Origin of the sequence: Nocardia cyriacigeorgica, assembly GCF_005863245.1 — a bacterium.
Lineage (GTDB): Bacteria > Actinomycetota > Actinomycetes > Mycobacteriales > Mycobacteriaceae > Nocardia > Nocardia cyriacigeorgica_C.
The window spans coordinates 1-113754 of record NZ_VBUT01000008.1 but is presented as its reverse complement, the minus strand read 5'-3'; the positions used below and the strand labels follow the sequence as shown (position 1 = coordinate 113754).

Annotated in this window: 112 protein-coding genes (1 of these 112 only partly in view); 59 read left to right on the top strand and 53 right to left on the bottom strand. The window is 67.9% G+C overall.

The window, feature by feature from the left end; all coding sequences use genetic code 11:
* The 3 genes from FEK34_RS20825 to FEK34_RS20815 form a co-directional block, all read right to left on the bottom strand.
* Nucleotides 1–196 carry the start of a DUF6745 domain-containing protein gene (locus FEK34_RS20825; RefSeq protein WP_138450143.1) on the bottom strand. It extends 554 nt beyond the left edge of the window, so only the first 196 of its 750 coding nucleotides appear in the window; its start codon is at nt 194–196; the stop codon falls past the left edge of the window.
* A gap of 394 nt (nt 197–590) precedes the next feature.
* Complete coding sequence (locus FEK34_RS20820) at nt 591–824, bottom strand: hypothetical protein (protein ID WP_138450140.1); 234 nt, start codon at nt 822–824, stop codon at nt 591–593.
* Nucleotides 821–1228 carry a hypothetical protein gene (locus tag FEK34_RS20815; RefSeq protein ID WP_138450138.1) on the bottom strand — a complete coding sequence of 136 codons (408 nt, stop codon included), beginning with the start codon at nt 1226–1228 and terminating at the stop codon, nt 821–823. Before FEK34_RS20815 ends, FEK34_RS20820 begins: the two co-directional genes overlap by 4 nt.
* Before the next feature lie 78 nt (nt 1229–1306).
* Between FEK34_RS20815 and FEK34_RS20810 the strand changes: the two genes are divergently transcribed.
* The 4 genes from FEK34_RS20810 (at nt 1307) to FEK34_RS20795 (ending at nt 6522) form a co-directional block, all read left to right on the top strand.
* The gene (locus FEK34_RS20810) at nt 1307–2530 is read left to right on the top strand and encodes a helix-turn-helix domain-containing protein (RefSeq protein WP_138450136.1); all 1224 of its coding nucleotides are present in this window, start codon (nt 1307–1309) and stop codon (nt 2528–2530) included.
* On the top strand, nt 2530–4077 hold the full coding sequence (locus FEK34_RS20805) for a bifunctional ADP-dependent NAD(P)H-hydrate dehydratase/NAD(P)H-hydrate epimerase (RefSeq protein WP_138450134.1): 1548 nt from the start codon (nt 2530–2532) through the stop codon (nt 4075–4077). Before FEK34_RS20810 ends, FEK34_RS20805 begins: the two co-directional genes overlap by 1 nt.
* Nucleotides 4078–4086: 9 nt before the next feature.
* On the top strand, nt 4087–5265 hold the full coding sequence (locus FEK34_RS20800; RefSeq protein WP_138450131.1) for an AI-2E family transporter: 1179 nt from the start codon (nt 4087–4089) through the stop codon (nt 5263–5265).
* A 108-nt stretch (nt 5266–5373) separates the two neighbouring features.
* A complete protein-coding gene (locus FEK34_RS20795; RefSeq protein WP_138450129.1) occupies nt 5374–6522 on the top strand; it encodes a S1C family serine protease in 1149 nt (382 codons plus the stop codon).
* Between the two features lie 7 nt (nt 6523–6529).
* Here FEK34_RS20795 and FEK34_RS20790 read toward each other — a convergent pair whose 3' ends face one another.
* The 5 genes from FEK34_RS20790 to FEK34_RS20770 form a co-directional block, all read right to left on the bottom strand.
* On the bottom strand, nt 6530–7096 hold the full coding sequence (locus FEK34_RS20790) for a vitamin K epoxide reductase family protein (protein ID WP_138450128.1): 567 nt from the start codon (nt 7094–7096) through the stop codon (nt 6530–6532).
* Nucleotides 7093–7884, bottom strand: coding sequence for a DsbA family protein (locus tag FEK34_RS20785; RefSeq protein WP_138450126.1), 792 nt, complete (start codon nt 7882–7884; stop codon nt 7093–7095). Before FEK34_RS20785 ends, FEK34_RS20790 begins: the two co-directional genes overlap by 4 nt.
* Nucleotides 7885–8039: 155 nt before the next feature.
* Nucleotides 8040–9092, bottom strand: a complete 1053-nt coding sequence (locus FEK34_RS20780) for an NAD(P)-dependent alcohol dehydrogenase (protein ID WP_138450124.1) — start codon at nt 9090–9092, stop codon at nt 8040–8042.
* 79 nt (nt 9093–9171) lie between these two features.
* Entirely contained in the window at nt 9172–10800 is a 1629-nt protein-coding gene (locus FEK34_RS20775) for a DEAD/DEAH box helicase (RefSeq protein ID WP_138450122.1), read from the bottom strand.
* Nucleotides 10801–11318: 518 nt separating this feature from the next.
* Nucleotides 11319–12626, bottom strand: a complete 1308-nt coding sequence (locus tag FEK34_RS20770) for a phthiocerol/phthiodiolone dimycocerosyl transferase family protein (protein WP_138450120.1) — start codon at nt 12624–12626, stop codon at nt 11319–11321.
* A gap of 130 nt (nt 12627–12756) precedes the next feature.
* On the opposite strand from FEK34_RS20770, the gene FEK34_RS20765 reads away from it, so the two are divergent.
* Complete coding sequence (locus FEK34_RS20765) at nt 12757–13314, top strand: TetR/AcrR family transcriptional regulator (RefSeq protein WP_138450118.1); 558 nt, start codon at nt 12757–12759, stop codon at nt 13312–13314.
* Between the two features lie 204 nt (nt 13315–13518).
* On the opposite strand, the gene metE is transcribed toward FEK34_RS20765, so the two are convergent.
* The 3 genes from metE to aceA all read right to left on the bottom strand — a co-directional run bounded on the left by metE (nt 13519) and on the right by aceA (nt 18695).
* Nucleotides 13519–15858, bottom strand: a complete 2340-nt coding sequence (gene metE / locus FEK34_RS20760) for a 5-methyltetrahydropteroyltriglutamate--homocysteine S-methyltransferase (RefSeq protein WP_138450530.1) — start codon at nt 15856–15858, stop codon at nt 13519–13521.
* A 473-nt stretch (nt 15859–16331) separates the two neighbouring features.
* The gene (locus FEK34_RS20755) at nt 16332–17204 is read right to left on the bottom strand and encodes a 3-hydroxybutyryl-CoA dehydrogenase (protein ID WP_130918048.1); all 873 of its coding nucleotides are present in this window, start codon (nt 17202–17204) and stop codon (nt 16332–16334) included.
* Between the two features lie 201 nt (nt 17205–17405).
* A complete protein-coding gene (gene aceA, locus FEK34_RS20750; protein ID WP_138450115.1) occupies nt 17406–18695 on the bottom strand; it encodes an isocitrate lyase in 1290 nt (429 codons plus the stop codon).
* 775 nt (nt 18696–19470) lie between these two features.
* Here aceA and FEK34_RS20745 point away from each other — a divergent pair.
* The 4 genes from FEK34_RS20745 (at nt 19471) to FEK34_RS20730 (ending at nt 23962) form a co-directional block, all read left to right on the top strand.
* Nucleotides 19471–20619 (top strand): alpha/beta hydrolase family protein, encoded by a 1149-nt coding sequence (locus FEK34_RS20745; RefSeq protein WP_138450113.1) that lies wholly within the window; start codon nt 19471–19473, stop codon nt 20617–20619.
* Between the two features lie 387 nt (nt 20620–21006).
* The gene (locus FEK34_RS20740; protein ID WP_138450111.1) at nt 21007–22029 is read left to right on the top strand and encodes an XdhC family protein; all 1023 of its coding nucleotides are present in this window, start codon (nt 21007–21009) and stop codon (nt 22027–22029) included.
* Between the two features lie 79 nt (nt 22030–22108).
* Nucleotides 22109–22807 carry a nicotinamide riboside transporter PnuC gene (gene pnuC, locus FEK34_RS20735; protein ID WP_138450109.1) on the top strand — a complete coding sequence of 233 codons (699 nt, stop codon included), beginning with the start codon at nt 22109–22111 and terminating at the stop codon, nt 22805–22807.
* A gap of 186 nt (nt 22808–22993) precedes the next feature.
* Nucleotides 22994–23962, top strand: coding sequence for a hexose kinase (locus FEK34_RS20730; protein WP_138450107.1), 969 nt, complete (start codon nt 22994–22996; stop codon nt 23960–23962).
* A 4-nt stretch (nt 23963–23966) separates the two neighbouring features.
* Here the strand turns inward: FEK34_RS20730 and ramB are convergent, their stop codons facing one another.
* Nucleotides 23967–25373, bottom strand: coding sequence for an acetate metabolism transcriptional regulator RamB (gene ramB, locus FEK34_RS20725; RefSeq protein ID WP_138450105.1), 1407 nt, complete (start codon nt 25371–25373; stop codon nt 23967–23969).
* 94 nt (nt 25374–25467) lie between these two features.
* On the opposite strand from ramB, the gene FEK34_RS30915 reads away from it, so the two are divergent.
* Nucleotides 25468–27321 carry an ATP-dependent DNA ligase gene (locus tag FEK34_RS30915; RefSeq protein WP_249359450.1) on the top strand — a complete coding sequence of 618 codons (1854 nt, stop codon included), beginning with the start codon at nt 25468–25470 and terminating at the stop codon, nt 27319–27321.
* A gap of 116 nt (nt 27322–27437) precedes the next feature.
* On the opposite strand, the gene FEK34_RS20710 is transcribed toward FEK34_RS30915, so the two are convergent.
* From FEK34_RS20710 to FEK34_RS20685, 6 genes are all read right to left on the bottom strand, one after another.
* Entirely contained in the window at nt 27438–27716 is a 279-nt protein-coding gene (locus FEK34_RS20710) for a DUF3349 domain-containing protein (protein WP_138450103.1), read from the bottom strand.
* Between the two features lie 7 nt (nt 27717–27723).
* Nucleotides 27724–28068, bottom strand: coding sequence for a DUF3349 domain-containing protein (locus FEK34_RS20705; RefSeq protein WP_138450101.1), 345 nt, complete (start codon nt 28066–28068; stop codon nt 27724–27726).
* A gap of 11 nt (nt 28069–28079) precedes the next feature.
* Nucleotides 28080–28361 (bottom strand): hypothetical protein, encoded by a 282-nt coding sequence (locus FEK34_RS20700; protein ID WP_138450099.1) that lies wholly within the window; start codon nt 28359–28361, stop codon nt 28080–28082.
* Nucleotides 28362–28369: 8 nt separating this feature from the next.
* Complete coding sequence (locus FEK34_RS20695; RefSeq protein WP_249359448.1) at nt 28370–29620, bottom strand: inorganic phosphate transporter; 1251 nt, start codon at nt 29618–29620, stop codon at nt 28370–28372.
* 172 nt (nt 29621–29792) lie between these two features.
* Nucleotides 29793–30221: a DUF4254 domain-containing protein gene (locus FEK34_RS20690; protein ID WP_138450097.1), complete on the bottom strand. Its 429-nt coding sequence runs from the start codon at nt 30219–30221 to the stop codon at nt 29793–29795.
* Between the two features lie 58 nt (nt 30222–30279).
* On the bottom strand, nt 30280–30519 hold the full coding sequence (locus tag FEK34_RS20685) for a hypothetical protein (protein ID WP_249359446.1): 240 nt from the start codon (nt 30517–30519) through the stop codon (nt 30280–30282).
* Between the two features lie 166 nt (nt 30520–30685).
* On the opposite strand from FEK34_RS20685, the gene FEK34_RS20680 reads away from it, so the two are divergent.
* Together FEK34_RS20680 and FEK34_RS20675 are read left to right on the top strand one after the other, a co-directional pair.
* Nucleotides 30686–31567 carry a helix-turn-helix domain-containing protein gene (locus FEK34_RS20680; protein WP_138450093.1) on the top strand — a complete coding sequence of 294 codons (882 nt, stop codon included), beginning with the start codon at nt 30686–30688 and terminating at the stop codon, nt 31565–31567.
* Nucleotides 31564–31782, top strand: a complete 219-nt coding sequence (locus FEK34_RS20675; RefSeq protein WP_138450091.1) for a DUF397 domain-containing protein — start codon at nt 31564–31566, stop codon at nt 31780–31782. Before FEK34_RS20680 ends, FEK34_RS20675 begins: the two co-directional genes overlap by 4 nt.
* A gap of 44 nt (nt 31783–31826) precedes the next feature.
* Here the strand turns inward: FEK34_RS20675 and FEK34_RS20670 are convergent, their stop codons facing one another.
* Together FEK34_RS20670 and FEK34_RS20665 are read right to left on the bottom strand one after the other, a co-directional pair.
* A complete protein-coding gene (locus tag FEK34_RS20670) occupies nt 31827–32663 on the bottom strand; it encodes a DUF559 domain-containing protein (RefSeq protein WP_249359444.1) in 837 nt (278 codons plus the stop codon).
* A 175-nt stretch (nt 32664–32838) separates the two neighbouring features.
* Nucleotides 32839–34047 (bottom strand): MFS transporter, encoded by a 1209-nt coding sequence (locus tag FEK34_RS20665; RefSeq protein ID WP_171048313.1) that lies wholly within the window; start codon nt 34045–34047, stop codon nt 32839–32841.
* Nucleotides 34048–34122: 75 nt separating this feature from the next.
* Here FEK34_RS20665 and FEK34_RS20660 point away from each other — a divergent pair, with 75 nt between their 5' ends.
* Nucleotides 34123–34980, top strand: coding sequence for a TetR/AcrR family transcriptional regulator (locus tag FEK34_RS20660; RefSeq protein WP_249359443.1), 858 nt, complete (start codon nt 34123–34125; stop codon nt 34978–34980).
* Between the two features lie 7 nt (nt 34981–34987).
* On the opposite strand, the gene FEK34_RS20655 is transcribed toward FEK34_RS20660, so the two are convergent.
* The gene (locus FEK34_RS20655; RefSeq protein WP_138450085.1) at nt 34988–36814 is read right to left on the bottom strand and encodes an acyl-CoA dehydrogenase; all 1827 of its coding nucleotides are present in this window, start codon (nt 36812–36814) and stop codon (nt 34988–34990) included.
* A gap of 357 nt (nt 36815–37171) precedes the next feature.
* On the opposite strand from FEK34_RS20655, the gene urtA reads away from it, so the two are divergent.
* The 6 genes from urtA (at nt 37172) to FEK34_RS20625 (ending at nt 43028) form a co-directional block, all read left to right on the top strand.
* A complete protein-coding gene (urtA, locus tag FEK34_RS20650; protein ID WP_138450083.1) occupies nt 37172–38464 on the top strand; it encodes an urea ABC transporter substrate-binding protein in 1293 nt (430 codons plus the stop codon).
* 350 nt (nt 38465–38814) lie between these two features.
* Nucleotides 38815–39699, top strand: a complete 885-nt coding sequence (gene urtB, locus FEK34_RS20645; protein ID WP_138450080.1) for an urea ABC transporter permease subunit UrtB — start codon at nt 38815–38817, stop codon at nt 39697–39699.
* Nucleotides 39696–40844, top strand: coding sequence for an urea ABC transporter permease subunit UrtC (gene urtC, locus FEK34_RS20640; protein ID WP_138450077.1), 1149 nt, complete (start codon nt 39696–39698; stop codon nt 40842–40844). Before urtB ends, urtC begins: the two co-directional genes overlap by 4 nt.
* Nucleotides 40841–41656 (top strand): urea ABC transporter ATP-binding protein UrtD, encoded by an 816-nt coding sequence (gene urtD, locus FEK34_RS20635; protein ID WP_138450074.1) that lies wholly within the window; start codon nt 40841–40843, stop codon nt 41654–41656. Before urtC ends, urtD begins: the two co-directional genes overlap by 4 nt.
* Nucleotides 41640–42332: an urea ABC transporter ATP-binding subunit UrtE gene (gene urtE / locus FEK34_RS20630; protein WP_138450072.1), complete on the top strand. Its 693-nt coding sequence runs from the start codon at nt 41640–41642 to the stop codon at nt 42330–42332. The genes urtD and urtE overlap by 17 nt, the downstream gene beginning before the upstream one ends.
* Nucleotides 42333–42338: 6 nt before the next feature.
* Nucleotides 42339–43028, top strand: coding sequence for a GntR family transcriptional regulator (locus FEK34_RS20625; protein WP_138450070.1), 690 nt, complete (start codon nt 42339–42341; stop codon nt 43026–43028).
* 341 nt (nt 43029–43369) lie between these two features.
* Here FEK34_RS20625 and FEK34_RS20620 read toward each other — a convergent pair whose 3' ends face one another.
* Both FEK34_RS20620 and FEK34_RS20615 read right to left on the bottom strand, forming a co-directional pair.
* Nucleotides 43370–44302, bottom strand: coding sequence for a nuclease-related domain-containing protein (locus FEK34_RS20620; protein WP_138450068.1), 933 nt, complete (start codon nt 44300–44302; stop codon nt 43370–43372).
* Nucleotides 44303–44505: 203 nt separating this feature from the next.
* Nucleotides 44506–44883, bottom strand: a complete 378-nt coding sequence (locus FEK34_RS20615) for a VOC family protein (RefSeq protein WP_138450066.1) — start codon at nt 44881–44883, stop codon at nt 44506–44508.
* A gap of 104 nt (nt 44884–44987) precedes the next feature.
* Here FEK34_RS20615 and FEK34_RS20610 point away from each other — a divergent pair, with 104 nt between their 5' ends.
* Both FEK34_RS20610 and FEK34_RS20605 read left to right on the top strand, forming a co-directional pair.
* Nucleotides 44988–45758, top strand: a complete 771-nt coding sequence (locus FEK34_RS20610) for a TetR/AcrR family transcriptional regulator C-terminal domain-containing protein (protein ID WP_138450064.1) — start codon at nt 44988–44990, stop codon at nt 45756–45758.
* Between the two features lie 211 nt (nt 45759–45969).
* Entirely contained in the window at nt 45970–46194 is a 225-nt protein-coding gene (locus FEK34_RS20605) for a hypothetical protein (RefSeq protein WP_138450062.1), read from the top strand.
* Between the two features lie 261 nt (nt 46195–46455).
* Here the strand turns inward: FEK34_RS20605 and FEK34_RS20600 are convergent, their stop codons facing one another.
* The 7 genes from FEK34_RS20600 to FEK34_RS20570 all read right to left on the bottom strand — a co-directional run bounded on the left by FEK34_RS20600 (nt 46456) and on the right by FEK34_RS20570 (nt 54767).
* Nucleotides 46456–47007, bottom strand: coding sequence for a carboxymuconolactone decarboxylase family protein (locus FEK34_RS20600; RefSeq protein ID WP_138450060.1), 552 nt, complete (start codon nt 47005–47007; stop codon nt 46456–46458).
* A gap of 468 nt (nt 47008–47475) precedes the next feature.
* Complete coding sequence (locus FEK34_RS20595; RefSeq protein WP_138450059.1) at nt 47476–48180, bottom strand: polysaccharide deacetylase family protein; 705 nt, start codon at nt 48178–48180, stop codon at nt 47476–47478.
* A gap of 10 nt (nt 48181–48190) precedes the next feature.
* The gene (locus FEK34_RS20590) at nt 48191–49027 is read right to left on the bottom strand and encodes a patatin-like phospholipase family protein (protein ID WP_138450056.1); all 837 of its coding nucleotides are present in this window, start codon (nt 49025–49027) and stop codon (nt 48191–48193) included.
* Nucleotides 49028–49259: 232 nt separating this feature from the next.
* Nucleotides 49260–51101: a hypothetical protein gene (locus tag FEK34_RS20585; RefSeq protein ID WP_138450054.1), complete on the bottom strand. Its 1842-nt coding sequence runs from the start codon at nt 51099–51101 to the stop codon at nt 49260–49262.
* A gap of 166 nt (nt 51102–51267) precedes the next feature.
* Entirely contained in the window at nt 51268–51954 is a 687-nt protein-coding gene (locus FEK34_RS20580) for a hypothetical protein (RefSeq protein ID WP_138450052.1), read from the bottom strand.
* Nucleotides 51955–52239: 285 nt separating this feature from the next.
* Entirely contained in the window at nt 52240–53643 is a 1404-nt protein-coding gene (gene lpdA / locus FEK34_RS20575; protein ID WP_138450049.1) for a dihydrolipoyl dehydrogenase, read from the bottom strand.
* A gap of 149 nt (nt 53644–53792) precedes the next feature.
* Nucleotides 53793–54767, bottom strand: a complete 975-nt coding sequence (locus tag FEK34_RS20570) for a dipeptidase (RefSeq protein ID WP_138450046.1) — start codon at nt 54765–54767, stop codon at nt 53793–53795.
* A gap of 107 nt (nt 54768–54874) precedes the next feature.
* On the opposite strand from FEK34_RS20570, the gene FEK34_RS20565 reads away from it, so the two are divergent.
* Nucleotides 54875–56929: a prolyl oligopeptidase family serine peptidase gene (locus FEK34_RS20565; RefSeq protein WP_138450044.1), complete on the top strand. Its 2055-nt coding sequence runs from the start codon at nt 54875–54877 to the stop codon at nt 56927–56929.
* Between the two features lie 170 nt (nt 56930–57099).
* Here FEK34_RS20565 and FEK34_RS20560 read toward each other — a convergent pair whose 3' ends face one another.
* Nucleotides 57100–58107, bottom strand: a complete 1008-nt coding sequence (locus FEK34_RS20560; RefSeq protein ID WP_138450042.1) for an SMP-30/gluconolactonase/LRE family protein — start codon at nt 58105–58107, stop codon at nt 57100–57102.
* 120 nt (nt 58108–58227) lie between these two features.
* Here FEK34_RS20560 and FEK34_RS20555 point away from each other — a divergent pair, with 120 nt between their 5' ends.
* Both FEK34_RS20555 and FEK34_RS20550 read left to right on the top strand, forming a co-directional pair.
* Nucleotides 58228–58695: a MarR family winged helix-turn-helix transcriptional regulator gene (locus tag FEK34_RS20555; RefSeq protein WP_249359441.1), complete on the top strand. Its 468-nt coding sequence runs from the start codon at nt 58228–58230 to the stop codon at nt 58693–58695.
* A 96-nt stretch (nt 58696–58791) separates the two neighbouring features.
* On the top strand, nt 58792–59589 hold the full coding sequence (locus tag FEK34_RS20550; RefSeq protein WP_138450040.1) for an HAD-IIA family hydrolase: 798 nt from the start codon (nt 58792–58794) through the stop codon (nt 59587–59589).
* Between the two features lie 59 nt (nt 59590–59648).
* Here FEK34_RS20550 and FEK34_RS20545 read toward each other — a convergent pair whose 3' ends face one another.
* Nucleotides 59649–60335: a ZIP family metal transporter gene (locus FEK34_RS20545; protein ID WP_138450036.1), complete on the bottom strand. Its 687-nt coding sequence runs from the start codon at nt 60333–60335 to the stop codon at nt 59649–59651.
* A gap of 391 nt (nt 60336–60726) precedes the next feature.
* Here FEK34_RS20545 and FEK34_RS20540 point away from each other — a divergent pair, with 391 nt between their 5' ends.
* From FEK34_RS20540 to FEK34_RS20520, 6 genes are all read left to right on the top strand, one after another.
* Nucleotides 60727–61359 carry a TetR/AcrR family transcriptional regulator gene (locus FEK34_RS20540; RefSeq protein ID WP_228783132.1) on the top strand — a complete coding sequence of 211 codons (633 nt, stop codon included), beginning with the start codon at nt 60727–60729 and terminating at the stop codon, nt 61357–61359.
* Between the two features lie 32 nt (nt 61360–61391).
* Nucleotides 61392–62252, top strand: coding sequence for an alpha/beta hydrolase family protein (locus FEK34_RS20535; protein ID WP_138450033.1), 861 nt, complete (start codon nt 61392–61394; stop codon nt 62250–62252).
* A gap of 204 nt (nt 62253–62456) precedes the next feature.
* Nucleotides 62457–63140, top strand: coding sequence for a DNA-binding protein (locus tag FEK34_RS20530; protein ID WP_138450030.1), 684 nt, complete (start codon nt 62457–62459; stop codon nt 63138–63140).
* A 71-nt stretch (nt 63141–63211) separates the two neighbouring features.
* Complete coding sequence (locus tag FEK34_RS20525; protein ID WP_138450027.1) at nt 63212–63556, top strand: DUF4288 domain-containing protein; 345 nt, start codon at nt 63212–63214, stop codon at nt 63554–63556.
* A 41-nt stretch (nt 63557–63597) separates the two neighbouring features.
* Nucleotides 63598–63759: a hypothetical protein gene (locus tag FEK34_RS30090; protein WP_171048312.1), complete on the top strand. Its 162-nt coding sequence runs from the start codon at nt 63598–63600 to the stop codon at nt 63757–63759.
* A gap of 173 nt (nt 63760–63932) precedes the next feature.
* On the top strand, nt 63933–64610 hold the full coding sequence (locus FEK34_RS20520) for a hypothetical protein (protein ID WP_138450522.1): 678 nt from the start codon (nt 63933–63935) through the stop codon (nt 64608–64610).
* A 232-nt stretch (nt 64611–64842) separates the two neighbouring features.
* Here the strand turns inward: FEK34_RS20520 and FEK34_RS20515 are convergent, their stop codons facing one another.
* The 9 genes from FEK34_RS20515 to FEK34_RS20475 form a co-directional block, all read right to left on the bottom strand.
* On the bottom strand, nt 64843–65298 hold the full coding sequence (locus tag FEK34_RS20515) for a hypothetical protein (protein ID WP_138450025.1): 456 nt from the start codon (nt 65296–65298) through the stop codon (nt 64843–64845).
* Nucleotides 65299–65424: 126 nt separating this feature from the next.
* Nucleotides 65425–67050 (bottom strand): chaperonin GroEL, encoded by a 1626-nt coding sequence (groL, locus tag FEK34_RS20510; protein WP_138450022.1) that lies wholly within the window; start codon nt 67048–67050, stop codon nt 65425–65427.
* A 213-nt stretch (nt 67051–67263) separates the two neighbouring features.
* Nucleotides 67264–67560, bottom strand: coding sequence for a DUF222 domain-containing protein (locus tag FEK34_RS20505; RefSeq protein ID WP_138450019.1), 297 nt, complete (start codon nt 67558–67560; stop codon nt 67264–67266).
* Nucleotides 67561–67691: 131 nt separating this feature from the next.
* A complete protein-coding gene (locus FEK34_RS20500; RefSeq protein WP_138450017.1) occupies nt 67692–68411 on the bottom strand; it encodes a Clp protease N-terminal domain-containing protein in 720 nt (239 codons plus the stop codon).
* A gap of 52 nt (nt 68412–68463) precedes the next feature.
* Nucleotides 68464–69552 (bottom strand): NAD(P)/FAD-dependent oxidoreductase, encoded by a 1089-nt coding sequence (locus FEK34_RS20495; RefSeq protein WP_138450015.1) that lies wholly within the window; start codon nt 69550–69552, stop codon nt 68464–68466.
* A gap of 249 nt (nt 69553–69801) precedes the next feature.
* Nucleotides 69802–70683 (bottom strand): RNA polymerase sigma-70 factor, encoded by an 882-nt coding sequence (locus tag FEK34_RS20490; protein ID WP_138450013.1) that lies wholly within the window; start codon nt 70681–70683, stop codon nt 69802–69804.
* A gap of 44 nt (nt 70684–70727) precedes the next feature.
* Nucleotides 70728–71639, bottom strand: coding sequence for a CDP-alcohol phosphatidyltransferase family protein (locus FEK34_RS20485; protein WP_138450011.1), 912 nt, complete (start codon nt 71637–71639; stop codon nt 70728–70730).
* Nucleotides 71636–72361, bottom strand: a complete 726-nt coding sequence (locus FEK34_RS20480) for a phosphatidylserine decarboxylase (protein WP_138450009.1) — start codon at nt 72359–72361, stop codon at nt 71636–71638. Before FEK34_RS20480 ends, FEK34_RS20485 begins: the two co-directional genes overlap by 4 nt.
* A 154-nt stretch (nt 72362–72515) precedes the next feature.
* A complete protein-coding gene (locus FEK34_RS20475; protein WP_014353301.1) occupies nt 72516–72788 on the bottom strand; it encodes a GlsB/YeaQ/YmgE family stress response membrane protein in 273 nt (90 codons plus the stop codon).
* 240 nt (nt 72789–73028) lie between these two features.
* Between FEK34_RS20475 and FEK34_RS20470 the strand changes: the two genes are divergently transcribed.
* Complete coding sequence (locus FEK34_RS20470; RefSeq protein ID WP_014353302.1) at nt 73029–74060, top strand: beta-ketoacyl-ACP synthase III; 1032 nt, start codon at nt 73029–73031, stop codon at nt 74058–74060.
* Nucleotides 74061–74084: 24 nt separating this feature from the next.
* On the opposite strand, the gene FEK34_RS20465 is transcribed toward FEK34_RS20470, so the two are convergent.
* On the bottom strand, nt 74085–74540 hold the full coding sequence (locus FEK34_RS20465) for an SRPBCC family protein (protein WP_138450007.1): 456 nt from the start codon (nt 74538–74540) through the stop codon (nt 74085–74087).
* Nucleotides 74541–74940: 400 nt separating this feature from the next.
* Between FEK34_RS20465 and FEK34_RS20460 the strand changes: the two genes are divergently transcribed.
* The 11 genes from FEK34_RS20460 (at nt 74941) to mnhG (ending at nt 87626) form a co-directional block, all read left to right on the top strand.
* Nucleotides 74941–76608 (top strand): FAD-dependent oxidoreductase, encoded by a 1668-nt coding sequence (locus tag FEK34_RS20460; RefSeq protein WP_138450005.1) that lies wholly within the window; start codon nt 74941–74943, stop codon nt 76606–76608.
* A gap of 9 nt (nt 76609–76617) precedes the next feature.
* Complete coding sequence (locus tag FEK34_RS20455) at nt 76618–78087, top strand: ATP-binding protein (protein WP_138450003.1); 1470 nt, start codon at nt 76618–76620, stop codon at nt 78085–78087.
* Complete coding sequence (locus tag FEK34_RS20450) at nt 78084–78446, top strand: UBP-type zinc finger domain-containing protein (RefSeq protein ID WP_138450001.1); 363 nt, start codon at nt 78084–78086, stop codon at nt 78444–78446. The genes FEK34_RS20455 and FEK34_RS20450 overlap by 4 nt, the downstream gene beginning before the upstream one ends.
* Before the next feature lie 197 nt (nt 78447–78643).
* A complete protein-coding gene (locus tag FEK34_RS20445; RefSeq protein ID WP_249357964.1) occupies nt 78644–79075 on the top strand; it encodes a hypothetical protein in 432 nt (143 codons plus the stop codon).
* A gap of 130 nt (nt 79076–79205) precedes the next feature.
* Entirely contained in the window at nt 79206–81440 is a 2235-nt protein-coding gene (locus FEK34_RS20440; protein ID WP_138449999.1) for an AAA family ATPase, read from the top strand.
* A 180-nt stretch (nt 81441–81620) separates the two neighbouring features.
* Nucleotides 81621–84446 (top strand): Na+/H+ antiporter subunit A, encoded by a 2826-nt coding sequence (locus FEK34_RS20435; RefSeq protein WP_138449997.1) that lies wholly within the window; start codon nt 81621–81623, stop codon nt 84444–84446.
* Nucleotides 84447–84519: 73 nt separating this feature from the next.
* Nucleotides 84520–84903 carry a Na(+)/H(+) antiporter subunit C gene (locus FEK34_RS20430; protein ID WP_138449995.1) on the top strand — a complete coding sequence of 128 codons (384 nt, stop codon included), beginning with the start codon at nt 84520–84522 and terminating at the stop codon, nt 84901–84903.
* Nucleotides 84900–86495, top strand: coding sequence for a Na+/H+ antiporter subunit D (locus FEK34_RS20425; RefSeq protein ID WP_138449993.1), 1596 nt, complete (start codon nt 84900–84902; stop codon nt 86493–86495). Before FEK34_RS20430 ends, FEK34_RS20425 begins: the two co-directional genes overlap by 4 nt.
* On the top strand, nt 86492–87022 hold the full coding sequence (locus FEK34_RS20420) for a Na+/H+ antiporter subunit E (protein WP_138449991.1): 531 nt from the start codon (nt 86492–86494) through the stop codon (nt 87020–87022). The genes FEK34_RS20425 and FEK34_RS20420 overlap by 4 nt, the downstream gene beginning before the upstream one ends.
* The gene (locus FEK34_RS20415; RefSeq protein WP_036540808.1) at nt 87019–87279 is read left to right on the top strand and encodes a monovalent cation/H+ antiporter complex subunit F; all 261 of its coding nucleotides are present in this window, start codon (nt 87019–87021) and stop codon (nt 87277–87279) included. The genes FEK34_RS20420 and FEK34_RS20415 overlap by 4 nt, the downstream gene beginning before the upstream one ends.
* Complete coding sequence (gene mnhG, locus FEK34_RS20410; protein ID WP_036540811.1) at nt 87276–87626, top strand: monovalent cation/H(+) antiporter subunit G; 351 nt, start codon at nt 87276–87278, stop codon at nt 87624–87626. Before FEK34_RS20415 ends, mnhG begins: the two co-directional genes overlap by 4 nt.
* Nucleotides 87627–87725: 99 nt before the next feature.
* On the opposite strand, the gene FEK34_RS20405 is transcribed toward mnhG, so the two are convergent.
* From FEK34_RS20405 to FEK34_RS20385, 5 genes are all read right to left on the bottom strand, one after another.
* Nucleotides 87726–89042, bottom strand: a complete 1317-nt coding sequence (locus FEK34_RS20405) for a phosphatase PAP2 family protein (protein ID WP_138450518.1) — start codon at nt 89040–89042, stop codon at nt 87726–87728.
* 125 nt (nt 89043–89167) lie between these two features.
* Complete coding sequence (locus FEK34_RS20400; RefSeq protein WP_138449989.1) at nt 89168–90313, bottom strand: glutamate--cysteine ligase; 1146 nt, start codon at nt 90311–90313, stop codon at nt 89168–89170.
* A 12-nt stretch (nt 90314–90325) separates the two neighbouring features.
* Nucleotides 90326–91039 carry a superoxide dismutase[Cu-Zn] gene (gene sodC / locus FEK34_RS20395; RefSeq protein ID WP_138449987.1) on the bottom strand — a complete coding sequence of 238 codons (714 nt, stop codon included), beginning with the start codon at nt 91037–91039 and terminating at the stop codon, nt 90326–90328.
* Nucleotides 91040–91161: 122 nt separating this feature from the next.
* Nucleotides 91162–91710 carry a LytR C-terminal domain-containing protein gene (locus FEK34_RS20390; RefSeq protein WP_171048311.1) on the bottom strand — a complete coding sequence of 183 codons (549 nt, stop codon included), beginning with the start codon at nt 91708–91710 and terminating at the stop codon, nt 91162–91164.
* Nucleotides 91711–91728: 18 nt separating this feature from the next.
* Complete coding sequence (locus tag FEK34_RS20385) at nt 91729–92073, bottom strand: DUF3263 domain-containing protein (RefSeq protein ID WP_138449985.1); 345 nt, start codon at nt 92071–92073, stop codon at nt 91729–91731.
* A 217-nt stretch (nt 92074–92290) separates the two neighbouring features.
* On the opposite strand from FEK34_RS20385, the gene FEK34_RS20380 reads away from it, so the two are divergent.
* The 12 genes from FEK34_RS20380 (at nt 92291) to FEK34_RS20325 (ending at nt 103317) form a co-directional block, all read left to right on the top strand.
* Entirely contained in the window at nt 92291–92878 is a 588-nt protein-coding gene (locus FEK34_RS20380; protein WP_138449983.1) for a peptide deformylase, read from the top strand.
* Nucleotides 92871–93851 (top strand): N-acetylglutamate synthase, CG3035 family, encoded by a 981-nt coding sequence (locus tag FEK34_RS20375; protein WP_138449981.1) that lies wholly within the window; start codon nt 92871–92873, stop codon nt 93849–93851. The genes FEK34_RS20380 and FEK34_RS20375 overlap by 8 nt, the downstream gene beginning before the upstream one ends.
* Before the next feature lie 45 nt (nt 93852–93896).
* Complete coding sequence (locus tag FEK34_RS20370) at nt 93897–94712, top strand: exodeoxyribonuclease III (RefSeq protein ID WP_138449978.1); 816 nt, start codon at nt 93897–93899, stop codon at nt 94710–94712.
* Nucleotides 94713–94773: 61 nt separating this feature from the next.
* Nucleotides 94774–95394 (top strand): TetR/AcrR family transcriptional regulator, encoded by a 621-nt coding sequence (locus FEK34_RS20365; RefSeq protein ID WP_138449976.1) that lies wholly within the window; start codon nt 94774–94776, stop codon nt 95392–95394.
* Between the two features lie 234 nt (nt 95395–95628).
* Entirely contained in the window at nt 95629–96825 is a 1197-nt protein-coding gene (locus FEK34_RS20360) for a homogentisate 1,2-dioxygenase (protein ID WP_138449974.1), read from the top strand.
* Nucleotides 96822–98000, top strand: a complete 1179-nt coding sequence (gene fahA, locus FEK34_RS20355; protein WP_138449972.1) for a fumarylacetoacetase — start codon at nt 96822–96824, stop codon at nt 97998–98000. The genes FEK34_RS20360 and fahA overlap by 4 nt, the downstream gene beginning before the upstream one ends.
* A gap of 131 nt (nt 98001–98131) precedes the next feature.
* Nucleotides 98132–98605, top strand: a complete 474-nt coding sequence (locus FEK34_RS20350) for a VOC family protein (protein ID WP_138449970.1) — start codon at nt 98132–98134, stop codon at nt 98603–98605.
* 217 nt (nt 98606–98822) lie between these two features.
* Nucleotides 98823–100484, top strand: a complete 1662-nt coding sequence (thiC, locus tag FEK34_RS20345) for a phosphomethylpyrimidine synthase ThiC (protein WP_036540837.1) — start codon at nt 98823–98825, stop codon at nt 100482–100484.
* Between the two features lie 316 nt (nt 100485–100800).
* Nucleotides 100801–101562, top strand: coding sequence for a cyanamide hydratase (locus FEK34_RS20340; RefSeq protein WP_249359439.1), 762 nt, complete (start codon nt 100801–100803; stop codon nt 101560–101562).
* Between the two features lie 99 nt (nt 101563–101661).
* A complete protein-coding gene (locus FEK34_RS20335) occupies nt 101662–102279 on the top strand; it encodes a TetR/AcrR family transcriptional regulator (protein ID WP_171048310.1) in 618 nt (205 codons plus the stop codon).
* 41 nt (nt 102280–102320) lie between these two features.
* Entirely contained in the window at nt 102321–102599 is a 279-nt protein-coding gene (locus FEK34_RS20330; RefSeq protein WP_249357967.1) for a helix-turn-helix domain-containing protein, read from the top strand.
* A gap of 19 nt (nt 102600–102618) precedes the next feature.
* A complete protein-coding gene (locus FEK34_RS20325; RefSeq protein WP_138449968.1) occupies nt 102619–103317 on the top strand; it encodes an ATP-dependent Clp protease proteolytic subunit in 699 nt (232 codons plus the stop codon).
* A 248-nt stretch (nt 103318–103565) separates the two neighbouring features.
* On the opposite strand, the gene FEK34_RS20320 is transcribed toward FEK34_RS20325, so the two are convergent.
* The 3 genes from FEK34_RS20320 to FEK34_RS20310 all read right to left on the bottom strand — a co-directional run bounded on the left by FEK34_RS20320 (nt 103566) and on the right by FEK34_RS20310 (nt 106128).
* A complete protein-coding gene (locus FEK34_RS20320) occupies nt 103566–104513 on the bottom strand; it encodes an ABC transporter substrate-binding protein (protein WP_432760975.1) in 948 nt (315 codons plus the stop codon).
* Between the two features lie 74 nt (nt 104514–104587).
* Nucleotides 104588–105319: an ABC transporter ATP-binding protein gene (locus tag FEK34_RS20315; protein WP_138449964.1), complete on the bottom strand. Its 732-nt coding sequence runs from the start codon at nt 105317–105319 to the stop codon at nt 104588–104590.
* Entirely contained in the window at nt 105316–106128 is an 813-nt protein-coding gene (locus FEK34_RS20310) for an ABC transporter permease (RefSeq protein WP_138450508.1), read from the bottom strand. Before FEK34_RS20310 ends, FEK34_RS20315 begins: the two co-directional genes overlap by 4 nt.
* Nucleotides 106129–106256: 128 nt before the next feature.
* On the opposite strand from FEK34_RS20310, the gene FEK34_RS20305 reads away from it, so the two are divergent.
* Together FEK34_RS20305 and FEK34_RS20300 are read left to right on the top strand one after the other, a co-directional pair.
* Complete coding sequence (locus FEK34_RS20305; protein ID WP_138449962.1) at nt 106257–107153, top strand: hypothetical protein; 897 nt, start codon at nt 106257–106259, stop codon at nt 107151–107153.
* A gap of 122 nt (nt 107154–107275) precedes the next feature.
* Nucleotides 107276–108421: a GTP-binding protein gene (locus FEK34_RS20300; RefSeq protein ID WP_138449960.1), complete on the top strand. Its 1146-nt coding sequence runs from the start codon at nt 107276–107278 to the stop codon at nt 108419–108421.
* 63 nt (nt 108422–108484) lie between these two features.
* Here FEK34_RS20300 and FEK34_RS20295 read toward each other — a convergent pair whose 3' ends face one another.
* On the bottom strand, nt 108485–109618 hold the full coding sequence (locus FEK34_RS20295; protein WP_138449958.1) for an epoxide hydrolase family protein: 1134 nt from the start codon (nt 109616–109618) through the stop codon (nt 108485–108487).
* A gap of 89 nt (nt 109619–109707) precedes the next feature.
* Between FEK34_RS20295 and FEK34_RS20290 the strand changes: the two genes are divergently transcribed.
* A complete protein-coding gene (locus tag FEK34_RS20290) occupies nt 109708–110361 on the top strand; it encodes a TetR/AcrR family transcriptional regulator (protein ID WP_138449956.1) in 654 nt (217 codons plus the stop codon).
* A 3-nt stretch (nt 110362–110364) separates the two neighbouring features.
* Here the strand turns inward: FEK34_RS20290 and FEK34_RS20285 are convergent, their stop codons facing one another.
* Together FEK34_RS20285 and FEK34_RS20280 are read right to left on the bottom strand one after the other, a co-directional pair.
* The gene (locus FEK34_RS20285; protein ID WP_138449954.1) at nt 110365–110988 is read right to left on the bottom strand and encodes an NAD(P)-dependent oxidoreductase; all 624 of its coding nucleotides are present in this window, start codon (nt 110986–110988) and stop codon (nt 110365–110367) included.
* Between the two features lie 141 nt (nt 110989–111129).
* On the bottom strand, nt 111130–112320 hold the full coding sequence (locus tag FEK34_RS20280; RefSeq protein WP_138449952.1) for a KasA/KasB family beta-ketoacyl-ACP synthase: 1191 nt from the start codon (nt 112318–112320) through the stop codon (nt 111130–111132).
* Nucleotides 112321–112410: 90 nt separating this feature from the next.
* On the opposite strand from FEK34_RS20280, the gene FEK34_RS20275 reads away from it, so the two are divergent.
* The gene (locus tag FEK34_RS20275) at nt 112411–112968 is read left to right on the top strand and encodes a TetR/AcrR family transcriptional regulator (RefSeq protein WP_138449951.1); all 558 of its coding nucleotides are present in this window, start codon (nt 112411–112413) and stop codon (nt 112966–112968) included.
* A gap of 46 nt (nt 112969–113014) precedes the next feature.
* Nucleotides 113015–113530 carry a nitroreductase/quinone reductase family protein gene (locus FEK34_RS20270; RefSeq protein ID WP_138449949.1) on the top strand — a complete coding sequence of 172 codons (516 nt, stop codon included), beginning with the start codon at nt 113015–113017 and terminating at the stop codon, nt 113528–113530.
* The last annotated feature ends 224 nt before the right edge of the window (nt 113531–113754 follow it).

Genomic DNA, 113754 nt, shown 5'->3' with positions numbered 1-113754 from the left:
GCCCGAGCCGCACCGAGCCGGAGCGCTCGGCGGACGAACAGACCCGGGCAGGTGAGACATCAGCCCAGGGCGAGCCCCAGCAGGCTTCCATCCGAAACCGCGATCGGTAGGTGCGGTCCTGCGCCGCGCCGAGAATGCGCTGCGTGACGGCGGCCCATGAGCGTTCCAGCAGCCAGGCCACGTGCGGTCCGAACATTCGGCAGGCACTGCACGCATCCAGCGAAGCTTCGACATGCAGAGACGACAGTGCTTGTGCTACTGGGTGTTTCAGTGGGGGAATCAATTGTTCTGGTCCGCGAGCCCGCGTTCCCGGTTCACCGGTCGCGAACGCCATGAACGGCGATGACGCCCACCGGAAGCGCGGCGGACTCAGCCCCACCAATTCGTAGATTTCGGAGATGGCCGCCTCGGCGACCGAACGATCGGCTGGTTCGGTGCACAGCATCCGACCGAGCCATTTCTTTCGGATGGTCGCAGCTTCCCGCTGCCCGAGAACACTCACCGGATGACGGTGGTGTTGTCCTTTCCAACGATCATGCGATCAACAGTGACAGATCGGCGATCAATCGGCAATCCCCGGCTGCCGATGATCAATGATCATCACCGGCCTCGGGGCTGATCACCCAGTCCGGGTCCGGCTCGCACGTCGCATGATCCGATGTCGGATCGACATCCACGACAAACCCGTCGACTCCCAGCGCACCCCATGTGCCATCCGACCACTGCACCCAGCCGCGCCCTTCGACGTCGTCGAGACCGGCGGATTCATTCGGAGTCAGCCAGGGCGGCGAGAACTCACTCGCCGGACCGCTCGTATCCGTCACCGGACGAACCGTTCGCCACGACTATCCGGGATGAGCACGCCGGCGTCGGCAAGTGTGCGGTAGGCGGTCCGCTTGCGCGCACAGGAGTACAGGTCACAGGTCAGGTGGGTTCTCATGACTTGCCTGGCTGCTGGGACTGACATTTCGCCGTCGGAAGGAGCGTCATGCGGCCAGTTGATCGGCCACATGCTGGAGTCGAGCAGCTCTTGCTCGCACCGGCGCAGAATGTCCCCGACCGGAACGCTGCCGACCGGGTGAACAGTGTTGCGATCCAACAGCCTCAGCGCGCCGAAGAATGCGACGGCAACGCCTGCCGCTATGACCAGGGCTGATATGACGTCGGCCATGTAGTGCCTCGCGGTGTAGTGGGCGGTCAACCACCTCGCGGCGGCTGCTTGCTGCACTTCTGGCAGCAACCTTGGCACCACAAATCTCGGGCGACTGCTAATTTTTTAGCAGTCTCGCGTTGTACGCTGGATCGCATGAGTTCTGAGCCGCTGATGCAGGGCATCGGCACCACCATCGCCGCTTACCGCCGGGCGATCGGCATCTCCCAGCTGGATCTCGCACGGGGAATCGGTAAGTCGGTTCAGTGGGTCAGCGGCGTGGAACGCGGTGCGCTGCATGCGGAACGCCTGACCGATTTGGTCAACATCGCGACGGTTGTGGGATGCAAGCTCGAGGATCTGCTCGGACGACCCATCGACACACTGGCTCCGAGCACACCGCCGCGGACCGAAGCCGTTGCGGCCGTGCGGGAAGTCATGATGCGCGCCGCGGTTCCGCAGCCGTCGCCGTCACCTGATATTTCGCTCGACGAGGTTGGAGACCGGGTCGCCCAAGCATGGACGACATGGCATACCTCTCCTACCGCCCACAGCGCCTTGGGCCGGGTGTTGCCAGACCTGCTGACCGATGCCAATGCGGCGTACGCGGCGGCAGCCGATCACCGGCGCGCGGCGCGCACCTTGTCGGGCACCTACCAGATCACCCGGCAGTGGCTACACCACCTGCCGGAAGGCGACCTGGCCTGGGTCGCGGCCGAACGAGCGATGAATGCCGCACGCGAAGCAGACGACCCACATTTGATCGCTCTCGGCGCGTGGGCGCTGTCGGCTTCCTATCGACGTGCCGGGCAACAAGACGAGGCAACCCGGCTGTGCCTGTCGGCAGCCGATGAATTGAAGAAGCGACTCGACAAAGACCCCGCCGCAACGGATTTGATCGCAGACTACGGGATGCTGCACTTGGCCGCCGCGATTTCCGCCGCACAGAGCGATGAGGACGGCCGGGCCTGGGCCTTGCACCGGGTGGCAGAGGACGCTGCCCGCTCACTCGGCGCCGCCTACGATCCGTGGACGATGTTCGGAAAGGGGAACGTCGATATTCACGGCCTGGCTATCTCTGCCGAACTCGGGCGTCCCGATGCCGTGATCGACTATGCGTCCAGGCTGGATGTCAACGATGTCCCCAGCGTGGAACGCAAGTCCAGAGTTCTGGTCGACACCGCTCGCGGACATGTTCAACGGAAAGAGGACGAGGCAGCCGCACTGGCACTGTTGGACGCCGAGCGCATCTCCGCCGAGGAAGTGCGCGACTCGGGCCTTGTCCGAGAGCTGCTGCGAGAACTGCTGTTTCGTGACCATGCCAAGGCGAGGCCGCACGTCCGTGGCCTTGCGCGACGCTGCGGACTGATCGCCGGCTGATGGGCACCGAACCAGGCTCGGCGGGGACTTACTCGGCGTATCCCAGCACAGAGGTCCAGGCGGCGGTCGCGAAGCAACTCGAGACCGGTCGCCCGGATCGCCTGTTGCACAAGGCTGCCGCAGGTCTCGCCACCATCGCCGCGAACGAACTCGAGCGGCGCTACGGCGCGGTGTACGGCCGTCGCGTGACCATGCTGGTCGGCACCGGCAACAACGGCGCTGATGCCTTGCTGGCCGGTATTCGATTGCGGCGCCGAGGAGTCCGCGTGGACGCCCTGCTCACCGGCGCAACCGCTTACGAACCCGGCGTGCGTCAGTTGCTATCCGCTCGTGGCCGGATCATCCCTGAAACGGACACCAACGCCGGAACAGCTTCGCTGCGAACCGCCGATCTGATACTGGACGGAATCGTCGGAGAGAGCGGCCAGGGTGGTCTTCGCGGGGCTGCCGCAGAACTGGTCGCGGCTATCCCACCGGGAACACCGGTGATCGCCGTCGACCTGCCGAGCGGCGTGGACCCGGACACCGGCGAAATTCGTGGTCCGCACGTGCGCGCCGACCTCACCGTGACATTCGGCGCGTGGAAGGGCTGCTTGCTGCTGCCACCGGCTGCGCACGCCGCTGGAAAGCTGGCGTTCGTCAGCGTGGGCCTGCCGAAGCTCGAAGCCGAACCCACAGTGCGCCGCCTCGGTGCGAGTGAACTCGCCGCGCGTTGGCCCGTCCCGCCGAGAGTCGCCCACAAGTACACACGCGGTGTACTCGGCATCGTCGCCGGTTCGGATCGCTACCCCGGAGCGGCAGTGCTTGCCGTCCTCGGCGCGGTGGAATCCGGCGCGGCCGGCATCGCCAGGTTCATCGGCCCGGACAGCGTCACCGCCCAAGTCTTGTCCGCAGTTCCGGAGGCCGTCCCTGGGATGGGCCAAGTCCAGGCCTGGCTGCTCGGATCGGGCGTGGAGGACGACGAACTCCAGGACAAAGCCATCGACACGGCCCTGGGGTCAGGGCAGCCGTGCGTGGTCGACGCGGGGGCTCTCGAGGCCTGCGTGCGTCGACGCCTCGATGGCGAACGCCCGTCGAACGCCGACAGCATCCTGCTCACGCCCCACGCGGGAGAGCTGGCCCGCATGATGGGCTGGCTCGGACGCCCCACCGAACGTGCGGAAGTCGAAGCCCGGCCCTTGCACCACGGCCGGGAGCTGGCTCGCGCCCTCGAGGTGACCGTCCTGGTCAAGGGGCCGACGACGATCATCGTCGGGCCGAGGGGCGTCGTAGCCAGCCAGGCCGAGGCACCCCCGTGGCTGGCCACCGCCGGAGCCGGTGACATTCTGGCCGGGATAGCGGGCGCGCTGATGGCCGCTGGGCTGAACGCGCTGGACGCGGGCGAGTTGGCGGCGTTCGTGCACGGACGGGCGGCCATGGTCGCGCACCGCGCGCGCGGTGGCGGTCCACTGACGGCGCGGGCCGTCGGCCAGGCGCTCCCCACCGTTGTCGGTGAACTCCTCGGCGCGCCGCATATCGCTTCAACGGCCCCACCCGCGCCTGGGTAACTTGACGGGGTGGCTGCCGAGGACGATCAGAGACCAGCAGACCGGCCCGATTCCGTGGGCCAACTGAATCCGCCACCGTGGCTGTTGCGGGCGTTCCTGCTCGCCGCGGCGACGGTGGCGGGCTTCGTCGCGGCGTTCTGGCTGCTCCAGCAATTGCAAGGTCTGCTGACGGTGCTGATGGTGTCGCTGTTCCTCGCTTTCGCCATCGAGCCCTCGGTGAACTGGCTGGCCAGGCACGGCTGGCGGCGCGGCCCGGCCACCGGCGTGGTGTTCCTGACCCTGCTGCTGGTGGTGGTCGCGTTCGTGTGGACGCTGGGTTCGCTGCTGGTGGAGCAGGTCACCACGCTGGTGGAGAACGCGCCACGCTACGCCGACGAGGCCGTCGACCTGATCAACGAGACCTTCCACACCGAGATGTCGGGCGACGACATCGAGAAGTACGCCACCGAGTGGAGTTCCAGCCTCGAGGGTTACGCGGTCGGGCTGGCCGGCAATGTGTGGGGCATCGGTACCACCGCGGTGGCGGCGCTGTTCCAGGCGCTGGGCGTGCTGCTGTTCACCTACTATTTCGCCGCCGACGGTCCCCGCTTCCGCAACGCGGTCTGCTCGCTGCTGCCGCCGAACAAGCAGCGACATGTGTTGCGCGCCTGGGATATCGCGGTGGAGAAGACCGGCGGCTACATCTACTCGCGCGGCCTGCTCGCGCTGGTGTCCACGCTGGCGCACTACATCATGCTTCGGGTGTTCGACGTTCCGTCGGCGTTCGCGCTGGCGTTGTGGGTGGGTGTGGTCTCGCAGTTCATTCCGACCGTCGGCACCTATCTGGCCGGTGCGCTGCCGGTGGTGGTCGCGGCGGTCAACAATCCGCCCGACGGGCTGTGGGTGCTCGGATTCATCATCCTCTACCAGCAGTTCGAGAACTATGTGCTGCAACCGAGAATCACCGCGACCACCCTCGACATGCATCCGGCGGTCGCGTTCGGCGCGGTCCTGGCCGGCGCGGCGATTCTGGGGCCGACGGGAGCCTTGCTCGCCATCCCGGTGACCGCCACCTTGCAGGCGTTCGCGGGCGCCTACATCCGCCGCTACGACGTGGAGGTGCCGACCGAGAACGCGCCGCCGCCGCTGCCCAAACCCGAACGGCCGCATCACCGGTTGATCCGCATCCGGCGTCGTAAATCAGACTGATTCGGGCGTGAACGCCCAGCTCACCGCCCCGCGACGGGAATTCGCGCGCCTCGAGCCGAGTACTCGGGAGACAATGGAGTAATCGGCTGCGGGTGAAGTGGGAGGCGCATGGACGGCGACCGGCACGATTCGCGCGAATACCTGCGGGATGACCGCCCCCGTCGACGGGGTGGCGCCGGCCGGTTGGGCGCGGCCGTCGTCGCCACGATCCTGGCCGTGGCGGCCTTCCTCGGCTACCGCGGCGAGCTGCCCGGATGGCCGACGCTGGAACGGGTGCCCGCCGCCGCCCCTGCCGTGGTGGCGCCGCGTCCGCCGCTGGATCCGGTGGCGGTGGCGGCCGGGATCGAGCCGGTGCTGGTGAACATCAACGTCTCCACCAAACCGTTCGGCGTGGGCGCCGCGGGATCGGGCATCGTGCTGACCGCCGACGGCCAGGTGCTCACCAGCCACCACGTGGTCAAGGGCGCGGAGTCGGTGAAGGTCACCCGGGTCTCCGACGGCCTGGTCTACGACGCGCAGGTGCTCGGCTACGACTCCAGCACCGATATCGCGCTGCTCGGACTGGTCGGCGCGACCGGCCTGACCACGGCCAGGCTCGGCAGTTCGTCGGGTTTGCGGCTTCGCGATGAGGTCCTGGCCATCGGCAATGCCGGCGGCACCGGCGAGCCGACCGCGGTGGCCGGGCGCATCTCCGATCTGGACAGCACCATTCTGGCGTTGAATTCGGCGGATCTGTCCCGTAAGGCGCTGTCCGGGATGGTCGAGATCAGCGCCGAGGTCAGTTCGGGCCAATCCGGTGGCGCGCTGGCCGATCATTCGGGTGCGGTGGTGGGGGTGATCGCGGCGGCCTCCGGCGATCGGGAGGACGAGGACCCCGGTGTGCAGGCGCAACGTCCGCCCGTCGGCTATGCCGTGCCCATCGACACGGCCATGCGGGTGGTGCGCCAGATCCGTTCCGGAACCCCCACCGAGACCGTGCACGTCGGTCCCACCGCCACGCTCGGTGTGCTGATCTCCGACGCCCGGCCCAGCGGCGCACGGGTCGACGTCGCCATCTACGGTCTGCCCGCGCACAATGCCGGCCTGGCCGACGGCGAGATCATCACCTCGATCGACGGGAAGACCGTCACCAGTGCCCGCGCCCTGCGCGCCGCGATCAACAAGCACAAACCGCACGACATCGTCGAGCTCGGCGTCAGCGGGCCGGGCGGGCAGCGCACCGTGCGCGTCGTCCTGGCACCGGGGACCCCGAACTAGCCGGTGCTCAGACCAGCGACAGCCAGTAGTCCTGGAACCGCAGGAAGATCAGCAGCAGCACCACCGCGTAGAACAGCGCGACGAACGTCCACCGCCATTCCGCCACCACCCGCATCGGCCCGCGCGAACCGCCCCACAACGTTTGGGTGATCACGGCGAGCAGCGGGGTGATGATGGCCCACACGACCATGCAGTACGGGCACAGCGCGCCGATCCGGTACAGGCTCTGGAAGATCAGCCAGCAGATGAACACCGTGCCCGCGACGGTGCCCAGCCACAGCCCCACCCAGATCCAGCGCGGCAACGCCACCCCCGCCACCGCGAGCACGGCAAGGGTGACGACCACCGCGAACCCGGCGACGCCGATGATCGGGTTGGGGAACCCGAACAGCGCCGCCTGGTCGGTGGTCATCACCGAACCGCAGGACAGGATCGGGTTCAGGCTGCACGAGGGCTGGTAGGCGGGGTCGACGAACAGTTTGAACCGTTCGACGGTGAGCGTGAACGAGGCGATCCAGCCGGCCAGACCACCGATCAGTAGAACCCAGGCGGATCTGGGGGCGGCCGCGATCACTGCCCCGCGGCCTGCGCGATCACCGGCGCCAGCCCACCCGGAGTGAACATCGCCTCACGGGTCTGGACCTGCTCGCCGTTGACGAAGACGGTCGGCGTGCCCTTGATGCCCTCCTCCAGCAGCTTCTTCGACTTGGCCTGTACGAACTTGTCGTAGGTGCGGTCGTTGACGCACTGCGCGATGCCCGGATCGGTGTAGCCGACCGACTTGGCGATCTCGATCAGCTGCTCATCGGAGAGGCCGTTGCCACCCTCCGGCGGCTGCTGGGCGAACATGGCCTGCAACCAGGCCTGGAACTTGTCGACGCCGGTGTCGCTGACGCAGTAGGCGGCGTTCGCACCGCGCGAGGAGAAGTCGGTGGTCGACATCTCGTCCAGGAACGACGCGATGTTGTATTCGACCTTCACGGTGCCGTTGGCGACGCCGTCGGCGAGGACCTGGCCGTTGGCCTCCTCGAACAGCTTGCAGATCGGGCATTGCAGGTCGGCGACGACGCGCACGGTCACCTTCGCGTCCGGATTGCCGACGACGATGGCGCCGTTGGAGGCCACCGGGTCCGGGGCTTCGGCGGCCGGGGTGGCGCCGGGACTTGTCGGTGCGCCCGCGATCACGCTGGGAATCGGGCCGAGGTCCTCGGAGTCGGAGCCGCGCATGGCGATCCCGATGCCGATCGCGGCGACGAGGCCGACGAGCACCGCCGCGACACCCACCTGGATCGCGATCTTGCGGTTGCGGTCGGCGCGCTCGGCCGCCGCCAGCGGATTCTTCCGACCCGGGTTGTTGCTCACCGTGCGTTCACCACGCCTTTCGCTCGCTTTCGCGTTGCCTGCTGCCCTGATGGTAGAGCCGGACGCGGTGTTCCGGCGTCAGCGGGCACGCGCACATCATGGTCGGTGAACCTGAGAGTTTCCGAAATACGCGGCGTGTTCTCATGCGGAACGAGCTACATCGTCGCCACGTCGATGACGAACCGGTACCGCACATCGCTGGCGACCACACGGTCATAGGCGCCGTCGAGTTCGGCGGCGGCGATCACCTCGATCTCGGCGCCGATGCCGTGCTCGGCGCAGAAGTTCAGCATCTCCTGGGTCTGGGCGATGCCGCCGATCATCGAACCCGACAGTGAGCGGCGGTAGCTTGCCAGCGTCATCGGGCGCACCGACAGCGGCTGCTCGGGCAGGCCGAGGATGACCAGGGTGCCGTCGAGGGCGAGCAGCTTCATGTACGAGTCGATCGGCAGGTCGGCCGAGACGGTGTTGATGATCAGGTCGAACGTGCCGCGCAGTTCGCGGAAGGTCTGCTTGTCGCTGGTGGCGTAGTAGTGGTGGGCGCCGAAACGCTTGCCGTCTTCCTGCTTGCTCAGCGAATGGCTGAGCACGGTGACCTCGGCGCCGAGGGCCGCGGCGATCTTCACCCCGACGTGCCCGAGCCCGCCCATGCCGATGATGGCGACCTTCTTGCCCGGCCCGGCCTGCCAATGCCGCAGCGGGGAGAACAGCGTGATGCCCGCGCACAGCAGCGGCGCGGCCACGTCGAGGTCGAGGCCGTCGGGGATGGACAGCACGAAGTTCTCGGTCACCACGACCTGGGTGGAGTAGCCGCCCATGGTGTAGCCGCCGGGCTGCACCGTCTCCGGGACGGGCGTGTTGTAGGTCATCGTGGACCCGCCGGTGCAGTACTGCTCCTCACCGGCCAGGCAGGCCCGGCAGACCCCGCAGGAATCGACCATGCAGCCGACGCCCACCCGGTCGCCGACCTTGTGCCTGGTCACCGCGGAACCGACCGCCGCGACGATGCCCGCGATCTCATGCCCCGGCACGCACGGGTAGTTCGCGCCGCCCCATTCGTTGCGGGCGGTGTGGATGTCGGAGTGGCAGATGCCCGCGTACTTGATGTCGATCAGCACATCGTGTGGCCCCAGCTCACGACGTTCGATGGCGACCTTCTCGAACGGCGCGTCCGGTCCGGCCATGGCGTAAGCGGTAGCAGTACTCATGCGTTCATGCCTACCGCCGCATGCGGGTGTTTGCCAACTGTCCGTTCGGACCGGCTGCCGCCGGCTGTGGCTTTTCGGCTCAGCCCGCCGCGCGGGTAGCCCGGCGCGGGCGGCGCTGACGACTGCCCGACCCGGCCGGTGCCGAGTCCTCGAACCGACGGGGAGTGTCGGCCTTGTGGCCGCGCGCGTTCGACCCGTGCGGAGCGCCGGACCGATCGGATCGACCGGCCTGGTCGCCGCGACGGGCGGGCTGACGGGTACGGCCCTGACCGTCGCTGTGGCGGGCATCGGTCGCACGGGCGCCGCGGCGCTCGCCCTGCCGTCCGTTGCGGTCGCCGTGCTCACCACCGCGGCGGCCGTCGACCCGGTGTTCGGTGGCCGCCCGGCCCGCCGCCGGGCGGTTACGCCGCGAACCGCCGCGACCGGCGGACTGCGCCGGCTCGGCATTACGACGGAAGCCGCGCGTCCCCCGCTCGTCCTGGCGCGGGCTCGGCGCGCGATGCTCGGGTGCGGCCACCGCGCCGATCAGGGCGGTGACGGCCGGCGAGCTCGCATGTGCGCGCTGCGGGCTTGCGGTGATGCCGGCCTTGCGCAGCAGCACCGCGACATCCTTGCGCTGCTCGGGCAGCACCACGGTGACGACGTCACCGGAGCCGCCCGCACGCGCGGTGCGCCCGGAGCGGTGCAGGTAGGCCTTGTGTTCGGCGGGCGGGTCGACGTGCACAACCAGTTCGACGTCGTCGACGTGCACACCGCGCGCGGCGATATCGGTGGCGACCAGCACCCGCGTCGAACCGTCGGCGAACGCGCTGAGGTTACGGTCGCGGGCCGCCTGGGAGAGGTTGCCGTGCAGGTCGGCGGCCGGAATACCGGAGTCGGTGAGCTGCTTGGCGAGCCGGCGGGCATGGTGTTTGGTCCGCATGAACAGGATGCGGCGGCCGGTGCCGGAGGCCAGCGCGCGCACCAGGTCCTTCTTGGCGTCGGCGCCCGCCACCTCGAACACGTGGTGGGTCATGGTCGGCACCGGGCTCGCGGCGGTATCGACCGAGTGCGTCACCGGCTCCCGCAGGAACCGCTTGACCAGCCGGTCCACCTCGTTGTCGAGGGTGGCCGAGAACAGCAGCCGCTGGCCGCCCGCGGGGGTGGCCGTGAGGATGCGGGTGACGGCGGGCAGGAAGCCGAGGTCGGCCATGTGGTCGGCCTCGTCCAGGATGGCGATCTTCACGGCGTCGAGCGAGACGACGCCCTGACGCATCAGATCCTCGAGACGTCCCGGGCAGGCGACCACGATATCGGCGCCCGCACGCAGGTCACGGGTCTGCCGGTTGACCGGCACGCCACCGAAGATGGTGACGACGCGCAGCCCGCAGGGCCGGGCGAGCATCTCGACGGTGGCCGCGATCTGGGTGGCGAGCTCGCGGGTCGGCGCGAGGATCAGCCCGGCGGGATGGCCGGGCCTGCTGGTCGCGCCGGCGAGCCGCTCGACCATGGGAATGCTGAACGCGAGGGTCTTGCCGCTGCCGGTCTTACCGCGGGCGAGCACATCGCGCCCGGCCATGGTGTCGGGCAGGGTGGCGGCCTGGATCGGGAAGGCGCCGGTGATACCGGCGGCGTTCATCGCATCGATCAGCGCGGCGCGCACACCGAATTCGGTGAACGGCGCGACGGGGGCAGCCGCGGACACGGCGGCAGAAGCGTTGTCAGACATGGAGATAACAGGTGCCTTTCCGGCATCGGAGCGAGACCGCAGCGTCGCGCAGGACTCGAATCCTCACCCGATGGTGGCAGCGCCGCGATGACCGGCGCGAAAGGTAAACATCCACGACGGAGTTGGGAACCTGCGCGAACGATCAGCGCACGGAACCTCCGCAACCCTACCGCATCCGCGCCGTCTCCGGTCCGGTCCGACACCGCGCGGCCGACCCGCCCACCCGCTCGGCCGCCAGATCACTGGTCACGGCCGTGATCTCGGCGGTCCAGCCGCGACTGGGAGCTACGTCACACCCGCCGCCGTCGGTCGACCGTCAAATGCCGCGCGGACCTCGATCCGGCCGCCCCACTCACAGGAGCACGTGGACGATCCCGGCCACTGACCGCCGACGTCCGAAAACAGTGTGGCCGGGCACCGCGCCGGGGTCGGCGATCCGGCGCACTTCACCGGTCGGGCAATAGGTCGTCCAGGAGCGCCGTCCACGAGCATTCCCGGACGGCACCCGGCAGCCCACCTCACCCCAGACCGGCCCGCACCGCGACGGTGATTCCGCGCAGCGTCGCCGCCAGCGCGTGGCGAAGCTTTTCCTGCCGCGCGCGGCTGTAGAGCGCGGTATCGAATTCGACCTGCACGGTCATCCGGTCGCCGACGGTGAAAACGGTCAGCTTGGGCGCTATGTCCGGCGCCATGGCGAAGATGTCATCGCGGACGAAGCCGAGCTCGCTCGGCAGCGAATGTGCGGGCAGGCGGCCGATATTGGAGATGGTGAAGCTCGGCGGAGCCGACAGCACCGCGGCCATGACCGGATCGTCACCGACATGGCGCGCGGCCAGCAGCACCATGGCCGCTTCCCGTCGTTCGAGGGCGTCACGGACACCGGCGTCGACCCGCAGGCTCAGCTCGACGGGACTGGCGTCGTCGTCCACGATTACCGGCGTCCCGATGCCGGAGGCGAAGTTGACCAGCACGCTGTCGGCCATCGGTGGACTCACCCTGGATCGCATATCGGCCGCGTGCCCGCAGTTCAGCAGCAGCGGACCCGTGGTGTCGAACTGCTCGCGCACCGCGACCAGTGCGGCACCGGTGAAGAGACTGTTGACCGAGATGCCGTGCGCGCGGGCCGCGGCGATGAGCGCGGCGGTCTCGCCCGCGGTCGATTCGATGCGCACCATCGCGAATCGGCCACCGGGGTCGGCATTTCCGTCGTACCGCAACGCGGCCGGCGCGGAGCCGGGTACGGCGGCGGCGACCTGTGCCCGGACTTGCGCCACCCACCCTGATACGGCGGCCTCGTCCACCGTCTCGGCCAGGCGCTCGTCCAGCGCCTCGGGAATCCGCTGATCGGTCGTCGCGCCCGGGATCGGCGCGCCCGTCGCATGCGCGGTGTAGTGCCGCCACAGCTGATCCAGCAGCGCGAAAGCCGATCTGCCGTCGGCGATTCCGTGATGAATGGCCAGCACGAGCTGCGCGCGCTCGCCGTCGCGGAGAAGATGGGCGCGCAACAATCCGCTCGACCAGTCCACCGGAGTGTTCACCAGCCGGAAGTACTCGGCCTCGGCGCCGTGGGATACCTCCAGCCGGGGACGCCAGGCATCGTCGACGACGAAGTGTCTGCCGCCTGCCGCATCGACTACCCGACTGCGCAGCAGCGGATGCGCCGCGACGATCTCGTCCAACGCCTTGCGCAGGAGCCCTTCGTCCACGCGGCCGCGCACGGTGGAGCCGATGTAGAGGGGCATGCCGCTGGTGCGGACGCTGCCGACGCGGGCGCCGGGGGTGAAGTAGGCGCTCTCGAAGGGGGAGAGCGGACGTTGTTCGGTCATCGGAATCTCGTTTCCACGTGTCGGTTCTGCCTGCACCAGCGAACATACAGACGTTTCAAACGTTTGTCACAGACATTTGTTTGAATCAGACGTCACAAACACTCGTCAGCCGACTTGCTATGGTTCCGGGGTGGGAACTCGCGAGGATCTACTCGAAGCGGCCAAGACATGCCTGGCCGAACGCGGCTACGCGCGCACCACAGTGCGCGATATCGTCGCCGCCTCCGGCACCAATCTGGCCGCCATCAACTACCACTTCGGCACCCGCGACGCCCTGCTCAACCAGGCGATGATGGAGTCGAGCGGTGCGGCGGTGCACCAGATTCTCGACTCGCTGCCCGACGATCCCGACGACGGAACCGCACGGCTGGATGCCTTCCTCGACGCCCTGATCGGCTCGTTCCGCCAGAATCCTGGCCTGTGGTCGGCCAATATGGAAAGCCTTGCCCAGGCCCTGCATTCGACCGAGTTGCGGGCCGAGATCAGCGCGGCACAGGACCGGGCCCGACACGCGCTCGCACAGTTCGGGCAGGCCGACACCGATGACGCGGTCGGCGCGGTACTGCACACCCTGATCTGTGGCCTGCTCGTGCAGTGGGTGATCGATCCGGACGGCGTTCCCGCCCCCGAGCAGCTCACCGCGGGGCTGCGCGCCCTGACCGATCGGCTCGCGGCCCCGCCGCGGTAGGGCTCGCGGCCTGCGCACCGGTAGCGCTCGCGGCCTGCGCCACGATAGGTCGCAGCCTCCGGCGGTTCGGCTCGCGGCCTTCGTCCGCGCGACTACTCGCGATCGCGCCCGGCAATCGCCGTCGACAGCCCATCCGCGAGCGCTAGCAGCACGACAAAGGCCGTCTCCCCGGCGAAACAGGGAGACGGCCCTTGCGGATTCGATCTATTCGTCTTCGGCGGCGGCTTCGGCTTCCGCCGCGGCAGCCGCCTCGGCGCGCCGCCGCACCCGGCGCGCCGCCGCGACCATATTCCGCAGCGACGGCTCCAACTGCCAGTAGTGCCTGGTCTTCAACCCACCGTCCGGATTCGCCCACAACCGTTCCGGCGTGACGGCTTCGGCTGCGGCAGTGAGCAATTCGTCCAGCTCGTCGATATCGGGGATGCGCGCCGAACGGCTTTCGTACACACCGGGACCGACACCGTGGCTGAGACCCTGGCCGGAGGCGCAATCCTCCTTGAGCGCCTTGAGCACCCATTCGATGGAGCGGGTGGCCACGATCGCGGTGACGTCGGCGTCGAGCTGTTCGATCGCCTCCACCACTTCGGCGCGGCCGGAATAGCCGATGTGCGTGTGGATCTGGGTCTCCGGCTTGACGCCCGAGGTAGCCAGCCGGAACGCACCGACGGCCCAGCGCAGGTACTCCTTGCGGCCCTCCGGCCGCGGCGGCAGTAGTTCCCGGATGGCGGGCTCGTCGACCTGGATGATCGAGATACCCGCCTTCTCCAGATCCACCACCTCGTCGCGGATCGCCAGCGCCACCTGGTCGGCGGTCTCGTACAGCGGCTGGTCCTGACGCACGAACGAGCGCGCGATCATGGTGACCGGACCGGTGACCATGCCCTTGACCGGCTTGTCGGTCAGCGACTGCGCGTAGCTGATCCAGTCCACCGACATCGGCGCCGGACGGGAGACGTCGCCGTAGATGATCGGCGGCCGCACACACCGCGAACCGTAGACCTGCACCCAGCCGAAATGCGTGGTGGCGAAGCCGTCGAGCAGTTCGGCGAAGTACTGGATCATGTCGTTGCGCTCGTGCTCACCGTGCACGAGCACATCGAGGCCGATGTCTTCCTGCAACCGGATGGTCGCCTCGATCTCGGCTTCGATCCGCTTGCGGTATTCGTCGTAGGACAGCCGGCCCTCGCCCAGGTCGTAGCGGGCCTGGCGGATCTTGGCGGTCTGCGGGAAGGAGCCGAGCGTGGTCGCGGGCACCAGCGGCAGGTTCAGCTTCGCCTGCTGGGCGGCGCGGCGCTCGGCGTACGGCTCGCGCTCACGCATCTCCGGGGTGATCGCGTACACCCGCTGGCGCACGGCGTGCTTCTGCTTGAAATGCACCTCGGTCGGGCGCTTGCGCCACTTGTCCGACGGGCCCTCGGTGAGCGCCTTGGCCAGCGAAACGACCTCGCCCACCTTCTGTTTCGCGAAGGCGAGCCGGTCGGCGACATTGCCCTCGATGTCGTATTCGGCGAGCACGTCGTAGGGCACGTGCAGCAGCGTGGTTCCGGTGGAGACCACCAGGTCGGGGCAGACCTTGGCCAGCTCGTTGAGGTATTCCAGGGTGACGTAACGGTCGGCGCGCCAGACGTTCTGGCCGCTGATCACGCCCGCGTACAGGCGCTTGCGCCGGATGCCGGGGATCTTGGCCAGGTCCTCCGGACGCATCCGGTAGGAGGCCAGGTCCAGTCCGATGGCCTCGACATTGGAACGGGCCAGAATGGTCAGGGCCTCACCGAAATCGCCGTACTGGCCGGTGACCAGGATGCGCGGGCGCAGCGGGGCCTTCGTCAGCCGCTCGTAGGCCCGTTCGAAGGCGGCCAGCTCGGCCTCGGACCGCTCGCTGGTGAAGCACGGCTCGTCCAGCTGCACGCAGGTGGATCCGCGCTTGGCCAGGATCTCGAACAGCTGCTCGTACACCGGCAGCAGCTTGTCCAGCAGTGACAGGGTGTCGAAGCCGCCGGACTCACCGGGGATGTGCCCGGCCTTGGACAGCAGCAGCAGCGACAGCGGGCCGAGCACCACCGGCCGCAGCTCGATGCCGCGCGCCATGGCGCGATCCCATTCGTCCAGCAGCGCCTCGGGGTGCAGCGAGAACTCGGTGTTCTCGTCCAGCTCGGGCTGCCGGTAGTGGTAGTTGGTGCCGAAGAACCGCACCAATTCCAGCGGCGGCAGATCGGGGCGGCCCCGCGCCATCAGGAAGTAGAAGTCGAGCGGATCCATCCCCTCCTGCAGGTCCCGGAACCGGGCGGGCACCGCACCGAACAGCAGCGCGTTGTCGAGGATGTGGTCGTAGAAGGAGAAGGTGTTGCCAGGAACCTGGGTCAACCCGGTGGCGGCCAGCTCATCGAACTGACGCTCCTGGATATCGCGGCCGACCTCGAGCAGCTCGTCACGGGTGATGCCGCCGTGCCAGTACGCCTCGAGCGCGCGCTTGAGTTCCCGGTGCGGCCCGATCCGCGGATATCCGAGGACGCTCGACCCGAAACCATCGGTGACGTTGACCATGAGCGGGAACTCCCTTTCGATCACCTGATCGGCTTCCACCTGCCGAGATGGATGCCGAAGAACGCTGCGCTCGGCGTCGCCCGGTCCAACGGGCAGCCATCATGCAGCTTATGCCCGGCAGCACCGGCACCTGCCGGATACCCGGCGAAGTAGATCTCTGGATCAACATGCTCGCCGCCGCGAGCTCGGTCAGACGCCCCGGCGAGCCCCACACGAGACAACTGATCTCGCGAGGGCCGGGTAACTCGCCGGGTACGCCCAGAATCGCTTATGCACCCACCGGCCGGCACGGGTGCCGAACTGTTAACGGCACTCAGCCGCCCGCAAAACGCGGAGCGGCGGACCAGCGGACCGGCACCGCCGGCAGGGATACCCGCCGTCGATTGCCGTCCGCCACCCGAAAAATCCAGGAAGGCGGAATCAGCTCTCCGCCGCCGGCACAATCCCGGAGGGCGCGCGCCGATTTTGCCCTCTTACTTGCTGTTGTACTGGTAGAAGCCGGCGCCGGTCTTCTTGCCCAGCAGCCCGGCCTCCACCATGCGCATGAGCAGCGGCGGCGCCGAGTACAGCGGCTCCTTGAATTCGGCGTACATCGAGTCGGCGATGGACTTGACGGTGTCGAGGCCGACGAGGTCGGTCAGCGCCAGCGGGCCCATCGGGTGGGCGCAGCCGAGCACCATGGCCTTGTCGACGTCTTCCTTGGTGGCGAAGCCGGATTCGACCATGCGGATGGCCGAGAGCAGGTACGGCACCAGCAGCGCGTTGACCACGAAACCGGAGCGGTCGGCCGAACGCACGACCTGCTTGCCCAGCACCTCACCGGCGAAGGCCTCGGCGCGCGCGGACACCGACTCGCTGGTCTTGAGCGTGGTGACCAGCTCGACCAGGGGAAGCACCGGCACCGGGTTGAAGAAGTGCATGCCGACGACCCGCTCGGGGTTGTTGGTGGCGACCGCGATCTTCATGATCGGGATGGAGGAGGTGTTGGAGGCCAGCACGGCGGCCGGGTCGGTGACGACCTTGTCCAGCTCGGAGAAGATGGCGGTCTTGACCTTCTCGTCCTCGAGCACGGCCTCGACGACCAGCTGGCGATCGGCGAAATCGCCCAGGTCGGAGGTGAAACGCAGCCGCCAGGCGGCCTGCTCGCGTTCGCGCTCGGTGATCTTGCCGCTGCTCACACCGCGATCCAGCGAGCGCAGGATGCGCGCGCGACCGGCGGCGGCCAGCTCCCGGGTCTGCTCGTAGACCAGCACGTCGACGTGCGCGCGCGCACACACCTCCGCGATTCCGGCACCCATCTGTCCGGCGCCGATGACACCGACACGTTGAATCTTTTCGCTGCTCACGTCCAGCTCCTGGGGTAGGTCTTGGCTGTCGGGGTTGTCGGCGCCCGGTGGTGACCGGCACCTTCGGTTGATCAAGTTATAGGGATGCCCTCCCGCCCGGGGCTGTTCGGGCGGGAGGGCGGTACACCCCTACCGGGGTAGAGGACTCGCTATGGAGTTGGCCTCATGGCGCCACCCGGGGGTGGCGCCATCAGAGACCGATCAGTGGAACTGACCCTCTTCGGTGGAGCCCTTCAGGGCGGCCGTCGAGGTGTTGGGGTCGACGGTGGTGGCGATGCTGTCGAAGTAGCCGGCACCGACCTCACGCTGGTGCTTGATGGCGGTGAAGCCACGCTCGGCGGCAGCCTTGAACTCGCGCTCCTGCAGGTCGACGAAGGCGGTCATGCCCTCGCGAGCGTAGCCGTGGGCCAGGTCGAACATGCCGTAGTTGAGCGAGTGGAAGCCGGCCAGGGTGATGAACTGGAACTTGAAGCCCATCGCGCCCAGCTCCTTCTGGAACTTCGCGATGGTCGCGTCGTCCAGGTGCGCCTTCCAGTTGAAGGACGGGGAGCAGTTGTAGGCCAGCAGCTGGTCCGGGAACTCCGCCTTGACGGCCTCGGCGAACTGCTTGGCGACCTCGAGGTCCGGCACACCGGTCTCCATCCAGATGAGGTCGGAGTACGGGGCGTAGGCCTTGGCACGCGCGATGCAGGGCTCGATGCCGTTCTTCACACCGAAGAAGCCTTCGGAGGTGCGGGTGCCGTCCAGGAACGGGCGGTCGCGCTCGTCGACGTCGGAGGTGATCAGGGTGGCCGCCTCGGCGTCGGTGCGGGCGATGATCACGGTGGGCACGCCGGCGACGTCGGCGGCCAGGCGGGCCGAGGTCAGGGTGCGGATGTGCTGCTGGGTCGGGATCAGCACCTTGCCACCGAGGTGGCCGCACTTCTTCTCCGAGGCGAGCTGGTCTTCCCAGTGCGAACCGGCGACACCGGCCGCGATCATGGCCTTCTGCAGCTCGTAGACGTTGAGCGCGCCACCGAAGCCGGCCTCACCGTCGGCGACGATCGGGGCGAGCCAGTTCTCGACCGAGGTGTCGCCCTCGACCTTGGCGATCTCGTCGGCGCGCAGCAGCGCGTTGTTGATGCGGCGCACGACCTGCGGCACCGAGTTGGCCGGGTACAGCGACTGGTCCGGGTAGGTGTGGCCGGACAGGTTCGCGTCACCGGCGACCTGCCAACCGGACAGGTAGATGGCCTTCAGGCCGGCGCGGACCTGCTGCACGGCCTGGTTACCGGTGAGGGCGCCGAGCGAGTTGATGTAGTCCTCGTTGTTGACGAGATCCCAGAGGATCTCCGAGCCGCGGCGAGCGAGCGTGTGCTCCTCGACGACGGTGCCCTGCAGCTTGACGACCTGCTCGGCCGTGTAGTTGCGGGTGATGCCCTTCCAGCGGGGGTTGGTGTCCCAATCCTGCTGGATTTCGGCAGCGGTCTTCGGGGTGCCGACAGTCGACATCTGTGACTCCACTTCCTCGTTCGGTCGGTGCCGCGCCGTTCGTGCTCCGCTGACGGAGGTTTCGCTCGAACTGCTGGAGCGGCAATTTGCAGGCTTGCTAGGCCCAAGGGGTGTACTTCCACACGATGGCACATCCAGAAATAGCCGTCTACCTGTTGGTACTGTGAATCTCAGCTAGGTTTCACCGACGGTTTGCTAACTCTGCGAAATTTGCGGGCGAATTGCAAGCGTGAAATCTACTCATGGGTAGCGCTGACATGCGGTTTTAGCGTAACGCTCGTACTGTTTGGGTTCGGAGGGTGGTGGGGCACCTCGCGCGGCGGACGCGCCGGGTTGTGAGCACACTCACAGAGCTCTCGGTCGCGTCATTGTGCGACCCGTCACGCGAGGACACGCGAAGCCGCCCGGACCCGAGACCGGCAACCCTCGTCTCACTCGCCGGAATCATCCGGCCGCATCCGCCGCGCGGTGACACGGCGCGCCGAACCACACCCGAACCGGAACCTGCGACGACGACCGACGGGAGATCGACCACGCCAAGCGACCGGCCTCCGCCGGCTACTACCTGCGCCGATGACCGACGGAGGTCGGCGACGCCAAAGAGTGGGCCAGCGTATCCACTACCTGCGACGACGGCAGTCGGGCAGGATCGCGGGCGACCGATCGGGCAGACTCGACAGCAGCCGTTTCCCGGACGAGCGTCCAGCTACACCGACGGCTCGAGCGAAGAGTCGCAGTGCGCCCATCACATCGCACTGCGCCGGACAGGAGCACCATGCGGATCACCAGGATCACCGCCGCCATCGTCACCGGCTGCGCCGCAGCGGCACTGTTGCTGCCCAGCGCGCAGGCGGCCCCGGCACGGACTCAGACGACCGGCGTGGTCGATTCGGTCCAGCCGCTCGCGCCGGCGGCGACCCTGCCCGGTTCGGTGAACTCGGTCCGCATCACCTACTCGTCCACCGGCGCGGGCGATGTCCCCACGCAGACCAGCGCCGCGGTCTACTTCCCGCCGGGACCCGCGCCCGAGGGCGGCTGGCCGGTGATCGCGTGGGCGCACGGCACCGTCGGCCTCGGCGACGACTGCGCCTACAGCATCGCCGGTCCCGGTGCGGTGCAGCGGGACTGGGCCTACCTGGGCACCTGGCTGGATCAGGGCTATGCCATCGTCGCCGCCGACTACGCCGGTCTCGGCGGGCCCGGCGAGCATCCGTACCTGAACGGCGTGGTCGAGGCCCACAATGTGGTCGACGCGGTGAAGGCGGCGACCCGCCGATTCGACACCCTGTCGAACAAGTGGGTGGTAGTCGGGCAGTCCCAGGGCGGCGGCGCGGCGGTGTTCACCGCGCGGTATGCCACCGAGTTCGGCGGCCCGGAACTGGATTACCGCGGCGCGGTCGGCACCGGCGTGCCCGCCTATATCGAGGACATCCTGCTGCCGCTCGGCCCCGGAATGCCGCCGATCGAACTGAGTTCGCACAGCACCGCGTACGTGCTCTACATCCTCAACGGGCTGCGCACGACCTACCCCGAACTCGACATCGACTCCTATCTGACCGACGCCGGTCGCGCCTGGCTCGCGCGCGCCCGGCAGGCCTGCATCGTCGCCTTCGGTGACGAGCTGAGCGCGAACAATGTCGTCGTCGGCGACCTGTTCGCCCGCCCGCTCGGCCAGATCCCGAACCTGCACGGCCTGCTGCGCGGCTACATGGGCCTGCCCGAATCCGGCTACGACAAGCCGCTGTTCCTCGGCCAGGGCCTGCGCGATACCGACGTCATCACCCCGCAGACGCTGCGCTTCGCCGCCACCCTCGCCGCCGCGGGCGAGCCGGTCACCCTGCACACCTATCCGACCGGCCACGACGGCGCCGTCAACGATTCGCTGCCCGACTCACTGCCGTTCGTACGCGACCTTTTCGCCTGACGCGGCGCTAACCCGGTTTCCGCCGCACTGTGGCGCACGCCACTTCCCGCCAGTGGTCGCAGTGTGGCGAATACCACTCTCATCCAATCAATCATTCGGGCTTGAATTCACCGGCCGCACCGTAGCGCTTTCCATGGTGCGAAAGCGCTGTGACCAGGCCGCTAACCCGTTGATATGTCTCGCATTTCACAGCCGGCGCGGCATTTCTTGGTGACCGGCCACAAGCCTTGGCGTGACGTTAACGCGAGCGCTACCCAAGATTGCGGCACGCACACCTATTTGTACTCCGGGGACGATATGGTGTGCGTCACGTGCGCCGGATTCGGCGACGGGCGTCGTCCGGTGAACGCCCGCGCGACCGCCGCATGGGTGGATCGGAGTTGTGTGATGCGGGACATCGTCGACGACCTGTTGCGGGTGTGGCACTCGGGCCGGACCGGCGGACTGGCGACCATTGTGCGCACCAATGGTGCGACCGATCTACCCGTGGGGGCGGCCATGCTGGTCGACCCCGACGGCGGTGTCTTCGGCTCGATCACCGCGGGCGGTATCGAAGAGGCCGCCTATGAGGCCACCGCGACCTCGGCCCGCACCGGGCAGCGCGGCATGCACCGGCTCACCGTGACCAATTCACTCGATCCCGGCCGCGACGACGGCGTGATCGACGTATTCACCGAGCCGTTCTCGCGCGACCACTTCCCGGAGTTCCCGACGGTCGCCGCCGAAATCGCCGCGCACCGCCGGGTCACCGTTTTCACCGTGGTGTGGAATCCGGAGCCGGAGGTGATCGGCCAGCATCTGATCACCGACAAACGGCACAACACCGAACTGGTCTCGCTGCCGCAGTCCGATATCTTCGTCTCCTCGTTCGCCCCGCCGCCGCGGCTGATCATCTTCGGCGCCAATTCCTTCGCCGCGGCTTTGTCGACGCAGGGGCAACTGCTCGGTTATCGAATCACCATCTGCGATACCCGGCCCAATTTCGCTACCCCGGAATCTTTTCCGGGCGCCGAGGTGGTGGTGGACTGGCCGCACCGATACCTCAATACGCTCTCGGCCGCCGGTGAGATCGACGCCGATACCGGCATCATCGTGGTCGCCCAGGATCCGAAATTCGAGATCCCGTTGCTCACCGTCGCGCTGCGGCTGCCCGAGGTCGGCTATCTGGCCGCACTCGGTTCGCCCTCGGTGCATGCCCGCCGCATGGACGATCTGCGCGCGGGCGGTTTCGACGACGCCCTGCTGTCGCGCCTGCACTCCCCCGCCGGGCTGAGCATCGGTGCCCGCACCCCGGCCGAAACCGCTGTCGCCATCGCCGCCGAACTGCTGGCCGCCCGCACCGGACGCGCGGCCGGGCGCAGCGGTGAACGCAGGCAATCGGTCGGCACACTGGCCCAGCGCGCGATCTGAGTTCGCGCGAGTTCGATTCACGCCGACCGTAACCACGTCCGCTTGGATGAGATGACGGCCGCGCCCGGTTACACCCAGGGTGAATCCGTTCCTCGCCCTGCTCGACGCCAAACTGCACATCGCCGGCTCGGAGATCCTATGGCGGGAAATCGTCGGGAATGGCTTCGGCATGGCCTCGGCACTGGGTGGCATGCGACGGCGGGTGTGGGCGTGGCCGATCGGCATCGCGGGCAATGCGCTGCTGTTCACGGTGTTCGTCGGCGGGGTGTTCAATACCCCGCAGCAGTTGAACATGGCCGGTCAGGCGGGCAGGCAGTTGATGTTCGTCGCGGTCAGCGCCTACGGCTGGTGGAGCTGGTATCGCTACGCGCGCACCGAGACCGGGCTCGAACATCGCGGGGTGGATCCGCGCTGGGCGAGCGCGCGGGAACGGTGGCTACTGGTCGTTGCCATGGCGGTCGGCACGGTTGGTTTCGCGCAGGTCTTCGCTTGGATCGGCTCCTACGGTCCGTGGGCGGAGGCGTGGATCTTCACCGGCTCGGTGCTGGCCACCTACGGGATGGCGCGCGGGTGGGCGGAGTTCTGGTTGATCTGGATCGCCGTCGACATCGTCGGCATTCCGTTGCTCCTGCGCGCCGGGTACTACCCGTCGGCGGTGCTGTATCTGGTGTACGCGGGATTCGTGGCGTGGGGCTTCACGGTCTGGGTGCGCGCCCTGCGCCGCGCGGCATCGGACCGGGCCGATGAGCAACCGCCGTCGCCCGCGCTCACGACGTAAGGCGGTTCGATTCGGCCGTATTCCGTCGGCGGACATTACCCGCGCTCCCGGCCGCGCCCACGCACTGCCGCCAGATTTCAGGCGATCGCACAAATGTCGGCCGCCGCACTTCGGGACGGCTGATAAACCCGCACCGATCGCACCCCAGCGGTTGCGCGCACCGCGCAGGCGTGGACAGTTGAGGTCGTGATCCTCACCGTGACAATGAATCCCGCCTACGACATGACCTATCGAGTCGAAGAACTCGAACGGGGTCGGGCGCATCGGGTGCGATCGGTCGAGCAGCGCATAGGGGGCAAGGGAATCAATGTCACCAGGGTGCTCAACCAGCTCGGCAAATACGCCCGCGCCACCGGTTTCGCCGACCACGCCTTCGCCGCCGCGGCCGAACTGGAACTGCCGGTCGATTTCGTGCACGCGCTGCCCTGGGTGCGCAGAACCGTGGTGATCAGCGAATCCGGTTCCGGCACCGCCACCGCACTATGGGAGCCGGGTGCGAGGATCACCAATCCGCATGCGGCCGAACAACTCGCGGTGCGGGTGGCCGGCCTGCTGCCCGATATCTCCGGACTGGTCATCGCGGGCTCACTACCCGGCGGCATCGATCCGGAACTGCCCGCCCAGATCGCGCGCAGCGCACTCGAGCACGGGGTGCCGACCATTTGCGATCTGGACGGTGAGGCGATGCGACTGGCCGCGCGGATACCCGGGGTGGTGCTCACCCCCAATCGCGGTGAACTACGACGGCTCACCGATTCCGATCCGCAGACACCCGCCGAGGTCGTCGAATCGGTGCGTCCGCTCATCGCGGACGGCGTGCGCGCGGTGCTGGCCAAACGCGGCGCCGAGGGCATGGTCGCGGTGACCGCCGATGGCGCGTGGACGGCCGCGCTGCCCGAACCGCTCGCGGGCAATCCGACCGGTGCGGGCGATTCGGCGACCGCGGCCGTCATCGCGGCACTGTCGAGCCGGACGGTTCCGGATTGGCCGGCGATCCTCACCGACGCCGTCGCCACCTCGGCCGCGGCCGTCGTCATCCCGGTCGCTGGCGAAATCGATCGACGCCTGCGCAGCCACCTCGCACCCACCGTGCGGGTCGAGGAGATCACCGCCGATCCGGACGGCCGCGCGATCGCCGAAGCCGTGCAGGCCTGACCTGCTACTTGAGCACGTACGGGGAAACCGAGCTGCGGTGCTCGCTGATGTCGAGCACCTTGCCCAGTGGGGGGAAGGCGCGCTGCGGGCAGTTGGCCCGCTCGCAGACCCGACAGCCTGCGCCGATCGGGGTGGCCTTGGCTTCACCGAGATCGATCCCGTCGGCGTAGACCACCCGTCCGGCATGGCGTAGCTCGCAGCCGAGCCCGATGGCGAAGGTCTTGCTCGGCTGGCCGTAGGCCGTGGCACGGCGCTCGACGGTGCGCGCCACCCACAGGTACTTGCGGCCGTCGGGCATCTGCGCGATCTGGGTCATGATCTTGCCCGGATAGGCGAAGGTCTCGTACACATTCCAGAGCGGGCAGGTGCCGCCGCTGGAGGAGAAGTGAAAACCGGTGGCGGACTGGCGTTTCGACATATTGCCCGCACGATCCACCCGGACGAACGAGAACGGCACACCGCGCAGTTCCGGCCGTTGCAGGGTGGACAACCGGTGGCAGATCGTCTCGTAGCTCTGGGTGAAGAACGCCGAGAGCCGTTCGATGTCGTAGCGGAAATCCTCGGCGACCTCGTGGAAATGCGTATACGGAAGTACCGTCGCCGCGGCGAAATAGTTCGCCAGGCCGAGCATGGCCAGCTTCCTGGCGTCCTCGGAAGCGAAACTGCCTTCGTCGACCAGCCTTTCCAGCAGCGGCCCGCATTCGAAATAGGCGAGCTCGGCGGCGAGTTTGAAGGTGCGCTGGCCGCCGGACAGATGCGGCGCGATCTCGAGCCGCAGGCTTTCCGGGTCGTATCGGTGCAGCACGCCCTCGCCCAGGTCGATGCGTTCGATGATGCGCACGCCGTGCGCACGCAGCATGCGCGCGATCTCGCTGTTCACGTCGCCGCCGTGGAAACGGATGCGAGTGGCGAGTTCCTCTGCGGCGGTGTCCAATTCGTGGATGTAGTTCTGCCGCTGATAGAAGTAGTCGCGCACTTCCTCGTGCGGTTTGCTGATGGTGGCGCTGCCGGAGCCGTCGGCGAAACGGTCTTCGGTGGCGGCCGCCAGCTGCGCGCTGGTATTGCGGTAGCGGCGGTGCATATTCACCAGCGCGCGCGCCATACTCGGATGCGCGGAGACGATTTCGGCGATCTCCTTGGCGTCGGCCTCGATACCGAGTTCGGCGTCCATCACCACTTCTTGCAGTTCGGCGATGAGCCGGGTGTCGTCCTGCGACGAGAAAAAAGTGGCATCGACGCCGAACACCTCGTTGATCCGCAACAGCACCGGGACGGTGAGCGGACGCACGTCGTGTTCGATCTGATTCAGATAGCTCGCCGAGATCTCCAGTTGTTGAGCGAGCGAGACCTGGCTGAGCCCGCGTTCGGTCCGCAGCTGACGAAGCCGCGCCCCGACGTAAGTCTTGGCCATGCGTCCAGCTTATGGCCGATTTCGCAAACCTGCCAATAGCAGAATTAGCAGCAGGTTCGAGCGATATGTCACAGCGTCGGGTTACCGTCGTCTGGTGCTGTTCACCGATGTCGTGCGAGCGTCGGAGACCGTCCGCGCCACCCGCTCGCGGAAAACGAAGATCGCCGCCCTCGCGGAGCTGCTGGGCGCGGCGCAGGCCGACGAGCTCGCCGCCGTCGTCGCATGGGTGTCGGGGGAACTGCGGCAGGGCCGCATCGGCACCGGCTGGCGCACCCTCACCGGCCTCGGCGAGACCGCCGCCGACACACCAACCCTCACCGCGGCCCGGGTGGACGAGCTGCTCGGCGAACTGGCCGCCACCTCCGGCCCCGGCTCGGCGAATCGGCGCAAACAACTGCTGGGCGAGCTGTGGCGCGCCGCGACCGCCGATGAACAGGCCTTCCTGCTGCGGCTGCTGACCGGTGAGCTGCGGCAGGGCGCGCTCACCGCCGTGGTCACCGAGGCCGTGGCCCGCGCCGCCGACGTCCCGCTCGAGCTGGTGCGCCGGGCCTACATGCTGTCGGGAAAACTGCCGGTCACCGCCATCGCCGCACTGACCGGCGGCGAAGCGGCGCTGCGCGAATTCCGGCTGGAAGTCGGCCGCCCGATCCAGCCCATGCTCGCCTCCCCCGGCGCCGCGCTCGACGATGCCCTCGCCGAATTCGACGGCGACGTCAGCGTGGAACACAAACTCGACGGCGCCCGCATCCAGGTGCACCGCGACGGCGACCGGGTGTGGGTCTTCACCCGCACCCTGCGCGACATCACCGCCAACGTCCCCGAGCTTGTCGAGCTGGTCGCGGGCCTGAACTGCACCAGCGTCGTCCTGGACGGCGAAACCCTCGCCCTCACCGACACCGGGCGGCCGCGGCCTTTCCAGGAGACGATGGCGCGGTTCGCATCCGCTGATCCGGGGCAGGGCGTTGCCGCCGCGCCGCCGGCCGGTGCATCCGGCACCTCCGCCGGCTCCATCAGCCAGCGTGAGTCCGCCGCGTCCAGCAGCCCGGATGAATCCGCCGGCTCGGGCCATTCGGTCGGCGCGGGCCACTCGGCTGGCGCGGGCCACTCGGCCAGCTCAGGCGGCTCGGGCGGCTCCAGCGCATCGAGCAGCTCGCGCGGTTCCAGCGTCGCCGGCAGCACAGGCAGTTTCGACGACTCGGCCGGCTCCAGTCGCTCAGGCGGCTCGGGCAGCTCACCCGGCTCGGGCGGCTCGGAGCCGACTGTCCCGACGGAGCTGCGGCCGATGCCGACCTCCACGCGCGAGCTGCTGCTGCATCCCTACTTCTTCGATTGCCTGCATCTCGACGGCCGCGATCTGCTGGACGAGCCGCTGCTGGAGCGGCGGGCGGCGCTCACCAAAGTGGCCGGAGAGCACAGCATTCCGGCGCTGATCCGGCCCAACGCGGAGACGGCGGCCGAGTACTTCGACGGCGCACTGGCCTCGGGGCACGAAGGCGTGATGATCAAATCGCTGGAGGCACCCTACGCGGCGGGACGGCGTGGGCGATCCTGGCTGAAGATCAAGCCGACGCACACCCTTGACCTGCTGGTACTCGGCGCGGAATGGGGTTATGGCCGGCGCACCGGTTATCTGTCCAACCTGCATCTCGGCGCCCGTGACCCGGAATCCGGCGAGCCGGTGATGGTCGGCAAGACCTTCAAGGGCCTCACCGACGCCCTATTGCATTGGCAGACCGCCGAATTCCCCCGCCACGAACGCACCCGCGACCAGCACACCGTCTACCTCTGGCCGGAGCTCGTCGTGGAGATCGCGCTCGACGGCGTGCAGACGAGTACTCGCTATCCGGGCGGCGTGGCCCTCCGCTTCGCCCGGGTCGTGCGCTACCGGCCGGACAAGACGCCGGAACAGGCCGACACCATCGACACCGTTCGCGCACTCCTGCCGTAAGGGCCCGCGGGGCGAGATGCCGCGGGTATGGACGCTGTGATCGGCCGGTACACCCGGCGCCCGGGCGTCAGCACTGGACGTGCGTCAGCTGATCGCCCTGGTTGCGAGGAGCTCGCTCACGGCTCGGGCCAGGTCGGCGGATCGAGCCGGGATTGGATGCGGGCCACGTCGGTTTCCGACGGCATCTCATTGGTGATCTTGGTGATCAGCACCTGGAGATCGATGCGGTCCGGGTTCTCCCCGGAGCGCAGCAGTTCGGTGGCGATCTGGCGTACCTCGTCATCGGAGAGGCGGCGGCGCAGCAGGGCCAGCAGCGGAATGTAGTCCGACTCCGGGACACCCTCGGGATAGCCGGCGCGCAACCAGTCGATGATGGCGTTCAGGAACGGCGGCATGACGGCATCAATCGGGCTCGGTGAGCGGCTCGGCCAGCGGCCAGCCACCGGCCGCCAGATGCGAGGCCACCCGCGAGATATCGTCCGGGGCGGGCTGTTCCATGGCGATGCGCGCGATGGCTTCTTCGATATCGGCGAGGGTGATCTCGCGTTCCGGGTTCTCCCGCGCCAGCTCCTCCGCGACGGCGGCCACCTCGTAGTCGGTGAGGTGGCGGTGCAGCACGGCGAACAGCGCGACGTAATCCGAGCGCGGCACACCCTGCGGGTAGCCGGCGCGCAGCCAGCCGATGATCCGGCCGAGCAGTTTCGGCCGCACCGGGTCGGACTGGATGGGGTTGGTCGAATCGGTCAACTGCACGCCCTTCAGGACTCGCCGAACAGATGGATGCCGAACCGGGCGGCGAGGAACGCCTTCGCCGTATAGAGCACACCGGCCACCACCGCGGCAATCACCAATCCCAGACATACCAGAGCCCCGGCCAGTGCCGGGTAGTTGCGCTGGACCACGCTGCCGTCGGCGCGGGTTTCGGACGCCGACCACAACCGCACCCCGAGCGCGAAGATCATCGGCAGGCCGGCGCCGAACACCAGTCCGGCCGCGACGACCTTCCACAGCGAGCTCAGATTCGTGACGAGAGTGTGCACTGCTTCTCCTAGACCTGGGCCGAACGGTTGTGCCCGGTGTCGGGGCCGGGCGCGCGGCCGTGCCGCACATCCTCGACGATGCCGGTGTCCGCCGATCCGGTGCCGCCGCCGCTGCTCGCGGGGCCGTCACCGGGCCATTCGTTGACGTTGGTGGTGTCGACCGGGTTGCGCCGCGACCGCAGGTAGATCAGGCCGGCCAGGCCGATCAGCAGGGCGAAGACCACGAGCACGCCGGGCAGGCCGCCGATGAAGTGCGCGATGGCCCAGCAGATGGCGCCCATGATTCCGGCGGCGGGCAGCGTCAGCAGCCAGGCGACCACCATGCGGCCCATCACGCTCCAGCGCACTTCGGCGCCTTTGCCGAGTCCGGTGCCGAGGATGGATCCGGTGGCGGTCTGGGTGGTGGACAGCGGCAGCCCGAAGTGCGCCGAGGTCAGGATGATCGCCGCCGAGGACGATTCGGCCGCAAGTCCCTGCGGTGAGTCGATTTCCACCAGGCCTTTGCCCAGGGTGCGGATGATGCGCCAGCCGCCGAGGTAGGTGCCGGCCGCGATCGCGACGGCACAGGCCGCCATCACCCACAGCGGCATCTCGTCGTCTTTGGTGAGGCTGCCGTGCGCGACCAGCGCGAGGAAGATGACGCCCATCGTTTTCTGCGCGTCGTTGGTGCCGTGGGCCAGCGAGACCAGTGACGCCGATCCGACCTGACCCCAGCGGAACCCCTCGTTGACCTTGCCTTCGTCGGCGCCGTGGGTGATCCGGTACACCAGCCAGGTGCCTGCCGCCGAGACCATCGCCGCGATGATCGGCGCCAGCACCGCCGGGATGACGATTTTGGCGAGCACGCCATTGGATCCGTCGGCCCAGATGACGCCGCTCCAGCCGAGCGCGGCCAGGGTGGCGCCGATGAGACCGCCGAACAGGGCGTGCGAGGAGCTCGACGGCAGGCCGAACAGCCAGGTGAGCAGGTTCCACAGGATGCCGCCGACCAGCCCGGCGAACACGATGATCAGCAGTTCGTGCCCGGACACCGCATCGAGTTGCACGATGCCTTTGGCCACTGTCGCCGCGACCGCTACCGACAGGAACGCACCGATCAGGTTCAGCACCGCCGACAACGCGACCGCGATCCGCGGCCGCAACGCACCGGTCGCGATGGAGGTGGCCATCGCGTTGGCGGTGTCGTGGAAGCCGTTGGTGAAATCGAATACGAGTGCCGTGACGATGACGATGAGCAGAACCAGCAATTCAACGGTCACGCCGTCCAGTGTGCGGTATCCGTTTTGACGATTTTCATACGGATGCCAAATCGCGTCCGTGTCGTGTTCATCTAAGATTCCGTCACTTCGGGTAGGGGCGCGCGACCGGCCGGAGGTGACCGAGCCGCCGACCGGTAGCGCTTCTTTCGACGGAAAGCCGGACGACGGTTGTTCAGGGTTCGGCGCGGCGAGGCAGCCTGCGGCGGCCGGTGCCGAGTTCGTAGGCGAGGTCTTCGTAGCCGACGGCGAGTTCGGCGAGGCTTTCCCAGGCGTCGTGGATCAGCCAGGGCGGCGCGGTCAGCAGGGTGTCGTGGGCGCGGGTGGACAGCATGGCCAGGCGGTCGACGACGGTGCCGACGGTTTCGGTGTGCATATGCGCACCGCCGTGCGGGATCGGCAGTTCGGTCGCGACCCAGCGGTCCACGGCCAGCACCAGCCGGGCCCGGTGCCGGTCGATATCGGTGGTGGCGCCGAGCGCGATGCGCCTGCGCTTGATGTGCAGCCCGGCGAGCAGATGTGCGGCGCCGAGAATCGGATGCTGTTCGCGCGGAGCGGTTCGGCAGGCGAGCAGCAGCATTTCCTTGGTGGGCAGGATCGACACGATTCCCCCTTGTTTATGGTGCCGGACAGTAGTTTTCGGAATTGCGCGAGCCCCGCGGTTATCGGTCGTCGAATGCCGGAACCGCATCCCACGGCGCTTCGACTACGGCGAGCCCGAACATCTCCAGCGACGTCAACCCCACCCGCGCGGCCAGCTCGTCCATATCGGTCACCAGTTCGGCCGCCTGCAACGCCGCCACCGCCTGCTCGATATTCAGAATCCGGCCCCGCAGATACGACACGACCCACGCCCCGTCCCCCACCGCCCGGGCCCGATGCGCCGTCCTGTCCCCAACCATCCACACCCTGCGCACGACATGCACAGCCATCGAACCCTCACTCCCCGCCATGCGGGTCCGATCGAGCCCCCCGCCTTGTTTGTGATGACACTCACTCTAGATTTCTAAACTATACAAGTCAATCTACGAATCAGGATGGAGAACGGACTAGCGGTACGATGCGGCTATGACGTCGTCGCCGGGTGTCGCACGCTGGGAACTGGCGCTGCGACTGCGACGACGCCGACTCGACCTCGGCATCGGAGCCTCATTCATCACAAAGGCCCTCAACGTTTCGGCGGCGTACTGGTCGCATATCGAGAACGAGCGAAACCTGCTTCCCGAGGGCAAGCTCGAGCAGCTACTCGACATTCTGGAGATCGACGCGGACGAGCGCGACGAGCTGCTGGCGCTTCGCGAAGCAGCGAAAACCCGAGGCTGGTGGACCCGCTACTCCGCCCTGTTCAGCGAACAACTGCTGCGGTATTACGGCCTGGAATGGGGCGCCCGCTCGATCCGGACGTTCGAAAGCGTCTTGATGCCAGGACTTCTCCAAAGTGAGGAGTACACCCGCGCCCTGATGGCCTCGGCGACGGCCACGGTGCCTGCGGTCGAAATCGAGCAGCGCGTCGCGGTGCGGCGCCAGCGCAAGCAACGGCTCGACGGCGACGATCCCGTCATGCTCTCGGCGGTGCTCGGCGAGGCAGCGCTCATGCAGCAATTCGGCGGCCCCGAGGTGCTGTGCCGGCAACTTCGCCACCTGGCCGAGACGATCCGCCGTCACCCGGACAATCTCGACGTCCGGGTCATTCCCTTCACATCGCGCGCGAGCATCATGGGTGGGTCGACCTTCCATCTGCTGGACTTCGACAGCCCCCGGCTGCCGACCTCGGCATGGCACGAATCGGCCGTCTTCGGTGAGCTTTTCACCGACGATGCCGAACGCAAGGAGACGCGCGTGCGCGATCTGGCGTTCCTGCACGATCGAGCCATCAGCGTCGCGCTCGATCGATCCGCCTCCCTGGCCCTGATCGAAGAACGAGCCGACCACCTAGAGTCGACAATGTGAGCATTGACGACTCGGGCAGCGCCCGCACGGGCTGGTTCAAGTCCTCGTATTCCGGCGACAGTCAGACCTGTGTAGAAGTCGCCTTCACCCCCGACGCCACCCTCGTCCGCGACAGCAAACACCCCGACCCCTCCACCCAACCCATCCTCACCTTCACTCCCACCGCCTGGTCATCCTTCCTCTCCACCCTCGAGTCCACCCCCCACTTACGGTGACCGAGAGCTACATGGCCGAGGCAAAACGCGAGTAGACCCCTCGCTCATGTAGCTCTCGCGAGCTGGGCGCCGTGCGCCCGGAGCGCGGATGCGGTGCGGGCGATGATTGTGTCGGGGCGTTTGGTGAGTTGGGCGGCGCTGACGTGGACGATGGTCCATCCCATGGCCGCCAGAATTGCGCGGCGGTCGATGTCCCAGGCGCGTTGGCCAGGGTCGGTCCAGTGCTGTGCGCCGTCGTATTCGACTCCCACCTGCCAGCGGCGCCAGCCCAGGTCCAGGCGAGCGACGATCATGCCATCGTGTACTACCCGGATCTGGGTTTCGGGTTTGGGGAAGCCCGCACGTACCAGCAGTAATCGGGTGCGGGTCTCGGTGAGCGATTCGGCGCCGCCGTCGATGTAGGGCAAGAGCTTTCGGACTCGAGCGCAGCCGCGCGTGCCCGCCAGCTTCGGTAGCAGTGCGGCGATGGCCTCCGATGTCGTGCGGGTCGCCGAGCACAGGGCGTCGATCACTTCTACCGCTTGGTCGAATTCCAGCCGTCGGCCGAGGTCGAATGCGGTCCTGGCCGGCGTTGTGCAGCGGAAACCCGCGATCTCGCAGACCTGATCGTCCGGGACGCCGCCCCGATAGACCCTCAGTCCCGGATGCGTTCGGGCGCTGCGCGGTGTCGAGATCTCGGCGGGCCGATCGTCGAGCCACCGCGTGCCATGGAGGGCAGCGGCCGAGCAACCGACGAGAACGCCGTCACCTTTGGCCCAGTGGCCCGCCGCCAGTGCGCGGGCGCGCGCATCCAGCCGAACCCCCTTGGCGACATACACATCCGGAAACACACGCACGAAGTTCTTCCGCAACTCCCACTCGCTGACCTTGCCCGCCTGCACAGCCCAGCTCCCAGGAAACGGCTCACAAAATCCCCCCATACCCCAATCGTGCCCCGCCGCACCCCGCAGACCTCCCCGAAAACCACCCTCTCCACAACCTGAGCTCGCCGAGAGCTACATGGCCGAGGCAAAACGCGAGTAGACCTCTCGCTCATGTAGCTCTCGGCGAATCGGTTCAGGTGGAGGATGGGCGTGGGGCCAGGAGGGTGAGGATGAGGGCGAGGAGGAGTAGGGCGGCCAGGGTCCAGGAGAGGGCTGCGAAGCCGTGTGGGGCGGTTGCGGCGGCTACGAGGGGGCCGGTGGTGGCGCCGACGTAGAAGCTGAACATGGCGACCGAGGAGGCGGCGGCTCGGGCGTCGCCGCCGAGTTCGCCTGCCGATTGCAGGACGGCGGGGGCGATGACGCCGAGACCGCCGACGAGCACGGCCAGCAGGACCGTCAACAGCGCGACGCCGGTGCCGGCCAGTGCGGCAGCGATCATGGCTGCCGCGGCGACGAGCACACCGAGCACGATCTGGCCGTGCCGGGACAGCCTGGCCAGCGGAATCGCCAGCAGCGGCAGGGCCAGCATCACCGGGAGGGCGCCGGCGCGCAGGGCGAGCAGTTCACCGGAACCGTGGACCAGGCCGGCGATTTCGATGCCGGTGTACACCCCGACCATGACCGCCATGCTCAGCGCACCGGCGATCAACATCGGCAGCAGTGCGCGGATGCGCAGCACCGCGGGGATGGCCGCATAGCTGTGGCGCAGGGGCGAATTCGCGGCGGTGGGTGCGTCGTCGAGCATGATCGAGCGCAGGGCGAAGGCGAGCACGGCGAACGCGACGGCGGAGCCGAGAAACACGGTGCGCCACGGGAACCATCCGACCACCGCCTGCGAGACGATCTGCGCCAGCACCGTCGCGGCCAGGAATGAGGTGGCCATCGACATGGTGACCACCGCGCGGTGGCCAGGGACGATCCGCGTCGCGACATAGGCCATGAGTGCGGGCGGGATCGACCCGACGACCAGGCCCTGCACCACTCGCAGCGGAATCTCGACCGACGCGCTGAAGGCCAGTCCGGTCAAGAGGGTGACCACTGCGGCCGTGAGCATGCCGGTGAATACCACCCGGCGATGACCGAACCGGTCCGACAGCGGACCGAAGAGCACGAATCCACCGGCGTAGCCGAACGCGAACGCGCTGATGATCCAGGTCATCACGCCCGATCCGACGTGCCAATCGGATTTCATGGCGCTGAACAGGGGAATCGGAATGTACATCTGCCCGGTGGCGAGCAAGGCGGACAGGACGAAGACCGGGAGGGTCTTGGCCGTCGAGGCGTGCTCGGTGGGCGTGCGGATCGAATCGGGAACGGCGAGAGGGGCTGTCGGCGATGCCATGCGAGGAAGCGTACGGCCGCCGGAGCCGATTGGTCAACCAAATAGTTGGTTTAATGGAATGGTAAAGTCTTGCCCATGACGCCCAGCACCAAACGCGGCGACGCCACCAGGCGGGCTCTGTTGCGCGCGGCCCGCGACGAGTTCGCCGAGTACGGGCTGGCCGGGGCCAGGGTCGACCGCATCGCCGAGGCGGCCGGCGTCAACAAGGAACGCATCTACGGGCTGTTCGGCAGCAAGGACAAACTGTTCGACGTCATCCTGATCGACAGCCTGCGCGAGTTCATGGACACGGTGCAGCCGCTGGCCGACACCGAGGTCGGCGACTACGTCGCCAAACTGTTCGACTACCACCGCGACAACCCGAAGCTGCTGCGCCTGATGCTGTGGGAGGCGCTGCACCGCGGCGCCGACGCGCACGATATCGACGGCTGGCGCGCCGACTTCTACGAACGCAAATTCGACCGCGCCCAACAGCAATTCGGCGTCGACGAGCAGCGCGCCGGCCTGCTGCTGATCGCCCTGTGCGGGGTCGCGAACTGGGCCAACACCCTTCCCCAGACCGCGCGCCTGCTGCTCGGCGACGCCGCCGACGACACTGCGACCATTCGCGCCTTCATGGCGAACTTCGCCCGCGCGGCCCTGCGCTACGATCCGAGCTCGCCGGTCAATGTCTTGACCGCCCCTGGCACCGCAGGCTCTGCCTCAGACGAGCCCACACAACTGGCACCCGGCACGGACGCATCCGGCACCGACCCAGTCGACACCGCAGCCGCACGCTTGCGCGCAGCCCAGGCCGCCGTCGACGCCGCGCGCGCCGAGCTGGCGACGGCCCTGCGCGCCGCCCACGCCTCCGGCACCAGCGCCAACCAACTGGCCCGCCAGGTCTCGGGAACGCTGTCGCGGCCCGTCGTGCTCAAACTGCTCGCGGACTAGCAGCTGCTCAGAACGCCGCCTCGTCCAGGGCCATGATGTCGGTGTCCAGGGACGCGATCACGTTCTTGGTCGCCGTGAGTGTGGGCAGCACATTCCTCGCGAAGAAGGTTGCCACGCCGACCTTTCCGGCATAGAACGCGCGGTCCTTCTCGCTGACCTCACCGGCGAGCGCCGCGGCCGCGATTTCGGCTTGCACCAGCAGTCGCCAGCCGATGAGCAGGTCGCCGACGGCCAGCAGGAAGCGCACCGAGCCGAGCCCGACCTTGTAGATCTCGCTCGGCTCTTCCTGCGAACCCATAAGGTAGCCGGTGAGGGTGGCCGCCATGGCCTGCACATCGGCCAGGGCCGTGCGCAGCAGTTCGCGTTCGGGTTCGAAGCGGCCGGTCTTGGCGTCGAGGAAGGCGTTGATCTGGCCGGTGACGTGGCCGATCGCTACGCCCTTGTCGCGCACGATCTTGCGGAAGAAGAAGTCCTGCGCCTGGATGGCGGTGGTGCCCTCGTACAGCGAGTCGATCTTGGCGTCGCGGATGTACTGCTCGATCGGGTAGTCCTGCAAATAGCCCGATCCGCCGAGGGTTTGCAGGGATTCGGTGAGGTACTGGTAGGCGCGCTCGGAGCCGACGCCTTTCACGATCGGCAGCAGCAGATCGTCGACCCGGTGCGCCAGATCCTCGTCGGCGCCGGAGACCAACTGCGCCACATCCACGTTCTGATGCGCGGCGGTGTAGAGGTACACCGCGCGCAGGCCCTCGGCATACGCCTTCTGCATCGCCAGCGAACGCCGCACGTCCGGGTGGTGGGTGATGGTGACGCGCGGAGCGGTCTTGTCGGTCATCTGGGTGAGGTCCGCGCCCTGCACCCGCTCCTTGGCGTAGGCCAGCGCGTTCAGGTACCCGGTCGACAGCGTCCCACTGGATTTGACGCCGACCATCATGCGCGCATTCTCGATCACCTGGAACATCTGCGCGATACCGTCGTGCACCTCGCCGACCAGCCAGCCGACGGCGGGCACGTCGCCACCGAAGGTGAGTTCACAGGTGGGCGAGGATTTCAGGCCCATCTTGTGTTCGAGGTTGGTGACGTAGACGCCGTTGCGTTCGCCGAGCTCGAGGGTCTCCGGATCGAAGAGGTATTTGGGCACGTAGAACAGCGACAGCCCCTTGGTGCCCGGCCCCGCGCCTTCGGGCCGCGCCAGCACCAGATGGAAGACGTTCTCCGCGGTATCGCCGACGTCGGCGCCGGAGATGAACCGCTTCACACCCTCGATATGCCAGGTGCCGTCGGGCTGCGCGATGGCCTTGGTGCGCCCGGCGCCCACGTCGGAGCCGGCGTCGGGTTCGGTGAGCACCATGGTGCCCTGCCAGCCCTTCTCGTAGCCGAGGGTGGCCCAATGCTGCTGCTGTCCGGTGCCGATGTTGTAGAGCACCGCCGCCATCACCGGGCCCATATTGAAGAACGAGGCCGCCGGATTCGCGCAGCTGATCATCTCGTTGACCGCCCACACCAGCGCCGACGGTGCCGGCGTTCCGCCCATGCCCTCGGGCAGGCCGAGCCTGCTCCAGTCGGCTTCGCGCACCGTGGTCAGGGTCCGGCGCAGCGCGTCGGGCACGGTGATGGTGTGTTCGGCGGGGACGAACTGCACCGGGTCGCGGTCGGCGGCGGCGAACGATTCGGCCACCGGGCCCTCGGCCAGGCGTTTGACCTCGGCCAGGATCTCGCGGACGGTGTCGGAATCCAGGTCACCGTAGGCGCCGGTATCGAGCAGCTTGTCCAGTCCGAGCACCTCGAACAGGTTGAACTCGATATCGCGCAGGTTCGCCTTGTAATGCCCCACCGCGTCCTCCTCGACTCACCGCCCGCGGTCAGCCGACCGTGAGGGTTTCCGGCTTGTGACTCCTACGGACCGAAGCGTGCCGCACCGCTCACGAGCTACGCAACCGTAAGCACGGGCCGACCTCACCGCACCGTACTGGACGCTTGTGCGCAAGGTTTCACCTCACGGCAACGCACGAAACCGACTCGTCATCGAGAGATATTCCGGCGCAACAACTTCTGTCTAACGTTTCGCAGCACGAATACAGGCTCTGTATACAACCCGGTCGACAGCCGTGACCGGGGCGAACGTGCAGGTATTCGGTGCGGAACCCGTGCGGTGCCGCCACCACAACTGATGAGTGAGAAGGGTTCGCCCATGTCCGATTCCTCCCGATTCCGCCGACATCGCGGCAGCGTCCGCTCCCGGCGTTCGGTCAAGGCCCTCGCGGTACCGACCGCGCTCGCGCTGGCCGGCGTGCTGCTGACCGCCTGCGGCGCCAGGGACGACGCCTCCGCGGACGGCTCGAACGCCGTCTCCTGTGTCGACACCACCAAGGACACGATCAAGATCGGTTCACTGCATTCGCTGTCGGGCACGATGGCCATCAGCGAGGTGACCGTCGCCAATTCGACCAAGCTGGCCGTCGACCAGATCAATGCCGCCGGCGGCGTGCTGGGCAAGCGGATCGAGCTGGTCCTCGAAGACGGCGCCTCCGATCCGAAGACCTTCGCCGAGAAGGCGGAAAAGCTCATCAGCTCCGACTGCGTGGCCGCGGTATTCGGCGGGTGGACCTCGTCGAGCCGCAAGGCGATGAAGCCGAAGTTCGAAAGCCTGAATTCGCTGCTGTACTACCCCGTTCAGTACGAGGGCCTGGAGGACAGCAAGAACATCTTCTACACCGGCGCGACCACCAATCAGCAGATCATCCCCGCCCTGGATTACCTGAAGCAGAAGGGTGTGAAATCGCTGTACCTGGTCGGCAGCGACTACGTGTTCCCGCAGACCGCCAACCGCGAGATCAAGGCGTACGCGGCGGCCAACGGGCTCGAGATCAAGGGTGAGGATTACACCCCGCTGGGCTCCACCGATTTCTCCACAATCATCAACAAGGTGCGCACCGCCGACGCCGACGCGGTGTTCAACACCCTCAACGGCGATTCCAATGTCGCCTTCTTCCGCGAATACACCAACGCGGGCCTGACCGCGGCCGATATGCCGGTGGTTTCGGTGTCGATCGCGGAGGAGGAGGTGGCCGGTATCGGTGCGCAGAACATCGCGGGCCAGCTCACCGCCTGGAATTACTACCAGACCGTCGACACCCCGCAGAACAAGGCCTTCGTCGACGCTTACAAGGCCGCCTTCGGCGCCGACAAGCCGACCTCCGATCCGATGGAAGCCGCCTACACCTCGGTGTACCTGTGGAAGAACACGGTGGAGAAGGCGAATTCGTTCGCGGTCGCCGATATTCAGGCCGCCGCCGACGGCGTGAGCTTCGAAGCGCCCGAGGGCCTTGTCACCATCGACGGCGACAACCACCACATCACCAAGACGGCCAGGATCGGCGAAATCCGCCCGGACGGCCTCATCTACACGGTGTGGGATTCCGGTCAGCCCATCGCACCGGACCCCTACCTCGCCACCTACCCCTGGGCCGATGGCCTGAAGTAACCCCGCCTGCCGCGGCGGATGCCGACCGCCGCGGCAGATCCGGATGACCGCGGTTCGCGGCCTGGTCCCGGCAGCCGACGAGCCGGATGCGACGAAGCACCCGCACCACGACTGCCAGGACCCATGAGGGGGCCGCGAACCACCCGACCAAGCAACTGCCCCGCCGAGAACGGAACCCAAGGGCCCAGCCCCGCTACGGGCGACCCCGAGGAGCCCGGTTCGCGGCCCGTCTCGCGTTTCCGCTGCCGCTGCGCACGCCGCAGGCAAGCAGCGGTAGCGGAAACGCGAGACACCAAGGGGCCGCGAACACGCGGTGCCGCAGGCGCCGCCAATTCAACACAGGAGTTTCGATGGAAGTCGTTGTAGGCCAGCTCTTCACCGGGTTGAGCCTCGGGTCGATCCTGCTGCTCGCCGCGCTGGGGCTCGCGCTGACCTTCGGTCAGATGGGCGTGATCAATATGGCGCACGGCGAGTTCATCATGGCCGGTTGTTACACCACTTACGTTGTCCAGCAGGTGGTGTCGTCGGCGGGGGTGTCGTTGCTGGTGTCGCTGCTGGTCGGTTTCCTGGTCGGCGGCGCGTTGGGGGCGGCGCTGGAGATGGGGCTGATCCGCTGGATGTACGACCGCCCGCTGGACACGCTGCTGGTGACCTTCGGAGTCGGGCTGGTGTTGCAGCAGCTGGCTCGCGATATCTTCGGCGCGCCGGCCAAGAATGTGCTGGTTCCGGAGTGGTTGAGCGGTGGTGTCACGATTCTGGATGCCGTGGTGCCCAAGACCAGGATTTTCATTCTGGTGCTCGCGGTGGTCGCGGTGACGGCACTGGCGATCGTCTTGAAGACGACCCCGCTGGGCCGGCGCATCCGGGCGGTGGTGCAGAACCGGGATCTCGCCGAAACAAGCGGTGTTTCCTCACGTTTCACCGATATCAGTACCTTCTTCATCGGTTCCGGTCTGGCCGGTATCGCGGGTGTGGCGCTGACGTTGATCGGTTCGACCAGCCCGACCATCGGCCAGAGCTACCTCATCGACGCGTTCCTGGTGGTGGTGATCGGCGGACTGGGCCAGATCAAGGGCACGGTGATCGCCGCGTTCGCGCTCGGGCTGCTCAATTCCTTCATCGAGTATTCGACGACCGCCTCGATCGCCAAGGTGATCGTCTTCGTGATCATCGTGGTCTTCTTGCAGGTCCGGCCGCAGGGCCTGTTCACGGTCCGGACAAGGAGCCTGGCATGACTTCCGCACAGCGCTGGTTCGCGAATCCCTCGGTACGGGTGTGGGGCGGATTCGCCCTCGCCGCATTTTTGTTGTTCGCAGTGGCGCCCGCCGTGCTCAGCGATTTCCGGTTGAATCTGCTGGCGAAGTTCCTGTGTTTCGCCATCGTGGCCGCCGGCATCGGATTGGCCTGGGGGCGTGGCGGAATGCTCACCCTCGGCCAGGGTGTGTTCTTCGGTCTCGGCGCCTACATCATGGCGATGCATCTGCAAATGGCGGATGCGGCGCGGCTCGGCAATGAGGTGCCGGATTTCATGGAGATCTCCGGAATCCGGGAGTTGCCCGCGTATTGGCAGCCGTTCGCGTCGGCGCCGGTGGCGATCATCGCGATTCTCGTGCTGCCCGCGCTGGTCGCCGCGACGCTCGGTTACGGCGTGTTCAAGCGACGGGTCAAGGGCGCCTACTTCGCCATTCTGAGTCAGGCGCTGGCGGCGGCGCTGGCGATTCTGCTGACGGGTCAGCAGACCATCGGTGGATTCACCGGCCTGTCGGATTTCCGGGCCTTCTTCGGTTTCAAGCTCTCCGATCCGGTGAACCGGCAGATGCTGTTCTTCATCGCGGCGGGCACCCTGCTCGCGGTGGTGGCGGTGGTGCGTCAGCTCATGCACAGCCGGTACGGGGAGCTGCTGGTCGCGGTGCGCGATCAGGAGGAGCGGGTGCGGTTCCTCGGGTACGACCCGGCCAACGTCAAGATCGTCGCGTATGTGGTCGCGGCGTTCTTCGCCGGGATCGCGGGCGCGCTGTTCACGCCGATCGTCGGGATCATCTCCCCCGCCGATATCGGCGTCGTGCCGTCGATCGCCTTCCTGATCGGTGTCGCCATCGGCGGCCGCACCACCTTGCTCGGCCCGGTGCTCGGCGCGATCGGGGTGGCATGGGCGCAGACCGCGCTGTCGGAGCAGTTCCCGTCGGGGTGGACCTATCTACAGGGCGTGCTGTTCATCGTGGTGGTCGGATTCGTGCCCGCCGGTCTGGCCGGGCTGTGGCCGATCCTGCGCCGCGTCATCGCCGAGCGCAGACCGAAACCCGGCGACAGCGCGCCGCCCGCGAACCCACCCGCCGACCCGCTGCCGGTGCGGACCGAAGAGAAGGTGCCCACGCGATGATCGATCACGAACCCAAGCGCGGCGGCAATGCCGGCATGTCGAGCGAATACCTCGAAGTCCGCGGGCTGTCGGTGAGTTTCGACGGTTTCCAGGCCGTCACCGACGTCGACCTGACGGTGTTGCAGGGCGATCTGCGCTTCCTCATCGGCCCCAATGGCGCGGGCAAGACCACCCTGATCGACGCGATCACCGGCCTCACCCCGGCCACCGGATCGGCGCAGAAGTCGGGGGTGGAATTGATCGGCAAGAAGGTGCATCAGATCGCGCGGCTCGGCGTCGGGCGTACCTTCCAGACGGCGAGCGTCTTCGAGCAGTTGAGCGTTCTGCAAAATCTCGATATCGCCGCGGGCGCGGGCCGCTCCGCGCTCACCTTGCTGCGCAGGCGCAAGTCCGTGCTGCCGAGCATCGAGGAAGCGCTCGAGATCACCGGCCTCGGTGCCCTGCGCGATCAGCCCGCCGGTGTGCTCGCGCACGGCCAGAAGCAGTGGCTCGAGATCGGCATGCTGCTGGTGCAGAACGCGTCTGTGCTGCTGCTGGACGAACCGGTAGCGGGCATGAGCGCCGAGGAACGTGAGGAAACCGGAAACCTGTTGCGCCGCATCGGCGGCGAACGCGTCGTGGTGGTCGTCGAGCACGATATGGACTTCATGCGCGCCTTCGCCACCTCGGTCACGGTGCTCGCCGGAGGCCGCGTCCTGAGCGAGGGCACCGTCGAACAGGTGCAGGCCGATCCCAAGGTGCAGCAGGTCTACCTCGGCACCGCCGCCGCCGAATCGAACGACGAGGAGAGCGCCGATGCTCGAATTGGCTGATATCCATTCCGGTTACGGCCGGACCGAAGTGATCCACGGCGTGTCGCTGAACGTCCCCGACGACAGCGTCGTCGCCATCATGGGTCACAACGGCGCGGGCAAGACCACCCTGCTCCGCACCGCCGTCGGCCTGCTGACCACCAAGTCCGGCAGCATCACGTTCAATGGTGAGGTGATCACGTCACTGTCCCCGTCGCGCCGGGTGCGCCGCGGGATCGCCTATGTCCCGCAGGGGCAGCAGAGTTTTCCGCAGTTGACCACAGCGGAGAATCTTCAGGTGGTGGCCGACGGCCGCAAACGCGGTAAGGCCCTGATCGACGAATCGCTGGACCTGTTCCCCGCGCTGCGTGAACTGCTCACCCGTAAGGCGGGGCTGCTCTCGGGCGGTCAACGTCAGCAGCTGGCCATCGCCAGGGCGCTGATCACCGAACCGAAACTGCTCATCCTGGACGAACCCACCGAGGGCATCCAGCCGTCGGTGGTCGCGGAGATCGAACGCACCATCATCGACCTCACCCGGCGCGGCGGGTTGAGCGTGCTGCTGGTCGAACAGCACATCGGCTTCGCCTTGCAGGCGGCGCAGCGCTATTACGTGCTGGAATCGGGCCGGATCACCTCCTCCGGTGAGGGCGGTGCTGGCGCGGAGTCCGTGGTCCGTTCGGCGATGGCGATCTGAGCCGCCGTGACGCGACGGGGGCGGATCCCGCTGAGTGCGCAGGTGTACGAGGCGGTGCGCCGCGATCTGGCGGCGGGCGCGCTGGCCTCGACCGAGCGCCTGGGCGAGGAACGGCTCGCGGACAGCTACGGGGTGTCCCGCACCCCTGTCCGTGAGGCGCTCGCGCGGCTGCTCGCCGACGGGCTGGTGGAGCGCCGCGCCGACGGGCTGTACCCGTTCCGGCCGCGCCTGGATGAGCTCGATCAGCTCTATGAGCTGCGTAATGTGCTGGAATCCAGGGGAATTCAGCGTGCGCTCGGCGAGCCGACGCACGACCTCGATATGGTTCGCGCCGAGCTCGACCACTGGCGTCACCTGGCCGAACATCCGCCCGAACCCGGACCCGCGCTCATCGCCGCCGACGACCAGTTCCACATCGTGCTACTGCGTTCGGCGGGCAATGCGGCGCTCGCCGAAGCCCTCGCCTCGGTGCAGGTGCGGGTCCGGCCGGTGCGCACCATGGACATGCCCACCCCCGACCGCATTGCCGCCATGACGGCCGAGCACATCACCATCGCCGAACAGCTCCTGGCGGGTGAGCGCGCGGCGGCGCTGGAAACGCTGAACGCGCATATCGATTCGTCGCGTTCGCATGTGATCGCGCGGGCGAAGGCGGCGCTGCACCTGACGAGATTGGCGCAGGTCGTGCGCGATTGACGCGCAGCGCTAGGCTTCAGACACGGCCGGATCAGAACGATGCGCGGCCAAAGCAGCACCGCATCCGACCAGGTTGACGCAGGTCATGCCCGATTGACGCGCAGCGCGCGCCTTCAAACACGCCCGGATCAGAACGATGCGCCGCCGAAGGCAGCACCACATCCGACCAGGATGACGCAGGCCGTGCGCGATTCACGGGCAGCGCTCACCTTCACACGCGGCAGGAGCAGGTCGGTGCGCGGCGGGCGGAGTGGGGCCGCGAGTGCGCGAATGGGGCAGGTGACTCGGACCGCCCCGCATCCCTCGCGGTCACGAGGGCGTGCTACCGGTCTGCGCAGTTGTCAGCAGCCGGGCTGAAACGGCCAGCATTCCACTTGCGCTCGCGGCGTTGCGATACCGCCGGCCGGCACCGCGGGCGCCGTCGCTCGGCTGTGCGGCGTCGCGGTGGCTCCCGTGGTCGTGGTGGCGGTCGGTTCGACGTCGGGTCCGTCGGTGAGCACCGCGCGCACGATCACGCCGAGCACCACGAGCGTGCCGAGCACCCCCGCGGTGAACACCACCCACGCCGCGGCGGTCTGCCTGCCGCTGTTCTCGGGTTTCGGTTCGTGTCTGGGTGCGGGGCGGGCGGGGATCGGTTTCGGTTTCGGGGCGGCCGCATCGAAACCTTCGTCGAGCAGTTCCGCGCGGCTCAGGTGAATATCGCTGTCGCAGGATCGGATCAGCGCCGAGGCTGCGGCCAGCACCCGATCGGCAGTCCACGCACGCGGGGCCGCGGCGAAATTCTCCAGGTAGATGCGGAATTCGGTGGTATCGGTGACGTTGGCGACCACCACATCCAAGCCGGGGCGCAGCGTGGTGCGTGCGGGCCGGACCACCGCCCCGCGCCACGGCAGCAGCACGACGGCGCCGCTGAGATGGCCGGGATCTTGCAGCGAACGTTCCAGCGCCGCCTTCACTTCGTGCACCGCGTGCTCGAGCTGGTCGGAAACGTTGACGCCCTCGGGTTGTTCGAGGTCGGCGGGCTGGGAGCTGATGGTCCACTGCCCGCCGCCCGCCTCGAGAATCCCGCTCTGCCTGCGCCGGAACCCGCGCGCCTCCAGCACGGTGACCCCGCGCGGCGTCCAGACGACGGCGTCGACCTGGCGTTTCCCGCTTTCGGGTCCCACCTGTAGATCGATGAGGGCGACGCCGGTGGTCGGGAGTTTGCGCAGGCATTCGACGAATTCCCGCTCGGCCGCGGACAGTTCCGCGCCCGACTCGATCTTCACCAGCATCGTGCACAACCCCTGACGTGCGTCCCGATCCAGCCTTCGCTCCTGGCGGCGGCCCACAGAGGCCGCCGCCCGAGCTACTCCGCTAGATCATGACGCCCCGCCCGGTCGAATTCCACCCCAAGGGCATCGACCGCCGTCGAGAGCTACATCAGCGTGTGGCGTTCTCGCGGGTTTGCCACGGCCATGTAGCTCTCGCGGATCGGTCACACCCATTGGACCAGTTGGTAGAGAATGCCGTTGGGGTCGGCCATCTGGAAGTAGCGTTCGCCCCATTCCTCGGTTTCGATCGGGGTGACGATCGGGACGCCTTCGGATTGCAGGCGCGCGTACTCGGTGTCGATATCGTCGACGACGAAGACGACGAGCAGGCCCTGACCGGCGCTGCCCGCCGCGCTGGCCGGCTTGAAGCTCTTCAGCCCGGTGCGCAGGTAGATGAGGTTCATGCCCGCGTCCTCGCGGGCGAGCGAGACGAACCCGTCGGCCGACATCTTCTCGGTGAACCCCAGATGGTCGGTGACGAACTTCGCCGAGGCCTGCGGGTCGGCGACATTGAGCGAGATGGCGGATTCGGTGATGCGCATACGGGGCTCCTTCTGATCGCGTTTCTCTCTACTTAGTACGTTATACTTTGTAGAGAAATTTCCGATGAGCCGCATTGTGATGTGAATCACTCGATGGAGGTGGGATGGCAGGGCCGAAGGAACGCAGCAGCGCGGGAGATCCCGTGCGGACCCTGGAGCTGCTCTGGCGGGTGCCGACCCCGCCCGGCCGCGGGCCGAAGCAACGCAGCAGCGTCGACGAGGTGGTCGCCGCGGCCATCGAGATCGCCGACGCCGAAGGAATCGCCGCCGTGACGATGCGCGCGGTCGCCGCCCACCTCGGGCTCACCCCCATGGCGACCTACACCTACGTCCCCGGCAAGGCCGAGCTGATCGACCTCATGCTCGACGCCGTCTACCTGGCGATGCCGCGCGCCGACCTCGACGGCCTACCGTGGCGCGAGCGCGTGGCCACCGTCGCGGCGGAGAACCGGACGATGCTGACCGAACATCCGTGGGTCGCCGACATCTCCACCACCCGCCCGCCGCTCGGCCCCGGCCAAACCGCCAAATACGACCACGAACTGCGCGCCTTCGACGGTCTCGGTCTCGACGACGTCCAGATGGATGCCGCCCTGACCTACCTGCTCGGCTTCGTCACCTCCGTCGCGCGCATAGCGAACGACACCGCCCGCGCCGCCGCCGACAGCTCGATCTCCGACAGCGAATGGTGGGAACGCGCAGGCCCGCTCCTCGAATCGCGCATCACCCCAGAGCAATTCCCGCTGGCCACGCGCGTCGGCGCCGCCGCGGGATCGGCGCACGACGCCGCCTACAGTGCCGACCACGCGTTCGAGTTCGGGCTCGCGCGAGTGCTCGACGGGCTCGACAGGCTGATCAGCGGCAGCGGATCCTGATCGACAATGCTTGCGCGACAGCACATTCGATGAATTTGCTGGAGACGGCTGCGACAATGGAGACATGCCTGATGTACGCGGCCATATCAGGAAAGGGCGTCCGGTACGCCCCCACTACCGACGTCCATCAGGGCGCGGAAGCCGGTACCCGCGCTATCACCACTACCGCATCCGGCGCTCGTCGCGAAGTTCCCGGTACGGCGCCCGGCCGGTGGCCGCGACCGACCGAGGAACCGACGTCGACAGCGTCTTGGGCTTCGGCATCATGTGCGTGTTCTTCGCCGTGATCGCGGGACTGGTCGCGCTGGTGGTGAGCACTGTCGCGACGAGCGGCGGTGGGGCGGGGCAGCAGCCGGTTCCGGTGCCCGTTCCCGCGCCGCCGACGTCAGCGAAACCGCCGCCGCCCCCGTGCTATCCGTTCCAGCCGGCGTGCTGATATCGGAACCGCAGGGCGATGGGTTTCCTGAAGCCAGCTCTTCACGGCCGAGGCCCGTCACCTCCAGCGCCCAATGCCGACGCCCGCGATCTGCCGGGTCCAATGCTGACGTCCGTCATCCGCCGCACCCACGTGCCGAGGCCCGTGACGTGCCGCACCCATTGCCGACGCCCGCCACCTGCCGCACCCGGTGCCGCGGCCCGTGCTATCCACAGTGCAGCGGCGAGGCGGCGGGCCGGACGCCTCACACCCCGGTCTGCGCTAGTGGCTCATCTCGTCGCGCTGGATACGCAACGCGGTGATGGTCGAGGCCAGGCCCTCGTATTGGTTTGTCAACAGGACGATTTCGATGAGGTGGCGGTCGTCGTAGTAGGTGGCCAGCTGCTCCCATGCGGCGTCGTCGATATCGCGGGTGGTGACCAGCTGGTCGACGGCGGTGAGCAGCGCGCGATGTTTTTCGGACCAGCCGGGGGCGTCCGGGCCGGTGCGCACCCGGTCCAGGATCTCCGGGGTGACACCCGCGCGTTTGCCGAGCTTGATGTGATGGTCCATCTCGTAGTCGCAGGAGCGCAGATGCGCCACCCGCAGGATGACGAGTTCGGACTCGTGCCTGGTCAGCTTGCCGCCGGGCATGAGCTTGCCGGAGTAGTGCAGCCAGCCGCGGAACAGTCCGCCGGTGCGGCCGAGGGTGCTGAACAGATGCGCGTCCGCGGTGCCCGCGGCGCGCGAGAGAACCTGCCAGACCACCCAGTTGATCGGTCCCAGCTGACGCAATCGCCCCGGGGACACACGTGGTTGCGACGTCGAAACCATCTGCGTTCGCCTCTTTCACCAGATCTGCGCGCCCGATCAGCGGCCGGGCACGCGGGCCGCCGCCGAGCCTACCCGGCGCCGGGATGCGTGCGGGGTGTTCCGCGCCCGACCCCAGCTACGGGCCGCCCACTACCGGTGGACCACCACTCGCGACCGACCACCCGGCAATCTGACGCGCGATACCGAGCAGCCGGGCACCAACCACCAGCGACCCGCGACCTGCGACCGGCAACCCGCGACCGGCAACCGGCGACCCGCGACCCGCGACCCGCGACCGGCGAGCAGCCACCCGCGACCCGCGACCGGCGAGCAGCCACCCGCGACCCGCGACCGGCGAGCAGCCACCCGCGACCCGCGACCGGCGAGCAGCGAGCAGCGAGCAGCGAGCAGCGAGCAGCGAGCTTGATCCATTCCGCCGAGCTGGTCCACTAGCGCCGCGACAACTGGTGCAGGCCGACGGTGCGTGCCTTATCCGCGCAGCAGGTCCGACACCGTGACGAACCGGTACCCATCAGCCTTCAGCGCGCCAACGATCCCGGGAATCGCCGCCAGCGAATTCGCCCTGTTCCCGAACATCACATGCAGCAGGATGATCGAGCCCGGCCGCACCTCCCGCACGGTCTGCTCGACGATCTGCTGGGCACTCGCCGACGGATCGGAGTCGGGCTCCACATCCCACATCACCGTGGTGGTGTCGTGGTCGGACAGGTATTTCGGCAGCGTCCACAGCTTCTTGCCGTAGGGCGGGCGGAAGGTGATCGGGCCCTGGTAGCCGGTCTCGCGGATCTCGGAGTCGGTGCGGCCCACCTCGTCGGCGACGGTGCCGGGGGTCACGAACACCATGCGGCGATGGGTGTAGGTGTGGTTGCCGATCTCGTGGCCCGCCGCGGCGATCGCCGCGCCGTACTGCGGGTGTGCTGCGAGATCGCGGCCGTTGAGATAGAACGTTGCGGGCACGCCGGCCTCGGCCAGCACCTTCAGCACCTCGGGGGTTGTGGTGGTCGGGCCGTCGTCCAGCGTCAATGCGACCACCTTCGCGTCGGTGTCCACTCGATCGACGATCCGGCCCGCCAGCTGGAAGGTCCGCGAATTCATCAGGTAGTAGCCGCCGACAGCCAGCACAACGACGACCACCAGCGTCACCGCCGCGCCGATCAGCACCCGGCGCTTCATCGTCGGCCCGTCATCGGTTCGGCCATACCTCTTTCAGTTGCGCGGCCGCCTCGGCGGACTGGCGCACCCCGGCCTCGTAGGCGGGTCGCAGTGCCGCGGTGCTGAACAGGTCCACACCGAACGCCTCGATGGCGCCGGCGTCGGGCACGATCGAGATCTCGCGGGCACAGCCGTGTTCGCGGTCGGCGCGGCTGCGCGGATACACGTGCGCCAACGGTTCCATGATCACCACGACATCGGCGCCCGCGGCCAGATCGGCATTGATGCTGGAGCGGTAGCCGCCGTCGAAGTAGTGGCGCCCGTCGATCGGGATGGGCGGGAAGATGCCGGGCACGGCGGTGCTCGAGGCCAGCGCCTGCGGGAGGGTGGCGACGTCGTCGCGGGTCCACGGCCGCAGTTCACCGGTGCCCGCGTCGATCGCGGTGATCACCAGATCAGCGTCCGGCCAGTCTGCGAACCCGACCAGCCCGCCGATTCGCTCGATGTGCTCGTCCGGCTCCCCGGTGCTCGCCGCCAATGCCAGCTCCCCGATCCGCTGACGCATCCGCGCCGGATCCTGCCCGCGCTGTCCGATGAGCCCGGCGATCTCCATCATGACCGTCATATCGTGTTGCACCGGAGCCGAATTCGACCGCTCCGCCACCAGCAACCGCGACAGCTCACCGCCGCCCGCCAGCACCGATCCGACCACCGCACCGGCGGAGGTCCCGACGAACCGGTCCGCCTGCCCCAGATCGATCCCGGCCTCCCGCAACCCGGTCCCCAGCCCGGCCAGCCAGCTGATTCCCACCGGCCCACCCCCGCCGAGCACTAGCGCTATCCGGTCCCGTTCCGCCGCATCAGACATGCAGGCAGGCTAACGAACACGCGCGGTATCCGCTGCGGATCAATCGGCCGGACCCGGCCGAACGCGCTCATCGGCCGAGACCCACCACTGCGAAACGGGCGCGAGGCCCCCAAATGCATCTGGCTTCGAACCCCGCTCAATGCCCTCGCCTGCCATCAGCAGGCCGGACCGCGCCGTCACCCGGATCAGTCCCTGCCGGCCGGCAACATGCCCAACCGCGACGATACCCGATTCAGCGAACTTCGCTGATATCAACCATCCCGATCGTGAACGGACCTGGCTCGAACAGCGGGGCGAAGATCTCCGCCAGCGAGTCCGCATCAAGTGCCGGCCGCCCGATCGACGATGAAGGTCCGTCCGCCGTAGAGGGAGTGCCGAATCCAGAAGGAAGCACTCTCGTCCACGAGGTCCAGGGGGTCGGGGTGGACTGCTGCACCCCGGACGGCGTAGCCATTGCGGTGCGCCCGGAAGAACCTTCATTGCCGCGGGGCTGTATCGCGTGCTCATCCAGAGCGCGACCGGACGACATACCGCGCGCGAGGTCGGCCGCATACTGCGCGGACCGTTGTGGCAGCGGCTCGGTGCCTGAGGTCCACCGGGTTTCGGGCGGTGCCGCCGGAGGCGACCATGGCGTCACGGGCGCATCCGATTCATCTGGCAGCGAATCGGCGGTCGTTCCGTCCGATACCGCCTGCGGCGAAACAAGCTCCGGCGCAACCGATTCCTGCGGTCGGACTACCTCATGCGTGGGCCGCATCAATGCCACCGGCGGTTCGGCTGCGGATTGCGCCGATACCCACGGCGACGGACCCCGCTCGGCCGCAGTCTGATCCGAGCCCGGCGCAACCACTGCGGGCGGTTCGACGGGAGGTGCGGGTCGCGACCCTGCCGTCGGCGCTGCGACTGACGGCCATACAGGCAATTCCGATTGCCTCGGCGGCAGAACCGACTCGGGCGCAGGCGTCGGCACGACCACAACGGGCGAAGGTGGCGGCGGGACGACGACCGGCGCCGCGACCGGGCCGCCGACAGTAATCGAGATTTCCGGCACTGCCGCAGCGTCCTCGGGTTTCGCTCGCTCGGAAGGTTTCGCGGGCGGATTCCGGTGCTTGTCACGGTATTCGTCGAATTCCGAACGTAACTTGCGGAGTTCAGCGGTGAGCCGGTCGGCACGCCCGGCGGTGTCACCGGTCGCCGTGATCGCCTGGGTGAGAATCTGACTGCCCGCCGTGAACGCGCCGTGCAGCAGGTCGAGGGCGTGCCGGTCGGCGTTGCCGTCCGGGGTTTCGGCCGCGGACCGGTTGACATTGTCGATGACGGTGGACACCGCTGTGCGTCCCTGTTCCGCGATATCGGCGCTGTCGGCCGCGATCGCCGCGACCTTGCGATCGAGCGCGGCGAATCCGGCGATCGCGGCGTCGAGCGCACGTGCCCGGTCGGCATATTCCTTGATCCCGCTGCGCGCCGGATCCCCGATACGCGGCGGCGGTTCGGGCACCGGGGCGGACCGCCCGGAACCTGATCCGAAGCTGCGCCAGACGTCGCACAGGTAGCCCGGCAGCCGCTGATAGGAATCGGCGATCGGCCGGGACAGCTGCGGGGGCCTCCGCAATCTGCCCATCGCCACCGGGCATCCGCCGTTGCCGATATCGATGGTGTCGATCGTTACCGGTGGCCGCGCCTGCGGCGAGACCTCATAGCCACCGAACCCGCCGGCGAGCGCGCCGAGCAGACTGCCCTCGTATTTGTTCCACGGCAGCAGGACCTTGGCCGCACCGGTTTCCACGTAACGCGCCGCGTTCGCCGGCAGAGCTTTGGTCGCGGCGGCGGTGATTCCGTCTTTGAGAAGCTTCCCGCCGAGGTTGGCCGCCCACGCACCGCCGGCCGCACCGATCCCCGCGACCACGGCCTCTTCCGCCGCGCTGCCGGCACTTCGATCATCGCCGACGACGCCGCCAATGAATGAGCCCGCCGTCGATCCGAGCATCGCGCCGGGCGGACCGAGCAGGGCGGCGCCGATCATCCCGCCGGCGAACGAACCGGCGTCGGCCCAGGTGAATCCGAGAAAACCCACCGATCGAGGCTAGAGACGAATTCGATTATCCTGACCCCTTCATTGCGGACTCTTGACCGCACGTAGGGAATTTTTTACACCGCGTTACCCAGCCACGAGAAATAGGCGGCACCCGGACGGATGCCGCCTATCCCACTATTCAGCGCGGACTAATTCTGAATCCGATTCACCTGGCTGCCGTCGAATTGAAGAACTGAATGGCAGCGGCTACACCGACGGGCACGCCGATCGCGATCATGCCCGCGGCCGCCCCAAGCGTGATGCCGACCGCGGCGCCACCGATGCACAGCCCGACCGGACCGGCGAAGAAGGTGGGCACCACCAGCGGCGCACCGATGATCGCGCCCGCCACGCAGCCGAGCACGCCGCCGACCAACGACCCGAGCAGCGTGCCGACCGCGGTGGCAAGCCCGAACTGGGTGGCGGCGGTACTCAGCGCGGTGTTCACATCGACCGGCTCCTCGGCCGTCGGCTGCAACATCGCCGCAGGTCGAGCGGACGCCGGATCGGTGCTCGGGGTCAGCACAGCGGTATCACCGTCGACCCGGGCCGCGATCGGCCATTCCATCCCGTCCTTCAGATAGGTCAACGGCATACCGGCGACCAGCCGGCCCTGATCGTCGAGCACCTGGAACTGGGAACCCCGCGTGGTCAGCGAACCCGAATCGGTCCGGAGCACCACCGAGTTGTCGACCACGCTCGCGGTGTACCGGATACCGGGCAGCACCTCGGTCTGCACGGCGCTGCCCGGCGTGGACACCGGCTCGGGTGCGGGCGCGGCACCCGCGCTCGACGCGGACGCCACCACGGCGGCCAGGGCAAGAACGGTGACGGCTGCCGACTTGATCGTCATGAATTCGAACACTTTCCTCGATGCGGAAACTATGGGCCCGACAGCCGCACGAACGGCGCCTGAACAGGCAATCAATAACAGCACTACAAAATTCGAGGATCGGTATGGAAAACGATAAATCGGCGCTCGGGAGCATCAAGAAGACATAAAGAGCCGCGTGCGTTCCGTCGCCCGCCGAGACGGATCATCGGGGAAACCGAATCGATTTTCGGCCCGGAACGCGGACGACCCGGCGCGGTGCGGGTGGCACCGGCGCCGGGTCGGCGGAGCTGGATCGGTTCGCGATCAGAAGTTGATCATGTGCCCCGCGAGGCCGTGGATGGCTTCTTGCAGGGCCTCGCTCAACGTGGGGTGGGTGTGCACGTTGCGGGCGAGCTCGTTGACCGTGAGGTCCCATTTCTGGGCCAGGGTCAGCTCCGGCAGCAGTTCGGAGACGTCCGGGCCGATGAGGTGGCCGCCGAGCAGTTCACCGTGCGTGGTGTCGGAGATGAGCTTGACGAAACCGGTGGGATCGCCGAGGCCGTGCGCCTTGCCGTTGGCGGTGAACGGGAAGGTCGCGACCTTCACGTCGTAGCCTTCGTCGCGGGCCTGCTGTTCGGTGAGGCCGAAGCTGGCGACCTGCGGCTGGCAGAAGGTGGCGCGCGGCATCATCCGGTAGTCACCGAGCGTCATGGTCTCGGCGCCGCCGATGGTCTCGGCCGCGACCACACCCTGCGCCTCCGCGACGTGGGCCAGCTGGAGCTTGGCGGTGACGTCGCCGATGGCGTAGATGTGCGGCACGTTGGTGCGCATGTGGTCGTCGATGGCGATGGCGCCGCGGTCGGTGAGCGCGACACCGGTGTTCTCCAGGCCGTAGCCCTCCACCCGCGGCGCGAAGCCGACGGCCTGCAACACCTTGTCGACGGTGACGGTCTCCACCGAGCCGGACTTGTTGTCCTTGATGCTGACGGTGACCTTGGAGCCGTCGTCGTCGATGGACTGCACGGCCGCACCGGTGGTGATGGTGATGCCGAGCTTCTTGTACGCCTTGGTGATCTCCTTGGAGACGTCGGCGTCCTCGTTGGGCAGCGCGCGGTCGAGGAACTCGACGATGCGCACGTCCACGCCATAGTTCTTCAGCACGTAGCCGAACTCCATGCCGATGGCGCCCGCGCCGACGATCAGGATGGAGCCGGGCAGATCACGGGTGAGGATCTGCTCTTCGTAGGTGACGACGTTGGCGCTCAGCGAGGTGCCCGGCAGCAGTTTGGTGACGGTGCCCGTCGCGATGATCACGTTGTCGAAGGTGACGGTGTCGGTGCCGCCGTTGCTCAACGCCACCGAAAGGGTGTTCGGGTCGGTGAAGGTACCGAGACCGTCGTATTCGGTGATCTTGTTCTTCTTCATCAGGAAGTGGACGCCCTTGACCCGGCCGTCGGCGACCTTGCGGCTGCGGTCGAACGCCGCGCCGAAGTCGAAGGACGCCTCACCGGTGATACCGAAGGTCTTCGCTTCCTTGGTGAAGATATGAGCCAGCTCCGCGTTGCGCAGCAGCGCCTTGGAGGGGATGCAGCCGACGTTAAGGCACACGCCACCCCAGTATTTCTGCTCGACAATCGCTGTTCGCAGGCCGAGTTGAGCGGCACGAATCGCGGCGACGTAACCGCCGGGACCAGCGCCGAGAACGACGACATCGTAGTGGGAAGTCACGGCACCGAGCCTAACGCTGTTGCTGGAAGTTCACTCACCTATCCCCCGCAATGGTGAGGACTCTCGGGCTACTCGCGAGTAGGAATTTCGGCCGTCGCGCGATGATTACGGTGGACGCCGTGGTTGCCGGCCGATCCGACGGGGCGGGGTCAGTCCCGCCAGACCTGCTCGGCCACCCTGCGGAAGTTCCCGCCGAACACTGCGGCTCGGTCGGCATCGCTGAATCCGCGCTCGGCGAGTACCGCATCCAGTCCTGGCACCTCGGACAGACCGAGCAGGTCTTCGGGTGGGGTCCACTGCAAAGGACCCCACTTGGTGTACGCGTCGGAGAAGGCGCCGGGGTTGGTGCGGAGTTCGTGGTTGAAGTCCTCGGCGTCGAAGGAGTAGTCGGAGCCGATGCCGATGTGGTCGATGCCGACGAGTTCGGCGCCGTACTCGATGTGGTCGGCCATGGCCCGCACCCGTTCGGCGCGCTCGTGTGCACCGTTGTGGCCGAGGAAGATGCCGACGCCGTTGATCCCGATGACGCCGCCGGTGTCCGCGCATGCCCTGGCCTGCTCGTCGGTGATGTTGCGCGGGTGCGCCCACACCGCGTCGAAGTTGGCGTGGCTGTAGATCATCGGGGCTGCGGTGAGTTCGGCCAGGTCCAGGCCGGTGCGGCGGGAACAGTGCGCTCCGTCGACGAAGACACCCGCTTCGTTCAGCGCGCTCACCAGGTCGCGGCCGTAGCCGGTGAGCCCGGTGTCCTCGGTATCGAGGCAGCCGCATCCGGCCGCGTTGGCGTGGTTGTAGGTGGGCAGCAGGGACCGGACGCCGAGATCGCGGAAGCAGGCGACGTTGTCCAGGTCGCCGTCGAGCGGGCCCGCGTCCTCCAGGTCGAAGGCGAGCGCGATGGTGTCCGGGTCGCCGATCTCGGACACCTTCGTGACCAGCCGGAACCGTCCGTCGGCGCGGGCGTCGGCGCGGAACTTGTGCAGCAGTGCGAGGGTGTCGGCACTCGACTGCGGCGAATAGCCGACGTTCACCGACAGGTACGAACCCAGCGGGTAGCGCGCCAGCTCGGTGATGTCGGCAGTCGGTAGTAGCGGCAGGCAGCTGTGCTGCTCCCACAGAAACGGCGGCACGGCAACCTCCTGGATAGTTCAGCATCCGAGCAGCTCATCCTATGTCTCGGCGCGGACCGTGCCGGGTAGCCGCGTGGTGGTCGTCACCGCTGGGCAACAATGTGGGGATGAGCGGCGTTGACGAGGAAGTGACTGATCCGTATCTCTGGCTCGAAGAGGTGACCGGCGAGGCCGCCCTGGACTTCGCGCGCGCCCACAACGAGGTCGTGGTCGAGCGCTTCGCCTCCTCCGACCGGTTCACCGAGTTGCAGCGCCGCATCCTGGACATGCTCGACACCGACACCAAGATCGCCTACCCGGGCCGTCGCGGTCGCTGGCTGTACAACTTCTGGCGCGACGCCGAACATCCGCGCGGGCTGTGGCGGCGCACCACCTTCGACGAGTACGCCACCGACGACCCGGACTGGGATGTGCTGATCGACCTCGACGCGGTCGCCGCCGACGAGGACGAGAACTGGGTGTGGGGCGGTGCGGGCGTGCTGCGTCCTTCGCAGAGCCGTGCGCTCATCTCGCTCTCGCGTGGCGGCGCGGATGCCAAGGTGGTGCGTGAATTCGATCTGGAGACCAGGACATTCATCGCGCCGGAGGACGGCGGGTTCTTCCTGCCCGAGGCGAAATCGCAGATCAGCTGGATCGATATCGACTCGGTGTATGTCGGCACCGATTTCGGGCCGGGTGCGCTCACCGATTCCGGGTATCCGCGCATCGCCAAACGCTGGCGTCGCGGTACCCCGCTCGCGGAGGCGGAGACGGTGTTCGAGGGCGAGGCCGGCGATGTGGCGGTGTCGGCCGGCTACGACCGGACACCCGGCTACGAGCGTCACTACATCGGGCGCGCCATCGACTTCTTCAACGAAGAGGTGTATCTGCTCGAGGCGGACGGCAGCTGGCGTCAGCTGGAGACGCCGCTGGATGCCAGTGAGTCCTGGTACAAGGATTGGCTGCTGGTGCGGCTGAAGTCGCCGTGGGAAATCGGGTCGACCACCTATCCGGCCGGTTCCCTGCTCGTCACGAATTTCAACGACTTCCTCTCCGGTGGACGCGATTTCGAGGTCCTCTTCGAACCCGACGCGCACACCGCATTGCACGGCTACGGCTGGACCGAGAACCATCTGCTGCTGGTCACCCTCGAGGATGTGCAGACCAAGCTGTACGTCCTCACTCCCGGCGACGACGGCTGGCGTCGCGAACCGCTCGCCGACACCCCGCCGATGTCCACCACCGGCGTGCTGAACCTCGACCCGCTCGAGGGTGGCGATGAATTCATGCTCACCACCAGCGGATTCACCACGCCGGCCACGCTGCTGGCCGGTTCCGTCGGCGGCGAGACGGTCCGCCTCAAGCAGGAGCCCGGCTTCTTCGACGCCGACGGCATCGAGACCGAGCAGTTCTTCGCCCGGTCCGATGACGGAACCATGGTGCCGTACTTCGTCATCCGCCATCGCGACCACAAAGGTTCTCCGCGGCCGACGGTGATGTCGGGCTACGGCGGCTTCGAGGTCTCGCGCACACCCGCCTACAGCGGCGCGTCCGGCATGGGCTGGCTGGAACGCGGCGGCACCTGGGTGATGACCAATATCCGCGGCGGCGGCGAGTACGGCCCCGAATGGCACACCTCGGTGCAGAAAGCCAACCGGCACAAGGTGTACGAGGATTTCGCCGCCATCGCGCGCGACCTGGTGGACCGTGGGATCACCACACCCGAGCAGCTCGGCGCCGTCGGCGGCTCCAACGGCGGCTTGCTGATGGGCGTCATGCTCACTCGCTACCCCGAACTGTTCGGCGGCATCGTCTGCCAGGTGCCGCTGCTGGATATGAAGCGCTACCACCGCCTGCTGGCCGGCGCCTCCTGGATGGCCGAATACGGCGACCCGGACAACCCCGAGGAATGGGAGTACATCGGCAAGTACTCCCCCTACCAGAACGTCCGGGCCGACAAGCAGTACCCGCCCATCCTGCTCACCACCTCCACCCGCGACGACCGCGTCCACCCCGGCCACGCCCGCAAGATGGCGGCGCTGCTGGAACAGCTCGGGCACCAGGTCTGGTACCACGAGAACATCGAGGGCGGGCACGGCGGAGCCGCCGACAACAAGCAGTCGGCGTTCCAGGCGGCGTTGATCTACGAGTTCTTCACGCAGATGCTGGTGGAGAAGAGCTAGCCGGCCGGGCTCGTCCCAGTCGCCGGTGCTCGGTGGTGCGGCACGGCAGTCGACGAGGACGGGCCCCGTTACTCGCAACCCACAGATCTTGTCCACTGAACGGGCAGTCCGGAGTCACGGATACCTCCGACGCGCCCGAGTGGGTGGCATCTGTGTTTGCCGGTGACAGTTCAGATTCCGGTTACCGACAGGATGCGGAACGGGGTGACCGGAGTCCCGGCGCCGAGCGGGCCGCCCTTGTCGAATTGGGAGGAAACGACAAGGGTTCGGTCACCGTCGTGCACCAATGTCGTTGGTACCGCAAGGGTTACATCGGACAGTTCCGCCGCACGGGTCGCGCTGGTTCCGTCCGGGGCGAGGGTCCAACGGGCGAGGATGTTTTTCGTATTCTGGGCGACCAGCAGGGTGCTGCCGTCCAGGTCGAGGCCGTCACCCATCGCGACGTCGCCGCTGTTCAACGCCACCTTGCTGATCGGACTGCCGGCGTCACCGCCGAGGTCGACGCGGTAGAGGTCGCCGCCGGTCGAATCGACGACGAGTAAGTAGCTGCCCGCCGCGTCGGCGGTGATGCCGTTGAGGGTGTAGGCCTCGGGGCCGTGCGGTTCGAGGGCGGGCTTCAGGTCGAAGGCGGGGGTGAGTTCACCGCGTCCGCCCTGGGCGATCGTGCGGGTCAGGTCGTCGGCCGTGATCCGGTACACCACTGCGGTTTTGCTGTCGGTGACGTAGGCGGCGCCGTCGGCGGTGATCACGATGTCGTTGACGAAGCGCTCCCCGGCACCGGCGACGTCGAACCGGGCCAGCAGCTCACGCGAGGCGATGTCGTATACCGCGACGCCTGCGGTCGAGTCGAGCACCCACAATCGCCCGTCCCGATCCACCCGCAGCCCGTTGGCGGTTTTGCGTCCGTCGGTGCCGCTGGGCAGGAACACCTCGGCTCGTTCGGCACCCGGCGCCGCCCGGTAGATGGTGCCGTCGCCGAAGGAGCCGACGTAGATATCGCCGGTGCGCTCGTCGGCGGCGATCCCCTCCGGGTAGACCCGATCCCCTGGCAGTTCGAAGGCCGTGTCGATCCGCGGCGCGGGTTGCGCCGACTCCGCATCGGCGCCACAACCGGCGACGGCAAGCGCGGCCGTCGCAATTACCGCTGCCGACCAGCGGCGACGCGCAATCTGAAGCATGATTCGAGCCCTCTCGACGTATTCATGTGAAGTCATATGATCGATCGGCCACGAATGTAGATTAGAGTTCTAACTAGCGTCAAGGCTCTAACGAACCGAAGGGTGGATACGATGCCATGTATGACGCCCATGCCCGCCGCCGAACGCATCGGCTCCTACATCAAGCGCGCCGAGCAGGCGCTCAACGCGGCCAAGAACGCGGCCCTGAAACCGGCGGGCGTCACCGTGTCGCAATACGCGGCCCTGCTGTATCTGGTCGAGAACCCGGGCATCTCCGCCGCCGCCCTCGCCCGCCTCTGCGGGGTGACGCCGCCGACGATGAACACCGTGCTCACCAACCTCGTCGACCGCGGCCTGATCGAACGGACCCCACACGCCTGGCACAAGAACGTGCTCGAAACGAGGCTCACCGAGGCGGGAGAGAAGGCCATGCGCGATGCGGACGCCCGCGCTATCGCCGTGGAGCGTGCCGTCGCCGCGGGCTTCACCGAAGACGAGCGGCAGACCTTGATCGATCTGCTCACCCGCTGCGCCGACCTCTTCGACGCCACCCGCGTGGACGCGCCCGCAGCACCGGAGCGCAGCTGAGTAGCCGCCGATCCGCCTCCGCTCCCGCATCTTTCGACTCCGCCCTCGGCATCCGCACCGCGCTGCCACCGCTGGTTTCGGGTCTACAGTGACGCTATGGCTGATCTGCATCGGACAGCAGGCATCCTCTACGACATCGACGGCGTGCTGGTCACTTCATGGCGGGCCCTGCCCGGAGCGGCCGACGCCGTCCGGCGCCTCGCTGAACGGGGTCTGCGCCGCGCGTTCCTGACCAACACCACCTCGCGCACCCAGGCCGAGATCGCCGAACGGCTGTGCGCGGCGGGCATCGAGGTGTCGGCCGACGAGATCGTCACCGCGGCGCGCTTGACCGTCGAATACCTGCGCCGCCACCACCCGAACGCCCGCACCTGGGTGCTCAACCACGGCGATATCGACGCCGACCTCACCGAGCTGGAACTCGATGACACCGACCCCGACGTGGTCGTATTGGGTGGCGCGGGCCCCGAATTCACCCACCGCGCCCTCAGCCGCGTCGTCGAACTGATGCTCGACGGCGTGCCCGTCGTCGCCATGCAGGGCGGCATGACCTGGGCCACCGACGACGGCCTTCGCATCGACACCGGCACCTACCTGCCCGGCCTCGAAGCCGCAGGCAACGCCACCATCACCGTCGTCGGAAAACCCTCGCCCACCGGCTTCCGCACCTGCGCCGCGACCATGGACCTCACCCCCGAACAGGTCCTCATGATCGGCGACGACCTGCATTCGGATGTGCTGGCCGCCCAAGCAGTGGGCATGACCGGAGTCCTGGTCCGCACCGGCAAATTCCGCGCCTCGGTCCTGGAATCCTCGGCGCACCAACCGGACCACATCATCGATTCGATAGCCAACCTCCCCGACCTCCTCCCGCCCGGGTTGGCTTCCGCATAGTTTGTGGCGTCTCGAGCGGGCTAGACCTTGTGCGAAGTCATCGGAAGGTATGCGAGGAACTACCCGAGGACGAAGGCAACGAGGAACCCTGCCGCGGTGGCTATTCCGACCCACCAGCCCCCTTCGCGGTAGGCCTCGGGCATGAGGGAATCCGCGAGCACGGCGATGGTCGCCCCACCCGCGAAGGCCTGGACGGTGCTGATCTGGGTCCCGGAAAGGTTGTCGGAGAGCAGGTTTCCCAGCACCGTCACCACAACGAGCACGACACCGGTGATAGTCCACAGCGTCAGCGCTCGCCCGGGCGCGAAGCCGTGCCGGTCACGCATCAGCGCCGAACCCCCGATGGCCTCGGGCACATTGCCCACCGCCACCGCGACCAGAAGCACCACGCCGCCACCGCCGGCCAGCGAAACGCCGAGCGCGGTGTTCTCGGGCACGCCGTCGAGCACCGTGCCCAGCATCAAGGCCCAGCCGATCGCGGTGGGGCCGAGCCGCTGCTCGATGAATCGGTTCGCGACCACGTAAACGGTGGCACCCGCGAAGAGCGCGCTGCCGGCGACCCAGGCCCCGGCCTCGACGAACGCGGGCTCGAACAATTCGTTGGTCACCGCGGCGATCATGGTGCCCGCACCGAAGGCCATCAGCGAGGCGAGCAATGGCTTCGGCAGCGTCCAGCGCAAGCCGATGACGGCGCCGAGTACCAGCGGCACTGCCGTGCCCAATCCGTAGAGCAGCGCGGTCCCCATTCGGCCACGGTAGGTCAGCGGGCTGAATCGCCCCGGGCTCCGCGCCGAATGCACCGAAATAATTCTAGAAATTCCCTTCAAAATCGCCCGGCGCGACGTAGCTCTCGGTATCGTCCGATTCGGTAAACAGCCAGTGACACTGGCCAGGTAATCCCAGATCGGAGTTCGTGTTTGACAGGTGTTCCATCCGACGTGCTCGGATAGTCGCTCGCATGCCGTCGGCGATGGGGAAGGCCGGTGAGTGTCGAACATCTCGCCTGCCCCGGCGCCACGAGCGAATAACGAGCCGACGCAGACTTGCCAACTCGGCCGACGCGCGGTCGGCCGTCAGTTGCGGCGAAGGGCCCGATCCATGACGAGGGGATCGGGCCCTTCGGTATTGTCTGCCCCAATGTCACAGGATGCGAATACGGGACGAATGTATGCCGGGCAACCCGTAGAGGACCGGCAGCGCCAGCGGCGTGCGCGTTTTCTGGAATCCGGTCTGACCGTTTTCGCGCGCGACGGATACGCCAACAGTTCGGTCGGCGCCATTTGCAAGGATGCGGGGCTGTCGTCTCGGCAGTTCTACGAGGAGTTCACCGGCCGCGAATCCTTGCTGATCGAGCTGTACGAGCAGATCCACCGGGAATCGCGCGCCGCGGTCGAGGCGGCACTGGCGGAGCGGTCCGAAGCCAGCGCGGTCGAGAGCATCGACGCCGCGGTCCGCGCGTACGTGGAATCCATCGGCACCGATCCGCGCAAGGCCAGAGTGGCACTGGTCGAGGTGGTCGGCGCCGGGCCCAAGGTGGAGAAGCTGCGGCTGGAACTGCGCCGCATGTGGGGTTCGCTGCTCGCGGGCGCGGCCGAGGACGCCGCCATGCACGGCGAGATCCCGCCGGGCGACTACGAGATGCGCATGCTCGCCATCATCGGCGCCGTCAACTACGTGGTCGACGAATGGAGCGGCTCGGAACCGCGCCGCCCCCTCGACGATGTGATCCGCGTGCTCAGCCGGGTCATCATGGGTGCCGTCGGAGCGTGATCGACGGCGTGGGATCCGCGTAGCCTTGGCGCGTGGAAACCGTACCGATCCAGATGCCCGACGGCAGCACCGTCCCGGTGCGGCTGCTGTCGGCCTCGGGCGCCCACCGTCATCCGGTGACGCCGGACGTGCCGCGCCCGGTCGTGGTGATCGTGCCCGGCCTCGGCGTCCCCGGCGAGTACTACGGCTACTTCGCCCGGCTACTGTCCGAGCGCGGTTTCGACGTCGCCATCGCCGAGCTACGCGGTAACGGCGACAGCACTCCCAAACCGGACTCGTCGAGCACCTACGGCTACCACGAACTGGTCTCGGTCGACTTTCCCGCCATGTTCGAGGTGGTGCGCGACCGCTTCCCGGACAGCACCCCCTACCTGCTCGGCCACAGCATGGGCGGCCAGCTCGGCGTCATGTACGCCGCCCGCATCCGCGGCCGCCTCGGCGGACTCATCCTCATCGCCTCCGGCACCCCCTACTACCGCGGATACCGCGGCCTCACCGGCCCCGGCATGCTCGTCGGCACCGCCGCCGTCTCCCTCACCGCCAACCTGGCCGGCTTCTGGCCCGGCGACCGCTTCGGCCCCAACGGTTTCGGCCGCCAATCCAAGGTCCTGATCTCCGACTGGGCCCGCCTGGCCCGCACCGGCCGCTTCGTCCCCGTCGGCGCCGACATCGACTACGAAGAACGCATAGCCCGGCTGAAACTTCCCGTCCTGTCCATCACCATGACCGGCGACGACCTCACCCCCGAACCCTCCGCCCGCCACCTGCTCGAAAAGTTGCCGAACGCCGACATCACCACCTGGCACGAGACCCGGCCGCTCGGGCACAACGGGTGGATCACCGATCCGGTGAGCACGATCGATCGGATCGAGAAGTGGTTGCGGGACAGGTGATTCGGGTTCACCGTCCGATGATGGACCAACGCGCGAACGACAGGCGCGGCCACACCGTTTCCACGTCGCCGCGACCACGCGCGGAGGCAGGGCAATGGCTGCAACTATTGCCAGCAGGGGTAGCCCGACCACGACCGCGCACAGATTCAACAGCGATCGGCGGCCGACCTGGTCGTCTTGCAACAGCAGCTGGATTCTCCCCGCATGTGGGCGGTCGCGGCGCGGTTGATGACGCTGTTCGCCAAGACCTATCCGGGCAGCGATGGCCGCAAGGCGATCTCGTGGTATCGCATGGCGGCCGAGGCTGCCGACCGGTCCGGTGACACCGATATCCGAGTGTGGGTGCGCGGCCGTGCGGCGATCGCGCTCGGTTACGAAGGAGCCGGGATTCCGTTCGCGCACACCTTCGCAGATCAGGCGCTGGCGATCTCCGAACGACACAGTCTCGGGCGACTGAACGCACTCTGGGGCAAAGCGCATGCCTCGGCGCTACAGGGCGACCGAACGACGGCCGAGGACCTGATCGACGCCGGTCGGCGAGAATTCGACACCTCGTACTCGGAGCAGCAGACCTCCGACTACGCAGTGCCGTGGTGGCGGGTGAACGTCTTCCTGTCTCTGCTGGCGGCCCGGCTCGGCGATGAGAAGACAGCCCTCGCGGCGCAGGAAGATGCGAGCGCGGCGCTACCGCCCGAACTTCCACGCTTCGCGACCCACCTGGACATGCATCGCGGCTTGATGCTCATCCGCGCAGGCGACCGAATTCAGGGCGTGCGCGTCGCCCGCGCCGCCCTCGACGCCCTGCCACCGGAGAAGCACTCGCTCACGCTGCGCATGCTGATGGATGAGATCAGTGGGCCGGACCGAACTGACTCCAGAATGACGTGAAATGCTCTCGGCGGGTTCGAAGCTCACTGTGCCGATGTACGAGCCGCCCTACCCGAGAACGGATTCGAAACATGCCCGATTCGCCAGCGATCGACCGCAGACCGCACGTCGCCTTGATCGTCTACGAGATGGGCAAAGTAGGCGGCCGTGGTGTCTACTATCGCGAAGACTTCGTACTCGTCTGGGCGCAAGATCTGGACCAGGCCCGCGAACTCGCCGACCAGCATGTACGCAACGAGGTGTACGAGTCCGAGGACGGAAGCTACGTCCGGCTCTATGCGGTGGTCGACGTCAACGAGGTCACCGAACCGTTGAATTCCGCCCCCACCGCTGACCTGTACTCACGGCACTTCGCCAGCATCGACGACTACAAGTCCTTCGAGATGTTCCTCGGCGGGAAGGACCCCCTGGTGTAGCCGCCGTACCGTCGCTGATCGCAACCGAATACGCTCACGCTGTGATCACCACACCCGACCACGCGGACCTGCATCACCTCATAGATCGGCTTACCCCCGCACAGGCGCGGCATCTACGGGAGATCATCTCGGACGATCCTGAGCTACCCTCAGCGGACGTCACCCCGATCGGTGGCGAACCGACGGTGCCCGACGCGCGCTGATTGCCCTGTCCAGCATGTGAGGTTCGCACCGCTGGCGGTACGGCCCCATCACGATGGACCGTCACAGTCGGGAGTGTTACCTGCTGCACGCGCGGATTGTAATCGGCTGCCACTCTGCAGGATCGGGCTTCGATGCGGGTCGGCGATGACCGGAGCTCTAGGATCGCTCCGTGATGCAGAGCGAGGCAAGGCGCAAAATTCTGAGCGATGCCTATCGTCGTTGCAAAGGGCCTGTGGCCTATCTCGACGAGTCGTATCAGGTGGCGGATCCGGTGGTGGCACCAGCGGCGACGTTCTACATCTTTACCGCGGTGGTTGTGGCGTTCGATCAGATGCAGGAACTACGTGAAGGCTTGGGCGAAATCGCCGCGAGCAGTTGGTGGCATACGACGAAGGCCTTGCTCGAGTCCGAAGGACGCGCCAAGACGCAAGAGATGCTGGAATTCCTGGCGGAGGGGCCTGAAACCTCCATCATCGCTTTCCAGGCGCCTGTCCACGACTCGGACCGCGACGGCGAGGCTGCTCGACGCGCGTGCTACCGGGGTCTTGCGATCGAGCTCGCCGCTGGCCGCGAGAACGAGCGGGCGCCAGTAGACCTGTTCGTCCTAGAGGAGCGCAACCAGAACAACTTCCGCAACAAGGATCGGCTCAATCACAAGGAGCTGATCTCCGAGAAGCTGATTCCACAGCCGACCCGTCTGCTACAGACATCGCCGAGCCTGGAGCGGCTGTTGTGGTTACCAGACCTGGTCTCGTCGGCCTATCGCCGCACCCTGACCCACACCGACGACACAAAGAGGCTGTTCGACATCATCCAAGCACGCGTGCGCTTCGCGAAGCCGTTCCAGTGACCCCAGAAACAGAGCAGCCCCCGGCTGCCGTAGCTACACCGAGGGCCAGACCAGCTATCGCGACGCAGGGTCGGGAACACTGGTTCCTTGCTCGCCATCCACCATAACACCCTTTCCGTGCGTTTTATTGCCCCAAGTGCTAGATCAATCACAGCCAGGCGCTCACCGTCGGCATCGGCCCAGTGACAGCCTCATCCTCAGGACTGTGTCCCCCCATCATGGGCAACCCTAGTTAATCGGGCGCCGGAAGCTCCTCCGCATCCCCGGTGGTGAACGGCCCACGCAGTCGCTGCGCCAGTTCAGGATCCGAGTAGACCTCGGCCGTCGACTGCCACTCTCGGAGCGCGCGGGAGAACGGGAGCAGCAGACCGGTCTCGGCACCTGCCAGTAGGTGATCCAATAGCTCTCGAACGCATTGCGGGCGAGCGGGTTCCGGTAGCCACACCAGCCAGGGCAGTTCTTCGGCGAAGACTTCCTCGGCCAGGGAGCGGTTCGCTTTGGCGACGATGGCGAGGGATCGCGCGGCCAGGCCCAGACCCTTGACCAGTGCCTCGAAGCGCTCGGAGCGCATGAGGACCAGGTTCTCCGCGTCGCGGCGTTCCAGGATCACGTCGGCGTCGTCCAACGCGGGGAACACGCTGGTCTGCTTGTTGATCAAGGTGGAGAACGGAAAGGTCCGGGTAGCCATGCACCCATACTACGGCACAACTTCGAAACTAGTTCAGTAGTTATCCCGGCCGCTGAAACGCCGGAGGCCGGCCCACCAGACGGTGGACCGGCCTCCGGTTCGAGATGTGTTGCCGGGTGGCAGGACTCAGAAGTCCATGCCGCCCATGCCGCCGGTGGGGTCGGCGGGAGCGGCCGAGGCCTTCTCCGGCTTGTCGGCGACGACGGCCTCGGTGGTCAGGAACAGGGCCGCGATGGAGGCCGCGTTCTGCAGGGCCGAACGGGTGACCTTGACCGGGTCGGCGACGCCGGCGGCCAGCAGGTCCTCGTACTCGTTGGTCTGGGCGTTGAGGCCCTGACCGGCGGGCAGGTTGGAAACCTTCTCGGCCACCACGCCGGGCTCGAGGCCGGCGTTGAAGGCGATCTGCTTCAGCGGAGCCGACAGCGCGACACGAACGATGTTCGCGCCGGTCGCCTCGTCGCCCTCGAGCTTGAGGTCGTCGAGCGCGGGAGCCGACTGCAGCAGGGCCACGCCACCACCGGCGACGATGCCCTCTTCGACGGCAGCCTTCGCGTTGCGGACGGCGTCCTCGATGCGGTGCTTGCGCTCCTTGAGCTCGACCTCGGTCGCGGCACCGGCCTTGATGACCGCAACACCGCCGGCCAGCTTGGCCAGGCGCTCCTGCAGCTTCTCGCGGTCGTAGTCCGAATCCGAGTTCTCGATCTCGGTGCGGATCTGCGCGACGCGGCCCTTGATGGCCTCGGCGTCGCCGGCGCCCTCGACGATGGTGGTCTCGTCCTTGGTGACGACGACCTTGCGCGCCTGGCCGAGCAGCTCGATGCCCGCGGTCTCCAGCGAGAGGCCGACCTCTTCGCTGATGACCTCGCCACCGGTGAGGATGGCGATGTCGGCGAGCTGAGCCTTGCGGCGGTCACCGAAGCCCGGAGCCTTGACGGCGACGGACTTGAAGGTGCCACGGATCTTGTTCACGACCAGGGTCGACAGGGCCTCGCCCTCGACGTCCTCGGCGATGATCAGCAGCGGCTTGCCGGCCTGGATGACCTTCTCCAGCAGCGGCAGCAGGTCCTTGACGGTGGAAACCTTCGAGCCGACCAGCAGGATGTACGGGTCCTCGAGGACCGCTTCCTGACGCTCCGGGTCGGTGACGAAGTAACCGGAGATGTAGCCCTTGTCGAAGCGCATACCCTCGGTCAGCTCCAGCTGGAGGCCGAAGGTGTTGCTCTCCTCGACGGTGATGACGCCTTCCTTGCCGACCTTGTCCATGGCCTCGGCGATCAGCTCACCGATGGACGGGTCGCCGGCCGAGATACCGGCGGTAGCGGCGATCTGCTCCTTGGTCTCGACCTCCTTGGCGGTGTCGAGCAGCTTGGCGGTGACGGCCTCGACGGCCTTCTCGATGCCGCGCTTGAGACCCAGCGGGTTCGCGCCGGCCGCGACGTTGCGCAGGCCCTCGCGCACCAGCGCCTGAGCCAGCACGGTGGCGGTGGTGGTGCCGTCGCCCGCGACGTCGTCGGTCTTCTTGGCGACTTCCTTGACGAGCTCGGCGCCGATCTTCTCGTACGGGTCCTCCAGCTCGATCTCCTTGGCGATGGACACACCATCGTTGGTGATCGTGGGGGCGCCCCACTTCTTCTCCAGCACGACGTTGCGACCCTTCGGGCCCAGCGTCACCTTGACCGCGTCGGCGAGGGCGTTCAGACCCCGCTCGAGGCCGCGACGGGCCTCTTCGTCGTACGCAATTGTCTTGGCCATTGCGGTGAGATCCTCCAAGTAATGAGGCTGACACACAGGATGACCGCATTGTCGGGTCACCCTATTTACGCTGGCCAGGCTCGGTGCCCGCGACGGACGACCAGGGGTGTCTTGGATACCCGATCTCACCGTCCCGACCTGGCACTCACGGATGGAGAGTGCCAAGCCCTTTTTAGCACTCGCCGGTGACGAGTGCAAGGTCGGGCCCCGCTATCACTGCAATCGGTCGGTCACGCGCAACGCCAGCGCGAGGAACGCATCGGCCCGCCGCTCCTCGGGCGAGCGCGGCTCGCCGTCCTCGACGGTGACCAGCTCGGCGTCGTTGATCAACAACTCGGCCTCCACCCGCATGATGGCCCGGATGAACGGTGGCGCCACCTCGGGCGGCAGGTCGCCGTTGACGACGTAGCTGCCGTCGTCGAGGGATTCGGTGGAGACATACGACAGCGCGCGCAACAGATCGTCGCGCCGTTCCCCCGCGATCAGGTCGGAGTTCTCATCATCCGCCATTGCTATAGGTTACCGGCAGTACTGGCGGCGGGGCGGCCGCACGTGCAGCTGCCACCCCGCCGCGATCTTCCGGCAACCATCCGGTGATGCGCCCACCGGCCGGTTCGACAGCCGGGCGTGCGCACCCGGGTTCAGGATTTATCGCCGATGATGCCCGCGAGCAGCTCGACCAGATGCGCCTCGGCGGCCGATTTATCGATGCCGAGGCCTGACAGCACGCCGGTGCCGTTTTCCTGCTCGAGCAGGGCGAGCAGGATGTGTTCGGTGCCGATGTAGTTGTGGCCGAGCCGCAGCGCCTCGCGGAAGGTCAGCTCGAGCACCTTTTTCGCCTCGGGATCGAACGGGACCAGCGGGGGCACCTCACCGCCGGCGGGCGGCAGGGCGGCCGTGGCAGCCTCGCGCACCGACTCGACCGTCGCGCCCTGGGTGAGCAATTCCTTGGCGGCGAGTCCGTCGGGCTCGGACAGCAGCGCGAGCACCAGATGCGGCGGCGCGATCTGCGCGTTGCCTGCCGTGCGGGCGGCTTCCTGAGCCGCCATGACCACATTTTTGGCGCGCGGGGTGTAGCGGGCGAACCCGGCGTTGGGGTCCATTGCGGCGGCATCGCCGGGCGCCTTCGGCACGAACCGCTTCTGCGCGGCCTGCTTGGTGACGCCCATGCTGGCGCCGATATCGGTCCAGGAGGCGCCGGAACGGCGGGCCTGGTCGACGAAGTGGCCGATCAGGTGATCGGCCAGTTCGCCGAGGCGTCCGGCGGCGACCATGGCGTCGGCCAACTGGTCGAGGACGTTGTCGGGGCGGGCCTTTTTGATGCCTTCGATGAGGTCATCGAGTTTGAGCGAAGAAGTCATGCGTCAACCATAGGTTGACGATCCATTGCCGTCAACCATTGGTTGACGATCTCTATTTCGCTCCGGCTCCCGCGGCCGCGAAACGCACGATCGTCTCCTTGACCCGCGCCGCGGTGCGCCCGGTCAGCACCATCCGTGCGGGGGCGTCGTCGGCGCGCACGAACTGGATGACGCCGTCGCGACGCCCCAGGCTCAAGCACTGGAGGTGGTAGCGGAACTCGAACTCCCCCGGTTCGCCGCCGCGCAGGCGGGCGACGATCGCGTCGGCGGCATAGGAGCCGGTCGGCAGCGCGGTCGCGCACGCCATCCGCAGCTCGCGGTCACCAGGACCGGCCACGACCGCGCTGTCACCCGCGGCGTAGATGTTCGGATGCGATACCGAGCGCAGGGTGGCGTCGGTGCGCACCCGGCCGTGCACGTCCACCGCGAGACCTGCCCGCGCGGCCAACTGCGGGACGCCGAACCCGGTGGTCCACACGGTGGCACGGGATTCGAGCGAGGTGCCGTCGGCCAACCGCACCGCACCCGCGCTCACCTCGATGACCTTCGCGCCCGCGTGGATTCGCACGCCGAGCCCGTCCAGCACCCGGCGGATATGGGCTTGCGCCCGCGCCGACAACCAGGCCCCCGGCTCTTCGGTGCTGACCAGTTCGACGCGGGTGCCGGTGCGGGATTCGGCGAGTTCGGCCGCCACTTCGATCCCGGTCGCGCCGGCGCCGACGACGACGATCGGACCGTCGGCGGGGATGCGGGCCGCCGATTCCGGCGTCGCCACCGAATAGGCGTACTCGGCGACACCGGGCACGCCCGCGTCATCGCCGACGCTGCCGAGCGCGTAGACCAGCGTGTCGTACGCGAGCGGTTCGCGATCGCCGAACCGCAGCAGCGCGCGCTCGGCATCGAGCTCGGTCACGCGGCCGTGCACGAATCCGATCCCCTTGGGTTCCAAGAGTTCTCGCAGCTCCCATGCGCGGGTCCGCTGTCCGGCGAAACGCTGGTGCAGCCGGACCCGTTCGACGAAATGCGTCCGCGCGTCGACCACGGTGACCTCGGCGCCGCGCGCCTTCTTCGCGAACCGGCGTGCGGCGGCCAGGCCCGCGTATCCGGCGCCGAGTACGACGATCCGATGCTGTCCGGTCATGGTGGGCTCCTCGGGAGTCGGGACGGTGATACCCCTCAGACCGGATGGCGCGGCGATCCCTGACAGACCAGCGCAGTGATGCCGATCACACCGGTTCGGGCGGCGCCGAATCGGCCCGAACCGGAAGGCCTGCGTGGTGACGCTCCGCTACCGCCTCCGGCCCTTGACCGGTTCAGGCGGTGCTGAATCGGCCCGAACCGGAGGGCCTGCGTGGTGACGCTCCGCTACCGCCTCCGGCCCTTGACCGGTTCAGGCGACAGCGCGCCCGAAGTAGGCGAGCTTTCCCGGCGCCACCACCAGCCGCAAAGCCGTCACCACCTCGCCGTCGGAATCGGCCGTGCACACCGCGAGCGGCGCACCATCGACCCAGGCGCAGACCGCCGGCAACCCGTTGACCTCGACGATCTCGATCGTCACCCCCGGCACCACCCAGCCGAACAGCTTGGTGAGGTACAACGCCACCCTCGACGCACCAACCACCGGGCGGCGCGCCACACCCACCATGCCGTTGCCATCGGCCACCGAGATGACGTCGGCGGCCAGCATCTGCTCCAGCGCGGCGATCTCGCCGTCGCGGGCGGCGGCGAAGAAGCGTTCCATCAGCGCACGCGCCTGCGCGAGGGGAATATCGAAGCGCGCCTTACCATCTCGCACCCGCCTGCCCGCACGATGAAAGATCTGCTGCGCATTGGCTTCGGTGAGCTCGAGCATCGTGGCGATCTCGCGATGCGAATAGCCGAACGCCTCGCGCAGCACGAACACCGCGCGTTCGACCGGCGAGAGGCGCTCCAACGCGGTGAGCAGCGCCATCGACACCAGCTCGCGTTCCTGCGCCGACTCCAGCGGACCGAGTTCACCGGACCCGGTCGGCACCGGCTCGGGCAGCCACGGGCCGACGTAGCTCTCCCGCCGGGCCCGCGCCGAATCCAGCCAGGTACGGCACAGATTCACCACCACGGTCGTCAACCAGGCCTGCGCCGAACGGATCTCGTCGCGCGGGGCACCTTCCCAGCGCAGATACGTTTCCTGCACCGCGTCCTCGGCCTCGGCGGCCGAACCGAGCATCCGGTAGGCCAGCGAGAACAAGCGTGGACGCTCGGCCTCGAAATCAGCCAGACCCTGTGCGTCCATCCGCCACCTCCCGCACCGTCAGCGGCGACGATACCCGGGCGTACTCAGCTCTCGACGCCGTCGTGTTCGCGCTTACCACCCGGCCGGCGCAGCCGCAGCCGCGACGACCCGCGCATGGCAGGCCGACGGATCGCCGGACGACGGATCGCCGGACGTCGCCGCTGCGCACGCCGCTGCGCACGACGTTCGGCCGGCTTGTGCTCCCAGGTCTCCGGCCGGGCCGCGACCCAGCGCTGCGAATACCAGGCGAACGGGATATGCCCCAGGTACAGCACGATCAGCACCAGCAGCAGCACGATCGGATAGGTGACCAGCGCGGCGGCGGCCGCGGCGACCAGCACCAGCAGCCCGGCCGCGGCCTGCGGCGCCACCGACACCGACTTCATGGCCAGCGTCGGGATGGTGCTCACCGCCAGCAGGGCCGCGAACACGACCCAGGCGCAGACCACGCCGAAACCGACCCACCAGCCATCGCCGAACTGCACATACAGCGCGACCGGGGCGAGGGCGATCAACGCGGCCGCCGGGGCCGGGACGCCGACGAAATACTCACGCGCCCAATCCGGGCGGGTGTCGTCGTCCATCAGTGTGTTGAACCGCGCCAGCCGCAGCACGATGCTCACCGCGAACAGCAGCGCGATGATCCAGCCGGTGCTGTTGTCGCTGAGCAGCCCGATATAGAGCACAAGGGCGGGTGCGACACCGAAGGAGATGGCGTCCGACAGCGAATCCAGCTCGGCGCCGATCTTGGTGGTGGCTGCCAGCATCCGCGCGAGCCGACCGTCGAGGGTGTCGAGGACGGCCGCGGCGCCGATCATGGCGAGCGAGACGCCGAATTCACCGTCGAGGGCGAACTTCACCGCGGACAGTCCGGAGCACAGCGCCATGATGGTGACCATGCTCGGCAGCAGCCGGATCGACCGGCGCCGCCGTCCGGCAGTGCCCTGTTCCATCATGACCCTGCGGTCGGCAATACGGCCAGCACGGTCTCGGCACCGATGGTGCGCTGACCGACGTCGACGAGCAGTTCGGTGCCCGCCGGGAAGTATGTGTCGACCCGCGAGCCGAAGCGGATCAGGCCGTAGGTGTCGCCGATGGTGAGCACGTCACCGGGCTTGGCATCGCAGACGATGCGGCGGGCCAGCAGGCCGGCGATCTGCACGACCACGATCTGCGCGCCGGCCGGGGTGTCGATGACCATGCTGTTGCGCTCGTTGACCGAGCTGGCCTCCGGCAGGTCGGCCGAGCGGAACTGCCCGGCCTGGTGCACCACGGTGCGCACGGTCCCGGAGACGGGCACCCGCTGCACATGCACATCCAGCACCGACAGGAAGATGCTCACCCGCGGCAGCGGCTGATCGCCGAGACCCAGCTCGGCCGGTGGTACCGCGGTGTCGACCAGCGCGATCTCGCCGTCGGCGGGCGCGACGACGGCACCGGCCCGGTTCGGCGGCACCCGGTGCGGATGCCGGAAGAACGTCGCACAGGCCGCGGCCGCCGCCAGCCCGCCACGGCGCACCCAGCGACGTTTGCCGCCGAGCACCGCGACGGCCAGCGGCGCCGCGACGAACGGCAGACCGGCCGGGTGCAGCGGCGGGATCGCATGGCGCACCAGGTCGGCGACGTGGCCGAGGCCGGTGCGTTCGGGCGTGCCGGGCGGGGTGGGACGGCGTGCCACAGGCTCCTCTTTCGTGCTCGGTGCAAGACGAACGCGCCGTTCGAGGACCGTCGCGGCGACGGTCACTCAGCCCGTCGACGGATGACAGCGATCGTCGACGGGGTTCGGCGCAAGCGTTCACACCTTACGGGAACCGCGCCCGTGGCACTCGGTGTCAGCGCACCGAGCTGCGTCCGGTGAACAGTTTGACCAGGTAGAGCAGCACACAAGCCCCGACGAGGCAGGTGACGAAGCTGAAGAACCAGCCCGCGCTCTCGACGTCGACGCCGAACAGCATCAGGACGAATCCGCCGAGCAGGCCGCCGATCACGCCCACCACGATATTGAGCAGAATGCCCTGTTGAGCATCGGTTTTCATGATCTTGCTGGCGATCCAGCCCGCGAGCCCCCCGATGATGATCCACGCGATGATCCCGATTCCGAGCATGGTGTCCTCGAATCTGTGGGTTGGGCACGCCGCCGGTTGCGGCGTGTGCCTGGGATATACCCGGGTCATTGTGAGAATACGCACTCGCGTGTACCCGGGGTAGCGCTAATATGAGGGAGCCTCATGTCTACGAGTCCGCGTAGTACCAGCTGATTCGTAGCTATCGACCAGTGAGGATCCACATCGATATTCGGGGACAACCCGGCGGCGCCGACGCCGCAGGTACATAGGAGACGCACCATGGCTGCTCGTTTCGCCCAGACCACTGGCGCAGAGCACACGGCGATCCTCGGGCTCGGCGTCTATCGCCCGGCCCGGGTGGTCACGAACGACGAGGTAGCGGGCCCGATCGACTCGAGCGACGAATGGATCCGGACCAGGTCCGGCATTCGCACCCGGCGCTTCGCCGACGATTCCGAAACCATCCAGAGCATGAGCGTCGCGGCCTCGCGCGGGGCGCTGGAATCGGCGGGAGTCGCCGCCGACCAGGTCGATTGCGTCATCGTCGCCACCTCGACCCATCTGCTGCTCACCCCGGCCGCGGCACCGCAGATCGCCACCGAGCTCGGCATGAACGGTGCGGCCGCCTTCGACATCTCCGCCGGTTGCGCCGGTTTCTGCCATGGGCTGGCCCTCGCCTCGGATCTGGTGCGGGCGGGAACGTCGAAGAACGTGCTGGTCATCGGGGTGGAAAAGCTCACGAACACGATCAATCCGACCGACCGCTCCACCGCGTTCCTGTTCGCCGATGGCGCGGGCGCGGTCGTGGTCGGCCCGTCCGAGGAGCAGGGCATCGCCCCCACGGTGTGGGGTTCGGACGGCACCCAGCATCACGCCATCCGCCAGGACAAGGACTGGATGGAGTTCTTCGCCGAGATCGAGGAGAAAGGTCTCGACGCGGTCCGGCCGTATCTGGCGATGGAGGGCACCGCGGTCTTCCGCTGGGCCGCGCATTCACTGGAGAAGGTGTGCCGGGAGGCCATCGACCGGGCAGGCCTGTCCACCGACGATCTCGACGCGATGATTCCGCATCAGGCCAACGGCCGGATCATCGAAATCATGGCGCGGGTGCTCAAGCTGCCGGAGAATTGCGCGCTGGCCAACGATATCGAGGAGACCGGCAATACCTCGGCCGCCTCGATTCCGCTGGCGATGGAGCAGCTGCTGCGCACCGGGCAGTCCAAGCCGGGCGATACCGCCCTGCTCATCGCCTTCGGCGCGGGCCTGTCCTGGGCCGCGCAGGTGGTATCGCTGCCGAACTGGCAGTCCTGAACGCGCCGGCGGGACGGGTGCGGACTACGCGCCCGTCTCGACCGCCGTCTTGATCTTGGCGAGGGTTTCGTTCATGCCCTTGGTCAGCGCGTCCTCGAAGGCCTGCTCGCCGCCGAGCACCCCGTCGATGGCCTTGCGCACGATCCAGGTGACGCCGTTGGGCACGTCCCGGCGCTCGATGAGGCGGGTGCCGGTCGCGGTGGGCTCGAGGGTGTAGCTCCAGACGGTGCGGTTCTCGTTCATCCGGAAGGCGAAGGCCTGATTGGGTTCGTAGCGCACGATGCGCGAGGTCGTCGGCCAGCGCTTGTACCCGTCTTTGTTCAGATTGATCGTCCAGGTGCCGGCCTTCGGCGTGCCGAGCGGGACCATCTTGACGCACTGCGGGCTGAACTCCGGCATCCGCTTGAGGTCGGAGACGACCTGCCAGACCCGCTCCGGCGGCGCGGCGATGTCGATGGCGGCTTCGAGATTGTTCGGCAACACTGCCTCCGGTTATGTGCGACTACGAGTAACGTGCATCCTGATCGTAATGATGGCCAGGTCACATTTTCGCATGTCTGCGGGTTCGAATGTAACGAGCGGCGCACAATGGGGATTAGACGAGAGACACAGCCACCAGCGAACCGCCCGCAACAGTGAGGTGATCGGCCGTGAAACTGCGCTCCCTCCTACATCGTCATCCGCCGCAATCGAGGTCGGCGGCATCGAACCTTCCGCAACTGCCGCTGATCGAACCCGAGGGTGAATCCGCCCCGCGCGTCGAGGAACGACTCGAAAGACTGCTCACCCCAACAGAACTCGAACTGGTACTGCGTCACCGGGTGTGAGCGCACGCTCCGCCGCGACGACAGCAGCGCAGACGAGACTTCATACTCATGAGGTGAGTTCCCCCGCTGCACCCAAGCCGGCCATTCTCAGCGTCGACGACGACCCGGGAGTGTCCCGGGCCGTCGTCCGCGATCTGCGCCGCCGCTACGGCGCCGACTACCGCATCCTGCGCGCGGAATCCGGCCCTGCGGCCCTCGAGGCGCTGCGTGAACTGAAACTGCGCGACCAGCCGGTCGCGGTGCTGATCGCCGACTACCGCATGCCGGGGATGGACGGTATCGAATTCCTCGAACAGGCCATGGACCTGCACCCATACGCGCGGCGGGTGCTGCTCACCGCCTACGCCGACACCAATGCCGCGATCGACGCGATCAACGTCATCGATCTCGATCACTACCTGCTCAAGCCGTGGGATCCGCCGGAGGAGAAGCTCTACCCGGTGCTGGACGCCCTGCTGGAGGCGTGGCGCGGCAGCGACCAGAAACCGGTGACCGGCACCAAAGTGATCGGCAACCGCTGGTCGCCGCGCTCCTCGCAGGTACGTGAGTTCCTGGCCCGCAACCAGTTGCCCTACCGCTGGTACCTGGCCGACGAACCCGAGGGCGCGCGGCTGCTCGAGGCCGCGGGCGCCGATCCGCAGCGATGTCCGGTGGTGATCACCGCCGACGGGCAGGCGCTACTGCAACCCACCGACAGCGAGCTGGCGGGCAGCGTCGGACTCAGCACCGAACCGGTCGGCGATTTCTACGACCTGATCGTCGTCGGCGGCGGACCCGCCGGGCTCGGCGCGGCCGTCTACGGCGCGTCCGAGGGTTTGCGCACGGTGCTGGTGGAACGCACCGCCACCGGCGGGCAGGCGGGGCAGAGTTCGCGGATCGAGAACTATCTCGGCTTCCCGGACGGGCTCTCCGGCGCGCAGCTGGCCGATCGGGCGCGACGGCAGGCCGCCAAGTTCGGCGCCGAAGTGATCACCACCCGTGAGGTGGTGGGCTTGGAGGTCAACGGGTCGGCGCGCACGGTGCGCTTCGCCGATGGCGGACGGCTGTGCGGGCACACCGTCATCATCGCGACCGGAGTGGACTATCGACGTCATCCGGCGCCGGGTGTGGACGAATTCACCGGGCGCGGTGTGTATTACGGCTCGGCGATGACCGAGGCCGCCGAATGCGCCGAACACGACGTCTACATCGTCGGCGGGGCGAACTCGGCGGGCCAGGCCGCGATGTTCCTGTCCCGCAACGCGCGCACGGTGCATCTGGTGGTGCGGGCGGACTCGCTGGAGAAGTCCATGTCCTACTACCTGATCCAGCAGATCGCGCAGACGCCCAATATTCGCGTGCATACCCGCACCGAGGTGGTCGGCGTGGACGGCGACGACCATCTGCACACGATCGTGTTGCGCGACAACGAGACCGGGGCCGAGGAGAAGGCCCCCACCGAGAGGCTGTTCCTATTCATCGGCGCGGCACCGCAGACCGACTGGCTCGACGGCGTGGTGGCCCGCGACGACGACGGTTACGTGCTCGCAGGTCCCGACCTGCTGGTCGAGGGCACCCGCCCGGCCGGCTGGGAACTGCCGCGGCCGCCGCATCATCTCGAGACCAGCGTGCCGGGGGTGTTCGTGGCCGGTGACGTGCACGCCGAATCGGCCAAGCGGGTCGCCTCGGCGGTCGGCGAGGGCGCGATGGCGGTCATGCTCGTGCATCGGTACCTGGCGTAGGAGGCGGTCATGGGCTCGGAAATGATCTGCGACCCGGCGGAACTGAAGACGCTGTTCCTGTTCGAGAAGCTCAACGACGAGCAGCTGGCCTGGTTGTGCGCGGACGGCCGGATCGAACGCATCGAGCCGGGCCCGGTCTACCGCGAAGGTGATCCGGCGACCTGCTTCTACGTGCTGATGGACGGCGAGGTGCGGCTGACCAAGCTGTCCGGCGGCCAGGAGATCGAGATGGTGCGCACCGACCATCGCGGCTCCTACGCCGGGGCCTGGGCGGCCTATCTCGGCGAACGCGCCGACCAGCATTACGGCGGCTCGATGTACGTCACCCGGCCGTCGCGATTCTTCGTGATCGACGCCCCCACCTTCGCGCGGATGATGCACGAATGGTTCCCGATGGCGGTGCATCTGCTGGAGGGCGCCTTTTTCGGTCAGCGCAACAACAACGCGCGCATCGCCCAGCGGGAGCGGCTGCTGGCGCTCGGCTCGCTGTCGGCCGGGCTGACCCATGAGCTGAACAATCCGGCCGCCGCCGCGGTGCGCGCCACCTCCGGCCTGCGCGAACGCATCGCCGGTATGCGGCACAAGCTGGCCATGATGGCGCAGGGCAAGTTCGACACCGCCTCGCTGGAGGCGCTGGTGCGTTTGCAGGAGGAGGCCGCGGCCCAGGTCGCCAAGGCGCCGGAGCTGACCCCGCTCGAGGCCGCCGACCGCGAGGACGTGCTCGGCGAATGGCTCGAAGAGCACGACATCACCGGCGGCTGGGATCTCGCGCCGAACTTCGTTCAGGCCGGTTTCGACGCCGACTGGCTCGACCGGGTGGCCGCCACGCTCGAGGACTGCACCCCGCAGGTGCTCGAGGGCGCCATCCGCTGGCTGAACTACACCATCGAGACCGAACTGCTGATGAACGAGATCGCCGACTCCACCGCGCGCATCTCCACCCTGGTCGGCGCGGCCAAGCAGTATTCGCAGATGGACCGGGCTCCGTTCCAGGTGGTCGATCTGCACGAGCTGCTCGACAGCACGCTGGTGATGCTCAACCGCAAGATCGGCGATTCGATCGAGGTGGTCAAGGACTACGACCGCGCGCTGCCGCCGGTGCCCTGTTATGCGGCCGAGCTGAACCAGGTCTGGACCAATCTGATCGACAATGCCGTCTACGCCATGGACGGGTCCGGCACGCTCACCATCCGCACCCGCCATGACAACGACTGTGCCGTCGTCCAGATCAACGACACCGGCCCCGGTGTGCCCGCCGAGGTCCGCGACCGCATCTTCGAACCGTTCTTCACCACCAAACCCGTCGGTGAGGGCACCGGCCTCGGCCTCGACATCTCGTTCCGGATCGTGGTCAACAAGCATCACGGCGATATCCGGCTCGAATCCCGCCCGGGCGACACCACCTTCACCGTCTGGCTGCCGCTGCACCGGAAAGAGGATGAACCCGCGAATCTCGAATCGACAGGAGATCCGGCATGACCACGTCAGGGCTACCCGAAGGCATCGATCCGACCGTTCCGCCGAGTGGACCGGGTTGTGTGGAGTGCGAGGCCGCCGCGGGCTGGTGGGTGCATCTGCGCCGCTGCGCGCAGTGCGGACACATCGGCTGCTGCGACAGCTCACCGGAACAGCACGCGAGCAAGCATGCCGCGGCGACCGTGCACCCGTTCATCCAGAGCTATGAGCCGGGCGAGGACTGGTACTGGGATTTCCGCACCGAGGAGATGTTCAGCGACGGGCCCGAGCTCGCGCCGCCACATCACCATCCCGAGGAGCAGGGTGTGCCGGGGCCGCGTTCCCGGGTGCCCGCCGACTGGCAGTCGCTGATCCACCGCTGAGCTGCGCGGTCCCGGTTTTCAGGGATCGATAAGGCGACCGCAAGGCCGGTGGCCGACAGTGGGCGACGCACCTGTCCGCGCCCCCGGCGGGCGCTCGATCCTGTGAGGCACCCATGTCGAAGAACCGCCCCTACCCGGTACGCTGCATCGGACGCGCCGGAGGCTCCGGCGCCGCTGATCACCGGGGAACCCACGATATGAAGCGAATTCCTGCGACGATTCTGTCCGTCGGCGCGCTGGCGCTGATCCTGGCCGGGTGCGGTCCGGACGAGTCCACCGAGGCCAGCGGGCTGCGCAAGGGCACAACCGATACCTCGAGCGCCTCCACCACCACCTCGGCGCGTGCGACCACCACCTCGGCCGAGTCCAGCCAGACCTCGTCGGCACCCACCACGACGCGCAGCGGGGGCAGCACGTCCGGAACCGCTTCCCAGACCACCTGCGCCGAGTTCCGCCAGCTCGACATCGCCGGGGAGAAGGCGCTGATCGAGGCGATCCTGGCCGAACACCCGGAAAGCCCGTTCGCCGGCAGCCCCAACGTCGCCCTCGGCACCGCCAAACTGGTGTGCCTGTCCGACGAGATGGCCAACACGCCGGTCGCCGAAGCCGCGGGCATCGTCGAACCCTGAGCCACCGCCGAGCATCCCTAGCAACGACGACAATCCCACCGCACCTCGTGAACACCTCTAGACGGGCGACCTCGAGGAGCCCGGTTCGCGGCGCGCCAGCGGCCATCAAACACAGGCAGAATGGTTCTCGATGGCTGACTTGGCTCTTACCGCGCGTCTGAATCCCTCTGCCGCCGATGCCCGCCGCGGCGTGGTGCGGTTGCATGCCGAGGTGCTCACCGCCCTCGGGCTGCGGGAATGGGATGGGATCACCCTGGTCGGTTCGCGGCGCACCGCCGCGGTGGCCGGTCTGGCGCCCGCCGGAACACCGGCGGGAGTTGCCCTGCTCGACGACGTCACGTTGTCGAATGCCGGCCTGCGCGACAGCGCGACCGTGGTGGTCTCGCCCGCCACCGTCTACGGGGGTAAGCGGATCTCGGTGAGCGGCTCGGCGCATGCCACCGGGTCGATTCCGGCGGCGACGTTGCGGCAGGCGCTGCTGGGCAAGATCGTCACCGTCGGCGATACGGTCTCGCTGCTGCCGCGCGATCTCGGCCCGGATCTGCCCGCCTCGGCCGCGAGTCAGGCACTCTCGCGCACCTTCGGTATCGCCTGGACCACCGAACTGCTCACCGTCACCGCCACCGATCCCTCGCCCGGACCGGTGAGCGTGCAGCCCAATACCGCCGTGGACTGGGGTCCGGGAGCCATCGCGCCTGCGGGCGGCAACGGCAGGCCTGCCACCGTCTCGGCCCGGGAGGATTCCGCCGCGAGCATGACCACCGACCCGGCGGGCACGGTGGCCGCCGCTCGCTCGGGCCCGATCCCGGTCGAGGATCTGGTGGGCGCGCACACCCAGGCCGCCAAACTCACCGAATGGCTGACGCTGGCCCTGGACGAGCCCGAACTGCTGAAAACCCTTGGCGCCTCACCACATCTGGGCGTGCTGATCACCGGCCCGGCCGGCGTCGGCAAGGCGACGCTGGCCCGCGCGGTCACCGCACCGCGGCGCCTCATCGAGCTGGATGGCCCGGCTGTCGGCGCCGCTGAGAGCGGTGCCCGGCTGCGTGAGGTGGCCCAGGCGGTGGCGGAGGTGAGTTCCGGGCAGGGCGGGATCCTGCTCATCACCGATATCGACGCGCTGCTGCCCGCGACCGCCGAACCGGTGGCCACGCTGATCCTCGATCAGCTGCGCGCGGCGGTCGCCGAACCATGCGTCGCCTTCCTGGCCACCACCGCGCATCCGGCCGCGCTCGATTCCCGGTTGCGCGCCCCCGACCTGTGCGATCGTGAAATCGCGCTGACCCTGCCCACCGCGGCCGTGCGCCGGTCGCTGCTGGAACAGCTGCTGCGCAAGGTGCCGACGGGTGATCTGAAACTCGACGAGATCGCCGCGAAGACACCCGGTTTCGTGGTCTCGGATCTGGCCGCGCTGTGCCGGGAGGCGGCGCTGCGCGCGGCGTCGCGGGCCAATCGCGATCAGGCCGAACCGCGGTTGTCCCAGGACGACCTGGTGGGGGCGCTCGAGGTGATCCGGCCGCTGTCGCGTTCCGGGATGGAAGAACTGGCCATCGGCAGCCTCGGCCTCGACGACGTCGGCGATATGGCCGAGACCAAACAGGCCCTCACCGAGACGGTGCTGTGGCCGCTACGACATCCGGATTCCTTCGCCCGGCTCGGCATCGAGCCGCCGCGCGGTGTGCTGCTCTACGGCCCGCCCGGCTGCGGCAAGACCTACCTGGTGCGCGCTCTGGCCGGGACCGGACAGCTCAGCGTGCACTCGGTCAAGGGTGCCGAGCTGATGGACAAGTGGGTCGGCTCGTCCGAGCGCGCGGTGCGTGAGCTGTTCCAGCGGGCGCGGGATTCGGCGCCGTCGCTGATCTTCCTCGACGAGGTCGACGCGCTGGCGCCGCGGCGTGGGCAGAGTTCGGACTCCGGCGTCGGCGATCGGGTGGTCGCGGCGCTGCTCACCGAGCTCGACGGCGTGGAACCGCTGCGCGAGGTGGTGGTGCTCGGTGCCACGAACCGGCCCGAGCTGATCGATCCCGCGCTGCTGCGGCCGGGCCGGTTGGAGCGGCTGGTGTTCGTGCCGCCGCCCGATGCGCAGGCCCGGCTGGCGATTCTGCGGACGGCGGGACGATCGGTGCCGCTGGCCGATGACGTCGACCTGGCCGCGCTGGCCGAGGACCTCGACGGGTACTCCGCCGCCGACTGTGCCGCGCTGCTGCGCGAGGCGGCGCTGGCCGCGATGCGCCGCGATGTCGCCGCGGCCGACGTCACCGCTGCCGATATGGCGGCGGCGCGTTCGGTGGTGCGCCCCTCGCTCGACCCCGACCAGGTCGAATCCCTGCGCCACTACGCCGAAGCCAGGGCCGGCGACCGCTGAGACCACCCCTGTCTCCGACCGGTTTCCCGGCTCTCCTCACCGCCGCCGGAAGATTTGCGGAGGCATAGCCCGTCCGGCCGAATATGGCGGAACACATAGGCACCTGGACGCAAGTCCTACTATCCGCCCACGTAGGATGGGACCGCAGCACCCCGCCGCACCGACCCGACGGAGTGAAGTTTGCTCGGAATTCTGCTCGCCCATGCCTTGGCCGCTCTGCTTGCGCCGCTGTGCGTTCGGGCGATGGGTCGCAACGCGTTCTATGTGCTCGCCCTCGTTCCCCTCGGCAGTCTGAGCTGGGTCGTCGCGAACTGGAACGAGACCGTGCGGTCGCGGGTCAGCTGGGCGCCGAGCATCGAGATGAATATCGATCTGCGCTTCGATTCGCTGGCCGCGGTGATGTGTGCGCTGGTGCTCGGCATCGGGTCGCTGATTCTTTTCTATTGCGGACGCTATTTCGAGGACTCCGAGCCGAAGCTCGGCATCTTCGCCGCGCAGATGGTCGGCTTCGCCGGCGCCATGTTCGGTCTGGTCACCAGCGACAATATGGTGTTGCTGTTCGTCTTCTGGGAGACCACGACCGTCCTGTCGTTCCTGTTGGTCGGCCACAATTCCGAACAGGCGCAGAGCCGTCGCGCGGCGATCCAGGCGCTGCTGGTGACGGCGGCGGGCGGGCTGGCGATGCTGGTCGGCATCATCGTCCTCGGACAGACCTCCGGCAGTTATCTGCTCTCGGATCTGCTCGCCGCGCCGCAGCCGCCCAGCGGGCTCGCGGTGAACGTCGCGGTGGTGCTGATCCTGGTCGGGGCGCTCAGCAAGTCGGCCATCGTGCCGCTGCATTTCTGGTTGCCCGGCGCCATGGCCGCGCCCACCCCGGTGAGCGCGTACCTGCATGCCGCCGCCATGGTGAAGGCCGGTGTGTACCTGGTGGCGCGGCTGGCGCCGGTTTTCGCGACCAACCCGGTCTGGCATCCGATCGTGCTGGCGCTCGGCGGTGCCTCCATGCTGCTGGCCGGCGTGCGCGCGTTGCAGGTCAGCGACCTCAAGCTGGTGCTGGCCTTCGGCACCGTCAGCCAGCTCGGGTTCCTCATCCTGATGGTCGGCATCGGCACCCCCGATGCGGCGCTGGCCGGGCTGGCGCTGATCGTGGCGCACGCGCTGTTCAAGGCCTGCCTGTTCATGGTGGTCGGCATCGTCGACCACGGTGCGGGCACCCGTGATCTGCGTGCGCTCACCGGACTCGGCCGACGTGCGCCGCTGCTGTGCGCGGTCGCCGTGCTCGCGGCGCTGAGCATGGCGGGTATCCCGCTGATGGTCGGGTTCGTGGCCAAGGAGAGCGCGCTCGATGCCACCCTGCACGCCGATGTCCTGAGCGATCCGGCCCGGATCCTGCTGACCGTGGTGGTGACGCTGGGCTCGATGCTGACCGTCGCCTACAGCGCCCGCTTCGTCTGGGGCGCGTTCGGCGACAAGCCCGGCGTCACCGAGCCGGACTGGCATCGCCCCGGCGCGCTGCTGCTCGGCGCGCCCGCCGTGCTGGCCGCGGGCAGCCTGATCGCGGGCCTGGCCGCCCCCGGCCTGGAGGAGCTGATCAGCCCGTACGCGCGCTCGATCCCCGGCGTGCTCGGCGCGCATCTGCTGCTGTGGCACGGCTTCACCGACGTCCTCGCGCTGACCATCGTGATCGTCGCGGCGGGCCTGGTGATCTTCACCTTCCGGGGCCGGATCGGGGAATCCCCGCGCCCGCTGCTCGGCAACGCCGACCGCGCCTACGACGCCACCCTGCGCGGCATGGACAAGCTGTCGCTGCGGATGACGGGTTCGGTGCAGCGTGGTTCGCTGCCGGTCAGCCAGGCGATCATCCTCGGCACGCTGATCATCCTGCCGTCGGTGGTGCTGGCCCTCGGCACCAGGACCGGAGTGCGGATGCGGCTGTGGGATTCGCCGTTGCAACTGGCCATCGGCGCGATCATGGTGGCGATGGCGCTGGGCGCGACGGTGTTGCGCAACCGTCTGGCCAGCGTGCTGGTCGTCGGCGTCACCGGTTACGGCTGCGGCGTGATCTTCGCGCTGCACGGCGCACCCGATCTCGCGCTCACCCAGTTCCTGGTGGAGACGCTGACGCTGGTGGTGTTCGTGCTGGTGTTGCGGGCCTTCCCGGCCGAGATCTCGGGCGCGCGCACCGCCGGGTTCAACGTCCGGCGCGCGGTGCTCGCGGCCTGTGTCGGCGCCACCGTCACCGTGCTCGGCGCGTTCGCCGTCGCGGCCCGCAGCGCCGAACCGATCTGGCATCGCATCCCGGGCGCGGCCTACGAATTCGGCGGCGGCAAGAACGCGGTGAACGTCCTGCTGGTCGACATTCGCGCGTGGGACACCCTCGGCGAGATCTCGGTGCTGGTCGTGGCAGCGACCGGAGTGGCCTCGCTGGTGTTCCGCAGCAGGCGTTTCGGCAGCGCGCCGCGCGCGGTGGACGCGCCGAACTACCGGCCGGGGCTGGTGAGCTGGCTGCCCGCGGGCAGGCTGGTCGACCGGCGCGAACGGTCGATGGTCATGCAGATCACCACCCGCCTGGTGTTCCCGACCATGATGGTGCTGTCGGTCTACTTCTTCTTCTCCGGCCACAACGCCCCCGGCGGCGGGTTCGCCGGCGGGCTCACCGCGGGCCTCGCGCTGGTGCTGCGGTACCTGGCCGGTGGCCCGTACGAGCTGGGTGAGGCGCTGCCCGTGGAGGCCGGGCATCTGCTGGGCGCCGGGCTGGCGCTGGCGGCGGGCACCGCGACCACCTCGCTGATCTTCGGCGCCCCGCCGCTGTCGTCGGCGATCGTCGAGGTCACGCTGCCGCTGCTCGGCCACGTCAAGCTGGTGACCTCGCTGTTCTTCGACCTCGGCGTCTACCTCATCGTGGTCGGGCTGGTGCTCGACGTCTTGCGCAGCCTGGGCGCGCGGCTGGACCGCGAACTGGCCGAATCCCCGGAACCGAGCGAAGTCCGGGAGGCGACCGCATGACCGGGTCAGCGCCCGGAGGAGGCAGCTTGCGTAACCACGGAGGGCGCCCCGGTCATGCGCAGAAGGGCACAGCATGAGTGTGAATCTGACGCTGCTGATCGTCATCGGTGTGCTCGTTGCGTGCGGGGTGTATCTGATCCTCGAGCGGGCGGTGTCGAAAATGCTGCTCGGCATGATCCTGTTCGGCAATGCGGTGAACCTGCTGGTGCTCACCATGGCGGGCGCCGACGGCAAGCCACCCATCACCGGCGCCACCGACGCCGCCCATCAGGAGATGGCCGACCCGCTGGCCCAGGCCATGGTGCTGACCGCGATCGTGATCACCATGGGCCTCGCCGCCTTCGTGCTCGCCCTCGCCTACCGCTCCTACACCCTCACCACCACCGATGACGTCGAGAACGACCCGGAGGACGTCGGGATCGCGGCCACGCGCGAGCAGGAGGATCCCGAGGAATGAGGCTGTCGTCCGACCTGCTGCCGGTGCTGACTCCGCTGCCGGTGCTGATCCCGATGCTCGCGGCCGCGACCACGCTGGTGTTCGGCCGTCGTCCGCGCACCCAGCGACTCGTCGCGCTGGTCGCCCTGTCGGCGGCGGTGATGGTCTGCGCGCTGCTGCTGTTCCTCGCCGACCGCGACGGCACCACCGCCTTGCAGGTCGGCGCCTGGGAGACCCCGATCGGCATCACCCTGGTGGTGGACCGGCTCGCCGCGACCATGGAGCTGGTGTCGTCGATCGTGTTGCTCGCGGTCGCCGTCTACGGTGCGGGCCAGAACATTCGCGACGCCGATTCCCAGCAACCCACCTCGATCTTCTGGCCGACCTATCTGGTGCTGAGCGCCGGAGTGTCGATGACGTTCCTCGCGGGCGATCTGTTCAACCTGTTCGTCGGCTTCGAGATCCTGCTGGTCGCCTCGTTCGTGCTGCTCACCCTCGGCGCCACCGAGGAACGCATCCGCGCGGGCGTGTCGTATGTGATGGTGTCGATGCTGTCGTCGCTGATCTTCCTGACCGGCATCGCCCTGACCTACGGCGCCACCGGCACGTTGAACATGGCCCAGCTGGCGCTGCGGATGGACGAGGTGCCGGTCGGTATTCGTAACGCGGTGTACGCGGTGCTGCTGGTCGCCTTCGGCATCAAGGCGGCGGTGTTCCCGCTGTCGAGCTGGTTGCCCGACTCCTATCCGACCGCACCCGCGCCGGTGACCGCGGTGTTCGCCGGCCTGCTCACCAAGGTCGGTGTGTACTCGATCATCCGCACCTACACGCTGATCTTCCCCGACGGCGGTTTCGACAATGTGCTGCTCATCGCGGGCCTGCTGACCATGCTGGTCGGCATCCTCGGCGCGATCGCGCAGAGCGATATCCGGCGACTGCTCTCGTTCACCCTGGTCAGCCATATCGGCTACATGGTCTTCGGTGTCGGCCTGGCCAGCCGGATGGGGTTGTCGGGCGCGGTGTACTACATCGCCCACCACATTCTGGTGCAGACGGCGTTGTTCCTGGTGGTCGGCCTGATCGAACGTCAAGCCGGCTCGGCGTCGCTGCGCAGGCTGGGCGGGCTGGCCGCGGCGAGCCCGCTGCTGGCGATTCTGTTCCTGGTGCCCGCGCTGAATCTGGGTGGGATCCCGCCGTTCTCCGGATTCGTCGGCAAGGTCGCACTGCTCCAAGCCGGCGCGCAGAACGGCAGTGTGCTGGCCTGGACGCTGGTCGCCGGCTCGGTGGTCACCAGCCTGCTCACCCTGTACGTGGTGGCTCGGGTGTGGAGCAAGGCGTTCTGGCGTCCGCGCGCCGAGGCCACCGAAGGCCATCTGGCCGCCGCGACGCTGCCGACGCTGGTGGAGGATTCCACCGACATGCTCTACGACGAGCGCGCCGATCCGGGCCGGATGCCAGCCCTGATGGTGACCTCGACAGCCGCGCTGGTCGGAGTGGGTCTCGCGCTCACGGTCTGGGCCGGGCCGATCCTGAATATCGCCGACCGGGCCGCCGACGACCTACGCGACCGCGGCGTCTACATCACCGCCGTGCTCGGATCGGAGCCGCGATGAGCAGGGAAACTGTGATCCGGATCGCCATCCTGTGCTGGCTTGCCGCGGTATGGGTGGCGCTGTGGGGCCGGCTCAGCGTGGCCAATGTGCTGGCCGGGTTCGTGGTCGGCGCGCTGATCATGGTGACGCTGCCGCTGCCGCGGGTGCCGGTCACCGGCTGGGTGCGCCCGGTGCCGCTGATCCAGCTGATCGCGGTGAGCATCTACTACGCGCTCGAATCGAGTGTGCAGGTGGCGTGGTTCGCGATCCGGCCCGCACCGCCGCCCATCTCGGGCGTGCTGCGCGTCTACTTCAGCTTCAAATCGGATCTGGTGCTGGTGCTGTGCACCAATCTGCTCAATCTCATTCCCGGCACCATGGTGCTGGAACTCGATCGCGAACGCTGCGTGGTGTACGTGCACGTCATGGATGTGGGCAGCGATAAGGCGGTGGACAAGTTCTACAGCACCACCCGCCGGTTGGAGCGGCTGCTGATCGCCAGCTTCCAGCGTCCGGCGGCCCGTTCGGTACCGGAGGTGAGCGCATGATCGTCGTCGCCGTGACGGCCGCGATTCTGTTGGTGGCGGCCGCGGTGATCACCGCCTACCGCACCCTGGCCGGGCCGAGCACCCTGGACCGGGTGGTCGGCATCGACTCGCTGGTGGCGATGGCCATCTGCGGGCTCGCGGTGTGGGCCGCCTACAGCCGCGACACCACCGTGGTGCCCGCCATCGTGGCACTGGCGCTGGTCGGGTTCCTCGGCTCGGCCGCCGTCTCCCGATTCCGAGTGCGGGACGACCGATGATCACCGTCCTGGACTGGATCTCCGGCATCCTGATCGTGCTCGGCGCGGGCCTGGCCTTCACCGCGGCCATCGGCATCGTCCGCTTCCCCGACACCCTGATGCGCATGCACGCGGCAACCAAACCGCAGGTCATCGGCCTGAACCTGGTGCTCGCGGGCACCATCATCCGAGTCTACGACAGCCCTGATGCCTGGATGCTGGTGCTCGTCGGCCTGTTCACCCTGCTCACCGCACCGGTGATCGCGCACCTGATCGGCCGCACGGCCTACCGCGAGCAGCGGCATCGGGATGGCCTGCTCGCGGTCAACGAATTGGGCAACGAGCTGGACCAGCGGCCGGGGAACTGACCGGGCACACGCCGGCCGAGCCCGCAGTCATCGGCAGATCCCGGATCGGCCGAACCACCCGCCGGACTGCTGCTCGACGACGCCGCGGTAGCGCACCGCCTACTCGGCCGACGCCGCGACCGGCTCCAGCTCCTCGGCCCGCGCCTTCTGCCGTCGCGCGAACCAGGTTCCGTGGAACGCCGCCGCCACGGCCGCTAGCAGCGCCATCACGATGGTCCCGGCGAGCACCGGGTATTCCGCCATCGGCACGGCCAGGTAGCGGTAGGAGATCAGCAGGGCGGCCAGCACGAGCGCACCGCCGGCGACCAGCCGGATGCGGAACCAGCCCCAGCCGCGCTCCGGCTCGCGCAGCGCCGACTCCACCGTCAGGCACAGCACCGCGCCCGCCACCAGGTCGACGCCGTAGTGGTAGCCGAAGCCGAGCGTCGCGGCCAGCGTGCACAGCAGCCAGAACATGCCGCCCCAGCGCAGCCAGCGTGGCGCCAGGCTGCCGTCGGCGGCGCGGCGGGTGTGCAGGAACACCGCCAGCGCCCACGCGGTGTGCATGGACGGCATGCAGTTGCGCGGGGTCACCGAATCGAAGTCCAGGGCCGAGGGATTGCGGTCGATCGGCGGGACGACCTGCGGCCAGTAATTGCCCAGCTGGAATCCCGCCCCGTCGGCCCCGAAGGCGAACATCGGGCCGACCACCGGGAACAGCACATAGATCAGCGGTCCGACCAGGCCGAGCACCAGGAACGTCCGCACCAGGTAATGGCTGGGCCAGCGTCCGGTCGAGACCACCCCGCGCGACTGCCACACCGCCACCACGATCGCCGCGGCGGGCAGTTCGATGTACACCCAGTGCAGCACCGCCTCCACCGACGGGCCGAGGGTCTCGAGCACCCGTCCCATCACCCAGGACGGGTCACCGAGTGCGTGATCGGCGAGCATCACGTATTCGTCGAGCACTTGCGGCTGGGTGAGGATCGTGACGTGCAGCCAGACGTCGCCGACCTTGGTGGCCAGGATCAGCAGCGCACCGAGGGCCGCCGCGTGCAGGGCATTGCGCCGTTCCACGCCGTCCCAGCGCACGAGTGCGAGCACCGCGATCGCGGTCAGCACGATCACCGGGCCATTGCCCACCGTGAACGGCTCACCCGCCAGCATCCGCCCACCCGCACAGACGACGTCGATCGCGACCGCCGCGCCGAGCGCGATGATCCGCCGCCGCACCGGCAACCCGACCAGTGCCAGCACCAGGCCCGCCCACGGCACCGTCATCGACTTCGGTGTGCCCGCGTAATCACGCCACAGACTCTCCAGCGGACCTTCGAACCCCTGCGTGAGCGCCACCACCTGGAGGGCGATCAACAAGGCGGGGACCGCGGCGATCGCGGCGCCCAGTGCGAGGACCCGAATCCGAGTACGCGGCATGGACAATCGGGCCGCGGCACCAACTCTGGAGTTCGGATCTTCGACTAGCACATCGACCATGTTAAACGGCAGGTGAACGTCATCCCCCTGGCCGAGGGAACGTCAGGCGTCCACGGCCTGCGCGGCTACTGGTCCAGTTCCTTGACCAGCGCATCGACCACCGCGACAAGATCGCCCTGCGCGGCCGCCGCCACCTTGCGCTGCCGCTGGTAGGAGGCGCCCCGGACCGGGATTTCGGCCACCGAGGCGAGTTCGTCGGCGCAGCCGAGCAGTTTGGCCGTGGGCTCCAAACGGTTCAATAGCTCGTCGAGGTCATCTGTGACGAGTCGCTCATTACTGTCGGAGTCGACGATGACGATCGCGTCGAGCCCGTAGCGCGCGGCCCGCCACTTGTTCTCCTGCACATGCCACGGCGGCAGCGTCGGCAGCTGTTCACCGTTCTCCACCCGGCGGTCCAAGTCGACGATGAGGCAGTGGATGAACGCCGCCATCGCCGCCAGTTCGGCGCGGGTGGAAATACCGTCGCAGACCCGAACTTCGATGGTGCCCCATTTCGGGGCGGGACGGATATCCCAGTGCATGCCGCCGAGCTGTTCGAACACACCGGTTTTGAACTGGTCGTGCACGAAATACTCGAACTGGGTCCAGTTCTCGAACTGGAACGGCAGCCCCGCGGTGGGCAGCTGCTGGAACATGAGTGCCCGATTGCTGGCATAGCCGGTATCGGACCCCGACCACATCGGCGAAGAAGCCGACAGCGCGAGCAGATGCGGATACGACAGCAGCAGCGAGTTCAGGATGGGAAAGACCTTGTCCTGATGCGACACTCCGACATGCACGTGCACGCCCCAGATCAGCATCTGCCTGCCCCACCACTGGGTGCGCTCGATCAGCTCGTCGTAATGCGGTGAGCGGGTCAGCTGCTGGGCCGACCACTGCGCGAACGGATGGGTGCCCGCGCAGAACAGGTCCACGCCGAGGGGATCGGCGGCACGGCGCACCGTGTTCATGGTGGCGCTCAGATCGTCCATCGCCTCGCCGACGCTGTTGTGCACGCCGGTGACGAGTTCGACGGTATTGCGCAGCAGTTCCTTGGTGACCTGCGGGGTGCCGTCGTGGGCGCGCAGATCACCCACCGAATCGAAGACCGCCGCAGCGGTATTGGACAGATCGCGCGTCACCTTGTCGACGAGCGCGATCTCCCATTCGACACCGATGGTCGGGCGGGGCGAACCGTGGAAGACAACCCTCTCGATCCCAGCCCCACCCATGCCGGCACGCTCCTACTGGATCACGCCGCAGGCGACGCGGCCACCCGCGTCACCGGTCGCCAGGGTGGCCTCGTCCGGACCGGTACCACCGGGGTGGCTGTAGCGGCTGGGGATATTGCCGAAGTTGTCCGCGTCGGCGTGGATGATCAGCGCCTTGCCACGGATATCGGACATGCTGACCTTGTCGGTGGTGGTGACCAGGGTGGCGTTGCCGTCCTCACGTACCTGCAACGACGTCAGATCGCCGCTGGCCGGATGCGAGTTGGCGGCGCCGACCTGGAGGTGGCCACCGGCGGAGAGGAAGTCGCCGGCCGAACCACCGGTGGGAGCCACCGAATTGGGCTCACACTTGCCGACCTGGTGGATGTGCAGGCCATGGAAGCCGGGGCGCAGTCCGTGCGCCTCGATGCTGATCTTCAGGAAGCTGCCGGCCTCGGTGATGTCGGCGGTGCCGACGGTGGTTCCGGCGGCGTCCTTCAGCTCGACCTTGGTGCCGCCCGCGGCCGGGGTCTCACCGTGCTCACCGGTGCCGGTGCTGCCGTGGCCGCCGCCGTGACCGCTCTCGGTACCGGCCGGGGCGGGCGAACTCGTCCACACCGGCGGGGTCGTTCCCTGGACGTCACTCGACTCCTGGCTGTTCGTGCAGGCGGTGAGGCCGAAGACGGCGATCGCCAGCACCGGGGTCACGGTCCGCCAGGACGGGCGACGAGTTGTGGACGGTGCCATCGGGGAACTCCTTTACGAGTACCGAGTTTACGAGTAAAGCTGGGTGGACACGTTGTTTTATCGGTCAAGATGATGCCACGCCCGCCGTGTCGCTCGATCCTCGGGCCGTGTCGGACTACTGATCAGTTACCCGTCACCACGACGACCACGCCGGCGGAACCGCCGCCCAATCCGGGAATCATCGGCGCCACACCGGCGCCCAGAATCGCCGCGACGGCCTCGGCCGCCGCCTTGTCGCCGCTGGCATTGCCGTAATAGACGGTGGTCGCGGGGATGGTCGAACCCGCGTAGTTGCCCGCGGACGCGTTGGTCCAGCCGTTGGCCTTCAGCTGGTTCACCGTCCGGGAGGCCAACCCGGCGACCAGGCTGTTGTTGAGCACCCGGATCGGCGTCGACTGATCCACCACCGGGGTGGTGGAGGTGGTGGTGGTCGGGGCCGCCGTCGTCGTGGTCGGCTTCGCCGTGGTGGTGCGCGCGGAGGTGGCCTGCGGGGCCACCGCGACCGAGGTGGTCGTCTCCGGTGCGCTGGTCTCGGCGGCCGACTCGGTCTCGGAGTCCGCGCTCGACAACGACATCGCGCCGAGACCGGCGAAGACGATGGCCAGTGCGATCAGCACCATCGCCAGCGCTCGCAGCGGGATCCCGCCGGAAGTGGGTTTCGGGTAACTCACCTGTTCGAGCCTAGTCCGTCACACCTGAAAGCCGAGCCGCCGCGCGGCCCGGGCCTTCTGCCTGCTGGCCCGCAGCCGACGCAGCCGTTTGACCAGCATCGGGTCGGCGGCCAGCGCCTCCGGACGGTCCACGAGCGCGTTGAGCACCTGGTAGTACCGGGTCGGCGACATCGAGAACAGCTCGCGGATGGCTTCTTCCTTGGCGCCGGCGTACTTCCACCATTGACGCTCGAAGGCCAGGATGTCGTGTTCGCGACGGCTCAGGCCGTCGTCGTCTCCGGCCTGCTGAGTGGCCGTGACCTCGTCGCTCGTAGAAGGGCTGTCCTGGATTGCGGAAAGGTCCCGCGCTGCTGCGCCGTCCATCTTGCTCCCTCGCCGAGTCACCGTCGGACGAAATGATGCTTGTACGTCGCCGATCATTCAACCATGGGGATAGCCGTTCGCGCCGTCTGTCCGGCGGCGTGTCCGGTACCAGCGGTTACGCGTCGCGACGGCCGGTGTGGGCGGTTTCCGGCCCCCGAAACGGACCCGCCGAGGGGCGGCGCGCACCACGTGAGGCCGAGGCGGCAAAATTGGGCGTATGGCAATCCTCCCTATCGTCATCGTCGGCGATCCCGTTCTGCACAACCCGACCGAGCGGGTGACTCAGTCGCCGGAGGAGCTGGCCGGGCTGATCGCTGACATGTACGAGACGCTCGACGCGGCCAACGGCGTGGGCCTGGCCGCCAACCAGGTGGGGAAGCCGCTGCGGCTGTTCGTCTACGACTGCCCGGATCAGGCCGCCGACGGGACCGTCACCCGCCGCCGCGGCGCGGTGATCAACCCGGTGCTGGAGACCTCCGAGATCCCCGAGACCATGCCCGATCCCGATGACGACGAAGAGGGCTGCCTGTCGGTGCCCGGCGAGCAGTTCCCGACCGGCCGGGCCGAGTGGGCCAAGGTCACCGGTATCGACGAGCACGGCCAACCGGTGGAGATCGAGGGCAAGGGTTTCTTCGCCCGGATGTTGCAGCACGAGGTCGGCCATCTCGACGGCTTCCTCTACGTCGACGTGCTGATCGGCCGAAATGCCCGCGCCGCCAAGAAGGCGATCAAGCGCAACGGCTGGGGCACACCGGGTTTGAGCTGGCTACCGGGCACCGTGCCGGATCCGTTCGGGCATGACTGATTTCGCCGGTATTCCACTCGGCCGCCGGGTGGTCATGCGGTATCTGCTGCCGGAGGGCTACCCGCAGCCGATGTCGGATGTGATCGGCGAGCTGGTCTCGCTCGATCCGCCGACGGTGCGCGGCGCCGACGGCCAGGTGGTGTCGGTGGCGCCGGACCGAGTTGTCGCATTGAAAGCCTTGGGGCCCAGGCCGATTCGGACCCGCGAGATCCGAGCGCTCGAGGCGGCGGCGGCCGACGGCTGGCCCGGCGCCGAGCACGCCTGGATCGACGGCTGGCTGGTGCGCGCCGGAAACGGCTACACCGACCGCGCGAACTCCGCAGTCCCCCTGGGCAATTCCGACGGCCCACCGCTGGTCTCGGCGGACGCGCTACAGCGAATCGGCGCCTGGATGGCCGAGCGTGGCCTGCCGTTGCGGCTGCAACTGCCCGACCGGCTGGCCCCGCCGCCGTCGGGCTGGCACACCTGGGGCGAGACGGCGGTGCTCGGGATCGATCTGGACAACTTCGTCCTGCCGCGCGGCCCGTCGATGGTGCGCATCGCACCCGCGCCCGACGCGGCGTGGCTGGATCTGCATCGACGTCGCGGCGAGGAGCCCGGCGATCCGGCCGCCCCGATGCCCGACCTCGACGTACTCACCGCGGTGCGTGCGGGCGAGATCGGCTTCGCTTCGCTCGGGCTGCCCCAGCCGATCGCGATCGGCCGTGGCGCGCTCACCACCGCACCGGACGGCAGGCACTGGATCGGGCTGACCTGCGTGGCGACCGAGGCCAAGCATCGGCGCCACGGTCTGGCCTCGCTGGTGTGCGCCGAGCTGATCCGCTGGGGCCGCGATCGTGGCGCCACGCACGCGTATGTGCAGGTGGAGGCCGATAATGCCGGCGCGCTCGCGCTGTACCATGACCTCGGTTTCCTCGACCACCATCACTACCGCTACGCAGCCCCCGGCCCCCGCATCCCGGTGGTCGGGTAGAACGGGATCAGGCCGTTCATCCACCTCTCTTCGACAAGGAAACCCGTGCGCCTCGCGACCTGGAACGTCAACTCGATCCGCTCCCGGATCGACCGAGTCGCGGCCTTCCTCGACCGCCAGGACATCGACGTGCTGGCCATCCAGGAAACCAAATGCCGCGACGACCAGTTCCCCTACGAACGCTTCGACGAGCTCGGCTACGAGGTGGCGCATCTGGGCATCAACCAGTGGAACGGCGTGGCCATCGCCTCGCGCGTCGGCCTGGCGGACGTCGAGTTGGCCTTCCCGGACCAGCCGGGCTTCGACAAGAACGCGGGCGAATCGCTGATCGCCACCCCGGTGGTGGAGTCGCGCGCCATCGGCGCCACCTGCGGCGGCGTGCGGGTGTGGAGCCTGTACGTGCCCAACGGCCGCGCGCTCGACGACCCGCACTACGCCTACAAGCTGGAATGGCTGGCCACGCTGCGCGATAACGCCGCGCGCTGGCTCGCCGAGGATCCGCAGGCCAAGATCGCGCTGGTCGGCGATTGGAACATCGCCCCCACCGACGACGACGTCTGGTCGCCGGAGTTCTTCGCGGGCAAGACCCACACCTCCCAGCCCGAACGCGACGCGTTCGCCGCCGTGCTCGACACCGGGTTCGCCGACGTCATGCGCCCCTTCGCGCCCGGCCCCGGGGTCTACACCTATTGGGACTACACCCAGCTGCGCTTCCCCCGCAAAGAGGGCATGCGCATCGATTTCGTGCTCGCCTCCCCCGCGCTCGCGGCCACCGTCACCGACGCGGTGGTCGATCGGGAGGAGCGCAAGGGCAAAGGCGCCAGTGACCACGCGCCGGTGATCGCCGAGTTCACCGACTGACCCCGGCCGGCAGCGCTTCCGAGCCACCGGCGGCGCGACAGCGCACTGATACCGTTGGCGCATGAGTACCGAATCCGTGGTGCGACCGCGAGCTCAGCATCTCGGGCCGCAACGGCGCAGGCCGCAGGTGCTCGACGCCGCCTTGGCCATCGCGATCGAACAGGGCATCGCGGCGGTCACCATCGCCGCGGTCGCCGAGCGGATGAAGGTCACCCGTCCGGTGGTGTACGCGTGCTTTCCCGATCGCGTCGCGCTGATCGAGGAGTTGATCCGCCGCGAGGAGGGCTACGTCGCCGACGGGGTGTTCGGCGCGCTGCGCGAACGTGACGTCGACGCCGGCGAAGCCGTCTTCGTCGAGGGTTTCCGTGCGCTGCTCGAGGTGGTCGCGGCCCGGCCGGAATCGTGGCTGCTGCTCTACGGGAACCCGGACCCGGCCGTCGCCGGTTCCTTCGGGCGTGGCCGTGCGCTGGTCGTGCAGCGCTGCACTCGGTTGCTGCGCCCGACGCTGCGCGCCTGGGGCATCGAGGACGCCGATCGCAAGCTTCCGGTGCTGGTCGAGCAGTGGATGTCGGCCGGTGAGGGCGCGGTGCGCAGCCTGCTCGCCGATGACGGGAAGTGGACGCCGGAGGAACTCGGTGCGTTCGTTGGCTCCGCGGTCTATCGGGCGCTGCGCAACGCCTGAGCCCGGTCAGCCGCGCCCTGACGCAGGCGCCCGGAGCATCCCGAGTCGGCTCGGGAACGCGCCCCGTGGGTGGCGCGGCTGTTGTCGACCGGGCGGTTTCCCCGCCCCGCCGCTCGGCGGCACCGGTGCCGATCCGCCGACGACTTCTCCGGCCGGCCGCGAGCCGCCCCGGACACCGGTATCCGCGGCATACGATGGAACCGGCTGTCCGTCCGTTCGGCGGGAGGTGTGGTCATGGCTTTCTATCGGCAGGTGGGGTCGGTGCCGCCGAAGCGGCATACCCAGCATCGCGACGATCAGGGGCGCCTGTTCTACGAGGAGCTCATGGGTGAGGAGGGCTTCTCCGGCGATTCCTCGCTGCTGTATCACCGCGGGCTGCCGCCGGCGATCGTCGAGGCGACGGTGTGGGAGCTGCCCGATCAGTCGACCACACCCAATCATCCGCTGCGCCATCGGCATCTGCGGTTGCACGAGCTGTTCCCTGGCGACAGCTGGGCCGATGTCGACGTCGTCACCGGACGCCGATTGCTGCTCGCCAACGCCGACGTGCGCCTGTCCTACGTCGTCGCCGGGACCGCCTCCCCGCTGTACCGCAACGCCATCGGCGACGAGCTGGTCTACGTGGAATCGGGCGCCGCCGTGGCGGAGACGGTCTTCGGTGCGCTGCCGGCCAGGCAGGGCGATCAGGTGCTGATCCCCAGGGCCACCACGCATCGGTGGCTGCCGATCGGCCCCGACCCGTTGCGCACCTACGTGATCGAAGCGTCGAGTCACATCACGCCACCGAAGCGGTACCTGTCGAAATTCGGTCAGCTGCTGGAGAATTCACCGTACTGCGAACGCGATCTGCACGGGCCGGCCGAACCGCTGCTCGCGATCGGCACCGATATCGAGGTGCTGGTCAAACACCGGCCGGGCGCACAGATCGTCGGCACCAGAATGGTGTACGCCACCCACCCGTTCGACGTGGTCGGCTGGGACGGCTGCCTGTACCCGTTCACCTTCAACATCAGCGATTTCGAACCGATCACCGGCCGGGTGCATCAGCCGCCGCCGGTGCATCAGGCCTTCGAGGCCACCAATTTCGTGGTGTGCAATTTCGTGCCGCGCAAGGTCGACTATCACCCGCTGTCGATTCCGGTGCCCTACTACCACTCCAATGTCGATTCCGACGAGATCATGTTCTATTGCGGCGGGAATTACGAGGCCAGGCGCGGGTCGGGCATCGGGCAGGGCTCGATCTCGGTGCATCCGGGCGGATACGCGCACGGTCCGCAACCCGGGGCGTACGAGGCGAGCATCGGGGTGGAGTTCTTCGACGAGCTGGCCGTCATGGTCGATACCTTCCGCCCGCTCGAACTCGGTGAGGCCGCGCTGGCCTGCGAAGATCCCGGATACGCGTGGACCTGGTCCGGGCGGGGACCGCGGTGAGGACGCGCATCGAGGTCGCGCCGGATTCGCCGTTCGGGCCCGAGCATCTGCCGTACGGGGTGTTCGCGCCCGGTGGCGACGATTACCGGGTGGGCGTGCGGGTGGGCGATCACGTCATCGATCTGGCCCTCGCGCTCGACGATTCGGTCTTCGCCCGGCCGGAACTCAATGCTTTTCTGGCGCAGGGTCCGCAGCGGTGGGCGCAGGTACGTGAGCGGGTGCGCGAACTGGTCGACGGCGGGCTCTCCGCGGACGCGGTCTTCCCGCTGGCCGCGGTGCGCCTGGCGCTGCCGGTGCGGATCGGCGACTACGTCGATTTCTACGCCAGCATCGACCATGCGACGAACCTGGGAAAACTGCTGCGTCCGGGTTCGGAGCCGCTGCTGCCGAATTGGCGTCATCTGCCGGTGGGCTATCACGGCCGAGCGGGAACGGTCGTGGTATCGGGCACCGATATCGTGCGTCCGCGCGGGCAGCGGCGAACCGATTCGGGCACACCGGATTTCGGACCGTCGCGGCGGTTGGATATCGAGGCCGAACTCGGTTTCGTCGTCGGCGTCGGTTCCGAGCTCGGCAGCTCGATCAGCACGTCCGCCTTCGCCGACCATGTTTTCGGCGTCGCGCTGATCAACGACTGGTCCGCCCGCGACATCCAGGCCTGGGAATATCAGCCGCTCGGACCCTTCCTCGGGAAATCCTTCGCGACCTCGATGAGTGCTTGGATCACTCCGCTCGCGGCACTGGAATCGGCGCGGATACCGACGCCACCCCAAGACCCCGAGCCCCTGCCCTATCTGCGCGACGGCGAATCATGGGGGCTCGATATCGAGCTGTGCGTGCGATGGAACGGCGTGCCGGTGGTGCATCCGCCGTACGCCCGGATGTACTGGTCACCGGCCCAGATGCTGGCCCACCTCACCGTCAACGGCGCCGCCACCCGCCCCGGCGACCTCTACGCCTCCGGCACCATCTCCGGCCCCACCCCCGCGGAACGCGGTTCGTTCATGGAGCTGTCCTGGGGCGGCGCCGAGCCGCTCACCGTCGACGGCGCCGAGCGCACCTTCCTGCTCGACGGCGACGAGGTCACCATCACCGCCACCGCACCGGGAACCGCCGGTACCCGCCTCGCACTCGGCGAAGTCACCGGACGGATCCTGCCCGCACGCGAAGGGTGACGCCGCCATCAGAGCCAGGCCGCGATTCGAGCCGATCGATTCGCACCGGTTCAGCGGAAACCGCGATGAATTCCGCGCCGGCGAGCAGTCTGCATGGATAAGGCCAGATCACCGATCGGGAGGACACCATCATGCAGAAGATCGTCACCAACCTCTGGTACGACAACAACGCCGAGGAAGCCGCCGAGTTCTACTGTTCGCTGTTCCCGGATTCCAAGATCATCCGGACGACGCGCTTCAGCGAGAGCGGCATGGGCGAACCAGGTGCCGTGATGACCGTCGATTTCGAACTCGCGGGCCAGCGCTTCACCGGCATCAATGGTGGCGGCGAATTCCAGTACACCCACGCGATGTCACTGCTGATCAACTGCGACAGCCAGGCCGAGGTCGACCGGCTCTGGGACGCCCTGCTCGCCGACGGCGGCAAGGAGATCGAGTGCGGCTGGCTCTACGACAAGTACGGGGTGCCCTGGCAGGTCTGGCCGGCCGAGGCCGATGAACTGCTGACCGGTGACCAGGCCGCCGTCGACCGCGCGACCGCCGCGATGCTGAAGATGAAGAAGATCGACCTGCAGGCGATGCGCGACGCCTACGAGAACGCCTGACGTCCTCACCCGGCGCGGTATCCGGCGGTGAGTTCCGGATGCCGCGACGAGGTCTGCTCCGGGCGCGAACCGGGGCGGGTATGGTCGGGCGGGTACGAATCACGCCAACGGGGGCTCGCACCAGCGGGCTGAGAGGACGGCTAGCCCGATTCCGGGCGGATCAGGGCCGTCGACCGTATGAACCTGACCGGGTAATGCCGGCGTAGGGAGGAAAAATATGGGTTCCACCGGCCGTTCCGCGACCACCGCAGGTGTCGACACGGTGACCACCGGCCCGATCGAGGGCAGCGTCAAGCACTACGAAGAGGTCGAAGCCGACGGGCTGACCCTGCGCATTCCGGTGCGCCGGATCAACCTCACCACCGGCGATCACTTCGACGTCTACGACACCTCGGGTCCGTACACCGACGACACCGCGACCATCGACCTCGAAGCCGGCCTGCCCAAGCTGCGCGACGAATGGCCCAAGCCGCAGATCGACGGCCCGCGCACCCAGCTGGCCTGGGCGCGGGCCGGCATCATCACCGCCGAGATGCGCTATATCGCCGCGCGCGAAGGGGTTTCACCGGAACTGGTGCGCGATGAGGTCGCCGCCGGTCGCGCGGTGATCCCCGCCAACCACCGCCACCCCGAATGCGAGCCGATGATCATCGGCAAGAAGTTCGCGGTGAAGATCAACGCCAATATCGGCAACTCCGCCGTCTCCTCCTCCATCGCCGAGGAAGTGGAGAAGATGGTGTGGGCCACCCGCTGGGGCGCCGACACCATCATGGACCTGTCCACCGGTAAGAACATCCACGAGACCCGCGAGTGGATCATGCGCAACTCGCCGGTGCCGGTGGGCACCGTGCCGATCTACCAGGCGCTGGAGAAGGTCAACGGCGATCCCACCAAGCTGACCTGGGAAATCTACCGCGACACCGTCATCGAACAGTGCGAGCAGGGCGTCGACTACATGACGGTGCACGCGGGTGTGCTGCTGCGCTATGTGCCGTTGACCGCCAAGCGCGTCACCGGCATCGTCTCGCGCGGCGGTTCCATCATGGCGGCGTGGTGTCTGGCTCACCATCAGGAGTCGTTCCTCTACACCCACTTCGAGGAACTGTGCGAGATCCTGGCGCGCTACGACGTCACCTTCTCCCTCGGTGACGGCCTTCGCCCCGGTTCCATCGCCGACGCCAACGACGAGGCCCAGTTCGCCGAGCTGCGCACCCTCGGCGAGCTCACCAAGATCGCGAAATCGCATGGCGTGCAGGTGATGATCGAGGGCCCGGGCCATGTGCCGATGCACAAGATCGTGGAGAACGTGCGGCTCGAGGAGGAGCTGTGCGAGGAGGCGCCGTTCTACACCCTCGGCCCGCTGGCCACCGATATCGCCCCCGCCTACGACCACATCACCTCGGCCATCGGCGCCGCGATCATTGCCCAGGCCGGCACCGCGATGCTGTGCTATGTCACGCCGAAGGAGCATCTCGGCCTGCCCAACCGCGATGACGTCAAGGTCGGCGTGATCACCTACAAGATCGCCGCCCACGCCGCCGACCTCGCCAAGGGCCATCCTCGTGCGCAGCAGCGCGACGACGAATTGTCCAAGGCCCGTTTCGAATTCCGCTGGGTCGACCAGTTCAACCTGTCGCTGGATCCGGACACCGCCCGCGAATACCACGACGAAACCATGCCCGCCGAGCCGGCCAAGACCGCCCACTTCTGCTCCATGTGCGGCCCGAAGTTCTGCTCCATGCGTATCTCGGCCGACGTGCGCGAGTACGCCGAGAAGCAGGGCCTCACCGACGTGGAGGCCATCGAGGCCGGCATGGCGGAGAAGTCCGCCGAGTTCGCCGACGCGGGCAAGAAGGTCTACCTGCCCGTCGTTTCCTAGCGGCACCGAAACGCGCACGCCTTCGGAGGAAACCCTCCGAAGGCGTGCGTTCTTCTTTGTCAGCCCCCTCGCCGACGGGCCCGTCGGCCATTCACAGCCGTCAGCACCCGACCAACGGCGAGCTCAGGTGGAAACACTGGACAAACCCTGAGTTCATTAACATACTGGCAGTCGGTGAAGACCCAACGCAGGTGGATAGGTGTGGGTATGGACAGCCGAGAAGAAAGCCGATCGGAGGTCTTCGGGCCCACCGAGCACACAACACGTCGAGCGGAACCCCATGCACCCCAGCCCGGTTCGTCGCCGGAGGTACCCGATGCCTGAGCCCGCAGCTCGACCGCGCGGCGCGATGGACCGCAGACAGAAGATCAATTTCGCGCGCCGCGCCGCTACCGCGCAATTGGCGCAACTGCCAGGTGTCGTGCGGGCCGCGCTGAGCAACGGCCGCCGATCGGATGCGGTGCACCAGCTGCCCGACGAACCACCGGACAGCAGACTCACCCGCCAGGCGGCCGAACTGGCCGAATCCGCCTACGGCGGCGAGCTACATCAGCACAGCCTGCGCTGCTGGTACTTCGGCGTGGCCTTTGCTCAACTGGACGGCCTCCGTTTCGACGCCGAAGCGCTCTACATCACGACGCTGCTGCACGACATCGCACTCACCGAACGGCACCGGCCGGCACCCGGTCAGTCGCCGTGCTTCGCCGTGCACGGTGGCGCGGTTGCGCGAGAGCGGCTGTTGGCGTGGGGCGCCACGACCGAGCTCGCGAACCTGGTCGACGAGGCCATCGCGCTGCACATGGACGTCACGGTGGATCCGGCGCAGGGCGCGGAGGCGCACCTACTGCACGCCGCCGCGCACCTCGACGTCGCCGGCTCCAGGATCGGCGATCTGCCGCGTTCGCTGCTAACCGAGATCCTGCGCGCTCATCCCCGCGACGGGTTCACCGACGTGTTTCTCGCCGCCATGCGCCAGGAGGCGCGCGAACGCCCGGATTCACGGGCGGCCGTGATGTGGAAGCAGGGCATGCGGATTCCGGTGGCGATGAATCCGCTGAACAGGTACTCGACCAGTTGACACGCTGGAGACAGGACGGACACAGACCGCAGATCGGGTGCTTCGCCGCCGATCGGAAGCCCATCGCTCGGCCCATGGCCGGCGGCTAGGCTGCTGTCCGTGGCCGCTACCAGAACCAGCAGACGCGAGATGTATGCCGCGCTCACCAAGAGCGCGATCATCGATGCCGCACGCAAGCTGTTCGTCGAGCGTGGCTATGACGAGACATCGGTGGACGATATCGCGCGGGAATCGAACGTCAGCAAGGGCGCGGTGTACCACCATTTCCCGGATAAGCAGCAGATCTTCGCCGATGTGTACCGGGATGCGACGGCCGCGGTCACCACGAAGGTGGCCGAGGAAGTGGCAGGCACGACCGCGGATTCGTGGGATCGGGTCGAGGTTGCCGCCAGGGCCGCGATCCAGGCCTACGCGGGTGACGCCGACACCTTGGCGCTGCTGCGTCAGGTCACCAGGGTGCTCGGCGACGAGCGGACCAAGCAGCTGGAATCGGAGCTGGCGCTGCCGCTGATCCGCGGGCTGCTGGATGAGATGGCGGCGATCGGGCAGTTGCGCTCGTTCGATACCGATATCGCGGCCCAGCTCGCGTTTCGGGTGTTGTGCGAGGCCTCGCTGATCGTGGCGGCGGCCGACGACCCGGAGTCGGCGGCGCGCGAATCGGAGACCGTCATGCTGCGCATGCTGGAAGGTCTGCGGGCTCCGGCCGCCGGGTCCTGATCGACCTTGCGCTATCTCATATGCGAGATACCGTTGACGGTATGACGCCACGTGGCGACGAGCTACCACTGTTGCCCGGCTTCCGTGAGATGGCCGAGCGGATGGCGGCCGAGCGACATCGTCTGCTCGCCGACCTGGTCGCACGGCGGCAGGCCGCGGGCCTGTCGCAGACCGAGGTCGCCGCTCGGATGGGCACCTCGCAGTCGGCGGTGGCCCGGTTCGAGGCCGGTCAGGGGGATGTGCGCGTCTCGACCCTCGAACGCTATGCCGCCGCGACCGGCAGCCACCTCAGTTGGCGACTCGGCACCGGCGGCGATTGACCATCATCCGGAGGCTCTCATGAGCACCCCCTTCCGCAGCACCGTCCCGCAACCGCCGCCGTGGCGGCCATGGCCGCCGGAATTCCCGGTGCCGCCGAGCCCGCCGCCGCGACCGCAGTCACCTGCCCCGCCGCCGATGCCGACCCAGGTGTGGTTCGACTCGCGAGAAACCGCGGATCGGCTGCTCGATCGCCGCATCGTGGTCGCACACGGGAAGCTGGACGGTGAAACGGTGACCCGGTTGTGCGCACAGCTGTTGACCCTCGACGCCGAGAGCACCGAGCCGATCAGGCTCGAAGTGCACAGCCTCGATGCGGAATTGCCCGATGCGTTGACGCTCATGGGCGTGCTGGAAGTCATCCGGGGGCCGGTGTCGGTGTATGCGAGCGGATTGGTCCGCGGCCCCGCGTTGGGGATCCTGGCCGCGGCCGATCACCGCTACGCCTACCCGAATGCTGTGCTCGTGCTCAGCGAACCGCAGGTCCAGTTCGAGGCGACCGCGGACGCCGCCGCTTCCGAGCAGGCGCAACTGGAGTCGATGCTCGGTGAACTGGCAGGCGAACTCGCCCGGGTGACCGGGCGCAGCGCCGAGCAGGTGCGCGAGGATCTGCGGACGCAGCGGGTGCTGACGGTGGACGAGGCCATCGAGTACGGCCTGATCGACGAGCGCGTCACCCGGCGCGCCGGGGCACCGCCCGTCGATCCGGACGCGCGCTGAGCCCACTCCGGCGATCGGCAGTCGAATACATCCCGGCACCGGTGCCATGTCGACGTCGTGCGCTGCGGGCATCGTGCGCTCGGCCGCTTACCGCACCACCCACCGCGCCACGTGGAGGCGCGATCACGATTGACCGGCTCGGACGAGTCCGTATATCGGGAGGGGACACTGCTCCGGGCGCGCGGGGCCCTGAAGTGATCTCGGCCGGACGAGCCGGCAGGCACTCGCGGGCACCGCGCCCCCACCACCTACTGGTCGAAGCTTCTGTCCACGAAGTCGGCGAAGGCGACCTTGCCGGGGATCGCGCCGGCCTCGGTGAAGGCGTCGGCGATTTCCTGTTCGGAGGCGATCACCTCGTCGGTCAGCGGGATCGGCTCCTTGATCGAGCGGGTCCAGGTGGTGCGGGAGGCGTCGACGGGGATCGCGGTCAGTTCGGCGTACTTGGTCGACCACAGATCGAGGTTGTCCGACGACCACTTGGTGGCCGCGGCGTAGCGGGTGAAGAAGTCGCGGATGGCGGCCGATTTCCCGGGGTCGTCGACGGCCTTGTCGGAGGCGACCCAGAAGTTGTAGCCGTTGGCGGCCTGGTCGGCGGAGGCGATGGACTTGGCGCCGACCTCCTTTTCCGCGATGGCGGTGTAGGGGTCCCAGACCGCCCAGGCGTCGACGTCGCCGCGGGTCAGCGAGGCGTAGCCGTCGGCGGGCGCCAAGTAGACCGGTTCCACGTCATCCAGGCTCAGGCCCGCTTTCTGTAGTTGCAGCAGTAGGTTCGCGTTCGCCGAGCTGCCCTTGGTGACGGCGACCTTCTTACCCTTCAGATCGGTCACCGAGGCGACCTTCGAGTCCTTGCCGACAAGGATGGCATCGCCCTTACCGGTCGCGGAGAGCGCGCCGACGATCTTGATGTCGGCATTCGCGGCGGCGCCGAAGATCACCGGCGTATTGCCGGCCTGCGCCAGATCGATGCCGCCGGCCCCGGCCGCCTCGATCAGCGGCGGACCGGCCGTGAAGGTGGAGAATTCGATCTTGTACGGCAGATTCTCCAGTTGGCCGGAGGCCCGCAGCAGCACCTCGATCGAAATGGCCTTCTGGTCCCCGACTTTCAAGGTGACCGTGCTGAGGTCCACCGGGCCGCTCGGCGCGGGCGCTGCCTCCTCACCGCACGCGGAGGTGGCGAAGACAGCGGCGGCCACCATGGCCGCACCTGCGAGCCGGAATATCGAGAGACGTTTCACGAGAACTGCTTTCGGTGCGTAATCGAACGGATGGATCAGGCGTCGACGCCGAGTAGCCGCAGCAATCGGGCGACGTACTCGGCGGCCTCCGGCGACGAATGCGGACGCGGGCGGGCGAGATCGACGCGGACTTCTTCGGCGATGCGGCCGTGATCGAGCACCAGCACGCGATCGGCCAGCGCGACCGCCTCCGCGACATCGTGGGTGACCAGCAGCACCCCGAATCCGCGTTCGGCCTGCAACCGCAGCAGCAGATCGTGCATGGCCAGCCGGGTCAACCCGTCAAGGGCGCCGAATGGTTCGTCGAGCAGCAGCAGCGTCGGGTGCGCCACCAACGCCCTGGCCAGAGCGACGCGCTGGGCCTCACCACCGGAGAGGGTCAGCGGCCAGGCCTCGGCCCGTTCGCGCAGATTCACCTGCTCGAGCAGTTGCCTGGCGATCTTCTCGTCCGCGCGGCGATTGCGCGGGCCCGGCCGCCCGAGCGCGACATTGCGAACCACGGGCAGCCATGGGATGAGCCGCGCCTCCTGGAAGACGATCGTGGGCTGAACGTCGACCGTCACCGACCCGCGATCGGCCTTGTCCAGGCCGCCGATGATCCGCAACAGCGTCGACTTGCCCGAGCCGCTGCGCCCGACCAGCGCGACGATCTCGCCTGCCGCGATCTCCACATCGACGCCTTCGAGGACGCTGCGCCCACCGAAACTCTTGTCCAATCCGCTGATTCGCGCCGCCGCACGGGTGGCGACGTCCTTGGTGATGGTCATGGTTGAACCCCTCGGTCGACGGACGGACGCCAGCGCAGGGCACGCTGTTCGAGCGCGCGCACGATCGAATCGGTGGCCAGCCCGAGCAGGCTGTAGATGAGCAGCCCGAAGATCACGATGTCGGTGCGCAGGAATTCGCGGGCATTGTTGATCACGAAGCCGAGGCCCGCGCTGGCATTGATCTGCTCGGCCACGATCAGCGACAGCCAGGCGATGCCGAGGCTCTGCCGCGCACCGACCAGGATCTGCGGTAGCGCCCCCGGCACGATGAGCAGGCGGAGGCGTTCGGACAGGGTCAGTTGCAGGGTGCGGCTCAGCTCCAGCAGTTTCGGATCCAGCTGACGGATACCGGCGAAGGTGTTCAGATACAGCGGGAAGAACACCCCGAGGGCGATCAGATAGATCTTCGGTTCCTCGCCGATCCCGAACCAGATGATGAACAGCGGGATCAGCCCGAACAGCGGGACGGTTCGCACCATCTGCAACGGCGGATCCAGCACGTATGCGCCGATCGTGCTCATCCCCGCGATGATCCCGAATACCAGCGCGAGCACCGCGCCGAGCAGGAATCCGAACAGCGCCCGCTCCCCCGACACCAGCAGCGCCTCGCCCAGCTGCCCCGAGCGATAGATCTCCAGCCCGGCGTCGAGCACCACCGACGGTGCGGGCAGTTTCTTCGCCGACACCCAGCCACTGCTACTGGCGATCTGCCAGATCAGCAGCAGCGCGACCGGAGCCAGTGCACGCAGAAACCCCGGACGTCGATACAGCGGAACCCGCTGCTCGGTCCGCTCGGTGCGCCTCTCCATAAGCATTGGTGCATGATGCGGGGCCGCACGGTCCGATCGACAGGGTTGCGCTCACGGTGAATCGATCACCGTGAGCCCCTCCCTGTCCGGAACAGCGGTTGGGTACGTCCCCGTAGAGTCACACTCCGATGACTTACTATCCGCCGCAGAAGAATCCGCTCGAGGCGCCACCGCCCGGAGGGCCGGCCGGTGCTCCGCCGCCGCCCGGAATGGCGCCGCACCCCGGATTCGGCGCTGCGCCGACACCTCCGCAATATCAGTACCAGCAGCACCCGTACGGCCCGCCGCAGATGCCGCCCATGCCTCCCGGGTACCCGCCGCATTACGGCGCGCCGCCTCCTCCACCACGGAACTGGCTTCCCGTCATCATCGGCGCGGCGGTCGTCGGTCTGCTGGCGATCGGCGTCGGCGCGGTCGCGATCGGATCCGGGTCGGACTCCGAGCCGGTCCGGTCGGCCGGCTCGACCACTATGGCCCTGCCCACCATGGCGCCGACGACGACCGAGGAAAGGACCTGGGAGGGCGCCTATTCGTATTCGGCGGTCGCTGATGCGTGTGAACTCGTCACCGCCGATGCGATGGCCTTCTTCATATCTGGTCCACCGAATAAGCGGGAGCCCGAAGCGAAACCACCGGAGAGTTACGGTGGAGGTGAACTGTCCTGTGATTCCAGCTATGCGTTGACAGGTCCGGGGCCCGGCCAGGCCGTGACGTCGCACGTCGTGACCGTGGAATTCGCCGATGAGTTGACCAGCAGCTCGTCCCGATTCGACAGCGCAAGCCGATCCCTCGGAAAGACCGGCGACGACAGCGGTCCGGTGCCGGGACTCGCTGCCGGTGGATTTTCCAGCGTGGATTGGTACTCCGACAATCACGTCGCGTATTACACGCTGGTGGCATGGGACAGCAACGCCTTCGTCAAGATCTTCGTTCTCGCAGGCAGTAACGCGCCTCTCACGAGAACAGGCTTGGACGCGGTCTTCAGCCCCCAGATTCAGCACGCCTTCGACACTTTGCGTGATTAGGGCGGGCTGCCGCTGGGCTGTGGGGTTGCCCAGCCGATCATCGACTAAGCCTGCGGCTACCGCACGCTTGGGACAAGCGGCCTCACCACCGCGGCGTTAATGACAATCGTTATCATTAATGCATGACGACTTCCCCACCACAGCAACTGCCGGTGACCGTGCTGTCCGGATTCCTCGGCGCGGGCAAGACCACGCTGCTCAACCACATCCTGGCCAATCGGGAGGGGCGCCGGGTCGCGGTGATCGTCAACGACATGAGCGAGGTGAATATCGACGCGGCGCTGGTCGCGGGGCAGGGGCATCTCGATCGCACCGAGGAGAAGCTGGTCGAGCTGACCAATGGCTGTATCTGCTGCACGCTGCGGGAAGACCTCATCGAGGCGGTGGCCCGGCTGGCCGGGGAGGGTCGTTTCGATCAGCTGGTCATCGAGTCAACAGGCATTTCCGAGCCGATGCCGGTCGCGGCCACCTTCGACTGGGAGTTCGAGGACGGTTTCAGCCTCGGCTCCGTCGCGCGGCTGGACACCATGGTGACGGTGGTCGACGCGTCGACCTTCCTCACCGAGATCGCCCGTGGTCAAGCGCTGGCCGAACGGAATATGCAGGCGGGTGAGGGCGATGAGCGGGGCATCGCCGACCTGCTGGCCGATCAGGTGGAGTTCGCCGATGTGCTGTTGATCAACAAGACCGACCTGGTGAGCGAGAGCACGGCCGGGGCGGTGGAGGCGGCGGTGCGGCGAATGAATCCGCGCGCCAAGGTTTTACGGACCCGTCACGGCGTTGTCGAGCTGAGCGAAGTACTGAACACCGGCCGCTACGATCCGGTCGCGGCCGCCTCGACCGAAGGCTGGGCGGAGGAGCTGGCCGGCGGTCACGTGCCGGAGACCGAGGAGTACGGCATCAGCAGCCTGACCTACACCGCCGACCGGCCCTTTCATCCGCAGCGGTTGTCGGAGGCGCTGGAACAACTTCGAGGACTGTTGCGCAGCAAGGGTTTCTGCTGGATCGCCAGCCGCGCCGACCTCGCCGCCATCTGGTCGCAGGCCGGGCCCAATCTGGTGTTCGAACCGGCCGCGTGGTGGACTTCGCTCGAGGTGCCCGCCGGCCAGGAGATCGTCTTCATCGGAATCGAACTGAATCGCGACCATATTCGGGCCCTCCTCGACCGCGCGCTGCTGACCGACGCCGAAATGGACGCAGGCCCACGGATCTGGGCAACCTACCCCGACCCGTTCCCGCCCTGGGGCGAACTCCACGAACACGCCTGAGCTCGCTCCCGCACGGCGACGGCCCAGGTCCGGCAAGGGGACCTGGGCCGTTGCGCGTGGACGTCAGCTCAGCTTTTCGAAGAACTGCCGGATATCACCGGTCAAGACCTCCGGCGCCTCGTGCGCGGCGAAATGTCCGGCGGCGTCATTGGGTCCGCCTACGACCGAGCCGACATCGTAGGAATTCCAGCTGACGATATTGCTGTGATCGCGTTCGGCGAACCGCCGCATCGACTGGAAGTCGCCCTTGAACATGGCCAGCGCGGTCGGCGTCGTGGTCGGCCCCGCGGGCTGCTCGCTCGCGTGGGCCTGCTCGTAGTAGAAGCGGATCGAGGTCGGGCCGGTGCCGGTCAGCCAGTACAGCGCGATATTCGAGATCACGAACTCCTTGTCGAGGCCCTCGCCGAACAGCTGCGCATTCCAGCCGAGCAGACCCAGCGGGGAATCCGCCAGTGCGTAGGCCAAGGTCTGCGGCTGCTGGCTACAGAAGACGTTGAATCCCATCTTGTTGTCCTGGAACCACTTCAGATGCTCGAGCGCCGCCAGATCGTCGGCGGAGATGTTCTCGAATTCGGCCGGATCGCCCGATGGGAACGAGAACAGCTGGGTGACGTGCACGCCCACCACCCGGTCGGGCGCGATCCGGCCGATCTCCGGCGAGACCATCGAGCCGCCGTCGTTGCCGATCGCCCCGAACCGCTCATAGCCGAGCTGGGTCATCAGCTCCACCCACGCCTTGGCGGTGCGCTGGATATTCCACCCGGTGCTGCGGGTCGGGCCGGAGAAACCGAAGCCGGGCAGCGACGGGATCACCACATGGAAGGCCGGCGCGTCAGGCGATTCCGGCGCGGTCAGCAGCTCGATGACGTCGAGGTATTCCAGCACCGAACCCGGCCAGCCGTGGGTCAGGATCACCGGCAGCGCGTCCTCGCGCTCGGACCGCACATGCAGGAAGTGGATGCTCTCGCCGTCGATATCGGCGATGAACTGGGGATAAGCGTTGAGCTTCGCCTCGACCGCCCGCCAGTCGAATTCATTGAGCCAGTACTCGGCCAGCCCGCGCGCCCGATCTCCCGGGACGCCGTAGGAATCGCCGACGCCGGGCAGCTCGTGCGGCCAGAGTGCGCGCTGCAACCGTTCGGCCAGGTCGTCGAGGCAGGCCTGCGGGATATCGACGGTGAAGGGACGGACGGTCATGGCGAGCTCCTCGTGTTGGAACGGAATGTTTCGTTCTGTTTCCACCGTAACAGAACGGATCATTCCGTTTCAAGTGCTAATCTGAGGCCATGCCGAAACCATCCGCCGCCCCAGCTCAGAAGGGCCTACCCGGCCGCAAGGCCCAGGCCGCCCGCAACGACGGCATCATCCTCGACGCGGCCCGCGCGGTCTTCCTCGCCGACGCCGCCGCCCCGATCTCGGCCGTCGCCGAACGCGCGGGCGTCGGCATCAGCGCGCTCTACCGCCGCTATCCGAGCAAGGACGTGCTGCTGCGCACCCTCTGCTACGACGGGTTGCGCCGCTACAACGCCGAAGCCGAAGCAGCACTGGAGGATTCGGACGGCTGGTGCGGTCTGGTCGGATTCCTGGAGCGAGTGGTGGACGCCGATGTCCACTCCCTCACCGTGCGCCTGGCGGGAACGTTCACGCCCGACGATTCGATCGTGCCCGACGTGCAGCGCTCCGGTGAGCTGACGTCGGAACTGGTGCGGCGGGCCCACGCCACCGGCCGGCTTCGTCCCGAGGTGACCGACCTGGACTTGGGATTGGTGCTCGACGCCTGCGCTGCCGTCAGCACCCCCGAACCCGAACGCACCACCCAATTACGCCGGCGGGTGCTCGCCCTGCTGGTCGACGGCATGGCCGCCGCCGGTGAACTACCCGGCCCCGCGCCGCAGCCGGGAGAGCTCGCCTGGCGCTGGCAGCCGCGCACCGGCCGGTGAGCATCAGTTCGAGATGCCGACGGCCCGATGCAGATACGTGCGATCGGTCAGCTGTTCCAGCATGAACTCCGCGATGTCGGCACGGGAGATCTTCAGCGACAGCCCGGCTTCGTTGCCGGAGAAGCCCTGACGATAGGTGCCGGTCGCGGGCCCGTCGGTGAACGCGCTCGGGCGCACGATCGTCCAGTCGAGGTCGCTGGCCCGCACGTACTCCTCCTGACGGACATGGTCGTTGTACGCCGGCCGCAGCACCAGGCCGAACAGGATGTACTTCCAGAGGAAGTTCAAATTGTCCCTGCTGTCGCCGACGCCGAGGGTGGACTGGCAGATCAGCCGCTTGACGCCGTTGCGCCGCATCGCCTCGATGACGGTGCGCGTCCCCTCGGCCCGGACCACGCCCTTGCGGCCGTTGCCGAGGGAAATCAGCACCGCCTCCTGACCGGCGACGGCGCCCTCGACGGCGGCCGGGTCGAGCACGTCACCCTCGAGTACCCGCAGGTTGTCGTGGGTGGTGGGCACCCGGCTCGCGTCGCGCGTGAGGATGGTGACCTCGTGCCCCTGCCGCAAGGCCCGTTCGAGGACGTGGCGGCCGAGGGTGCCGGTGGCTCCGAAGATCGCGATACGCATGGTGTTCTCCTGAATTCTCGAAAGCTGGTGTTTCGTTGGTGAATCCAGTACACCGCCCACAGGCGAGACGATCCATGGGCTGCGATCTCACAAACATAAGCGGTCGTCTCACTCGGAGCATGATCTCTGCGCGTCAGGGCCTCAGATCCGGCCGAGCGCGAGCGCGACGTTGTGCCCGCCGAAGCCGAAGGAATTGGTGAGCGCATAGTCGATCCGCTGCGGGCGCGGCGCGCCGGCGACGATATCGAGGTCGACGTCCGGGTTCTCCAGATTGAGCGTCGGCGGCACGACCTGTTCGCGCAGCGTCAGGGCGGTGATGACGGTTTCCAACGCGCCGACCGCGCCGATGGAGTGACCGAGGGCCGATTTCGGAGCGTAGATGGACGCGTTCGGCGTGACCGCGGTGATCGCGTTGGCCTCGGAGGCGTCGCCGATCGAGGTCGAGGTGGCGTGCGCATTGACGTGCTGGATGTCCGAATTAGCCAGTCCCGCAGCACCTATCGCCTTGCGCATCGCGCGTGCGGCGCCGTTGCCCTCGGGTTCGGAGGCGACGATGTGATAGGCGTCGGAGGTGATGCCCGCACCGAGCACACGCGCGTGCAGGCGCGCACCCCTGGCCCGGGCGTGGCGCTCGGATTCGAGCACGACCAGCGCGCCTGCCTCACCGAAGACGAAACCGTCGCGATCCCGGTCGAACGGCCGCGACGCGCGTTCCGGCTCGTCATTGCGGGTGCTCATGGCCCGCATCATGGCGAAGCTCGCGATCGGGACCGCGTGGATATGGCCCTCCACGCCGCCCGCGACGACCACGTCGGCCTCGCCCGTGCGGATCAACCGCCAGGCGTGCGCGATCGCCTCCGAACCCGACGAACACGCCGAGACCGGCGCGTAAACCCCTGCGCGCGCCCCGATTTCGAGGCTCACGGCGGCAGCCGGGCCATTCGGCATGACCATCGGGACGGTCATCGGCGCCACCTTTCGATAGCCGCCCGCGCGCATCGCGTCGACCGCATCGATCAGGGCGTCGCCGCCACCGAGGCCGGTACCGATGACGACCGAGAGCCGCTCACCGTCCACCTCCGGCGCCCCGGCCGCCCGCCACACGCGACGGCCGAGGACCAGCGCCAACTGCTCCACATACGAATGCCTGCGCTGCTCGACTCTGGTCAGTTCGCCGGCCGGGTTCTCGGTCAGCTTTCCGCCGATGCGGACCGGCAGCCCTGCGGCGAAGTCGTCGTCCAGTGGCCCGATGCCGGTGTGGCCGCGCAGCAGCTCCGACCAGGTCGCATCCATATCGGCGGCCAGTGAGGTGGTGGCCGCGTAGGCGGTCATGACCACGTCGTCCGTCGGCGGCAGAGTTTCTGAAGCGACTGTTACATTCACGATGACATGGATACCTGTAGCACTCGCTACAGTCAACCCATGGCCCGCCCACTCGACCACGCCAAACGCACCGAACTCCTGGCCGCGGTGGTGCGCTATATCGCCGAACACGGCCTCGCCGACCTGTCGCTGCGCCCGCTCGCCGCCGAACTCGGCACCAGCTCACGGATGCTCATCTACTACTTCGAGACCAAGGAGAATCTGCTGGTGCAGGCCTTGGCGACGCAGCGACCCGATATCGCGGCGTTCTTCGCAGGCGTCACCGATGCGGTCGCACTGCGGGAGCGGCTGTGGGATTTCTGGGTCGCGAACAGTTCCGGCGAGGGCGTGACAAGTGTCAAGGTGATGATGCAGATGCTCGGCGCGGCGTGCGCACCGCACGGCCCGTACGCCGGCTACGCCCAAGCAGCCATAGCCACGTTCGTGCAGAGTTTGGCCGCCGGCTTGCGGCACATCGACACCATAGATGACCCCGAAGTCGTTGCCACCCTGCTGATCTCCGGCCTGCGCGGCATCCTCCAGGACCGGCTCATCACCGGCGACGTCGACCGCACCGACCGCGCCGCCCGCCGCCTGATCGACCACACCGTGCGCTGAACTCGACCCACCGTTTTTTGTCGGTACCCCCTGCCATACTGCCGACATGGCTGATTCCGGTAGCTCCGCAGACACCCCCAAGACCACCTCCTACGACGACCCCGACGCCCCATGGAACCGCGAATACTCCCCCGAGGAAGTCGCCACCTGGAACGACGACATCATCCGCGAATTCCGTGAGACCGGCGGCACAGTCGGCGGCGACTACGCCGGCTCCACCCTGCTGATCCTCACCACCACCGGCGCCAAATCCGGCCGCCCCCACACCGTCGTCCTCGGCGCCCTCTACCGCGACGACACCCTCTACGTCAGCTCCTTCATCGAAGACCGCTACCCCGCCTGGTATCACAACGTCCGCGCCAACCCCGAAGTAACCGTAGAACTAGGCCCCACCACCTACCGCGCCACCGCCGAAGCCCTCACCGGCGAACGCTACGAAGAATTCGCCGCCTGGGCGCTCCGCGAAAACCCACTTTTGGCCGACTACCAATCGAAGGTGTCGAAGCCGCTGCCGCTCGTCGTGCTGACGCTGGGTGAGGTGATCGCCGACAACCTGCCGTAGCGGACCATGCGACGCTGCGAACCATGCGACGCTGCCACACCGGCACCGGAAGACTATGGCTGTGCCAGAGGATGATCCACCGGCCCGGCAGCGTATACCGATCGGTCTCGTACTACGCCGTAGCCGACCGGCGTGGATAGCGTCCCCCTATGAGCACTGCTCCGTCGAACCCACACGATGCCTTCTTCCGGCACATGATGCGCCGCCGGGCCGATGCCGCGTGT

Excerpts from the sequence above, each read along its gene's own strand:
- FEK34_RS20810 (WP_138450136.1), top strand. The coding sequence starts at position 1,307 with ATGAGTTCTGAGCCGCTGATGCAGGGCATCGGCACCACCATCGCCGCT.
- FEK34_RS20805 (WP_138450134.1), top strand. The coding sequence starts at position 2,530 with ATGGGCACCGAACCAGGCTCGGCGGGGACTTACTCGGCGTATCCCAGC.
- FEK34_RS20795 (WP_138450129.1), top strand. The coding sequence starts at position 5,374 with ATGGACGGCGACCGGCACGATTCGCGCGAATACCTGCGGGATGACCGC.
- FEK34_RS20780 (WP_138450124.1), bottom strand. The coding sequence starts at position 9,092 with ATGAGTACTGCTACCGCTTACGCCATGGCCGGACCGGACGCGCCGTTC.
- FEK34_RS20775 (WP_138450122.1), bottom strand. The coding sequence starts at position 10,800 with ATGTCTGACAACGCTTCTGCCGCCGTGTCCGCGGCTGCCCCCGTCGCG.
- FEK34_RS20770 (WP_138450120.1), bottom strand. The coding sequence starts at position 12,626 with ATGACCGAACAACGTCCGCTCTCCCCCTTCGAGAGCGCCTACTTCACC.
- metE (WP_138450530.1), bottom strand. The coding sequence starts at position 15,858 with ATGGTCAACGTCACCGATGGTTTCGGGTCGAGCGTCCTCGGATATCCG.
- aceA (WP_138450115.1), bottom strand. The coding sequence starts at position 18,695 with ATGTCGACTGTCGGCACCCCGAAGACCGCTGCCGAAATCCAGCAGGAT.
- FEK34_RS20745 (WP_138450113.1), top strand. The coding sequence starts at position 19,471 with ATGCGGATCACCAGGATCACCGCCGCCATCGTCACCGGCTGCGCCGCA.
- FEK34_RS20740 (WP_138450111.1), top strand. The coding sequence starts at position 21,007 with ATGCGGGACATCGTCGACGACCTGTTGCGGGTGTGGCACTCGGGCCGG.
- ramB (WP_138450105.1), bottom strand. The coding sequence starts at position 25,373 with ATGGCCAAGACTTACGTCGGGGCGCGGCTTCGTCAGCTGCGGACCGAA.
- FEK34_RS20710 (WP_138450103.1), bottom strand. The coding sequence starts at position 27,716 with ATGCCGCCGTTCCTGAACGCCATCATCGACTGGTTGCGCGCCGGCTAT.
- FEK34_RS20685 (WP_249359446.1), bottom strand. The coding sequence starts at position 30,519 with ATGGTTGGGGACAGGACGGCGCATCGGGCCCGGGCGGTGGGGGACGGG.
- FEK34_RS20680 (WP_138450093.1), top strand. The coding sequence starts at position 30,686 with ATGACGTCGTCGCCGGGTGTCGCACGCTGGGAACTGGCGCTGCGACTG.
- FEK34_RS20665 (WP_171048313.1), bottom strand. The coding sequence starts at position 34,047 with ATGGCATCGCCGACAGCCCCTCTCGCCGTTCCCGATTCGATCCGCACG.
- FEK34_RS20660 (WP_249359443.1), top strand. The coding sequence starts at position 34,123 with ATGACGCCCAGCACCAAACGCGGCGACGCCACCAGGCGGGCTCTGTTG.
- urtA (WP_138450083.1), top strand. The coding sequence starts at position 37,172 with ATGTCCGATTCCTCCCGATTCCGCCGACATCGCGGCAGCGTCCGCTCC.
- urtB (WP_138450080.1), top strand. The coding sequence starts at position 38,815 with ATGGAAGTCGTTGTAGGCCAGCTCTTCACCGGGTTGAGCCTCGGGTCG.
- urtC (WP_138450077.1), top strand. The coding sequence starts at position 39,696 with ATGACTTCCGCACAGCGCTGGTTCGCGAATCCCTCGGTACGGGTGTGG.
- urtD (WP_138450074.1), top strand. The coding sequence starts at position 40,841 with ATGATCGATCACGAACCCAAGCGCGGCGGCAATGCCGGCATGTCGAGC.
- urtE (WP_138450072.1), top strand. The coding sequence starts at position 41,640 with ATGCTCGAATTGGCTGATATCCATTCCGGTTACGGCCGGACCGAAGTG.
- FEK34_RS20620 (WP_138450068.1), bottom strand. The coding sequence starts at position 44,302 with ATGCTGGTGAAGATCGAGTCGGGCGCGGAACTGTCCGCGGCCGAGCGG.
- FEK34_RS20615 (WP_138450066.1), bottom strand. The coding sequence starts at position 44,883 with ATGCGCATCACCGAATCCGCCATCTCGCTCAATGTCGCCGACCCGCAG.
- FEK34_RS20610 (WP_138450064.1), top strand. The coding sequence starts at position 44,988 with ATGGCAGGGCCGAAGGAACGCAGCAGCGCGGGAGATCCCGTGCGGACC.
- FEK34_RS20600 (WP_138450060.1), bottom strand. The coding sequence starts at position 47,007 with ATGGTTTCGACGTCGCAACCACGTGTGTCCCCGGGGCGATTGCGTCAG.
- FEK34_RS20595 (WP_138450059.1), bottom strand. The coding sequence starts at position 48,180 with ATGAAGCGCCGGGTGCTGATCGGCGCGGCGGTGACGCTGGTGGTCGTC.
- FEK34_RS20590 (WP_138450056.1), bottom strand. The coding sequence starts at position 49,027 with ATGTCTGATGCGGCGGAACGGGACCGGATAGCGCTAGTGCTCGGCGGG.
- FEK34_RS20580 (WP_138450052.1), bottom strand. The coding sequence starts at position 51,954 with ATGACGATCAAGTCGGCAGCCGTCACCGTTCTTGCCCTGGCCGCCGTG.
- FEK34_RS20565 (WP_138450044.1), top strand. The coding sequence starts at position 54,875 with ATGAGCGGCGTTGACGAGGAAGTGACTGATCCGTATCTCTGGCTCGAA.
- FEK34_RS20560 (WP_138450042.1), bottom strand. The coding sequence starts at position 58,107 with ATGCTTCAGATTGCGCGTCGCCGCTGGTCGGCAGCGGTAATTGCGACG.
- FEK34_RS20555 (WP_249359441.1), top strand. The coding sequence starts at position 58,228 with ATGACGCCCATGCCCGCCGCCGAACGCATCGGCTCCTACATCAAGCGC.
- FEK34_RS20550 (WP_138450040.1), top strand. The coding sequence starts at position 58,792 with ATGGCTGATCTGCATCGGACAGCAGGCATCCTCTACGACATCGACGGC.
- FEK34_RS20545 (WP_138450036.1), bottom strand. The coding sequence starts at position 60,335 with ATGGGGACCGCGCTGCTCTACGGATTGGGCACGGCAGTGCCGCTGGTA.
- FEK34_RS20540 (WP_228783132.1), top strand. The coding sequence starts at position 60,727 with ATGTCACAGGATGCGAATACGGGACGAATGTATGCCGGGCAACCCGTA.
- FEK34_RS20530 (WP_138450030.1), top strand. The coding sequence starts at position 62,457 with ATGTGGGCGGTCGCGGCGCGGTTGATGACGCTGTTCGCCAAGACCTAT.
- FEK34_RS20525 (WP_138450027.1), top strand. The coding sequence starts at position 63,212 with ATGCCCGATTCGCCAGCGATCGACCGCAGACCGCACGTCGCCTTGATC.
- FEK34_RS20520 (WP_138450522.1), top strand. The coding sequence starts at position 63,933 with ATGCAGAGCGAGGCAAGGCGCAAAATTCTGAGCGATGCCTATCGTCGT.
- FEK34_RS20515 (WP_138450025.1), bottom strand. The coding sequence starts at position 65,298 with ATGGCTACCCGGACCTTTCCGTTCTCCACCTTGATCAACAAGCAGACC.
- groL (WP_138450022.1), bottom strand. The coding sequence starts at position 67,050 with ATGGCCAAGACAATTGCGTACGACGAAGAGGCCCGTCGCGGCCTCGAG.
- FEK34_RS20505 (WP_138450019.1), bottom strand. The coding sequence starts at position 67,560 with ATGGCGGATGATGAGAACTCCGACCTGATCGCGGGGGAACGGCGCGAC.
- FEK34_RS20500 (WP_138450017.1), bottom strand. The coding sequence starts at position 68,411 with ATGACTTCTTCGCTCAAACTCGATGACCTCATCGAAGGCATCAAAAAG.
- FEK34_RS20495 (WP_138450015.1), bottom strand. The coding sequence starts at position 69,552 with ATGACCGGACAGCATCGGATCGTCGTACTCGGCGCCGGATACGCGGGC.
- FEK34_RS20490 (WP_138450013.1), bottom strand. The coding sequence starts at position 70,683 with ATGGACGCACAGGGTCTGGCTGATTTCGAGGCCGAGCGTCCACGCTTG.
- FEK34_RS20485 (WP_138450011.1), bottom strand. The coding sequence starts at position 71,639 with ATGATGGAACAGGGCACTGCCGGACGGCGGCGCCGGTCGATCCGGCTG.
- FEK34_RS20475 (WP_014353301.1), bottom strand. The coding sequence starts at position 72,788 with ATGCTCGGAATCGGGATCATCGCGTGGATCATCATCGGGGGGCTCGCG.
- FEK34_RS20470 (WP_014353302.1), top strand. The coding sequence starts at position 73,029 with ATGGCTGCTCGTTTCGCCCAGACCACTGGCGCAGAGCACACGGCGATC.
- FEK34_RS20455 (WP_138450003.1), top strand. The coding sequence starts at position 76,618 with ATGGGCTCGGAAATGATCTGCGACCCGGCGGAACTGAAGACGCTGTTC.
- FEK34_RS20450 (WP_138450001.1), top strand. The coding sequence starts at position 78,084 with ATGACCACGTCAGGGCTACCCGAAGGCATCGATCCGACCGTTCCGCCG.
- FEK34_RS20445 (WP_249357964.1), top strand. The coding sequence starts at position 78,644 with ATGAAGCGAATTCCTGCGACGATTCTGTCCGTCGGCGCGCTGGCGCTG.
- FEK34_RS20440 (WP_138449999.1), top strand. The coding sequence starts at position 79,206 with ATGGCTGACTTGGCTCTTACCGCGCGTCTGAATCCCTCTGCCGCCGAT.
- FEK34_RS20430 (WP_138449995.1), top strand. The coding sequence starts at position 84,520 with ATGAGTGTGAATCTGACGCTGCTGATCGTCATCGGTGTGCTCGTTGCG.
- FEK34_RS20425 (WP_138449993.1), top strand. The coding sequence starts at position 84,900 with ATGAGGCTGTCGTCCGACCTGCTGCCGGTGCTGACTCCGCTGCCGGTG.
- FEK34_RS20420 (WP_138449991.1), top strand. The coding sequence starts at position 86,492 with ATGAGCAGGGAAACTGTGATCCGGATCGCCATCCTGTGCTGGCTTGCC.
- FEK34_RS20415 (WP_036540808.1), top strand. The coding sequence starts at position 87,019 with ATGATCGTCGTCGCCGTGACGGCCGCGATTCTGTTGGTGGCGGCCGCG.
- mnhG (WP_036540811.1), top strand. The coding sequence starts at position 87,276 with ATGATCACCGTCCTGGACTGGATCTCCGGCATCCTGATCGTGCTCGGC.
- FEK34_RS20405 (WP_138450518.1), bottom strand. The coding sequence starts at position 89,042 with ATGCCGCGTACTCGGATTCGGGTCCTCGCACTGGGCGCCGCGATCGCC.
- FEK34_RS20400 (WP_138449989.1), bottom strand. The coding sequence starts at position 90,313 with ATGGGTGGGGCTGGGATCGAGAGGGTTGTCTTCCACGGTTCGCCCCGC.
- sodC (WP_138449987.1), bottom strand. The coding sequence starts at position 91,039 with ATGGCACCGTCCACAACTCGTCGCCCGTCCTGGCGGACCGTGACCCCG.
- FEK34_RS20385 (WP_138449985.1), bottom strand. The coding sequence starts at position 92,073 with ATGGACGGCGCAGCAGCGCGGGACCTTTCCGCAATCCAGGACAGCCCT.
- FEK34_RS20380 (WP_138449983.1), top strand. The coding sequence starts at position 92,291 with ATGGCAATCCTCCCTATCGTCATCGTCGGCGATCCCGTTCTGCACAAC.
- FEK34_RS20375 (WP_138449981.1), top strand. The coding sequence starts at position 92,871 with ATGACTGATTTCGCCGGTATTCCACTCGGCCGCCGGGTGGTCATGCGG.
- FEK34_RS20365 (WP_138449976.1), top strand. The coding sequence starts at position 94,774 with ATGAGTACCGAATCCGTGGTGCGACCGCGAGCTCAGCATCTCGGGCCG.
- FEK34_RS20360 (WP_138449974.1), top strand. The coding sequence starts at position 95,629 with ATGGCTTTCTATCGGCAGGTGGGGTCGGTGCCGCCGAAGCGGCATACC.
- FEK34_RS20350 (WP_138449970.1), top strand. The coding sequence starts at position 98,132 with ATGCAGAAGATCGTCACCAACCTCTGGTACGACAACAACGCCGAGGAA.
- thiC (WP_036540837.1), top strand. The coding sequence starts at position 98,823 with ATGGGTTCCACCGGCCGTTCCGCGACCACCGCAGGTGTCGACACGGTG.
- FEK34_RS20340 (WP_249359439.1), top strand. The coding sequence starts at position 100,801 with ATGCCTGAGCCCGCAGCTCGACCGCGCGGCGCGATGGACCGCAGACAG.
- FEK34_RS20330 (WP_249357967.1), top strand. The coding sequence starts at position 102,321 with ATGACGCCACGTGGCGACGAGCTACCACTGTTGCCCGGCTTCCGTGAG.
- FEK34_RS20325 (WP_138449968.1), top strand. The coding sequence starts at position 102,619 with ATGAGCACCCCCTTCCGCAGCACCGTCCCGCAACCGCCGCCGTGGCGG.
- FEK34_RS20320 (WP_432760975.1), bottom strand. The coding sequence starts at position 104,513 with ATGGTGGCCGCCGCTGTCTTCGCCACCTCCGCGTGCGGTGAGGAGGCA.
- FEK34_RS20315 (WP_138449964.1), bottom strand. The coding sequence starts at position 105,319 with ATGACCATCACCAAGGACGTCGCCACCCGTGCGGCGGCGCGAATCAGC.
- FEK34_RS20310 (WP_138450508.1), bottom strand. The coding sequence starts at position 106,128 with ATGGAGAGGCGCACCGAGCGGACCGAGCAGCGGGTTCCGCTGTATCGA.
- FEK34_RS20305 (WP_138449962.1), top strand. The coding sequence starts at position 106,257 with ATGACTTACTATCCGCCGCAGAAGAATCCGCTCGAGGCGCCACCGCCC.
- FEK34_RS20300 (WP_138449960.1), top strand. The coding sequence starts at position 107,276 with ATGACGACTTCCCCACCACAGCAACTGCCGGTGACCGTGCTGTCCGGA.
- FEK34_RS20295 (WP_138449958.1), bottom strand. The coding sequence starts at position 109,618 with ATGACCGTCCGTCCCTTCACCGTCGATATCCCGCAGGCCTGCCTCGAC.
- FEK34_RS20290 (WP_138449956.1), top strand. The coding sequence starts at position 109,708 with ATGCCGAAACCATCCGCCGCCCCAGCTCAGAAGGGCCTACCCGGCCGC.
- FEK34_RS20285 (WP_138449954.1), bottom strand. The coding sequence starts at position 110,988 with ATGCGTATCGCGATCTTCGGAGCCACCGGCACCCTCGGCCGCCACGTC.
- FEK34_RS20280 (WP_138449952.1), bottom strand. The coding sequence starts at position 112,320 with ATGACCGCCTACGCGGCCACCACCTCACTGGCCGCCGATATGGATGCG.
- FEK34_RS20275 (WP_138449951.1), top strand. The coding sequence starts at position 112,411 with ATGGCCCGCCCACTCGACCACGCCAAACGCACCGAACTCCTGGCCGCG.
- FEK34_RS20270 (WP_138449949.1), top strand. The coding sequence starts at position 113,015 with ATGGCTGATTCCGGTAGCTCCGCAGACACCCCCAAGACCACCTCCTAC.